The sequence below is a fragment of the Pseudomonas sp. Je.1.5.c genome (genome assembly GCF_051129895.1).
GTDB classification, from domain to species: Bacteria; Pseudomonadota; Gammaproteobacteria; order Pseudomonadales; family Pseudomonadaceae; genus Aquipseudomonas; species Aquipseudomonas urmiensis.
Map to the genome: position 1 here is coordinate 1 of NZ_JBCPSP010000012.1, position 115,343 is coordinate 115,343.

A 115,343-nucleotide genomic window follows, 5' to 3' on the forward strand; every position below is an offset into this window, starting at 1 on the left:
GGGCAAGCCCGCTCCCACGGGTCCGGCTGTCAGTGGTGTTCGCGAGTCGCGCGGAATTTCACATCCGGCCAGCGCTCTTCCATCAGCGCCAGGTTGACCCGGGTCGGCGCCAGGTAGGTCAGGTGACCACCGCCATCCACCGCCAGGTTTTCCACCGCCTTGTTCTCGAATTCCTCGAACTTCTTCTTGTCATCGCAGCTGATCCAACGCGCCGACCAAACCGTGATCGGCTCGTAGGCGCATTCGACCTTGTACTCTTCCTTCAAACGGCTGGCGACCACATCGAACTGCAGCACACCGACCGCGCCGAGGATGATGTCGTTGCTGCGCAGCGGGAAGAACACCTGGGTGGCGCCCTCTTCGGCCAACTGCTGCAGACCCTGGCGCAGCTGCTTGGACTTGAGCGGATCCTTCAGGCGTACCCGGCGGAACAGCTCCGGGGCGAAGTGCGGAATACCGGTGAAGCCCAGGTTCTCGCCTTCGCTGAAGGTATCGCCGATCTGGATCGTGCCGTGGTTGTGCAGGCCGATGATGTCACCGGCGTAGGCCTCTTCCAACTGCTCACGCTCGGAGGAGAAGAAGGTCAGGGCGTCGCCGATGCGCACGTCCTTGCCGGTGCGCACATGACGCATCTTCATGCCCTTCTCGTACTTGCCCGAGCAGATCCGCATGAAGGCGATGCGGTCGCGGTGTTTCGGGTCCATGTTCGCCTGAATCTTGAACACGAAACCGCTGAACTTCTCTTCCACGGGCTCTACGGTCCGCTCATGGGCGACACGGGCCAACGGACGCGGCGCCCAATCGACCACGGCGTCAAGCACATGGTCGACGCCGAAGTTGCCCAAGGCGGTACCGAAGAACACCGGCGTCAGCTGACCGTTGATGAACTCGTCCTGGTCGAACTCATGGCAGGCGCCCTGCACCAGCTCCAGTTGTTCGAGGAAGCGCTCGTACTCATCGCCCAGATGCGCGCGGGCTTCGTCGGAGTCGAGCTTCTCGATGATCTTGACCTCGGTACGCTCGTGGCCATGGCCTGGGGTGTAGACGATGATGTAGTCGCCTGCCAGGTGATAGACACCCTTGAAGTCGCGGTAGCAACCAATCGGCCAGGTGATCGGCGCGGCCTTGATCTTGAGTACCGCTTCGATCTCGTCGAGCAGCTCGATCGGGTCGCGGATATCGCGGTCGAGTTTGTTGATGAAGCTGACGATCGGCGTATCCCGCAGACGGCAGACGTCCATCAGGGCGATGGTCCGCGGCTCTACGCCTTTACCGCCGTCGAGCACCATCAGCGCCGAGTCGACTGCGGTCAGGGTGCGGTAGGTGTCTTCGGAGAAGTCTTCGTGGCCGGGGGTGTCGAGCAGGTTGATCATGTGCTCGCGATAGGGGAACTGCATCACCGAGGTGGTGATGGAGATGCCGCGCTGCTTCTCCATTTCCATCCAGTCGGAGGTGGCGTGGCGGTCGGACTTACGCGACTTCACGGTACCAGCGACGGCAATGGCCTTGCCCATCAGCAGGAGCTTCTCGGTGATGGTGGTCTTACCGGCGTCGGGGTGGGAAATGATTGCGAAAGTGCGGCGTTTCGCGACTTCGGCGGCCTGGTTGGTCATGGGAAATCGCCTGACTGGGGATTGAAAAAAGGGGCGATATCATACCTGAAGTCGGCCAAGGACCAAAGCCGGGGTGTCTGGCGGTCCGGCAAAAATGATGTGTGGTCTGCTCCAGCCTCTGCGCGCGCCAGCCTGCTCTTACCGGGATTACCACCAAACCTGTGGGAGCGGGCTTGCCCGCGAAGAGGCCGCAACAGGCAGAACCCCAATATCTGCGACACAAAATAATTTAATCGCCCAGGTTTTTCATGACCAATGGCTACAGGGCAGTTATTTCAACGCCTGTAACGCACAAAGCCGCTGCTTTATCCTGCCAATAAGCATGCTACCCAGTGATTAACGCTGGCCAAATGCCGCTGTAGATGGGAACCTTTACGGCTACGGAGACGTCCACTCCCCGGTAACCGCCGCTGGTTGGGGACTGGCTTCATCAGCATTTTCGGGCCCGACGGGGTTCGGCTCATGGCCTGATCGCAGCCTTCGGTTGCTTCACGCTGCTACTCGCGAACACACCACTCGCTGCCAGGTATGGCCGGCCAAAAAAAGAGTGTGCTCGCCGACAACACAAGGAGTCCGCCTGTGGCTACACGCTACGGAAAAGGGCTGTTGGGATGCGCCACCGTGCTCGTCATCCTGGCCCTGCTGATCCACTGGATCGGCCTCGATACGATCGCGCGCTATCGCGACGATCTATGGTTTTACCTGCAAGCGCACCTGGTGCTGGTGCTGGCTTCGATGGCGGCGGCGTTGGCCGTGGGCATCCCCGCTGGCATTGCGTTGAGTCGACCGCACCGGGTCGACAAAGCCGAGCGCTTCATGCAGTTCTTCAACGTTGGCAACACCATTCCCCCCCTGGCCGTTCTGGCCATCGCCCTGAGTATCCTGGGCATCGGCGCAGGTCCTGCGATCTTCGCGCTGTTCCTCGCCTCCCTCCTGCCTATCGTGCGCAACACCTACGAAGGCCTGAAAAACGTCCCCGCCTCGCTCAAGGAAGCCGCTACCGGCATCGGCATGACCCCGCGCCAGCAACTCTGGCAGGTTGAACTGCCCAATGCCGTGCCGATCATCGTCGGCGGTGTGCGCGTGGCCCTGGCGCTGAACGTCGGCACCGCCCCCCTGGCCTTCCTGATCGGCGCCAACAGCCTGGGCAGCCTGATTTTCCCCGGCATCGCCCTGAACAACCAGCCACAACTGCTGCTCGGCGCTGCCTGTACCGCGTTGCTGGCACTGGTGCTGGATGCCGCGGTGAGTTTCTCCAGCAAGCGCTGGCTGGAACGTGGCCTGGCCCAATAACAAGAGGGAACGTATGAACAAGACAATCGCCTTGCTGCTGGGCGCGGCCCTGCTGTTCGCAGGATTTGCCCAGGCGGCGGACAAACCGCTGGTACGCATCGGCGCGCGGGTGTTCACCGAACAGACCGTGCTCGCTGAAATCACCGCCCAATACCTGCGCGCCAACGGCTTCGATGTGCGCGTGACCACTGGCCTTGGCAGCAGCATCGCTCGCCAGGCGCAGGAAACCGGCCAGCTCGACCTGATGTGGGAATACACCGGGGTGTCGCTGGTGTCCTACAACCACATCGACGAGCGCATGCCCAGCGCCGAGGCCACCTATGCCAAGGTCAAGGAGCTGGACGCAAAGAAAGACCTGATCTGGCTGGCCCCGTCGAAATTCAGCAACACCTATGCCCTGGGCTTGCCCAAACAGATCGCCGAGGCCTACCCGCAGATCAACTCGATCAGCGACCTCAACCAGGTGCTGCGTGACGAACACCAGCGTAATCACCTGGTGGCCCTGGACACCGAGTTCGCCAACCGCCCAGACGGCCTGGTCGGCCTCAAAGAGATGTACGACCTGCAAGTTGGCCGCGCCAACATCCGCCAGATGGACGCCGGCCTGGTCTACACCGCCATGCACAACAACCAGGTGTTCGCCGGCCTGGTCTACACCACCGACGGGCGCCTGAGCGCGTTCAACCTCAAGCTGCTCGAAGACGACAAGCACTACTTCCCCGACTACACCGCAGCGCCGGTGGTACGCAAGGCAGTGCTCGACGCCAACCCGCAACTGGTCGCCCTGCTCAAGCCGCTGGCCGAGCAGCTCGACGACGAGACCATGCGTCAGCTCAACGCCAAGGTCGACGTCGACCACCAGAACCCCACCGCCGTCGCCGCCGCATTCCTGCGTGAGCACCCCCTCAAGGAGGTCCAGCCATGAGCTTGCTCGACACGTTCGCCCACCTCGACTGGGCCCAGGTGCTGCAGCTGACCTGGCAGCACATCATGCTGGTCGGCATCGCGGTCAGCCTGGCCATTCTCGTCGGCGTGCCACTGGGCATCCTGATGACCCGCTTCCCGGTCGTTGCCGGCCCGCTGCAAGCCAGCGCCACTGTGCTGCTGACCATCCCCTCGATCGCCCTGTTCGGCCTGCTGCTGCCGTTCTACTCCAAGTTCGGCCAGGGGCTCGGCCCGCTGCCAGCGATCACCGCGGTGTTCCTTTATTCACTGCTGCCGATCCTGCGCAACACCTACCTGGCGCTGACCAACGTCGAGCCGGGCATCCGTGAAGCCGCACGCGGTATTGGCATGACCTTCGGCCAACGCCTGCGCATGGTCGAGCTGCCCATCGCGGTGCCGGTGATTCTCGCTGGCGTGCGTACCGCCGTGGTGATGAACATCGGCGTCATGACCATCGCCGCAACCATCGGTGCTGGCGGCCTGGGCGTGCTCATCCTCACTTCCATCAGCCGCAGCGACATGTCGATGCTGCTGGTCGGCGCCGTGCTGGTCAGCCTGCTGGCGATCATCGCCGACCTGCTCCTGCAAACCCTGCAACGTGCCCTGACTCCAGAAGGACTGCGCTCATGATCGAACTCAAGAACCTCAGCAAGACCTTCAACGTCAACGGCAAGGACGTCAAAGCCGTCGACTCGGTAAGCCTGACCGTCAACGAAGGCGAAATCTGCGTATTCCTCGGCCCCTCGGGCTGCGGCAAGAGCACCACCCTGAAGATGATCAACCGCTTGATTACGCCGACCTCCGGCCAGGTGTTCATCAATGGCGAGGACACCACCGGTCTGGACGAAGTGACCTTGCGCCGGCACATCGGCTACGTGATCCAGCAGATCGGTCTGTTCCCCAACATGACCATCGAGGAGAACATCACCGTGGTGCCGCGCTTGCTCGGCTGGGACAAGCAAAAATGCCACGAGCGCGCCCGCGAGCTGATGAGCATGATCAAGCTCGAGCCCAAGCAGTACCTGCAACGCTATCCGCGGGAACTGTCCGGCGGCCAGCAGCAGCGTATTGGTGTGATTCGCGCACTGGCTGCCGAAGCGCCGGTGCTGCTGATGGACGAACCGTTCGGCGCGGTCGACCCGATCAACCGAGAGATGATCCAGAACGAATTCTTCGAGATGCAACGAGCACTGAACAAGACCGTGATCATGGTCAGCCACGACATCGACGAGGCGATCAAGCTGGGCGACAAGATCGCCATCTTCCGCGCCGGCAAGCTGTTGCAGCTCGATCATCCGGACACCCTGCTGGCCCATCCGGTGGATGATTTCGTCAGCAACTTCGTAGGTCAGGACAGCACCCTCAAGCGCCTGCTGCTGGTGCGGGCAGAAGACGCGGCGGACAACGCGCCCTCGGTCAGCCCCGAGACGCCGGTCAGCGATGCCCTGGAGCTGTTGGACGAGCATGACCGGCGCTATGTGGTGGTCACCGATGCCGGTAACAAAGCGCTGGGCTATGTGCGCCGGCGTGACATGCATCGCCAGCAAGGCACCTGTGGCGACTTCCTGCGCCAGTTCAACGCTACCGCATCGCACGATGAGCACCTGCGTATCCTGTTGTCGCGGATGTACGAGTTCAACCGGGCCTGGCTGCCGGTGCTGGATGCCGAGCAGGTGTTCCTCGGCGAGGTCACCCAGGAGTCGATTGCTGCCTACTTGAGCTCGGGACGCTCGCGCGGGGCCAAGACCAGCATCGTTTCACCTGCAGAAGCGGTGGCTTCTTAAGACCGTTCGCTCAATAACCTAGGAGCAGGCTGACTTATACAAGCCGTGCGTCCGGGCATCATCGGCGATCACCGATGTTACCCGGACCGCGCCATGAAAAAGTCGATCATTGCCTGCTGCATCTTCGCCTGCATGACAGCCGAAGCGGAATTCAACGTACAATCCAAGCAGGCCTCAAGCCTGCAGTGGCAAGCGCAGGACTGCCGGAAACTGACGGGCATGGAGCAAAGGCTGTGTCAGAAAAGCGGGGCCGTTGCATCCGATTGCCAATCGCTGGGCAATGCCCATGATCGCAATCAGTGTCTGCTTGGCACTACTGACGAGCAGGCTCCCCCAAAAAGCAGCTTCGATGGGCAACCAAGGCCGCGATAGTCAGTAGAGAAGCGCCCTGCTCACCGGCCTCTTCGCCGCTGCGACTTGCCCGCGAAAAGTGCGCCGCCTATGTCAGAACCCGACGCTAGCCTGCACATAGAATGTACGCGGCTCGCCCAGATACAACCCCGAGTTGTTGTCGCTGGAGCGGGTGTAGTACTGCTTGTCGAACAGGTTCTTGACCCCGGCTGCCAACTTCAAATTGGACATCTGCGGCCCAAAGTCATAACCACCGCGGGCATGCCAGGTTACGTAGCCAGGAATGTCGCCATACTGTCCATCGGCACTCGGCTCGGTGATGTAGTCGCCGTTGAAGCTACCGTCGTTGTTGATGCCGGTGCCCGGCGCACGCTGCTTGGATTGGGCGAAAGCGTCCAGATTCCAGGTCCAGCGATTGACCTGGTAACGCAGTCCGGCAGTAGCCACCTGGCGCGAGTAGAACGGCAAGTCGCGTCCCTTGAATCCGGGAATCTCGCCTTCATAAGTGGCGCGGGTATAAGTGAAGCCAGCATTGGCCGACAGGCCTTCCAGGCGTGGATCCAGGCCGGCCAGCTCATAGCGCACCGATGCCTCGATCCCCTGGTGCTTGGTCGCGCCGAGGTTGGTCCAGCCAACGTCATTGCTGATGTACTGCAGCTCATCGTCGAAGTCGATGTAGAACGCGGTCAGCTCACCGGCAAAGTTGCCGTTGTCATAGCGAGTACCGATTTCGTAGGTTTTGGCCTTCTCGGGTTCCAGGCCATTGGCGGTGCTGTTGCCAGTGCCACCCTGGCCGAGCTGGAAGTACTGCAGGCTGCCGAACGAGGTCTCGTAGTTGGCGAACACTTTCCACGCATCGGAGAGGTGGTACATCACGCTCAGTGCCGGCAGCGGCTCGTTACTGGTAATGCTGCGATTCTTCTCTGGCACCGGTTTGCCGTTGGCGCCGAGCACCGGGCGATCACGCCAGTCGGTGTTGATGTGCTCGAAGCGGATGCCAGGGGTGATGGTCCAGTTGCCCACATCGATCTTGTCGTCGATGTAGTAGGCGCTGGCCTCGGTGCCACCGCTACGGTCCTGGAATACATGGCCATCGGAGGTAGGCGTAGGCGTCGGCACATTGTCGATCAGTTCCAGGCGGGTCGACTGCTCACGCATGGCTTCTTTCAGGTAGCGATAACCGACGCTGACTTCCTGGGTCGTTGGGCCGGCGAAGAAGATCCGCGACACGCGCGGCTCGATCGCGAAGGTGTGGTAGTTGCGCGGATACGACGACAAGGTTTTCTGGTCACGCGAAGCGATGGCGCTGCCGCGGAAGCTGTCGGTGTAGTAGGTCAGCACTTCGAACTGGGTGGCGTCATCGATCTGCCGCTGCCATTTGAACGAGACATCTTTGCGCCGGCCAGCAAAATAGTCGTAGTCCCGCACCGACTGGTACGGATCACTGTCGAACTGCGCCTGGGTCAAACCACCGGGCATGTCGGCGCGGCCGTCGTAGTAGTGAAAGTTGAGCCAGAACTCGTCGCTGTCGGTCGGCGCCCAATGGGTCTTGAGGATGACGTCGTCGATGTCGTTGCCATTGTTGCTGCTGCGATAGCCATTGCCGTTGACCCCGGTGTACAGCAAGGCCACCCCCATGCCATTGTCGGCGGTGCCGCCAACGAACGCCGATTCGGTGTGTTTCCAGCCGCCATGGCGGGAGGTTTCCAGGGTGGTGGACAACTCGGCACTGGCCTTCTGCGGGATTGCCCGGGTAACGAAGTTGATCACCCCGCCGACGTTCTGCGGGCCGTAGCGCACCGAGCCTGCACCGCGCACGACGTCGATGCTGTCGAGGTTGCCCGAGGAAATCGGCGCCATCGACAGCTGCGGCTGACCATAGGGGGCAAAGGCTGCGGGGATGCCGTCGATCAACACGGTCGAGCGCGGCGAAAGGCGCGAGGTCAGGCCGCGCACGCCGACGTTCAGCGACAAGTCGCTGCCGCCCGTGCCGTTGGAATCCTGCACCTGCACACCGGGGATGCCGCGCAGTACATCGCGCACGTTCATCGCGCCCTCTTCGACCATCGCTTCACGGCGCACCACGGTGCGCGCGCCGGGGTGATTCTGCACCACGCTTTGCTGGGCATCGCCCAGCCAGTCGCCGACCACCTTCACATCAGTAGGCGCCAGCTCCAGGCTGCCGGTGGTGAGGGTGCCCGCGCCCTGCGCCGGTTTGACCACCACGGTGTCCTGGGAAATTTCGTAGGTCAGGCCACTGCCCTGCAGCAATTGTTGCAGGGCCTGCTCGGGCGCCAGGCTGCCGGACACGGCCGGGGCCTGCTTGCCGGCTACCAGCTCCGGGCTGAAGAACAACTGCAGGTTGGTCTGCTGGCCGAGCTGGGCCAGGGCCGAAGACAGCGGCTGGGCTTGGATCTGGATGGCAGCAGGCGCCTGCTCGGCATAGGTGTGGGCAGAGGCGGCACTGACCGCCAGGGCCAAGGCCAGGGAGCGAAGCTTGGGCTTATTGTTTTTCACGTCGTCGAATGATCCTGAATGTCGGGACAAACGCCAACTGCACGCAAATGTAAATGCTTGGCAGTTGCAGCTGGCGGGGAAGACGAACGGGCGAAAAAAAACCTGAATCTATTTTGCGATTATTTCACTGGAGCCATCGTCATGGGTCTTGATGGCCACCGGCAGAATACTCGGCAAGGCCCGCAGCAGAGCGTCGGGATCGTCAATGCTGAAGGTACTGGAGAGACGCAGATTGGCCACTTTGCCAGGGGTTACCCGCAACGGCTGGGCGCGATAACGGGACACCTCGCTGACCACCTGCGCCAAGGTGGCGTTGTCGAACACCAGCTTGCCTTGGCGCCAAGCAGTCAGTGCGCCAGCGTCGATCGGATATGGCGCGGCGACCGAACCCTGGGCATCGATGTGCGAACCTTGGCCGGCCGAGAGCAGGGCCAGTGACTGGCCTGTACCCTGCACGCGCACCGAGCCCTGCTCCACCGCGACCCTTGTGCGCTGTGGATCCAGGCGTACGTCGAAGCGGGTGCCGGTGACGGTGACGCTGCCTTGGCTGGTCTGCACCACAAACGGCCGGGCAGTGTCATGAGCTACGGTGAACATAGCCTCACCAGCGTCCAGTACCACGTGGCGCTCAGCTGGGCTGAACTCGACCTTCAAGTGCGTGCTGCCATTGAGCTCCAAGCGCGAACCATCCGGCAGCTCGAGCTGGCGCCGCTCACCCAATGCGGTCTGGTAATGCTCGTGGGTATTGAGCCGTTGGTAGTGCCAGCCGCTCCAGCCCAGCCCCAGCGCCACCACCGCCACGCTGGCAGCCAACGCCAGGCGCAACAAGCGCCGCCGCGGCAGCTGGCGAACCGGGTCGGGCTGGCACAGGGCCTCCAGGCGTTGACCGGGAATCAGGTCAGCGGCCAGCCACAACTGACCAAGCAACTCGTACTCGGCACGGTGACGCGGGTCAGCCTCGAGCCACTGGCGCAGTTGCGCCTGCAGGCCGGCGTCGTGCTGCGCATCCTGCACGCGGGCGAACCATTGCGCCGCCTGCTCGGCTACCGGATCAGCGCCGTGCTGTTTCATCGAAAGGGCCTCCTGACTCATCTGGTCGACACATCCAGGTGCTCACGCAGATGTCGGAGCGTGCGGATCATATACTTTTCGACCATGTTCTTGGTCAAACCCATGCGCTCGGCAATCTCCGCCTGACTCAGACCCTCGATTTTCTGCCAGATGAATACTCGCCGGCAATTGAGCGGCAGTTCAGCCAACGCGCGCTCGACGCTAGCGGCCAGCTCCAGGGCATGCACGTAGGCCTCAGGGTCGCCGTTGGCAGCGGCGCCGTCGTCGAACACGTCATGCGCCATGGCCTGGCGGCGATCCTCGCGGCGAAAGCCGTCCACGGCAATGTTGCGCGCGGTCTGGTGCAAATAGGCACGCGGCTGCTCGACCTGCTCGCGCGGGTTTTCCAGAACCCGGACAAAGGCATCATGGGTGAGATCTTCGGCCTGCTGGCGATTGCGCAGCTTGCGCGTCCAGGTGCCGATCAGCTCATGGTAATGGTCGAGAAAGCCTTTATGTCCGGACACGATCAAGCTCGTCAGGGAGGCAAGATGAGGTCGCGAATAGTAATGTTTCTCATCAAAGCCGGCAATCGACGTTTAGCCAAGCCGACCAAACGTCTGTCAAAGGCCTCGGTAACAAAAAATTTATGGCGAATTTCATCGCTAAAGCCGCGCGCTTTATGTGGCCATAAATATGAACACTTGGCCCTTGCCTACACAAGATCAAGCGGTGATCGCCGAGAGACCGCCTGACTCTTTTCGTGGCTAAGCCCACTCTTGCATTCCCCTGCTATAGGCACATTGGCAGATCGCCGCGAGCCAGGTGGGAAGGGGCTTGCCTGTGAACAAGCCAACGCGCTATTCCACAATATTTAACGCTGCAAAGCCCTCAGGGAACATCTGCCGGTCATACGAGTCGGTTATTCAAGTGACTGCTCGTCGATCCACGACGAACACGTCGGGATTGCCTGTTGATCTTGCCTGGTTCACGCCCTAAAGTGCGCGCCGAACGTCCATGCTGGAAACGATCCATCCGGCTCAAGTACTGACGACGAGACAGCAAGGTCATCCGCAGCTCCCTACCTGGGCACGGTTGACCTTTTTGCTTTCGGCGACATGCCTTGGGAAGTAGGCGAACCAAAGTGGGGATACGGAGGGCGTTCAGTTTGCAGCCACTTTCTTTTTCAGTTTGCCCATGGAGTCCCTGAGCATGTCGATCCAAGTCGAAGACTATTTCGCACGCGACACCTTCCAGAAGATGAAGGCGTTCGCCGACAAGCAAGAAACCCCGTTCGTACTCATCGACACCCAGATGATCAGCCAGGCCTATGACGACCTGCGCGCCGGTTTCGAGTTCGCCAAGGTCTACTACGCGGTCAAGGCCAACCCAGCCGTGGAGATCATCGACCTGCTCAAAGACAAAGGCTCGAACTTCGACATCGCCTCGATCTACGAGCTGGACAAGGTCATGGGCCAGGGTGTCAGCGCCGATCGCATCAGCTACGGCAACACCATCAAGAAATCCAAGGACATCCGCTACTTCTTCGAGAAGGGCGTGCGCCTGTTCGCCACCGATTCGGAAGCCGACCTGCGCAACATCGCCAAGGCCGCCCCGGGTTCGAAGGTTTACGTGCGTATCCTCACCGAGGGTTCGACCACTGCCGACTGGCCGCTGTCGCGCAAATTCGGCTGCCAGACCGACATGGCCATGGACCTGCTGATCCTCGCCCGCGACCTGGGCCTGGTGCCATACGGCATCTCCTTCCACGTCGGCTCCCAGCAGCGCGATATCAGCGTGTGGGACGCCGCTATCGCCAAGGTCAAAGTGATCTTCGAGCGCTTGAAGGAAGAAGACGGCATCGTCCTCAAGCTGATCAACATGGGTGGCGGCTTCCCGGCCAACTACATCACCCGTACCAACAGCCTGGAAACCTACGCAGAAGAGATCATCCGCTTCCTCAAGGAAGACTTCGGTGACGACCTGCCGGAAATCATCCTCGAGCCGGGCCGTTCGCTGATCGCCAACGCCGGCATCCTGGTCAGCGAAGTGGTACTGGTCGCGCGAAAATCGCGCACCGCCGTCGAGCGCTGGGTATACACCGATGTGGGCAAATTCTCTGGCCTGATCGAAACCATGGACGAGTCGATCAAGTTCCCGATCTGGACCGAGAAGAAGGGCGAGATGGAAGAAGTGGTCATCGCCGGCCCAACCTGCGACAGCGCCGACATCATGTACGAGCACTACAAGTATGGCCTGCCGCTGAACCTGGCGATCGGTGACCGTATGTACTGGCTGTCGACCGGTGCCTATACCACCAGCTACAGCGCTGTGGAGTTCAATGGCTTCCCGCCGCTGAAGGCTTACTACCTCTGACACAAAGCTGGGCGCGGGTGAAGACCCGCGCCCAGGCAGTGTTACCGGACCGTGCGCCCCTCAAACCGAGGCCGAAGGAAACTGCAAGGCCACTCGCTGCGACCTTAGCGATACTTTACGTCTTTGACAGCCTTGAACATAAAGTGCGAGGCGTTTTCACTCGCCGTTAACTGCAAGTATGTAAAGGGCGAGTAATGAACAAGCCTCACAAACTTAGCCTGGGCTACATTCCACAGCTTGAATACTGCACGGATTTCGCCTGCATGCTCCCTCTCCTCGCCGGTATAGATCAAATCCCATTGGGCACTTTTACCAAAGTCCTCAGGCTTCTCCCAGAAGTCTGAAGCGAGGTAGGGATAGTCACGTTCGTCATAAAGAAGTATGTCGTCTTTAAATCCAGCGAAATCAGTTGCGCAGGTAATATAAGTCCGCATCTTCTCCCGGTACGGGCTGATCACCTGAAAACTAAAATCCAGGGTTTTCACTTGAAACGAACGCGTTCCGCCCTCCGTTACCAGTCGGCCATTATATCCCGGCAGCCAATGATCATTCCTGGTGATAACCTTGACGGGGCGAACCTCTTCACCCACATGGTACAGCACTGCGACAAATGAGCGAACAAGATTGTTATCCGACATGACAATGCTCCTGACCCTGAACTGGTAATCGCACTTCTCAGGAACCAATTCAGGCAATGATCGTGGGGGCGAGAAGTGAGCTCAAGCATGAAACGAAGCGATAAAGCATTTAATGCTGAACAATTTCCCTACTGCACTGCGTGCTGAATAAGACGCACCTAGACAGTTACCAAACCTGCTATTTTCAACTTACTGCAAAACAAAAAAAGCACACACCGAACAGCTCGGTGTGTGCTTATGGCGCAGCAAGCGATCTCGTTACATCGCCGACACATCAGTCACAACCTACAGAGGCGCATCGACGCCCATCCGGATGATTTCCACTTCAAATACTGCAGCCGGCACCACGCCAACACAGAGATAGCTGGCCATACGTCCGGTGGTCCAGGTAGCCCTGTCCCAGTAAATACCAATCGCTTTGTCATCCAGCGTAGTAATACGAACTTGCGATCCACCTACTTGTTGCAGCCGCCACAGTGGCCCCACAGTGGCCTTGTGCTCGTAGAGACCAAGGTATCCATTGGTACTGACATCTACCCGGCGGTTGAACAGCGGATGGGCGTTGTTACCGGTCCACAGACGGATCTCATACGCATCCTCGCCGCCAGCCTGCTGCACTGCGCCGAACCACAGGGTCAGCGGCTCTCGATCCTGGCGCGATGTGGTCAGCCACTCGCTGGCGTGCCAGAAGGTATTACCGTTGTAGCCTGGGCTGTATTCCCAGCGCCCGACTGGCCCCGTGTACTGGGTGTTCACTACATTCAGACGAGCGATGAAGGATTTCTCGGCGATATAGGACTTGGCCATGGTGCAACTCCGTTGGATGAGTCACCACAGCATGGCTATTGCCCCTGGCCCATTTAAGACTGTAGGTTTTCCCCGGCAGACTCTCGGCGCCGGATCTCATCGGCATAGGCCAGGGCATCGCTGGCGAGCAACGCACCAGCCCCCTGCAAACTCTGCAAGGCTGTGCGCAGAAACTTCATATTGCCCTGCGCGCGTGCTCGTTCAAGCCATGGCGCCGCCGCCAGTACATCGCCGCGTTCGACCAGCACCATCGCCAGGCTGAACATGCCACGAAAATCCCCCGCCTCGGCGGAGCGCCGATACCAACGCAAGGCGCGCGCGGGGCTGGCGGGTGTGGCAATGCCCTCTTCCAGATACCGGCCTAGCAAGTTCATCGACTTGGCGTGGCCCAAGTGCGCGGCCTTTTCGTAGCACGCCAGCGCCAACGGCTGATCCTCCTCGACACCGCGTCCGGTCGCGAGCAGATTACCCAAGTTGTACATCCCCCAATCCAGGCCCGCATAGGCCGCAGCCTGATATGCCAACGCCGCACGCGGCAAATCCACCTCGCCGCCCCAACCATGCTCCAGGCAGCGCCCGAGCATGTTGTGCGCCATGGCGCTGCCAGCTTGCGCCGCAATCGCGAACCACTGCCGGGCAAGCGGGACATCACGTTCGATGCCGCGCCCATCGAGCAGAATCTGACCGAGCAGCAATTGCGCTTCAACCACGCCCTGCCCCGCCGCGGCCAAAATCGCCTGGGCAGCTTGGCTAGGGCTGTGCTCGAGCATTGCTTGCAGGCCCGCCACATCCACCACGTTTTCACGCCGCACCTGGTAGGTCATGCTCAAACCTGCGCCCAGCGTCGCAGCAGGTTGTGATAGGTGCCGGTCAGTTGCAGAAGCGAGGGATGCTCAGGCACGTCGGCGGTCAGCTGGCGAATGGCGTTGTCCATCTCGAACAACAACGCCCGCTGACTGTCTTCGCGCACCAGGCTTTGGGTCCAGAAAAACGCCGCCAGGCGCTCACCACGGGTGACCGGGTTGACCTTGTGCAGACTGGTGCCGGGGTACAGCACCAGATCACCGGCTGCCAGTTTGATCTGCTGCACACCGTAGGTGTCGTGGATCACCAGCTCACCACCGTCGTAGCTGTCGGGGTCGCTGAGGAACAAGGTCGAGGACAGGTCGGTGCGGATTCGCTCGGCACTGCCTTGCGGCTGACGCAGGGCGTTATCGATGTGCAAGCCGAAGTTACCACCCTCGCGGTAACAGTTGATCAGCGGGGGAAACACCTTGTGCGGCAATGCCGCCGACATGAATTGCGGATTGCGCCACAGACGTTCGATCAAGGCCGCGCCGATTTCCTTGCTCAGGGGGTGCGCCTCCGGCAGCTGCAGATTGTGCTTGGCCTTGGCCGACTGGTAGCCCGCGGTGATCTTGCCGTCCGCCCAATCGGCCTGCGCCAGCGCTTCACGAATACGGGACAGCTCATCAGCTTCGAAAAGGCCAGGGATGTGAAGCAACATGGTGGCGGCACCGTAGGCTGGAGGGGCAGCAATGATATTGATTCCCTTTTACTCGCCACAAGCCCCGTTTGCCGGACATGACGTACGAGACCGGAAAATCCGTAAGGATAAATTGTAAAGATTGTAAATTTGTAGCGAATGGAAACGCTTCTCAATTGTTACTTACATTTGCTTACATTACCATCCGCGGCCTTCATACCTTGGGGAAGGCCAATCACAATGCGTCCTGTGCCATCTGCTGTGAGCTCACCACGTCTGCTGACTTGCGCCATCGGCGTTGCCATCAGCGCCACCTCTGCCTATGCCGCCGACCCTGCCGGCAGCCATGCCGTCACCCTGGATGCGACCAGCGTCAACGGCAAGGTCGAGCAAGCCAATACCGACTACAAGGCAGACAAAGTCTCCTCGCAGAAGTACACCGCACCGTTGGTGGACATCCCCCGCTCGGTCACCGTGGTCCCGCAACAGGTCATCAAGGACACCAATGCGCTGAACCTGCAAGACGCTCTGCGCACCGTGCCGGGGATCACCATGGGCGCTGGCGAAGGCGGCAACCCTTCGGGTGACCGGCCGTTCATTCGCGGCTTCGACAGCCAGAGCTCGATGTACCTCGATGGCGTGCGCGACACCGGCTCGCAGACCCGCGAGATCTTCGCCGTAGAATCGGTAGAAGTCGCCAAAGGCCCGAACTCGGCGATTGGCGGACGCGGCGCGGCTGGCGGCACCATCAACCTGGTGAGCAAGCGCGCCCACCTGGGCAACTCGACCGAAGGCGCCTTCACCTGGGGTTCGGACCAGACCAAACGCTACACCTTCGATGGCAACTATCAGTTCCTCGACAGCGCCGCGTTTCGCCTGAACCTGATGAGTCACGAAAGCAATGTGGCCGGTCGCGACGAGGTCAACTACGACCGTTGGGGGGTAGCACCGTCGCTGATATTCGGGCTGGGCACCGACACCCGCCTGAACCTGGATTACTACCACGTCGAAAGCGACGATTTGCCCGACTCGGGCGTGCCTTACAGCCTGCGCTCCGGCAGCTCGGCCAATCGCACCTCGGCCAACCCCGACAAGCCGACCCATGGCGGCGGTCACAGCAGCAATTACTATGGCCTAGTCGACCGCGACTTCTACAAGACCCGCGCCGACATCGCCACCATTGCCATCGAGCACGACCTGAGCGACGCGCTGACCCTCAAGAACACCCTGCGCCATGGCAACACCCTGCAGGACTACATCTACAGCCAGCCGGATGACAGCAAGGGCAACATCCTCAACGGTGAAGTCTGGCGTCGCCCGAACAACCGCGTGGCCAATACCCGCACCACCACCAACCAGACCGATCTGTTTGGTGAGGTCTACATCGGTGGCTTCAAGAACACCTTCTCCACCGGTATCGAGTTCAGCCGCGAGGCTTCGGTCAAAACCGGTTATGACGTCACCGGCTTCGCGTCGGGCAAGTGCTCCACTGCCACCGGGCAGATTTCCGGTGTCTGCACCTCGTTCCCCAATCCCAATCCCGATGAGCCTTGGGATGGCAGCGTCACGCGCAACGACCTGGGCGCCGACACCACCGGCAACACCCGTGCGCTGTACCTGACCGATACCCTGGAGCTGACGCCAGAGTGGTTGCTGACCATGGGCCTGCGTTACGACCACTTCGACACCAAGGTCAAGAGCCGTGCGCTGACCAAGGGCAAGCTGACCTACTTCAAGACCGAAGACACCAGCGAGTTCGTCACGGGCCAACTGGGCCTGACCTGGAAGCCTGCCGAGAACGGCAGCGTCTATGTGTCCTACGCCACCTCCGCCACCCCGGCGGGCGCCTCGCTCGGCGAAGGCTCGGACGGCAACCCGCTGCTGACCGCCACCACCAGCAGCGAGCTGAAGGCCGAAGAGACCACCAACTACGAAATCGGCACCAAGTGGGACTTGCTGCAAGAGCGACTGTCGCTGACCGCGGCGATCTTCCGCACCGAAAAAGACAACGCGCGGGTGCTGGTTGATGCCGATACCTACCAGAACGTCGGTAAGACCCGCGTAGACGGTTTGGAGCTGAGCGCCACCGGTAAACTCACCAACGACTGGCAAGTGTTTGCTGGCTACACCTACTTGGACGCCAAGCTGGTCGATGGCGGCGCGCAAAAGGTCGGCACGGCGATTATCGACGGCTACAACGACGGTAATCAGTTGCCCAACACGCCGAACAACAGCCTGACCCTGTGGACTACCTACAATGTCACGCCCAAGCTGACCATCGGCGGTGGCGCCTTCTATGTCGATGACGTGTTCGGCAACACCACCAACAGCGTGATGGTCGATTCCTACTGGCGCTATGACGCTATGGCCAGCTACAAGCTGACCAAGAACGTCGACTTGCAACTGAACGTGCAGAACCTCACCAACGAGGTCTACTACGACAAAGCCTACGGTGCGCACTATGCCAACCAGGCTGCCGGTCGCACGGCGTTGCTGACCACCAGCGTGCACTTCTGATAATGAAGTAAGCGCAAGCCCCGTTCATTGCAGTGAGCGGGGCTTTTGCGTAGCAAGGCATAATGCACGCGGTGCGGACTTGAGCGGCAAGACAAGGTGATCGATGTGGTGAAGAAGTCGCTGTTCCAATTGCACTGGTTCTTTGGCATCACCGCTGGCCTGGTGCTGGCACTGATGGGCACCACCGGTGCCATCTGGTCGTTCCAGGAAGAACTGCTGCGCCTATTCAACGCCGAGGTGCTCAAGGTTCAGGTACGCCAAGAAGGCGTATTGCCGCCCGCCGAGCTGGTGCGCCGGGTCGAGGCCGCGCAGGGCGACAAGGTGTCGATGCTGTGGGTCGATACTCGCGAAGGCAACGCCGCGCGGGTCTTCTTTACCCCGCCGCCCGGCCAACGCCGCGGTGAACTGCGCTATGCCGATCCTTACACCGGCGAGCTCAAAGGTGAAGTCGCCGGACAAGACTTCTTCAACCTGATGCTCAACCTGCATAGGTTCCTGACCATTGGCGACACCGGTCGGCAGATTACCGGTGCCTGCACCCTGCTGCTGATTTTCTTCTGCCTTTCCGGCCTGTACCTGCGCTGGCCGCGCAAGGCACTGAACTGGCGGACCTGGCTGACCCTCGATTGGGCCAAGAAAGGCCGCGCCTTCAACTGGGACCTGCACGCGGTCGCCGGCACCTGGTGCCTGCTGTTCTACCTGCTGTTCGCCCTGACTGGCTTGTTCTGGTCCTACGAGTGGTATCGCGACGGCCTGAACAGACTGCTGGCCGATGCCCCCGCTGCCGGCGAACAACACAAACGCGGCGAAGGCCGTGGCCGCCATGGCCCGCAGAAAGTCGACAATAACGCACCTCCCCTGGTGGTCGACTACGATGCCATCTGGAGCAACCTCAAGGATGCCGCCGGCCCAGGCCTGACCACCTACAACCTGCGCCTGCCGCCGGCCGGGGGCCAGCCGGCGACGCTGTTCTACCTGCTCGAAAACGCCGCGCATGAGCGCGCCTTGAACACCATTACCCTTGACCCCGCCACTGGCCAGATCACGCGCCTGGAGCGCTACGCCGACAAGTCGTTCAAGGCACAGTTGCTGCAAAGCGTGTATGCCTTGCATGTGGGCAGCTACTTCGGCTTGCCGGGGCGCATCATCGTCACCCTCGCCAGCCTGAGCATGCCGCTGTTCTTCGTCACCGGCTGGCTGCTGTACCTGGACCGCCGCCGCAAGAAGCGCCAGGTCCGTGCTGCCCGTGGCACTGTCGACAACGCTTCGAACGCGGCTGACAGCTGGTTGATCAGCTTTGCCAGCCAGAGCGGCTTTGCCGAGCAATTGGCCTGGCAGAGCGCAGGCCAATTGCAGGCCGCCGGCTTGTCCGTGCAAGTACGTGCCCTGGGTGAATTGGGCGAACAAGACCTGCGCCAGGCGCACCGGGCCTTGTTCGTGGTCAGCACCTTCGGCGACGGCGAAGCGCCCGACAGCGCCCGCGCCTTCGAACGCAAAGTGCTCGGCCAAGCCTGGCCACTGGAGCACCTCGACTACGCCCTGCTCGCCCTCGGCGATCGCCAGTACCCGCACTTCTGCGGCTTCGCCCGGCGATTGCAAGCCTGGCTCGGCGAGCGCGGCGCCAGCAGCGCTTTCAGCGCAATCGAAGTCGACAACGCCGATCAGGCCGCCTTGCAGCAATGGCAACAAGCGCTGGGGCAATTGACCGGTGCGCAGCCGGTCAGCGCCTGGCAGCCGCCGAGCTTCGCTAACTGGACGCTGACCCGTCGCGAGCTACTCAACCCGGGCAGCCAAGGCCAACCGGTCTATCTGATCGGCCTGCAACCTGAGGCCCCGGCCAGCTGGCAAGCCGGTGACCTGGTAGACATCCTCCCGCGCAACGGCCAGGCACGGGTCGAGGCCTTCCTCAGCGGCCTGGGGCTGGACAGCGAAACGCGGGTGCAGCGCGATGGCCTGAGCGAGCCCCTCGCTCAGGCGCTTGCCAGCCGGCAACTGCCGGTCAGCCGCGAACACCTGGTGGGCCTGCATGCGCAGGCGCTGGTCGATGCCCTGGTGCCCATCGGCAGCCGTGAATACTCGATTGCCTCGATTGCCAGCGACGGCGTGCTGGAGCTGATCGTGCGCCAGGAGCGCCATGCCGATGGCAATCTTGGGCTGGGTTCGGGTTGGCTGACCGAGTACCTGCCGGTGCAAGGCAGCGTCAGTCTGCGGCTGCGCCGTAACAGTGGCTTCCACCTTCCTGAAGGACCGGCGCCGCTGATCCTGATTGGTAACGGCACCGGCTTGGCGGGCCTGCGCAGCTTGCTCAAGGCGCGGATCAGCGAGGGCGAGCAGCGTAACTGGTTGCTGTTTGGTGAGCGCAATCGAGCTTACGATCTGCTCTGTGGTGATGAGCTACAAGGCTGGCTGGACAGCGGCGATCTGCAACGGCTGGACCTGGCGTTTTCGCGGGATCAGGCAGAAAAAGTCTATGTCCAGGATGTGTTGCTGCAGCAGGCCCAAGCGCTGCGCCAGTGGTTGGCTGACGGCGCTTGCGTGTATGTCTGCGGCAGTTTGCAGGGGATGGCCGCGGGGGTGGATGCGGCGCTCAAGGGCATTCTGGGCGATGATGCGGTGCAGCGGCTGGTGGAGGATGGGCAGTATCGGCGGGATGTGTATTGATCAAGGTATGAGGCAGCGCCCTGTGGCCCTATCGCGGGACAAGCCCGCTCCTACGATCGAGCAGGTCGTGCCGGAGCGGCGGTTCGCCGCTCCGGCATGCCCCGTGATAGAGCCGGCGCTGTCGAAACATACGTTCAATCAATGCAATTCGAAGGTATCGGCATCCAGGTTCGCCGGAAAACGCGTGCGATAGGCCGCCAGATCCGCCGCGCGCAGTACCACGGGAAACACCCCATCCGCCTCCCCGGCGTTCATCAGGCTCTCACCCTGGAAGTCGAGCACCTGACTGTCCCCGGAATAGGCAAAGCCCTTGCCATCGGTGCCTACCCGGTTCACCGCCGCCACATAGCACAGGTTCTCGATCCCGCGCGCCGGCAACAGTCGGTTCCAATGCTGGCGCCGCGCTGCCGGCCAGTTCGCGGTGTACAGCAACAGGTCGGTATCCTGGGCATCGCGGCTCCACACTGGGAAGCGCAGGTCGTAGCAGATCAGCGGGCGAATCCGCCAGCCCTTGAGCTCGAACTGCACCTGACGTTCACCCGGGGTGTAGTGCTTGTGCTCCCCTGCCATACGGAACAGATGGCGCTTGTCGTAATGCAGGATCTCGCCATCCGGGCGCGCCCACAGCAGTCGGTTGCGGTGGCTGCCATCGGCAGCCTGGATGATCACACTGCCGGTGATCACCGCCTCGATTTTCTTCGCCTGGGCCTTGAGCCACTTGTAGGTCGGGCCGTGTTCAGGCTCGGCCAGGGCCTCGGACTCCATGGAAAAACCCGTGGTAAACATCTCCGGCAGGATCACCAGGTCGGCGCCACGCGCCTGCTCCAGCAACACCTCGAAATGTGCATAGTTGGCTTCGCGGTCGTGCCAGGCCAGGTTGGTCTGCACCAGGGCGATGTTCAGATTGGGCAATGCAGTCAGATCGCGCATAGTTTTTCCGCCGCCTGTCGCAGCGTCTCCTCACGTTTGGCAAAGCACAGGCGCACCAGGCGTTGCTCGGGGATAGGTCGCTGGTAGAACACCGACACCGGAATGGTCGCAACGCCGTGCTCACGGGTCAGCCACAGGGCCATGTCGACGTCGTTCAGGTCCGGGCGGATCTGCGAATAGTCCACCAGCTGGAAATAAGTACCCGGGGTACGGGTAAAGCTGAAACGCGAGGCCTGCAATAGGTTGCAGAACATGTCGCGTTTGGCCTGGTAGAAGCCTGGCAATTCATCGATATGCTCAGGGTGCTCGGCCATGAAGTCAGCCAGCGCGCATTGCAGGGGCGTTACCCCACAGAAGTTGACGTACTGGTGGACCTTGCGCAGCTCGGCGCTCAATGCTGGCGGGGCGATCACGTAGCCGGTCTTCCAACCGGTAACATGGTAGGTCTTGCCGAACGAGCTGATGACGAACGCGCGCGCATAGAGCTGCTCGTGGGCCAGGACACTGGCATGGCGTACGCCATCGTAGATCAGGTGTTCATACACCTCATCGCTGACCAGGTAGATGTCGCGCTCGGCAATCAGCTGGGCCAGTTGGTCGAGGTCTTCGCGACTGATCAGCGCGCCGCTGGGGTTGTGCGGCGAGTTGAGGATGACCATGCGTGTGCGCGGGCTCAGTGCGTCGCTGAACTTCTGCCAGTCGATACGAAAATCGCCATCACTGAGCTGAACGTGGATGCAACGTCCGCCAGCCAGCTCCACCGAAGGCTCGTAGCTGTCGTAGGCAGGGTCGAACACGATCACTTCGTCACCGGCCTGGATCACCGCCTGGATAGCGCAGAAGATCGCCTCGGTGGCGCCGGGGGTGATGGTCACTTCCTGATCGGCATCGACTTTTACCCCGTACAGCCGGGCAACCTTGGCTGCTACCTGCTGGCGCAGCGCTGGCAGGCCGGTCATCGGCGCGTACTGGTTGTGGCCGGCGGCCACGTGCCGACCAACGGCATCGAGCAGCGCCTGCGGGCCGTTGAAGTCAGGGAAGCCTTGGGAAAGGTTCAGCGCACCGGTCTGGACAGCCAGTTGCGACATGGTGGTGAAGATGGTCGTGCCGACGTTCGGCAGTTTGCTGCGGATCATGAAGCCCTCTTTCCTGGGGTGTATCCGGCACGGGATGGAGTCCGAGCATAGCGGATCGAGCAGTCAGGAAAAAGGTTGAAACAATAAGGGAATTGCGCGAGATCAATAGCGAGGCCGCAGGCTGCGCAAGCTCCGACAGTTACCGCGCACATTTCTAGATTGGGCAGTATCCGTGGGAGCTGGAGCAAGCCTGCGATGGGCCGCAAAGCGGCCCCAATTACGCGAAACGAGCTTACTTACGCTTGTCCTTGCGCTTCTTCTCGGCCTTCTTGTGGTGCGACATCAAGCGGCGCTTCTTGTTGACCTGGCGGTCGGTGAGGGTGTTCTTGTTACCCTCGTACGGGTTCTCGCCACCCTTGTACTCGATGCGAATCGGCGTACCGACCAGCTTGAGCACCCGGCGATAGGTGTTTTCCAGGTAACGCGAGTACGAGCGCGGGATCTTGTCGGTCTGGTTGCCGTGGATGACGATCAGCGGCGGGTTGGCACCACCGAGGTGGGCATAACGCAGCTTGATCCGACGACCATTGACCAGCGGCGGCTGGTGCTCGCTGACCGCGTCTTCAAGGATTTGGGTCAGGCGGCTGGTCGGCCAACGGGTGACCGCCGACTTGAACGCGGCCTGCACCGACTTGTACAGGTTGCCCACGCCCGTGCCATGCAGCGCGGAGATGAAGTGAATATCGGCGAAGTCGACGAAGAACAGCCGGCGCTCAAGCTCGGTCTTGACGTAGTCACGCTCGCCCGGCTGCATGCCATCCCACTTGTTCAGGGCGATGACGATGGCGCGACCAGCTTCCAGGGCAAAGCCCAGCAGGTTCAGGTCGTGGTCGACCACCCCTTCGCGGGCGTCCATGACGAAGATCACCACGTTGGCGTCCTTGATCGCCTGCAGCGTCTTGACCACCGAGAACTTCTCGACTTCTTCATGGATCTTGCCGCGCTTACGCACCCCGGCGGTGTCAATGAAGGTGTACTTCTCGCCATCGCGCTCGAACGGGATGTAGATACTGTCGCGGGTGGTGCCCGGCTGGTCGTAGACCACCACACGCTCCTCGCCGAGCATGCGGTTGACCAGGGTCGACTTGCCGACGTTAGGGCGGCCGATGATGGCGATCTTGATGCCATCCTTCTCGCTTGGGCCAGGGATGCGCACGGCCTCTTCGCCTTGCGCCACGTCCTGGGCGAGCGCTTCCTCTTCCTGGTCACGCGGAATATGGCCGAGCACAGACTCCATCAGGGCGTTGATGCCACGGCCCTGGGAGCCGGCCACCGGAATCGCATTGCCCATGCCCAGCGGCGAGAACTCGGCGCGGGCCACATCGGCATCGATGTTGTCGATCTTGTTGGCAACCAGGATGGCCGACTTGTTGCGCTTGCGCAGGTGCTCGGCAATCATCTGGTCAGCGGCTGTCATGCCAGCACGGGCGTCGACCAGGAACAGCACATAATCGGCTTCTTCGATGGCCATCAGCGACTGCTCGGCCATCTTCTCGTCCATGCCGACTTCATCACCGGTGATACCACCGGTGTCGATCAGGATGTACGAACGACCCTGCCACATGGCGTCGCCATACTGGCGGTCACGGGTCAGGCCCGACAGGTCGCCAACGATGGCGTCACGGGTTTTGGTCAAACGGTTGAACATGGTGGACTTGCCGACGTTCGGCCGCCCCACCAGGGCGATTACGGGAACCATACGGCTCTCCACTCGTGAATTCTTGAAAATGCAAAGGCCGCTGCGAAGCAGCGGCCGGAGTTCGTGCGGCGCTTCGTGCGCCGCGGCTCGAGGCCGGCAAGGCCTCAAGCATAGCTTCAGCGGATGGTCAGTGCCTGGAGCTTGCCGCTGTTGCCGAAGACATAGATGGTGTCACCGACCACCAGAGGGCGGGCGCGCAGACCATCACTGTCGATACGCTCACGGCCAACGAAGCGACCATCGACCTGGCTGAGCAGGTGCAGGTAGCCTTCGAAGTCACCGACAGCGACGTAGCTGGAGAACACTTCCGGCGCCGACAGCTGACGGCGAGCCATGGAATCGTTGCTCCACAGGGCGCTGGAGGAGCGCTCGTCAACGCCTTCTACGGTACCCGAGGCCTCGCTGACGTAAACGTTGCCAAAGCCCTGGGCGACACCCACGTAGCTGGAGGCATCACGCTGCCACAGTACCCGGCCGCTTTCCAGATCCAGGCCCGCAACGCGGCCCTGGTAGGTGCTGACGTACAGGGTACCACCAGACAGCAGCAGACCGCCGTCGATATCCACTACCCGGTCCAGCTCCGAACGGCCTTGCGGGATGGCTACGCGGCTTTCCCACACAGGCACGCCGTTCTGGGTATCCACGGCAATGACCTTACCGGTCGACAGGCCAGCGATGGCCAGGCGATTGGTCACGATCGGTGCACCGGTACCACGCAGGGTCAGTACCGCCGGGGTGCTTTCGTAAATCCAGCGACGATCACCCGTGGCGGCATCGAGGCCGATCAGGCGGTCGTCCTGGGTCTGCACCACCACAACGTCACCGTTGTTGGCAGGCGGCGCCAGCACTTCACTGGTGACGCGGGAGCGCCAGCGCTCCTCACCGGTGCTGCTGTCCAGGGCTATCACTTCACCTTTGAGGGTGCCGAGCATGACCAGGCCGTAGCCTACGCCGACAGCGCCGGAAACCGGCAGCTCCAGATCCTTCTTCCACACAACGTCGCCGTTGACGCGGTCCAGGGCCATCACCAAGCCGTTGACGTCAGAGGCGTAGATACGATCGTTCTCGATGGCCGGGACCAGGGTGTTGTAGGTCTCACCCTGACCGTCACCGATCGAACGGCTCCACTGCTTCTTGAGCACCACTTCTTCGGTGAACTTGGTCAGCTCGGCCGGAGGCAGTTCCTTCTTGCTGTTGCTGCTGCAACCCGCGGCCAGTACGGCCAGGGTCAGCACTGCTGCTTGTTTCCAACCGATCACGTCAAGCGTCCCCTTTGGCCAGGTCGTCCAGCTTCAGTTGCAGGCCACCGACCGCTGCTTCATCAGACAGCGCGGCCTTGGCTTTTTCGTATGCATTGTGGGCGTCACCGGCACGACCGAGCTGTACCAGCAGGTCGCCCTTGAGCTCTTCGCGGCTGGCCTGGAAGGCTTTGTCAGCATCGCCGTCAAGCAGCTTGAGGGCGTCTTCAGCCTTGTCCTGGGCAGCCAGGACACGCGCCAGACGCTGGCGCGCTATTTCGCCCAGGGTGGCATCGGCCGGTTTGTCCAGCACGCTCTTGAGTTCGCTGGCAGCATCGTCGAGCTTACCGCTATCGACCGCCACTTTAGCCACGAACAGGCTGCCGTATTGGGCATAGGCGGTGCCAGCGAATTCGCTCTTGAGCTTGCCGGCCAGTTCCGCGACCTTGGCCGCATCAGGTTGGCCAGTTGGCGTCAGGCTGGTTTCCAGCAGGTTCTGGTACAACACAGACGCGCCCTGCGACTGGTTATTCTGGTACTTGTGCCAGGCCTGCCAGCCCATTACCAAGGCAGCAGCCAGCAGGGCGCCGGTCAGCAGCGGCTTGCCGTTGCGGTCCCACCAGTCCTTGACCGCAACCAGGCCATCATCATCGGTACTCGACACCCCAATACTCCTATTCAGCAATTCGGCTGTTTGACTGCTTACGCTTGCGCGAGAGCAGCTTGCAGGTGCTCGGCCAGAGCACCCCAGGCAATGTTCTGTTGTTCGCCCTGGCCACGCAGGGGCTTGAAACCTACCACTTGTTGCGCCAGTTCGTCGTCACCCATGATCAGGGCGAACAGCGCGCCGCTCTTGTCGGCTTTCTTGAACTGGCTCTTGAAGCTGCCGCCACCGGCGTTGACCGCCAGGCGCAGGCCGGGCACTTGGTCACGCAGGGTTTCGGAGAGCTTCAGGCCCGCCAGCTCCGCCTGCTCGCCAAAGGCGCACAGGTACAGGTCGATCTGGCGGCTGATCGACTCGGGCACCTTGCCCAGTGTCTCGAGCAGTAGGATCAAGCGTTCGATACCCATGGCAAAGCCCACACCCGGGGTCGGCTTGCCGCCCATCTGCTCGACCAGGCCATCGTAGCGACCACCGGCACAGACAGTGCCCTGGGCGCCGAGCTTGTCGGTGACCCACTCGAACACGGTCTTGCTGTAGTAGTCCAGGCCACGCACCAGCTTGGTGTTGATCACGAACGGAATACCGGCAGCGTCCAGGCGGGCCTTGAGGCCCTCGAAGTGCAGGCGCGATTCTTCGTCCAGGTAATCTTCCAGCTTCGGCGCACCGACCAGCACCGCTTGGGTGCCTTGGTCCTTGCTGTCGAGGATGCGCAGCGGGTTGCTTTTAAGGCGGCGCTGGCTGTCTTCGTCGAGCTGCTCCAGGCGCGCCGAGAGGAACTCGACCAGCGCGTCACGGTAGCGGGCACGGGCTTCGCTGGTACCCAGGCTATTGAGTTCAAGCTTGACCGCGTCCTGGATGCCCAATTGGCCCCACAGGCGCCAGGTGAGCATGATCAGCTCGGCGTCGATGTCCGGACCGTCGAGGTTGAACACTTCCACGCCGATCTGGTGGAACTGGCGGTAGCGGCCTTTCTGCGGACGCTCGTGGCGGAACATCTGGCCGATGTACCAAAGCTTCTGCACTTGGCCATTGCCCGTGATGCCATGCTCGAGCACTGCACGTACGCAGGCCGCGGTGCCTTCAGGACGCAGGGTCAGCGAATCGCCGTTGCGGTCCTCGAAAGTGTACATCTCTTTTTCGACGATGTCGGTGACTTCACCGATCGAGCGCTTGAACAGCTCGGTGAACTCGACGATCGGCGTGCGGATCTGGCTGTAGCCGTAACCGTCCAGCAGGCCGGCCACGGTGCCCTCGAAGTAGCGCCACAGCGGCGACTGCTCAGGCAGGATGTCGTTCATGCCACGGATGGCTTGCAGCGATTTGCTCACGAAAAGTCCTTACCAATCTGTGTTTCAGCCACGGGCGATCAGCGCCGCATCGGCCTCGACCTTTTCGGCCGCTTTCTGGCGGATGAGCTTTTCCAGTTCATCGACCAGGTTGTCATTGTTCAGCTTCTGCGCGGGCTTGCCGTCGATGTAGACCAGGTTCGGCGTACCGCCGGTCAGGCCCACATGCGACTCCTTGGCTTCACCCGGGCCGTTGACCACGCAGCCGATCACCGCCACATCCAACGGCACCAGCAGGTCTTCCAGGCGCGTTTCCAGCTCGTTCATGGTCTTGACCACATCGAAGTTCTGCCGCGAACAGCTCGGGCAGGCGATGAAGTTGATGCCACGCGAACGCAGGTGCAGCGACTTGAGGATGTCGTAGCCGACCTTCACTTCTTCAACGGGGTCTGCGGCCAGGGAAATACGAATCGTATCGCCAATGCCTTCGGCCAGCAGCATACCGATGCCGACGGCGGATTTCACTGTCCCCGAACGCAGGCCACCGGCTTCGGTGATGCCCAGGTGCAGCGGTTGGACGATCTGCCGGGCCAGCTGGCGGTAGGCTTCGACAGCCATGAACACGTCGGATGCCTTGACGCTGACCTTGTAGTCCTGGAAATCCAGGCGGTCGAGGTGCTCGACATGGCGCAACGCCGACTCGACCAGCGCGGCTGGGGTCGGTTCGCCGTACTTCTTCTGCAGGTCCTTTTCCAGGGAGCCGGCGTTGACGCCGATGCGGATCGGGATACCACGATCACGCGCAGCATCGACCACCGCGCGTACGCGGTCTTCGCGGCCGATGTTGCCAGGGTTGATGCGCAGGCAGTCGACACCCAGTTCAGCCACACGCAGGGCGATCTTGTAGTCGAAGTGGATATCGGCCACCAGCGGCACGCTGACCAGCTGCTTGATACGGCCGAAGGCTTCGGCGGCGTCCATGTCCGGTACCGAGACACGGACGATGTCGACGCCAGCATCGACCAGGCGCTGGATCTGCCCGACCGTGGCGGCGACGTCATTGGTGTCGGTGTTGGTCATGCTCTGCACCGCGATGGGCGCATCGCCGCCCACCGGCACATTGCCGACCCAGATTTTCCGGGATTCGCGACGTTTGATCGGAGATTCGCCGTGCATGACTTACTGTCCCAACTTCAGGCGAGCGGTTTCGCCACTGGTGAACGGTGCAACGTCGACGGCCTGGCCGTTGTAGCTGACCTGGGCGCCACGGGCAAAGCCCAGGCGTACCGCGAACGGCGGCTTGCCGGTCAGTTCCAGGCTGTCACCCTTGCGCTTGATGGCGCTGAACAGCACCTTGCCGTTGCCGTCGGAGACTTGAGTCCAGCAATCGGCGGTGAATTGAATTGCAACCTTGGCGCTGCCGGCTGGGGCCGGGGCGGCAGGTTCGGCGGCGCTAGCCGGCACGCTGGCGGCCGGGGTAGCAGCTGCTGCTACTGGCGCTACTGGCGCGACCGGTGCCACTGGTGCAGCTGCAGGAGACTGTGCCGCAGCGGCCGGGGCTGCCGGCGCTGGGGTGCTGGCAGCAGCCGCGGGCGTGGCCGGCGCAGTAGCTTCTTCATTGGCGGAGCCGCTGGTCTCGCCAGCAGGTGCCTGCTCTAGCGCCAATGGCTCGGTTTGCGGCTGCTGGCCTTCGCTGACGGCTTGGTCTTCTGGCTCGTCCAACGGGTGAATCTGCGTGGTGCCGTCGGCGCTTTCGACTTCAACGTGCTCCAGGGCGATCTTGGCCAAGTCCTTGCCGCGCAGGCTGGTCTGGTCTTGCCACCAGAAAAAGCCACCGCCGACCACGGCCACCAGCAACAACAGACTGACACCGCGCAGGATGTTGTGCGATAAGCGCACCGGCTCTTCGATACGGCCCAGCGCATGCACTTGGCTGCCTTGGGCATGGGTACCGGTGATCTGGTCGAAGGCGGCCACCAGCGGGGCTTGGTCCATGTCCATCAGCTTGGCATAGGCACGGATGTAACCACGGGCGAAGGTATGCCCTGGCAGCTTGTCGAAGGCGCCGGATTCCAGGTTGTTCAGCGAACTCAAGGTCAGGTTGAGCTTGCGGGCTACCTCGGCTTGCGACCAATCGCGGTTTTCGCGGGCCTGGCGCAAGATCTCACCGGGGTGCTGGTGAGACGCTGCTGCTACTTCGGGATGAGCGGCTTTCATCGTTGCTCCGACAGGTATTGCTGATATTCCGGCGTACCGGGATAAAGTCGTTGTAATTGCTGGCCCAGTTCAGCCACCACGGCCGGTTCAGCGAACACCCGCGCCAGGCGGCTACCCAGCAGCAGGCTGCGGGCTTGCGGGTCGCTCAGCTGGCTGAAACGATCGTAGTAATCACGGGCCGGCACATAATGCCTGTTTTCGTAGGACAACTCAGCCATTTCCAGCAACGCCCTGGGTTGCCGTGGGTTGAGTTGCAGGGCTTTTTCCAAATACTCGCGCGCTTGCTCTGGACGCCCTAGCTTCATGGCGGTCAGGCCAAGGTTTTCAAAGACTCGCGAGCGCTCAGGATACAGGGTATCGGCGCCGGCCTGGCGAAAGACCTGCTCGGCCTGACTAAAACGCCCCTGAGCATATAGGAAACTGCCGTAGTTGTTGCGAATCCGCGTGTCATTGGCGCGCTGCGCCAAGGCCTGGCGAAAATGCTCCTCGGCCAGGGCGGGTTCGCCTTGCGCCTGGAACACCAAGGCCAGTGCGGCATGGGCGTCGGCATCGCGGTCATTCAGGGCCAGGGCTTTGGCCAGCGGCGCCTTGGCCTGCTCGGTCAAACCTTGTTGCAAATAACCCAGGCCCAACTGTACATAAGCCCGCCCCGCCTCGACCCGACCCTGACGGCTGGCCAGCGGATCGCCGGCGCCGCCGGACACGCAGCCGGCCAGCAGCAACAGTGTCAGGATCGACAGCGCGGCGCGCAGGGTCATTGGCAGGTTCTCGGTCAGTGGCGCGCGGCGCTATCTTGCGTCTGTACGTCGTCGTTGAGCTGACGCACGGCAATGTAGCGCTCACTGCGGCGGGTGCGGTCCATCACCTGGCCAACCAGCTGACCACAGGCGGCGTCGATATCTTCGCCACGGGTGGTGCGGGTGGTGACGTTGAAACCACCGTGATGGAGCATGTCCTGGAAGCGGCGGATGGCATTGTTGCTCGGCCGCTCGTAACCGGAATGCGGGAATGGGTTGAACGGGATCAGGTTGATCTTGCACGGCACATCGCGCAGCAGTTCGATCATCTGCGCCGCGTGTTCCGGCTGGTCGTTGACGTCCTTGAGCAGGGTGTACTCGACGGTCAGTACGCGCTTGCCACCCAGGGTGGCCATGTAGCCCATGCACGACTCGAGCAGCACCTTGAGCGGGTACTTCTTGTTGATCGGTACCAACTTGTTACGCAGTTCGTCGTTCGGCGCGTGCAGCGACAGCGCCAGGGAAACGTCGATGTGCTTGGCCAGTTCGTCGATCATCGGCACAACGCCGGAAGTCGACAAGGTGACGCGACGCTTGGAAATGCCATAGCCCAGATCATCCATCATGATCTTCATGGCGGCGATGACATTGTCGAAATTGAGCAACGGCTCGCCCATGCCCATCATCACCACGTTGGTAATGGCGCGGTCGACTTTGGCCGGGACGGTTCCGAAGGATTTGTTCGCAAGCCACACCTGGCCAATGACTTCGGCGGCGGTGAGGTTGCTATTGAAGCCTTGCTTGCCGGTGGAGCAGAAACTGCAGTCCAGGGCGCAGCCGGCTTGGGACGAAACGCAGAGGGTACCGCGGTCGTCGGTGGGGATGTAGACGGTCTCGACGCAGCTGCCGGAGGCAACGCGGATCACCCATTTACGGGTGCCGTCGGCGGAAATGTCTTCACTGACCACTTCCGGAGGCCGAATCTCGGCAACAGCCTCGAGCTTTTCGCGCAAGGCCTTGCCGACATTGGTCATGGCGGCGAAATCATCGACGCCAAAATGGTGAATCCATTTCATTACTTGACCGGCACGGAAGCGCTTCTCCCCAATCGAGTCGAAGAACTGTTCCATTTCCGGCTGGGTCAGACCCAACAGGTTGATTTTGCCAGTAGATGTCGTCATGGATTCACCCTCACCCGTAAGCTTTCGCTTAGCGAGTGGTTACCTCGGTAGCAGCGAAGAAGTAAGCGATTTCGCGAGCAGCGGCAGCTTCGGAGTCCGAACCGTGAACGGCGTTGGCGTCGATCGACTCAGCGAAGTCAGCACGGATGGTGCCGGCAGCAGCTTCTTTAGGGTTGGTAGCGCCCATCAGCTCGCGGTTCAGAGCGATGGCGTTTTCGCCTTCCAGAACCTGAACGACAACTGGACCGGAAGTCATGAAGGCAACCAGATCACCGAAGAAACCGCGCTCGCTGTGCTCAGCGTAGAAGCCTTCAGCTTCGGCTTTGGACAGTTGCTTGATTTTCGAAGCAACGATTTTCAGGCCAGCGTCTTCGAAGCGAGTGGTGATCTTGCCGATGACGTTCTTGGCAACTGCGTCAGGCTTGATGATCGAGAAAGTACGTTGAACAGCCATGGTAACTCCAGAAAATTGAGTGTTGCGAAAAATTAAACCCGCGAATTATACGCGGGTTCCAGGGGATTGCCTAACCTGCAGATAACGCTCAGTCGGCTTCTTCGATCCAAGCCGCCTGGATGGCCTCGAGCACTTTCTCACCGCCGCGTGACGGATCGTCGCTAAATTCTGGCAGGGCCAGTACCCAACGGTGCAGATCGACGAAATTTACATAACGAGGATCGACCTCAGGCTTGCTTTCTGCAAGCTGGATGGCGATCTCAAGTACATCAACCCATTTCAGACTCATGCCAGCCTCCAGACTCAGTGCGGCGCTTCAGCGGCGTGGTTGAGCGAATATTTGGGGATTTCGATGGTCAGGTCTTCATCACCGACCACTACCTGGCAACCCAGGCGCGACTGTGCTTCCAGGCCCCAGGCCTTGTCCAGCATGTCTTCTTCGAGCTCGTCGGCTTCTTCCAGCGAGTCGAAGCCCTGGCGCACGATGCAGTGGCAGGTGGTGCAGGCCTTGACGCCGCCGCAGGCGCTTTCCATCTCGATATGGTGCTCGTGAGCCAGCTCGAGGATGTTGGTGCCAGCCGGCACCTCGACCACCAGGCCCTCCGGGCAGAACTTCTCGTGCGGCAGGAATTTCACCTGGGGCATCGGTTACTCCTCGATCTCATTCAGGTTGCGCCCGGCCAGTGCGGCTTTGACCGTCGAATCAAGGCGACGGGCGGCAAATGCATCGGTCACCTGCGACAGAATTTTGGTCTGTTGCTCGATGGCAGGGCCATCGGTGCCGGCCAGCAAATCACGTAGTTGTTGCATCTGGAAGGCAATAGCCTCGCGCTCTTCGGCGCTTAGCAGGCGCTCGCCATCGGCGTCCAATGCGCCCTGCACCGCTTCGAGCAGGCGTTCGCCGTCGACCTGGTGCTCACGCAGCTGACGCGCCTGCTTGTCGGAACCTGCGTGCTCGAAGGAGTCCTTGAGCATGCGGGCGATCTCTCCGTCGGTCAGGCCGTACGACGGCTTGACCTGAATGCTCGACTCCACGCCAGAGCCCAGCTCGCGGGCGGCTACGCTGAGCAGCCCGTCGGCGTCGACCTGGAAGGTCACGCGGATTTTCGCCGCGCCCGCCACCATTGCCGGAATGCCGCGCAACTCGAAGCGGGCCAGGGAGCGGCAGTCGCTGATCAGCTCGCGCTCACCCTGCAGGACGTGGATCATCATGGCCGACTGGCCATCTTTATAAGTGGTGAACTCTTGCGCGCGGGCCACAGGGATCGTGGTATTGCGCGGGATCACCTTCTCCATCAGGCCGCCCATGGTCTCAAGACCGAGCGACAGCGGGATGACGTCCAGCAGCAACAGCTCGCCGCCTTCGCGACGGTTACCCGCCAAGGTATCGGCCTGGATCGCGGCGCCGATGGCGACCACCTGATCGGGGTCGATCGACGTCAGCGGGGTACGGCCGAATAGCGTACCGACCGCTTCGCGCACACGCGGAACGCGGGTCGAACCACCCACCATGACCACCGCCCCGACCTCTTCGAGTTCGATGCCGCTGTCGCGCACGGCGCGCCGGCAAGCCTTGAGGCTGCGGGCGATCATTGGCTCGATCATCGCTTCGAAGGCCGCCCGGCTCAGCTCGCCCTGCCAGGCGCCGTGCTGAACGCTAACGACGTCGGCGTCAGTCAGGGCTTCCTTGGCGGCGCAAGCAGTCTGCAGCAGCAAGCGCTGGGTAGCGGGGTCGAGGTCAGCGGACAAACCCGCCTGCTCGATGATCCAGCCAGCAATCGCATGATCGAAATCGTCACCACCCAGGGCCGTATCGCCCCCAGTGGCCAGCACTTCGAAGACGCCAGCGGTAAGACGCAGGATAGAAATATCGAACGTACCGCCACCCAAATCGAAGATCGCCACCACGCCTTCGGCGTTTTGGTCCAGACCATACGCCACGGCAGCAGCGGTCGGCTCGTTGAGCAGGCGCAGAACGTTGAGCCCGGCCAGTTTGGCGGCATCTTTGGTGGCTTGGCGCTGGGCGTCGTCGAAGTAGGCCGGGACAGTAATCACCGCCCCTACCAGGTCGCCACCCAGGGTCTGCTCAGCACGCTGGCGCAGCACCTTGAGGATATCGGCAGACACTTCCACCGGGCTCTTTGGCCCTTGGACCGTGTCGATGAACGGCATATGCGACTCGCCGCCCACAAAGCGGTAAGGCAGCTGTTCGCCAAGTTGCTTGACGTCTGCCAGGCCACGACCCATCAGGCGCTTGACCGACAAGATAGTATTGAGCGGGTCGCTGGAGGCAGCGTCGCGCGCAGCCTGGCCGACTTCAATGCGGCCATCGAGGTAGCGCACGGCGGACGGCAGGATGACACTGCCCTGCGCGTCGGGCAGCGGCTCGCTCAGGCCACTGCGCAAGGCGGCAACCAGAGAATTGGTGGTACCCAGGTCGATCCCCACCGCCAGGCGGCGCTGGTGCGGCTGTGGGCTCTGACCGGGTTCGGCGATCTGCAGTAGGGCCATGCTTATCTAGATACCTTAGGCGTCGTCACGGCAACGCCGGGTTAATCGTCGAGGCGCTCTTCCAACTGGCGCACTTCTTGGGCGAGCTTGTCGAGGAACTGCATGCGGCGCATCAGGCGCTCGGCCTGTTCACGCTGCGCAGCATCATCCCAGCAGGCGGCGAAATCCTCGTTGAGCGTGTCTTGGGCAGCCTTGAGGCGCTTCTTGAACACCGCGACACCGTCCAGATCGTCCAGCTCTTCGAGCTCCTCACGCAGCTCCATTTGCTGCAACAGGAAGTCCGGGTCATGCACGGTGACTTCCTGCGGCACTTCATGGCCACTGATGGCCAGCAGATAGCGGGCACGCCGCGGGGCGCTGCGCAGGGTCTGGTAGGCGTCGTTCAACGCTGCCGAGTTTTCCAGGGCAATGCGCTGTTCACGTTCGGAGGCATCGGCGAAACGGTCCGGATGGACCTCGCGGGCCAGCTCGCGGTAGCGAACGGCCAGCTTGTCGAGGTCCAGACGAAAGCCCGGCTTGAGGTCAAACAGAGCGAAATGGCAAGGAGTACCCACGTCAAGCCTCAGACATTGAAGCTTTCGCCGCAGCCACACTCACCGCGCACGTTGGGGTTGTTGAACTTGAAGCCTTCGTTCAACCCTTCCTTGACGAAGTCGAGCTCGGTACCGTCGAGGTAGACCAGGCTTTTTGGGTCGATGATGACCTTCACGCCGTGGTTCTCGAACACCTGATCTTCAGACGCCACTTCGTCGACGAACTCCAGCACGTAGGCCAGGCCCGAGCAACCGGTGGTGCGCACGGCCAGGCGAATGCCCTCACCCTTGCCGCGCCCGTCGAGGGAACGCCGCACGTGGTTGGCGGCGGCTTCTGTCATGCTGATAGCCATCGGAGCTCCTTTGCTTAGCTGTGCTTACCGTTGAGTCTTGCGACTCAGATCAAGCCTTTCTTCTGCTTGTAGTCGCGTACGGCCGCCTTGATGGCGTCTTCGGCGAGTACCGAGCAGTGGATCTTGACCGGCGGCAGCGCGAGTTCCTCAGCCAGCTGGGTGTTCTTGATGGTTTCGGCTTCGTCCAGGGTCTTGCCCTTCATCCACTCGGTGGCGAGGGAGCTGGAGGCGATGGCCGAACCGCAGCCATAGGTCTTGAACTTGGCGTCTTCGATGACGCCCTGCTCGTTGACCTTGATCTGCAGACGCATCACGTCACCGCAGGCCGGGGCGCCGACCATGCCGGTGCCGACATCCGGATCGTCGGCGTTCATCTTGCCGACGTTGCGCGGGTTTTCGTAGTGGTCGATGACCTTTTCACTGTATGCCATGGTGCAATTCCTTCCTCATCAGGGAGCCGCTCTTGCCGGCGACTGCTTAGTGGGCGGCCCACTCGATCTTGGAGATGTCGACGCCGTCTTTGTACATGTCCCACAGCGGCGAGAGCTCACGCAGCTTGTTGACTGCCTTGCAGACTTCCTGCGCGGCGTAGTCGACTTCTTCTTCAGTGGTGAAGCGGCCGAAGGAGAAGCGGATCGAGCTGTGTGCCAGCTCGTCGTTACGGCCCAGAGCGCGCAGTACATAAGACGGCTCGAGCGAAGCGGAGGTGCAGGCCGAACCCGACGATACCGCGATGTCCTTGAGCGACATCAGCAGCGACTCGCCTTCAACGTAGTTGAAGCTCAGGTTCAGGTTGTGCGGCACGCGGGCAGTCTGGCTGCCGTTGACGTAGAGCTCTTCGAGGTCCGAGACCTGCTTGAAGAAGCGGTCGCTCAGGGCCTTGATGCGGACGTTCTCGCTGGCCATTTCCTGCTTGGCAATGGCAAACGCCTCGCCCATGCCGACGATCTGGTGGGTTGGCAGGGTGCCCGAACGCATACCGCGCTCATGGCCACCGCCGTGAATGATGGCTTCCAGGCGAACCCGTGGCTTGCGGCTGACGTACAGCGCGCCGATGCCTTTCGGGCCGTAGACCTTGTGGGCCGAGAACGACATCAGGTCGACCTTGAGTTTCTGCAGGTCGATTTCGACCTTGCCAGCCGACTGGGCGGCGTCGACATGGAACAGCACGCCGCGCGAACGGGTCAGTTCACCGATGGCGGCGATGTCGTTGATCGAGCCGACTTCGTTGTTGACGTGCATCAGCGAGACCAGGATGGTGTCGTCGCGCAGCACCGCCTCGACCTGGGCCGGGGTGACGATGCCGTCTTCGCCTGGCTCGAGGTAGGTGACTTCGAAACCTTCACGCTCGAGCTGGCGAGCGGTATCCAGGACCGCCTTGTGCTCGATCTTGGAGGTGATGATGTGCTTGCCCTTGGTCTGATAGAAGTGCGCAACACCCTTCAGCGCCAGGTTGTCGGACTCGGTAGCACCGCTGGTCCAGACGATCTCGCGCGGGTCGGCGTTGATCAGCTCGGCTACTTGGCGACGGCCGTTCTCGACCGCTTCCTCGGCGCGCCAGCCGAACACGTGGGAGCGCGAAGCCGGGTTACCGAAGTTTCCGTCGACCAGCAGGCAGTCGGCCATCTTCTGGGCCACACGTGGGTCGACCGGGGTGGTCGCGGAGTAATCGAGGTAGATCGGCAACTTCATTGAGTATCTCCTATCAGGCGTTGGCGTCGCTCGTCGTCACGGTTCAGTCGACGGCGGACGTCTCAATCTTGTCCAGCTGGGCGGATCGGCCTGCGACACGGCGCAGGTCCTGGCGTTGGGCGACTTCTTGCACCTCACGGCGCATCACGAGGTCGGCCAGGCTGATGCCACTGAGGAATTCATGGATCTGCTGGCTGAGGTCGCACCACAAGTGGTGAGTCAGGCAGGTGTCACCGGCATGGCAATCCCCCAGGCCCTGGCAGCGGGTGGCATCGACCGATTCATTGACCGCATCGATGACCTGGGCCACCTGGATGGTTTCCATGCCCCGCGACAGCTGGTAGCCACCGCCTGGACCGCGCACGCTGGAAACCAGGCTGCTACGGCGCAGCTTGGCGAACAGCTGTTCCAGATAAGAGAGGGAAATGCCCTGGCGCTCGGAAATGTCGGCCAAAGACACCGGCCCATGCTGCGCGTGCAGTGCCAGGTCAAGCATGGCGGTCACGGCGTATCGGCCTTTGGTAGTCAGTCGCATGGCGTATGGGTACCACGGGAGTTACAAGATGTGAGCGAGTATGCGATTCCCGAGCATTTAAGTCAACTATAAGACCTACTGCTTTAGTCGGGTTTGCATCTGGGAGGCGGGCGCGAGTGTAGCAGACATGGGGCGTGATCACACGCCCCAGATGACGAACTGATGTCAATGCGGCTGGGTGTCGCCCTGCGCGGCTTGCTTGGCGTCGGCCGGCTTGGCCTCGCCCTGAGTCAGCTCGACGAAGTCTTCTTCAGGCAAAGCCGGCAGTTCCTTGCCACAGTAGTCGCTACCCAGGTTGGTCAGGGCGCCACACATGCCCTCCAGGCGCTCGTCGACGGCCTGCAGATGATCGAGCATCTGGCCAATCGCTCGCGCCACCGGATCGGGCATGTCGCCACTGACGCCATAGGCATCAAAGCCGATTTTCTCGGCCATGGCCTTGCGCTTGGCCTCGACTTCGCTGTCTTCGGTCTTGACGATGATGCGCCCTGGGATACCCACCGCCGTGGCGCCTGGCGGCACTTCCTTGGTGACCACGGCGTTGGAGCCGATCTTGGCCCCGGCACCGACGGTAAACGGGCCCAGCACCTTGGCGCCGGCACCGACTACCACGCCGTTCTCCAAGGTGGGGTGGCGCTTGCCTTTATTCCAGCTGGTGCCGCCCAGAGTCACGCCTTGGTACAGGGTGACGTCGTCACCGATCTCGGCAGTCTCGCCAATGACGATACCCATGCCGTGGTCGATGAAGAAGCGCCTACCGATGGTCGCGCCGGGATGGATCTCGATACCGGTCATCCAGCGACCGAAGTTCGACACCAGCCGAGCCAGCCATTTGAAGTCACGAAGCCACAGGGCATGACCGAGACGGTGCAGCCAGATGGCGTGCATCCCCGGGTAGCAGGTCAGCACCTCGAAGGCGTTGCGCGCTGCCGGGTCACGATGAAATACGCTTTGGATATCTTCACGCAGACGTTCAAACATCTTTCAGCCCTTCCGCTTATGCGGCTCGCCTCGGGCGACCTTCTGGGTCTCGGTGAGGATGCCGCGCAAAATGCTCATTTCCGAACGATCGACCGCACTACGCCCATACAACCGGCGCAGACGCGCCATCAGGTGCTTGGGCTTCTCGGGATCGAGGAACGCGATATCCACCAGGGTTTTTTCCAGGTGGTCGTAGAAGCGCTCCATTTCGTCCAGGGTCGCCAGCTCGCCGGCGTCCGCTTTCTCGACTTTCGCCGGTGCGCCCTGCTCGGTCAGCCAGGCCATGCGCACCTCGTAGGCGAGCACCTGGACAGCGGCAGCAAGGTTCAGCGAGCTGAAGTCGGGGTTCGAGGGAATGTGCACGTGGAAGTGACATCGCTGCAGTTCGTCGTTGGTCAAGCCGGCATGCTCGCGCCCGAACACCAGGGCGATTTCCTCACCGGTAGCGGCCCGCTCTACGGCCTTGGCGCCGCACTCACGCGGGTCGAGCATGGGCCAGGGCAGGCTGCGGTCACGGGCACTGGTGCCGATCGCCAGGCTGCAACCGACCAGCGCCTCTTCCAGCGAGCCGACCACTTGGGCGCCATCGAGCACATCGTCGGCGCCGGAGGCACGGGCGCTGGCGTCGGCAGCGGGAAAGTCCAGTGGCTGAACCAGCACCAGGCGCGACAAGCCCATGTTTTTCATGGCACGAGCAGCGCCGCCGATGTTGCCGGGGTGGCTGGTATTGACCAGAACAACACGAATATTCTGCAGCAAGGTGTGTGCTCATAGATGCGATTGAAGGGGGTATTGATCTTACAGAACCGACCAGCGTAACGCCACGAAAGCAAATGTCACACTTCTGCCGCAGGAGTTTTCTGCTAGAATGTGCGGCTTTCTTCTTTAACATCCCCAGGTGAAACGCCCATGCAGCCTATGCTGAATATCGCCCTGCGCGCTGCTCGCAGCGCCAGTGAACTGATTTTCCGCTCCATCGAACGCCTGGATAGCATCAAGGTCGACGAAAAGGAAGCCAAGGACTACGTCTCCGAGGTTGACCGCGCTGCCGAGCAGAGCATCGTCAACGCCTTGCGCAAGGCTTACCCGAACCACTCCATCCAAGGCGAAGAGACCGGCCTGCACGCTGGCTCCGGCGAAGAAGGCAAGGACTACCTGTGGATCATCGATCCGCTGGATGGCACCACCAACTTCCTGCGTGGCGTTCCTCACTTTGCGGTCAGCATCGCCTGCAAATACCGTGGTCGCCTGGAACACGCCGTGGTCCTCGACCCCGTGCGCCAGGAAGAGTTCACCGCCAGCCGTGGCCGTGGCGCCCAAGTCAACGGTCGCCGCCTGCGCGTCAGCTCGCGCACCAGCCTGGAAGGCGCGCTGCTGGGTACCGGCTATCCGTTCCGCGACAACCAGATGGAAGACCTGGACAACTACCTGGGCATGTTCCGCGCCCTGACTGGCCAGACCGCCGGCATCCGCCGCGCCGGCTCCGCCAGCCTGGACCTGGCCTATGTCGCCGCTGGCCGTTTCGACGCCTACTGGGAGTCGGGCCTGTCCGAATGGGACATGGCTGCCGGCGTACTGCTGGTACAAGAAGCCGGCGGCCTGGTGAGCGACTTCAACGGTGGCCATGACTTCCTCGAGAAGGGCCATATCGTTGCGGGCAACATCAAGTGCTTCAAAGCCGTGCTGACTGCCATCCAGCCGCACGTGCCGCACTCGCTGAAGCGCTGAGGCGGATTTCAGCCACAAAAAAAGCACCCTTCGGGGTGCTTTTTTGTGGCTATTGCCCTGGTGAGATGCGTGGGAGCGGGCTTGTCCCGCGATAGCATGTGCCCATCAACCTAGGAAGCCAGCCTGACGCTATCGCGGGGCAAGCCCGCTCCCACGATGCACTGCGTCCACGATACTGCCGCCCAAGATGCACTGCGTCAGTCAGAGAACTTGCCTTACTGCCCCGGCTGCGCCTGGCTCAGCACCAGCTTGCCATTCTCATCCAGCGGAATGGTCGAGCCCGGCTCGTGATCCATCTTCACCTTGCCGACCTTGTCGCCAATCGAATAGGTCACGTTGTAGCCAACCACCTTCTCGCTGAGGTCGTTGACCGTATTGCAGCGGGTTTGCGTGGTGGTGTAGGTGTCACGCTCCTGCATGCCCTCCTGCACCTTGTTACCGGCATAACCGCCACCGACCGCACCGGCCACGGTGGCGATCTTCTTGCCGGTACCGCCGCCAATCTGGTTACCCAGCAAGCCGCCAGCCAGTGCACCGACCACGGTGCCGGCAATCTGGTGCTGGTCCTTGACCGGCGCCTGACGGGTCACAGTGACGTCCTTGCACACTTCGCGCGGGGTCTTGACCTGCTGTTTAATCGGCTGCACGTCCGTCACCTGAGCAACCTCAGGGCCTTTGTTCACCAAGCTGTAGGTCGCCACAGCACCTCCGGCAGTGACACCGACAGCACCCAGCACCGCACCCACTAGCATTGATTTATTCACGTGAACCTCCTGATCGTACTTGCGGGTCCGAACCCGCGCTTCTCCCAGCCTTGGAGTAAAAAAAAAGCCGCGAGTTCAACACTCGCGGCTCTCTTTGCGCCAAACGGCGTAGGACAAATCCTTACGGACGGTCGTCCACACCCTCAGCCTTGACCGGTGGAATCAGGTCTTCGCTGTTCAAATTCAGCCAGATCAGCACCACGTTGGCGATGTAGATCGACGAGTAGGTACCGGCCATGACCCCGATGAACAGTGCCAGGGAGAAGCCGAACAGGTTGTCGCCGCCGAAGAACAGCAGCGCCGCGATGGCCAGCAAGGTCGACACCGAGGTGGCGATGGTACGCAGCAGGGTCTGGGTGGTCGAGACGTTGATGTTCTCGATCAACGAAGCCTTGCGCATGACCCGGAAGTTCTCACGTACCCGGTCGAACACGACGATGGTGTCGTTGAGCGAGTAACCGATGATCGCCAGCACCGCCGCCAGCACCGTCAGGTCGAAGGTGATCTGGAAGAACGACAGGATACCTACGGTCACCACCACGTCGTGGATCAGCGAGATGATCGCGCCCACGGCGAACTTCCACTGGAAGCGGAAGGCCAGGTAGATCAACACCCCGCCCAGCGCCAGGAGCATGCCCAGGCCACCCTGGTCACGCAGCTCCTCACCCACCTGCGGGCCGACGAACTCGACGCGCTTGAGGGTTGCCGGGTTGTCGCCACCGGCCTTCTGCAACGCCGCCGCGACTTTGCTACCCAGTTGCGGGTCGTCGCCAGGCATACGCACCAACAGGTCGGTGGTCGCGCCAAAGCTCTGCACCACGGCATCGCCAAAACCCGACTCGACCAGCTCGGCACGCACGGTTTTCAGGTCTGCCGGACGCTCGTAGGTCAGCTCGATGAGCGTACCGCCGGTGAAGTCCAGACCGAAGTTCAGGCCCTTCTGCCACCAGCTGAACAGTGCCAGCACGGTAAGCAGTACGGTGATGGCGAACGCGACATTGCGCACGCCCATGAAGTTGATGGTTTTCATGGTTATTCCCTCAAACCCACAGCTTCTTGATGTCACGCCCGCCGCAGGTCAGGTTGACCATTGCGCGGGTCACCATGACGGCGGTGAACATCGAGGTGAAAATCCCGAGGGACATGGTAACCGCGAAGCCTTTGACCGGACCGGTACCCATGGCGAACAGGATGCCGCCGACCAACAGGCTGGTCAGGTTGGCGTCGATGATCGCGGTGTAGGCACGGCTGAAGCCTTCGTGGATGGCGCGCTGGACCGTCATGCCGTTTTTCAGCTCCTCGCGAATCCGCGAGAAGATCAGCACGTTGGCGTCAACCGCCATACCCATGGTCAACACGATACCGGCAATACCTGGCAGGGTCAGGGTCGCGCCGAGCAGCGACATCAGCGCCAGCAGCAGGATCATGTTACCGGTCAGGGCAATGGTCGCGATCACACCGAAGCCACGGTAGATGGCGATGATGAACAGCGAGACGAACAGCATGCCCCACAGCGATGCATCGACACCCTTGGTGATGTTGTCAGCACCCAGGCTTGGACCGATGGTACGTTCTTCAGCGAAGTACATCGGTGCGGCCAGACCACCGGCACGCAGCAGCAGGGCCAGTTCGGACGATTCGCCCTGACCGTTCAGACCGGTGATCCGGAACTGGCTGCCCAGTGGCGACTGAATGGTCGCCAGGCTGATGATCTTCTTGTCTTCCTGGAAGCTCTGAACTGGCACTTCCTTCTCGACACCGTCGACCATCTGTTTGACGTAGCGGGTCACCGGCTTCTGCTCGATGAAGATTACCGCCATGCTGCGCCCGACGTTGCTGCGGGTAGCGCGGCTCATCAGTTCGCCGCCATGGCCATCGAGGCGAATGTTGACCTGCGGACGGCCCTGCTCGTCGAAGCTGGCCTGGGCATCGGTGACCTGGTCACCGGTGATGATCAGGCCGCGCTCGACGGGCGCCGAGCGACCACCGTCACGGAACTCGAAGACCTCAGTGGTGGCCTTGGACGCGCCTGGCTCGGCACCGAAGCGGAACTCGAGGTTGGCAGTCTTGCCGAGGATACGCTTGGCTTCGGCAGTGTCCTGCACGCCTGGCAGCTCGACCACGATGCGGTTGGCGCCTTGGCGCTGCACCAGTGGCTCAGCCACGCCCAACTCGTTGACACGGTTACGGACGGTGGTCAGGTTCTGCTTGATCGAGTATTCGCGGATCTCGGCAACTTTGGCCGGGGTCAGCGCCAGACGCAGCACGGCGAGCTCGTTGCGCTCGGTGGTGGTCAGGTCGAAATCAGTGAAATTCTTGCGGATCAGGGCACGGGCCTGTTCGCGGGTGGCGTCGTCGGAGAAGCCCAGCATGATGCCGCCGTCCTGCTGAGGCAGGCTGCGATAGCGGATGCGCTCTTTGCGCAAAAGGGTCTTCACTTCGCCTTCGTAGACTTTCATCCGGGCGCTCATGGCCTTGTCCATGTCCACTTCGAGCAGGAAGTGCACACCACCGGACAGGTCCAGACCCAGTTTCATCGGGCTTGCACCCAGGTTACGCAGCCACTGCGGGGTGGTCTGGGCCAGGTTCAGGGCCACGACGTAATCATCGCCCAGTGCCTTGCGCACCACATCCTTGGCAGGGAGCTGGTCTTCCTGGTTGGTCAGGCGCACCAGCGCACTGCCCTTCTCGCCCAGGCTACCGCCCTTCACGGCGATACCGGCATCGCTCAGCGCCTTGGTGACGCGATCGAGGTCGGCTTGGTTGACCTGCAGTGCGGAGCTCGCACCACTGATCTGCACCGCCGGATCATCCGGGTAAAGGTTGGGAGCGGAATAAATGAAACCGATCGCCAGTACCAGCACGATCAGTGCGTATTTCCACAGAGGGTATTTGTTCAGCATCACGCCGCCCGTTCAAGACGCGGGGCGCGTTGCGCGCCCCGACTGGAAAAGAAAACCGGTAACTCAGATAGCCTTGAGCGTACCTTTTGGCAGGGTCGCAGCCACGGCGCCCTTCTGGAACTTCAGCTCGACGGTGTCGGACACTTCCAGAACCACGAAATCATCGGAAACCTTGACGATTTTGCCGGCGATGCCGCCATTGGTGACAACTTCGTCACCTTTTTGCAAGTTGCCCAGCAGGTTCTTCTGCTCTTTGGCACGCTTGGCCTGTGGACGCCAGATCATCAGGTAGAAGATGACCAGGAAGCCAACCAGGAAAATCCACTCAAAGCCAGTACCAGCAGGGCCGGCGGCCGGGGCAGCTGCGTCCGCGTAAGCGGCGGGGATCAAAAAGCTCATGTGACACTCCAGTTGTTAAGTTGCACGTGTTGAGTTGGCAATACGTGAGAGACAGTCAGTCCAAAGGCGGCACAGGCAGCCCGCGTTTGGCATAGAAGGCGTCGACAAAGGCGGCCAATTTACCTTGTTGAATAGCCTCGCGTAAACCGGCCATCAGACGCTGGTAATGACGCAAGTTATGGATCGTATTCAACATGCTGCTCAACATTTCGCCGCATTTGTCCAGGTGATGGAGATAGGCGCGGGAGAAGTTAGTGCAGGTGTAGCAATCGCAGGTCGGATCCAGCGGCGAATCATCGTGGCGATGGAACGCGTTGCGGATCTTGATCACCCCGGTATCGATGAACAGATGGCCGTTGCGCGCGTTGCGCGTCGGCATCACGCAGTCGAACATGTCGACGCCGCGGCGCACACCCTCTACAAGATCCTCGGGTTTGCCTACACCCATAAGGTAACGAGGTTTGTCAGCCGGCATCTGCGCAGGCAGATAGTCCAGCACCTTGATCATCTCGTGCTTGGGCTCACCGACCGACAGGCCGCCGATGGCCAGGCCATCGAAGTCGATGTTGACCAGCGCTTCGAGCGAGCGCATGCGCAGGTCCTGGTACATGCCACCCTGGACGATACCGAACAGCGCCGCGGTGTTGTCGCCATGGGCATTCTTCGAGCGCTGGGCCCAGCGCAGCGACAACTCCATCGAGGTACGGGCGACATCATGCTCGGCCGGGTACGGCGTGCACTCGTCGAAGATCATCACGATATCCGAGCCCAGGTCGCGCTGCACCTGCATCGACTCTTCCGGGCCCATGAACACCTTGGAGCCATCGACGGGCGAGGCGAAGGTAACGCCCTCCTCCTTGATCTTGCGCATCGCGCCCAGGCTGAACACCTGGAAACCACCCGAGTCGGTGAGGATCGGGCCTTTCCACTGCATGAAGTCGTGCAGGCCGTTGTGCTTCTTGATTACCTCGGTGCCCGGGCGCAGCCACAGGTGGAAGGTGTTGCCCAGGATGATCTCGGCGCCAATGGCCTCGATGTCCCGCGGCAGCATGCCCTTGACCGTGCCATAGGTACCGACCGGCATGAACGCCGGGGTCTCGACCGTGCCACGGGGGAAGGTCAGGCGACCACGACGGGCCTTGCCGTCGGTGGCCAGCAGTTCGAAGGACATTCGACAGGTGCGACTCATGCTTGATCCTCGGGGCCGCGTGGCGCCGGATTGCGGGTGATGAACATCGCATCACCGTAACTGAAGAAGCGGTACCCCTGCTCGACCGCTGCCGCATAGGCAGCCATGGTCTCGGGATAACCGGCGAAGGCCGAGACCAGCATCAGCAGCGTGGACTCAGGCAGGTGGAAGTTGGTGACCAGGGCGTCGACCACATGGAACGGCCGGCCTGGGAAGATAAAGATGTCGGTGTCGCCACTGAACGCCTTGAGCTGCCCGTCACGCGCAGCGCTCTCAAGCGAGCGCACGCTGGTAGTGCCGACGGCCACTACCCGACCACCGCGCGCGCGGCAGGCGGCAACGGCATCGACCACTTCCTGACTGACCTCGAGCCACTCTTTATGCATGTGGTGGTCTTCGATCTTGTCGACTCGCACCGGCTGGAAGGTGCCCGCGCCCACATGCAGGGTGACGAAGGCGCGTTCAACGCCCTTGGCTGCGATCTTCTCGAGCAGCGCTTCATCGAAGTGCAGACCTGCGGTCGGCGCAGCAACGGCGCCAGCACGCTCGGCATAGACCGTCTGGTAGCGCTCGCGGTCGGCGCCTTCGTCCGGGCGATCGATATACGGCGGCAGCGGCATATGCCCCACCCGCTCGAGCAGCGGCAGCACCTCTTCGGTGAAGCGCAGCTCGAACAGCGTGTCATGGCGCGCGACCATCTCGGCCTCGCCGCCGCCATCGATGAGGATCTGCGTCCCGGCCTTGGGCGCCTTGCTGGCGCGCACATGGGCCAGCACCCGGTGGCTGTCGAGCACCCGCTCGACCAGCACTTCGAGCTTGCCGCCGGAGGCTTTCTGGCCGAACAGCCGCGCCGGGATCACCCGGGTGTTGTTGAACACCATCAGGTCGCCCGGACGCAGGTAGTCGAGCAAATCGGTGAATTGCTGATGCACCAGCGCCCCGCTCGGTCCATCAAGAACCAGCAGTCGGCTGCCATGGCGCTCGGCCAGCGGGTGGCGGGCGATCAGGGAATCGGGGAGTTCGAAGGAAAAATCGGCGACGCGCATGATGGTGTTCGGTTCGACAGGGCCGCAAAGTTTAGCCCAACGAATGAAAATTCTCCATGAAAGCCGATTGACCGACCGAAGGACCCTCTCTATACTGCGGCGCCACAAGCCCTGATGGCGGAATTGGTAGACGCGGCGGATTCAAAATCCGTTTTCGAAAGGAGTGGGAGTTCGAGTCTCCCTCGGGGCACCAGACAAAGCCTGTAGATCCCTGATCTACAGGCTTTTTTTATTTCAATGGCGTAATTGTGGCGTAAGGCGACTGTAGCGATACACGCAGCGCTTTTGCACACGTACACAGAACCAAGCGGAGCCCCCATGGATTGGTTGCAGTTTGGTGCCGCAGTGATTTCATCACTTGCTTGGCCGATCGCAGTCGTAGCGATCGTACTGTTCCTCAGGAAACAGCTAGCGGGTATCGTCCCCTTAATCCGCACCTTCAAATACGGTGAGTTCCGAATTGACTTGGGTGAGAAGCTGCGCGAGGTGGAGACTGATCTAGCAATAGAAAGCAGTCCTAGCGAACCTCCGGCCCCTGCCCCGGAGATGCCTCCTGCACAGACGAAGCTTGCGCAAGATGCCCCTCGTGGGGCCATCGTGTCTTCTTGGCTCTCGGTCGAAGAAGCAATCGATCGGTTGGTCAGCCACAAGAACATGCGCTTTGTACCTGCCTTTGATAATCACCGCGTGAAGATGCGGCTCTTGCGAGACAGAGGCATAATCGACGATCTCACCTTCACGACATATCAGAAGCTTTCCAAGGTGAGGGACCAGGCGATACATCTCAGCGACCTTCAGCTGGATTATGAAGAGGCCTTATCCATGACGAGATCTTGCGGATGGTTAATCGCCCGCCTCGAGGAAGCCATGAGGGAGGAACCACTGAATGCCGAGGTTCCAGGACGTAGGCAGTACTGACCTTAATGATGAGCAGTATCGCGGTGTGATAGGCCGGTTTTCTCAAACCCTCACTGTGTAAGCGCGTCATACGAAACGCCCCCCAGCACGTTGCAAAGCAAAATTTAGGTTGACCCCTAAAAAGCCTGTCAGATTTGTCAGATGGATATTCTTATCTCTGTCTAACCCTTCTATATAAAGGCCTACAGCGTTTTCATGTAGTGTCAGAAAGGTGTCAGCGGGGGGTCAGAACCTGACAAAACGACTGTGTCAGATTCATATTTCTCAAATCATTGATTTATAAGGTTTTTTTTACCTGTCAGATTTGCCACGAATTTCCCAGTTCGTTGTCAGATCGCAAACCCAGTAAATACGAGGCCTCCAGCCGATTTCCTGACAGATATCCATGTTCTGACAGGGATTTGGGGGTCAGCCTGAAAAACCTTTCATGGGGCACCCCGAAGCTATCCTTCAAACTGCACCGCGTAGCGAATTGATCGAGAGCATCAGAATGCGCAAACCAGCAACCCAAGCGGCACTGCCCATCATCGAAGTCATCCAGTCCGGCAAGCGTGGGAGGTGCACTGGGACTACCAGGAAGCGGCCGAGAGCTCGATCCTGTTCAAGCGCCGCAATAGCTGGACGGCTACATCGATGGCGCGATGAACGCGATCGGCATCACCCCTAATAAGGTGTGCGGTGCAAGCGGGCGTACAGGAACCGTGAAACGTCTGGATGAAGGCCAGGCCATGCAATTGCGTGAAGCCCTCGTTCGCCTGCTGACCCCAGTCGTCGCCAAAGAATTTCAGCGCCTGAAGAACGAAGCCAACCTTCCTCACCTCCGCTTGGTGGCGGCTCAACAAGACTGAAGCGCTGTGAAAAGCTGACGGAACGCCGGGGCCTCACCGCACGGGGCTCCAGGCTTATCAGTATTCAGCACCTGGGTGCACTCTGAGCCGGCTCAAATGACCATGCCCAAAATGGAAAACCGGGCATAAACGGAATATTTTCGCCGCCTCGCCACTAATTCCGTGGCCTACAGCCGACCCGACCCGCTCCAATACCCCCGCCGCACAGTGCAACCACGCCTGCACAACCTGTCATTTCCTTTCACAGTGTGAAATCGCCGCCCCCTCACGAGAGCCTGCAGACGTCGCGGCCTGCAGCTGGTGTTGCACCCCATCTATGGTTTGCACTTATTCCCGACGCAAAGCGCGTCGGCGGGAGGGGGATAAGTGATTTTATCTGCTGATTTTTTTTGCTCTCCTTGTTTTGAGGTACGCTGGAACGGCCACCAAATAGACATCATGAGGAGTGATTATGCGGCTGCACGAGGCAAGGGAAGTGGTAGAGGCATCCAGCGTTGATGAGGCTGACGAACTGCTTGCAAGCGGATGGATCTTGCTTGCTGTCGTTTCTGGGCAGCGGTATGTGAGCGGGGTCCAGGTGGTAGGCCCTATTTATGTTCTAGGTAAGAAATAGGAAAAAGAACAACAAACCGCCATTACCGGCGGTTTACTGTAGTTGAACACGTGCCACCTTTAGATAGACATCGCCATGCCGGCAATTTCTCAGGAAGTAATAATGGAATTCGCGTATAGATTTAGACCCCTATCTAGATTGTTGAGCGATGACGGTGAAAGCGGCGAGCTTGAAGGGCTTTATATTTTTTTTGCTGCTCCGGAGCAACTGAATGACCCCTTGGAAGGTTTCAAGGAAGTGCTATTTTGCGGTGACTCAATTGTGTGGGAAAACCTAATTAGGCACTACATAAGATGTCTGATAATTGAAGTATTCAGGTTTTTGTCGAGAGAGCCTGGTGAAAAACCAAAATGGGATATTGAGGTCTTCGCTAGCGCGGAAACCAACACTGACCGTATGAATTTCTTGAATGAGGAGGTTTATATTTCCCTTACTTCTGAGCGCGTGATTTCAGAGTATATCGGCTGCTTAACCATTGGTCGAAAGATGCGACGCTGGGAGTTGATCAATCATCTTACGACATTACATATTTTTGCATTGGACGAAATATTTGAGGCTCTACATAGGGAGAAGCTTTACCGGCCTAAGCCTGAATATTTCTCGGTGCACAGAGATAAGAGACTCTCCCACATAGCCAAGCTCGTTGACCTGATGTCAGACGCAAATAATGACAAGATCTACGATGAACTATTTAGATCTGTCCATAGAATCAGCGATCAATACAAGCTAATCTCGCGGCTTAATGCTTCAGACTATGAGACAAGGGAGCCCTGGTTTCACCTGTTGTTTGACTTTCCAGAGCGCTATTGCTTGTCATTGGATAAGCTGATATATCCTCCCTGGTATACCGCTTGCTTCATGGCTTCATGTGTTGACTCGTCCATTTGGGGAACCTACGGGGGCAACCATCGTGACGTATGTTTAAAGTTCAAAGTAAATAAAGATAAAGATGGGCGCAACTTAGAATTGCTTGCTCCTACAGGTCAGGGTGTACAAGGCATCATGCATAGTTTCACCCGGATACCCCTGCATGATGTATCGTATGAGAAAGATTTTGTTGAGATCGATTTTTTCCAATCATTGGGCCACCTTCCTAGGGTACAGATGATGGAGAATTGGTATCTTAGTAAAGCTGGAAAGCTAAGTGAATGCGCTCAGAAAATATTCGAAAACGAAGAGCTTTGGCGCGACCAGTACTGGAAAAATTTCTATCATGCCATCACGGTAAAGTTGAAGGCATGGGACAGGGAGCAAGAGTCAAGGCTAATTCTGTCGTCTACCATAAATGATCTATCGGATCCGAATTACAGAAAACTAAAGTATGAGTTCGATTCGCTAGAGGGAATTATATTTGGAATAAACACCTCGACAGATGACAAGATAAGAATTATTCGCCAGGTAAAAATATTATGCTACAAGTACAAACGCGCCCGCTTCAGTTTTTACCAGGCGCGTTACAATCAGGATCAACGAAGCATTTGCTACGAACCATTGCCTGCGATCAAGGTCGGCTATAATGAAGAGGACAGCGAGAAGGGTTAGTGCTGACTACAGACTAATAGCTTTCGTTTTCACTCCTAGCCTGGCCGCAGAGGAACCAGTTCCACTATAGATAGCAGCGTTATTGGGTGCAGGACTGCTTCCATGAAGATGTTCTGACAATGCAACGTTCATTTACTAACGATATCAAGCAGGTCACACAATACTTGCAGTACGTTCAAGTGTTTAGAACCTATCCATGTTCTCGGCGCCTCTAAGTGTTGGCTGACTTTTGCTACGCTTCGACGTAACCCCTGTATCTGCTCTTCCATGTCTCCTCCGACCGTTGCGTTGTGCCTCTGACCCACTACTAGGTTCAGATGTCGGCCAGTGGCTTGGTGTAAGTCATCTACGGCAGCTAGACTAGCGGACCCACCTGACAGCAGCTTGAGTGCGCCCATGGCCTCGATCTTTTTGATCCCCCCACCGACTCGGTTGAATGGTCGTCGACCGTTCTAGTGTGGCTCTGGAAACTCTCCATATTGTCCTGGGCCTCGACCTCGCGCTCGATCGCCTTGTCCTGGATCTAGCCGTCAGTCTGGCGCAGCCAGTTGCCATCCGCGTCGAAGAGCTGCTGGCAGGCCTCGCTGTGTTGCCACACCTGGTCGCCCTTGGGCAGGGTTAGGCCATGCGGCAGCACCGTCTGGATGTAGGGTTTGTGGGGTAGGCCGTAAGCAAAACACACCACGACTGTGGTGCCTTCCTCGGGGAACGCAAAGAACCCCATTTCATCGCCACCCATTGGTACCGGCAGCGGCACGCCGGACAGCACCGGCAGGCTCGCGTCGATCTCCCCGTCAGGCCCAAGCACCTGCAGGTCCACCCCGACGCCCGGTCGAAAGTCGTCGCACACTCCGGCGCCGGCGGGCGCGTCGGCCACGGCCATAACCTTTGCAAATCGTGGCAGGTGGTATCCGCCAGTCAATTCGGGGAATTGGCGCTCTACTGCTCGTTCTATTGCGTCTTCCATTTCAATGCTATCTGTGTGCCGGCAAGCGTCACCGAGGTGACCCGCTCGCCCTGGTTGATTGTCGCGCCTGGGCGCATGCCTGGTAGTGCCGCCACCATGGCGCTCTGATTGTCCTGATAGCCGTCGAACAGCTCGATGGGCAGTTGCAGCGGTGCCCCGGCGCCGAAGAAGCTGTCGGCCCAACTGCCCACGAACACCTCGCCGTTGCCTTGCTGCTACCACATAGGATCATCGATCGAGAAAACCCGGGCTAGACTGTCCATTGCCTGATAACCGGTGGCCAAGCTGTAGAAGAACGGCGCCTTGACTCGGGTATAGGGCTTGTCCGGCACCCGGAACTTCAGCCCGGTCTGCTTGCTGACCTCCTCAAGCACGGCGCGCAGGTCGACGTGGCGCAGGTTCAGCGGCAGCGGCTTGGCCAGGATCGCGGCCAGCTCGCGGCAGAACAGCACCTGCTGCAGGCTGTTTGCCGGTGTACACCGCTCCACGTATCCAATGAAGGCCGTTGCAGGGTGCTGTCGTTGTAGCCGATATCCAGCGTCACTAGCCCCCTGAGCGGCGCCGAGGCCTGGACGGTGAAGGACTGGGCGTGGAGAAGTAGGTTTGTCTCCACTTCGCATGAGCGGCCATACCACTGGCGACGGTTTGGATTTTTTCGAAGCGAGGGATCCAGAAGACCTCATCGACATAGAGGTGACCGTAGTAGCTCTGCGTGGTGTTCGCATTGGTGGACAGGAAGCGAAGCTCAGCCCAGGACTTATCGACTCATTGCATCAAGTTTGACTGGTTTGGTCCATTCCGTAACAATGACTGCAGACAACAACCAAACTCCGAATTTAGACAGTTAGTCATCAAAAAAGTAGATTGCGGTAGCAAACAGAGACTTAGCATCAGGCATTCGTCAAAAGGAGTTGAAATGCACCTCAATCTAGATGAGGCAGATTTAAAAAAATACGTATACCGAACCATTCCATATGAACGGCTAGTCGAGCTATTTACCACCGCAAAAAATACATTGGTAAAGCCGATCTTATGGGAAGACACATTCGAAAACTTCACCTTAAAATCAAAACTAATAAATGAAGCTGGACAAGAAATAGAATACGACATACACAACCGAATGTATGGGCAATGCTGGACCTTAGAAAACTCGTCTGATGCGATGTGGAGAATTTATTCATCAAACAAACGCAGCGTCAGAATTCGCACAACTATGGAACAACTACTCGACAGCCTTTGCATTGCAACCATTGATAGAAAACACTGCGAACACTGCATTGGAAAAGTTGAATATCTTGCAGAATCAAAACTCACAAAAAAAGCAAAAGAAACCTTTACCCTACACGGACGTATAACTTTCGGAAAATTGTTTAGTTCCCTTCTACTAAAACGTAACGCATTCAGACACGAAAACGAAATTCGCTTAATATTCTGTGACTGGTCGGCAGAAGCGGGCAAAGACGCTCTATTCAAGTATGACATTGAACCTAACCAACTTATCTCGCAGATTATGATCGACCCTCGTGTCTCATATGATGATTTCCTAACACTCAAAGAGAAGATACGCCAGGACACAGGGTTTAAGGGCGAAATCAAAAGATCTCTTCTATATCGACTACCAGAAACATTAATCGTCAACATCCAGTCAGAACCTTAAGGAAAAGTATGGCCATTTTTGCAATTGGGGCTTACTACGATAAAGACGTGAGCCAAAATTTCATCAACAATAATATTGCTGGCCCTGGCTGGAGCAGTATCGAGGCACCTGAACTTCACCAATTTATCCGTTCACTTAAGGTTGGCGACATTGTCTACCTGAAGTCCGCTTCACCTTCGAGCCCAGACATAATAGTGAAAGGCATAGGCGTGATTACAAATGACGAAGTAATAATAACAAGCGATGTAGTCTCAGCAGGACGAAATATAAAATGGCTTAGCATTGAACAATTCAGAATACCAAAGCCCATAGAAAAAAATAACGTCCGTCTAAACACAATGTATGAAGAATTCCATCCAGCGGTACAAAAAGCAGTACTCGATAAAATTTTTGAATGAGTACAGGCAGCCCCGAAAAACATTGCCTTAGATCAGGCCCCTAAAGGCACGGGGACTTGCACCCGTGCGTTTAGGGGCCTAATAGGCTCTTTGAATAACATAGCAAATCGTTCTGAGCGGCATGAATGCCGTTTATGTGGTTTAGCTTTAATACGAAAATAGGGTTTTGGGCTCTAATCTCTTTTGGTCATTTAATTTGACCTTTGAACAGTTTTCAGAGCACCAAACGGTCTTTAGAACGTCCAACTGGACATCCTGCTCTACTATCCCGTGCGGCTTCTGGAACGTCCAGACGGACGTGGTAGGTGCCAGATTTTAGGACTAGACAATCGGTCATAGCAGCAGCCTTTGGCTAGTCATTTCTACTCAAAATTCTATCCAACACCATTGAAGGCCTTTAAGATCAAGTCATACAAAAGCTGAAGCGTATTTTAGGGGGAGTTCGAGTCTCCCTCGGCGCACCAAAATCCAGAAAAAACCGACCTTGATAGGTCGTTTTTTTTGCCTTGAATCTGCTGCAAAACTATCCCCGCCTGCGCCCCAAAACCCCGTCAAACTTTAAGAATTTCCCCATTCCCTGTAGTCCATTTCCCAAACATACTCCGCCCGCCTTACAAGCCATTGCGGTGCTTTGGGTCGCCCTCTAGTCTCGCCCGGTCGTTGCCGATTCAACGACCGGTTTTGACAGACCGACTCAACATAAAACCTTATGGCTTGCCTCTAATGGCAGCTGTGCGTGGGGCACCTCGTGTGCGCCGGGTTTCCTTTGTTGACCGGTCTGTCAACCCGCGTACAGCTGCCACCCATCCTGTTTGACAGCAGCGGGTGTCGGCTCCAACCAACAGAGGTTTGACCATGCTGAAGATCGTCCCCGATCCACCCCACGCCCCTGAAACCTGCCACACACTCGAAGAGCTTCTGATCCAGACTGCCGAGTACCTGGTCTGCGCCCTTTCCATTGCCAACCAAAGCACGCTGTTCACCTTCAACACCCCAGCACATCCGCTCAATCTCGCAACCCTTCACGAAATCGAAGCTGCCCGTGGGTTGGTCGAAATGGCCTTGGGGAAAATACAGATACGTCACTGACATGGAGAGTCGAATGATGGGCGCAAAGACTGTTGGCAAAACCGGCTTCGGCTACGGCGATGGCGATCAACCGCTGTTCCGCGTCAACGCAGGCCACGATGCAGGCCGAGCGATGGAGCAGGCCTCGGCGATGATGGCCTGCGTGCGGCGCATGACCTTGCTGGCCGCCACCGACGGGGAAGCGGACCTGGGTTGGGCCGCGCATCTGCTCAGCGATATGGTCAAGGCGGTGATGGATGATGTGGAGCTGGGCCAGGCTGAGAAGGCTGGCCATTAGTACCCGCAGCCGCTATACGCCGATGCGGCCTTAGCCGCTCCACAGCAGAACTTGCAGGGAGAGACTGGCTTGGTGTGCCTGTGCTGGCCTCTTCGCGGGCAAGCCCGCTCCTACAGCGATCGAGTTGACCACAGTTTTTGCGCTACGCACCGTTCGGGTAGGAGCGAGCTTGTCCCGCGATGAGGCCAGTTCTGGCACCCTTCCGACCTTTTAACCAGTACTCATCTACCCGCACCAAACCAAACACCATCTGCATACTCAATAGCCGCCTGCCACTTGCCCCAACCCAACGATCCAGCCAACAATAGATAGAATCATTCTCAGGTACAGTCCGCCATGCCTCCAGCCGACGCCTCTGCCCTGCACGATCTTTATCACACCCACAACGGCTGGCTGAAAACCTGGCTGCGGGCGCGCCTGGGCAATTCCAGCGATGCGGCGGACCTGGCCCAGGACACCTTCCTGCGGGTACTGACCGCGCGCAACGTCGACGCCATCCGCGAGCCGCGCACCTACCTCAGCTCGATTGCCAGGGCGTTGATGATCGACCGCTTCCGCCGCCGGGCGGTGGAGCAGGCCTACCTGGATGTGTTGGCGTTGCGCCCGGAGGCGCTGGATATCTCGCCAGAAACCCGGCTGTTGATCCTGGAAACCCTGACGGCCGTGGATGCCATGCTCGATGAGATGGGGCCGCGTACGCGCACGATCTTCCTTGCGGTGCAGCTGGAGGGGCTGAGCTATGTGGCCACGGCCGAGCGCTTGGCGGTGTCGGTGACGACGGTGAAAAAACACATGATCCGCGCCATGACCCAGTGCCTGATGCTGGTCGAGGACTGAGCCGTGCTCGAGCGCAAGATTCTCCAGGCGGCAGCCACTTGGTATGTGCAGTTGCACGCTGCGCCGCCGAGCGAGGCCGAGCGCCTCGGCTGGCAAGCTTGGCTTGCCCAGGATGCGCGTCACGCCCAGGCCTGGGCGCGGGTGGAGAAGCTGCAACGCCAACTGGGTCATTTGCCTGAAGAGGTCGCATTACCCACCCTCGCCGGAGTACGGGCGCGGCGACGGGCTGTGGCCAAGGTGCTGGGGTTGCTGCTGGCCGCTGGGGCGACAGGCTGGGGCCTGCACATCATCGAGCCGATTAGCTCGCGCATGGCCCAGCAGCGCACGGCCAAGGGTGAGCGGCGCCATCTGCGCCTGGCCGATGGCGGGGTGTTGGATATCAATACAGACAGTGCTGTGGATATCTGCTATGGCGCTGGCTTGCGGGAAATCCAAGTGCATCGTGGGGAGGTGCTGATCCAGACAGCGGCCGATCCGCAAGGCCGGCCGTTTGTCGTGCATACACCGCAGGGCAGCGTTCGTGCACTGGGTACGCGGTTCAGCGTGCGCAGTGAGGGTCAGCAGAGTGTGGTTCAGGTGCTGGAGCATGCGGTCGAAGTCAGGCCTGCGGCGGCGGCCAATCGGCTGATGCGGCTTGAGGCCGGGCAGCGGGTCGCGTTTAACCGTGAGCGGGTCGATGCGCCGGAGCCGGGGGCACGGGATAGCGATGCCTGGGTGCGGGGCATGCTGATGGCGGTGGACTGGCGCTTGGTGGACCTGGTGGCTGAGCTGCAGCGCTATCGGACCGGGCGGTTGCTGTGCAGCGATGCGGTTGCCGGGTTGCGGGTCTCTGGTGGTTTTCGCTTGGATGATACCGATACGGTGCTGGAAAACCTGGCGGCGTCTTTGCCTGTCCGTGTGCATTACCTGACGCGCTACTGGGTACGGATCGATGCGGTCTGAAAGCGTGTGCGATGGCAGGTCTGGCCTCTTCGCGGCTGTTTGGCGTCCCGACAAGCCCGCTCCTGTCAGCACCGGCCTCTTCGCGCTTTAGCTCGCTGCCTCCGGCGCCGCTGCGATATGCGCAAAAAAATCAATTAGGGGTTGCCGATTTTCATTCTCATTCGGCCAAGCACTGAAGCGGCGATAACTGCCGCACTGTGCCCTGCCAACCCCAAGGAACTTTCGATGTCTCGTCTTCCCCTGGCCCGCGCCGTCCAGCTGGCCCTCTTCGGCGTGCCCCTGATCGCTTTCACCCCTGCCAGCGTTGCGGCGCAAGTCCAGCAGTCGACCCGTTTCGAGATTGTACCCGGGCCGCTGGGCACAGCCTTGAGCGAGTTCGCCAGCGCCGCCGGGGTGACCCTGTCATTCGCCAGCGAGCAGACCCAGGGGCTCAGCTCGCCAGGCCTGCAAGGCACCTTCAGCGTGGAGGAAGGCCTGGCGCGCTTGCTCGGCGGCAGTGGCCTGCAAGCCAGCCGGCAGAGTAATGGCGGCTATGTGTTGCTGCCGACTGCCTCTGCGGCCAACGGCGCGATGGAGCTGATGCCACTGAGCATTTCCGGCAAGGCCCCGGGGGCGACCACCGAGGGCTCTGGCTCGTACACCACCGAGTCTTCGAGCAGCTCGACGCGGCTTAACCTGTCGCTCAAGGAGACCCCGCAGTCGGTCACCGTGCTGACCCGCCAACGCATGGAAGACCAGAAGCTCGACACCCTCACCGACGCCCTGGACGCCACCGCCGGTATCACCGTCATCCGCGAGAGCATCGGCGCCGACAGCACGCCGTACCTGTCCCGTGGCTTTGCCATCAGCAACTACGAGATCGACGGTGTACCGACCTCCTCGCGCATGGACAACTACACCCAGAACACCGCGATGTACGACCGGGTCGAAGTGGTGCGCGGCGCCACTGGCCTGATCAGCGGCCTGGGCAACCCGTCGGCAACCATCAACCTGATCCGCAAGCGGCCCACCCAAGCGCCGCAAGTGCTGCTGTCAGCCGAGGCCGGTAGCTGGGACCGCTACGGCCTGAGCGTGGATGTCGGCGGTGCGCTGAACGAGGCGGGCAATGTGCGCGGACGCTTCGTCGCCGATCAGAAGGACCAGCATGCCTGGATCGACCGCTTCAATCAGGAAATCTCCACCCTGTACGGCATCAGTGAATTCGACCTGAGTGAGTCGACCTTGCTGACGCTCGGCTTCAGCCATCAGGTGACCCATGCCAATGCCCCCATGCGCACCGGCTTTCCGCTGTTCACCACCACTGGCGCGCTGACCGACATCAAGCGCTCGTTCAACAGCTCGCCGGATTGGTCCTACTACGATCGCAAGCAGAGCAGCCTGTTCACCTCGATCGAACAGCACTTCGCCAACGGGTGGAGCGGCAAGCTCGAATACAGCCATGCGCGCAACGACTACGACACCGTGGCCACCTACATGACCGGCGATATCGATGCCGCCACCGGCGCCGGGGCCTTTCTCATGCCGACCCGCTGGCAGGCCAGCCCCGAGCAGGACAACCTGGATGCCTACCTGACCGGCGCGTTTCCCTTCCTGGGTCGCGAGCATGAGCTGATCACTGGCGTAACCCTGTCGCGCATCGAAGAACGTGGCACCGCCAACTACGGCGGCTGGCAGCGGCGCGGCACCTACGATGGCGACATCGACAACATCTACACCTGGAACGGCCAAGCGCCCAAGCCGCGCTTTACCAAGATCGGCGAGAGTGACCTGACCGAAACCCAGTACGCCGCCTACCTGACCTCGCGCTGGCACCTGACCGACGCGGCCAGCCTGATTCTCGGCACCCGCGTAGTGGACTGGAACCGCGAAACCACCAACCGCATCTACGGGGGCGCGACCACCAAGACCGAACGCACCGAGACCGGCATCGTCATTCCCTATGCTGGCTTGGTCTACGACCTGGACGATACCTGGACCGCCTATGCCAGCTACACCCAGATCTTCAACCCGCAGAATGCCAACATCCGCGATGTCAGCGGCTCGCCACTCGATCCGCAGGAAGGCACCGGCTATGAGATTGGACTAAAGGCAGGCTTCTATGAAGGTCGGCTCAATGCCAGCCTGGCGCTGTTCCGGGTCGAGCAGGACAACCTCGCCGTGGCCGATGGCGACAACCTGCAGCCTAATAACTTCCAGGCCTACCGTGCCGAGAGCGGCACCACCAGCGAAGGGGTCGAGCTGGAACTCAACGGCGAAATCCGCGAGGGCTGGCAGCTCACCGGCGGTTACTCCTACAGCGTCAGTTTCGATGACGACGACAAGCGTATCGTCACCGAAATCCCGCGTAACAGCGTCAAGCTGTTCACCACTTACCGCCTGCCGGGCGCGCTCGACAAGCTGACCGTCGGCGGCGGTGTCAACTGGCAGAGCGAGACGGGCTACAACACCAGCTACGCCACCACCCAGAGCAGCTACGCCCTGACCAGCCTGATGGCGCGCTACCAGATCAGCCCGTCGTTGTCGGCGACCTTGAACGTCAACAACCTGTTCGACAAGGAGTACTACTCGACCACCGCAGCCGGGCTGTACGGCGCCCCGCGCAACTTCATGACCACCCTGCGCTACGCCTATTGAGTGAGCCCGATCCTTTAGCGATGCCGCAACTGGTGACCGTGCCTTGGCGATGTACGCCAGGGCGCGGATGCAAAAACGATCTTTGCTTCTCGCACACTTCTGGAAACACCGCGCGACGAACAGCAGCGAACCTTGCCCGCCAGCCGGCGTCCGAACCTGCATCCGCTTCGTTTCGAGGTTCGCCGTTTGAAAGAGATCATCGCGCGCAAGATCCGCCTGGTGGTGAAGACCTTCGGCTATATCGGCTGGTCGCTGTTCTGGCTGCTGATCTGGGATGTATTGGTCACCATCGATTTCATGCTGTTCTTCAACAGCAAGTTCACCCTGCCACTGATGCCGCTGACCTTGCTCGGTTCTGCGCTGGTGGTGCTGGTGAGCTTTCGCAACAGCAGTGCCTACAACCGCTGGTGGGAGGCGCGCACGCTGTGGGGTGCGCTGGTCAACAGTTCGCGCAGCTTCGCCCGCCAGGTGCTGACGCTGATCGACGACGGCGACGAGGGCTTGAACCCGGTCAAGGCCACCTTGTTACGCCGGCATGTGGCTTACGTGAACTGTCTGGCGGCGCACCTGAAGGGGGAGAAATGCCCGGACGAACTGATGGCGTTCATCCCGCCGCAGGAGTTCGAGCGGCGCAATCGTTCGAACAATTTCGCCAACGATATCCTCAGCGGCTCAGCCGCGCTGCTGGCGCGTGAATACAAGGCCGGGCGGCTGGACAGCATTCGCCTGGCACGGCTGGAGTCGACCCTGGTGGACCTGTCCAACGCCCAGGGCGGCATGGAGCGCATCGCCAATACGCCGCTGCCCTACCCTTACGTGTACTTTCCGCGGCTGTTCATTTCGTTGTTCTGCCTGATCGTGCCGATTGGCCTGGTGGAGTCGCTGGGTTGGTTCACGCCACTGGCCTCGACCGTGGTCGGTTTCATGCTGCTGGCGATCGAGCGGATTGGTACCGACCTGCAGAGCCCGTTTCGTTTCAGCGAGCACCAGATTCAGATGGACACCATCTGCGAGACCATCGAGCGCAATCTGGAGTCGATGCAGCGTGAGGCGCAGTGCGGCGAACGGGTGCAATGAAGCCGCTCATACGCGCACGTAACGCTGACGCAGCAGGTCGCTCAGTGCGTCGACCAGCAACACCAGCACCAGCATGCCGATGATCACGGTGCTGGCCTGGGCTTCCTGGAACAGGCTCAGGGTGGTGTAGAGCATCTGCCCCAAGCCACCCGCACCAACAAAGCCGAGCACGCTGGCCATGCGAATGTTGTTCTCCCAGCGGTACAAGCTGTAGGCAAGCATCTGTGGCCAGAGATTGGGCAGGGTGCCGTAGCAAAACGCCGCGACTTGGCTGGCGCCGTGCAAGCGGATCGCCTCGGCAGGTTCGCTGGGAGTGTTTTCCAGCGCTTCGGCGAACAGCCGGCCGAGCACGCCGGTCGTATGCAGCGCCAGCGCCAGGGTGCCGGCATTGGGGCCCAGGCCTGCGGCCAGCACGGTCAAGGCGGCCCAGACCAGCTCGGGAATCGCCCGCAAGGCATTGAGCAGCAGGCGCGCGACGCCTTGCAGCGGCCAGCCGAAACGCCCCGCGGCAGGTAACGCCAAGAGCAAACCAAGCACCATCGCCAGCAAGGTGCCCAGACCAGACATGGCCAAGGTTTCCAGCGCGCCCCGCACGACCGCGCGCAAGTGCTCGGCAGACACGTCCGGGCTGAGAAAGCGCGTCGCGTACTCGCCCATCTGCGCCAGTCCACCACTGCCCATGACTGCGGCCAGATCCAGCTCCAGATAGCCAAACGAAGCGACCCCCGCCAGCACAATCGCCAGTAACACCAGCAGGTTGATCGCCCGGCTCATGCCAGCCTCCCGCGCAGAAAGCGGCTCAAAAGGTCTGCCAGCATCACCAACAGCAGGAAGGTCAGCAGCATGCTCGCCACCTCGGCCCCAGCGAACATGCGCATCGATAGATCGATCTGCTGCCCCAGGCCTCCGGCGCCAACGAAGCCCATCACCACCGAGGCGCGTATCGCACACTCCCAGCGGTACACGGTGTACGACACCAGCTCGCTCGCCGCCCCCGGCACGATGCCGTAGAAGAACGCCAGCAATCGACCGCTGCCCGCTTGCAGCAGCGCGTGCGCCGGACGCTGGTCGACCGATTCGTAAATCTCCGCATAGACCTTGCCGAGCATGCCGCTGTAGGTGATGGCGATCGCCAGCACGCCAGCGGTCGGCCCCAGCCCGACGGCGCGCACGAACAGCAAGGCCCAGACGATCTCCGGCACGCTGCGCAAAAAGATCAGCACGCCGCGCACGGGCAGACGCAACAGGCGCGAGCCGGCTGTCAGCCGCCCGGCGTTGGAGGCGGCGCGCAGCGACAGCGCACGGCTGGCCAGCAGGCTCGCCGGCAGCGCCAGGATCAATGCCAACGCCATGCCCGCAGTGGCCACGGCCAGGGTCTGTACCGTGGCTTCGAACAACAAGGACAGGAACGCTGGATCGTGCGCAGGCGGCCAGAACGCGCTGAGGAAATTGGCCATCTGCCGACGGTTTTCTGCCTGCAGTAGAACGCCGGGGTGCAGCTCGCTCAGTTGCAACCCCGGCCACAGTAGCGCCAGGCATAGCAAGGTAAACAGCAGCCGAGGCAGCGCAGCCGGGTCGCGGCGCTCGACACTCAGCATCGTGGCAACTGCACCACGATGCTCGGCGCCGTTGTCGTCGGCGCCAGCAACTGCTCGTTGGCGTACAGCGCATCGAGCATGCCCACGCTGACCTCATTGGCCGGGCGGTCGAACACCACTTGCCCCTCACGGATGCCCACAATGCGCGGAAAGTGCGCCAACGCCAGCTCCACCGCGTGCAGGCTGGCGACCAAGGTCACGCCATGCGCCTGGGCATGGCGATTGAGCAGACTCAAGCTGTGCTCGGCGAGTACCGGATCCATGGCCGACACCGGCTCATCGGTAAGTAACACCTCGGGCCGCTGATACAACGCCCGAGCGATGCCCACGCGTTGCAACTGGCCGCCAGAGAGTTGCCCACATTGCACGAACATCTTGTCTGCCATACCCAGCGCCGCCAACGCCTGCCGCGCACCCGGCACGTCGGTGGGATAGATCAGATTGAGCAGCCCACGCAGCATGCCCCACTGCCCCAGACGGCCAGCCAGTACCGCGGTGATGACACGCTGGCGCGAAGGCAACGGTGGCGCCTGGTGCACCAGGCCGACCCGCGCCCGCAAGCGCTGACGCGCGCGCGCCGAGAGTGCCCAGGGCTGCTCACCGAGCACCTCCAGGTGACCGGCGCTAGGCCGAACGGCTGTGGCGATCAGGTGCAGCAAGCTGGACTTGCCCGCCCCCGAGGGCCCGATGATCGCCACCCGTTCGCCGCGCTCGATCAGCAGATCGAGCGCCTCCAGGGCACGCACCTGGCCGTGGCGCAAGCTCGCGCCATGCAGGCGAATAGTCACTTGAGCAGCCCGGCCTCGCGTGCGGCTTCTTCAGTGCCCTTGTAGTTATCAGGGCTGGTTTCGATGAAGCGGCTGGCGGCCTGCAGATCGAGAATCGCCTTGTGCTCAGGGTTGGCCGGATCAAGATCGAGGAAGGCTTGCTTGATCTTGGCTTTCAAGCCGGCGTCCATGTTGCCGCGCACGGTCCAGTTGTAGTCGTAGTAGGTCGGTGTGGTGGCGAACACCTTGACCTTGTCGGTATCGACCTTGCCGGCGTCGACCAGCTTCTGCCAGACACTGGCATTGAGCACACCGGCATCGGCCTTGCCGGCCTGGACCCAGGCCACGGTGGCATCGTGGGCGCCGGAATAGGCCACGCGACTGAAGTAGGTTTCAGGCTTGATGTTGTCGTTCTTGAGCATGAAGTAACGCGGCATCAGGCTGCCGGAGGTCGATGAGACAGAGCCGAAGGCGAAGGTCTTGCCTTTGAGGTCGGCCAGGCTCTTCACATTGGGGTCGGCGGTGATGAATTTGCTGGTGAACTTGGCGTCTTGTTCACGCTGCACCAGCGGGGTGGCGCTGGGGTCTTTGAGGTGCACCTGAACGAAGGTGAAACCGCCCAGCCAGGCCAGGTCGAGCTTGTCGCTGGCCAGGGCCTCGACCACTGCCGGGTAGTCGGCCACTGGCACGAACTTCACCTCCATGTCCAACTGCTTGTGCAGGTATTGGCCCAGTGGCTTGAACTTGCGTAGCAGTTCGGTGGGCGCTTCGTCGGGGATGGCGCTGACCCTGAGGGTTTCGGCGGCCTGGGTGAGGACAGCACAGCACGAGAACACAAGGCCTGCGGCGAGCGCCAGTGGACGTTTGAGCATAGGAGTTTCTCCGGTTCGAGGACGGGGAAGACTGGGTGTTGCCAGTTTGGCGGTAGTGCCGGCCTCATCGCGGGGCAAGCCCGCTCCCACGCAGATGGCTGAGAACTCAAAGGCGTGGGAGCGGGCTTGCCCCGCGATGAGGCCAACCCTGACGCCCCGCAACACCCGTCGAAGTATAGTGCCCATGGCCCAAACGCCAGGTTTGCTAGACTCGCCCAACACACAATGCGAGGTGCGTATGAGCGAGCCGATTCGTCTTACCCAGTACAGCCACGGCGCCGGTTGCGGCTGCAAGATCTCGCCCAAGGTGCTGGATGTGATCCTCGCCGAGAGCGGCAGTCAGGCCCTAGATCCGAACCTGTGGGTCGGCAACGCCTCGCGTGACGACGCTGCCGTCTATGCCCTGGATGATGAACGCGGGGTGGTCTCGACCACCGACTTCTTCATGCCAATCGTCGACGACCCGTACGATTTCGGCCGCATCGCCGCCACCAACGCCATCAGCGACATCTATGCCATGGGCGGTGACCCGCTGATGGCCATCGCCATCCTCGGCTGGCCGATCAACGTATTGCCGCCCGAAGTTGCGCGCGAAGTCATCCGGGGTGGGCGCGCAGTCTGCGCCGAAGCCGGTATCCCCTTGGCCGGCGGACATTCCATCGATGCCCCTGAGCCGATCTTCGGCCTGGCCGTGACCGGCGTGGTCAACAAACGCCATCTCAAGCGCAACGACACCGCCACGGCCGGTTGCCGGCTGTACCTGACCAAACCGCTGGGCATCGGCATCCTTACCACGGCAGAAAAAAAGGCCAAGCTGCGCGAGCAAGACCAGGGCCTGGCGCGGGACTGGATGTGCACCCTGAACACCCCAGGCAGCCACTTTGGCAAGCTCGATGGAGTCAAGGCGATGACCGACGTGACCGGCTTTGGCCTGCTGGGCCACCTGGTGGAACTGGCTGAAGGCAGCGGCCTGACGGCGCGCCTGGATTATCGAGCCGTGCCGCGTCTGCCGAGCGTCGAGCACTACCTGGCCGAGGGCTGCATCCCTGGCGGAACCCTGCGCAACTACGACAGCTATGGGCACAAGATCGGCGTGCTGAGCGAGCAGCAGCAACAGCTGTTGTGTGATCCGCAAACCAGCGGCGGCCTGCTGGTGGCGGTCAGCCCGGAGGGTGAGGCGCAGTTTCTGGCGGTGGCCACTGAACTTGGCCTGCAGCTGTCGCCGATTGGCGAGCTGGTCGAACGACAGCGCCACGCGGTCGAGGTGATTTGATGCGCCTTGACTGCTCCGACTACCGCCAGCTGTTTCTCGATGATGCGCCAATGATGGACATGCGTGCGCCCATCGAGTTTGCCAAGGGTGCGTTCCCCTGCGTGGTCAACCTGCCGCTGATGAACGATCAGGAGCGGCAGAAAGTCGGTACTTGCTACAAACAGCACGGCCAGGCCGCGGCCATTAGCCTCGGCCATCAACTGGTCAGCGGCGCGACCAAGGACGAGCGGCTATACGCATGGGCGTCCTTTGCCAAGGCTCATCCCAATGGTTACCTGTACTGCTTTCGCGGCGGCCTGCGTTCGCTGATCGTGCAGCAGTGGCTGCGTGAAGAAGTGGGCATCGCCTACCCCAGGGTCAGGGGCGGCTATAAGGCCATGCGTACGTTTTTACTGCAGACCACTCAACAGGCCGCAGCCCAATGCGACTTCGTCCTGCTCGGCGGTTTGACTGGCACTGGCAAGACTGAGGTGCTACACCAACTGAACAATGTGCTGGATCTGGAAGGCCACGCCAATCATCGCGGCTCGAGCTTCGGCAAGCGCGCGAGCGCCCAGCCGGTGCAGATCGACTTCGAAAACCGCCTGGCCATCGATGTGCTGAAAAAGCGCGCGCGCGGCATCGAGCAATTCGTGCTGGAGGATGAAGGGCGGATCATTGGCAGTTGCACCCTGCCGCTGGAGCTCTACCAAGGCATGCAGCACTATCCATTGGTGTGGTTGGAAGACAGTTTTGCCAACCGGGTCGAGCGCATCCTGCGCGATTATGTCATCCATCTGTCTGCCGAGTTCGTTGACCTGCACGGGCCTGAGCATGGCCCTCGGCTGTATGCCGAACGCATGCTGCAGAGCATGGCCAATATCCACAAGCGGCTGGGTGGCGAGCGATTCCAGCGGCTGGCTGAATGGCTCAAGCTGGCCCTTGATGAGCAGCTGCGCAGTGGTGCAGTGGAGCTGCATCGAGGGTGGATCGAGGGGTTGCTCAAGGAGTATTACGATCCGATGTATGCCTACCAGCGCTCGGCCAAGGCCGAACGCATCGAGTTTGCTGGGGATGCAATAGAGGTGCAGGCCTATCTGAAGGCTCGCCACCAGCGCCAGGCTCGTGGATAACGTCAGACAAGGGTGACTTGGCCGTTGGCAGTCACCTCGATTTCCCTCACTGCCCCGGGCTGAGCACCCGCTCCAGCTCCGCCGCGCGGTCACGGCTCATGTCCATTTCGCACATGGCCCCTTCGATGCGGTAGATACTGCCGCTGCTCAAGCGGCCGTGGAAGGCGCAGTTGCCGTCGCGGTACTTGATCCATGTGCGTTGCACATCGCGCAGGTTGGTTTTCTGCTCTTTATCGAGCTTGGCCATCAGTTGCTTGTACACCCGGTTCAGCCGCTCATCCTGCAAGCGGGTCTCGGCCTGGATACATGCGCCCATGGCCAATGTGCTGGAGGCCTTGTCCATGCACTGGGTGTAAGTTTGCGAGTAGTCCTCGGCCTGGGCTTGGCAAGCAAAGCACGCCAGTAGGGCGGCACTGGCGATAGTGGATCGGCTGAGCATGGCGGGTCCTTGCATTCAAAGTTGGCAACCAGCCTAGCATTCTCTGGCAACTGGCCAACCACGCCGAACAAACATCAGCATCAGCTCGCCCCGGCACTACACTCACTCAGAACCCGCACTCGTTCACGCAGCCAGGCATGCCCAGCATCGCCTTCGCGCCGCGAATGCCAAACCTGGGCAAAGGCAAACGGCGCAATCGGCAGCGGCGGCGCGAAGCTGCGCAGGGCGGGGTCGAGGCGGGTGCCGAGCAGGCTGCGGCGGGCCACGGTAAGAATCAGGTCGGTGCCCGCGATCAGCGTCTGGGCAACGCCCCAGTGCGGCAGCGTCAGGGCAATCCGGCGCTGCTCAGCCAGCGCCTCTAGGGCCAGGTCGATCTCGTTGTCGATACCCGGACGGACCGCCACCAGCACATGCGGGCGCGCCAGCCATTGCGCCAGGGTCAGCCCACCCCGCGACGGCAGGCCACGCCGGTCAGCCAGACAGACGAACGACTCTTCGAACAGTACCTGGCACTGCACCTCAGAAGGCAGCTCGGGAAACACCCCCAGGGCCAGATCCACTTCGCCATCGATCAGTTGCCCCAGCATCGCCTCGCGACTGCCCTGGGAAACCACCAAGTCCACCCCTGGGGCATCCTGGCGCAGTTCGCGAATCAACGCCGGCAATACTACCCGCGCGCCATAGTCGGACATCGCCAGGCGAAACGTTCGCCGCGCCCTGCCCGGCTCGAACCCTGGGCTGCCGAGCAGACCATCGAGTTGCTGCAAGGCGTGTTGCAGAGGCTCACGCAAGGCTTGCGCACGGGCACTCAAGTGCAGCCGCCCGCCGCGCCGGACCAGCAGCGGGTCGGCGAAGATCTCGCGCAATTGCGCCAACGCATGGCTCACCGCCGGCTGGCTGCGATGCAAACGCAAGGCCGCGCGCGAGACGTGCTGCTCGCTGAGCAAGGCGTGCAGGGTCAACAACAGGTTGAGGTCGATACGGCGCAGATCATCCATGGTGCGAATACAGCCTGTGCAGACTTCGAATTTCCATCATTGAAATGGATAACCGAGACTGAAACCAGCCCTTTTACTGGAGAACATCATGCCGCAAGCATTAGCTCTATCTGCCCTGCTGCCATTGCTCGTTGCCGTGCTGGCTGGCGCCGCCGTGCCATTCCAGGCCGGCAGCAATGCCGCCCTGGGTCGGTTGTTGGGCCATCCGCTGTGGGCCGCAGGGGTGTCGCTGCTGGTCAGTTTGTTGATGCTGGTGCCAGCGCTGCTGGTGATGCGCGCACCGCTGCCGCAGTTGCAGAGCCTGGCCCAGGCGCCTTGGTGGGCGTGGTTTGGCGGCGTGGCCGGGGTGCTGTACATCACCGCTGCATTGGTCCTGACGCCCCGGCTGGGGGCGGCGGGATTCATCGTCTGCGTGATTGCCGGGCAGGTGCTGTCGTCGCTGCTGATCGATCAGTGGGGGCTGATGGGTCTACCGGAGCGGCCGGTGAATGTCTGGCGGCTGGTGGGGGTGGGGATGATTGTGCTGGGGATGCTGGTGGTGCAGTGGGGCACCTCGCGCTGATGCCCCAGTGTGCTGTTGGCAGTGCTGACCTCATCGCGGGACAGGCCCGCGCCTAGCACTGATGCAGTTCAAAACGCCTGCGGCTGCTCGGGCGGCATCAATACCTTATCGACCTGAAAACGCAGCGAGGGCATCTGCGTGCCGGCATACACCGCCACCCCCAGCGCCGCGATCAGCGCCACATCGAGCCAGCGCCAGCCGGGCATGTCAGTGCTGCTGCGAGCCTTCCAGCACCACCAACCCTGGCCCAGGCAAAACAGCGCAATCGCCCCCAGCCACAGATAAAAACCTGCACCAAAGCCAATCAAATCCTGGAACGCATAGCTGCGGTTATCCGGCAGCCGATCGATGCCAAGGCTGCTGGCCGCCAGGTACAACGCCGCCAACCCCAGTACCAGCGCCAGCCGGCGAAAACGTCGGTGGGCCAGCACCGCCAGTGCCAGCAACGGATTGGCGAACCACTGGTACAAGCCGAACGGCACGCCCCACGGCCCGTACAGCAGCATCTGCAAGGCCGGCATATGGCGCCCGGCGCTCATTACGGCACCCTCGAAGTACAAGCTGACGAGGTACAACAGCAGGCTGAAAGTCAGGTAGAAAGCGGGCAAGGTCGCACCAGGAGCAGACGGGACAAGCTGCGACCATACCCCAGGGCTGTGCCTGGCTCAAACCACTCAGAGTCCTGGATGGGCACGGTGTTGCCCTGGGTGATGAGCGCGGGCGCAGCCTTCATGGCCTGGTCGATGTCAGTCAGTTGCAGGTCTTCGAGCAACGGACTGATCACCAGCGACACGAAAACTGTCCCCCGAAAAGTAGCTATTCGCCTATGCAACAGGCGGTTCCAGCAACAGCCCGTAGAGCCCTGAGTCGGACAGCTCGCCCGCCACGCACCAGCGCGCGCGCAGGGTGCCTTCAAGGACGAAGCCCTGGCGCTCCAGGGTGCGCGCCGAGCCCTGGTTACGCGGGTCGATCTCGCCTTCCAGGCGGCGCATGTGCAGGGTGTGGGCGAGGTAGTCGATGAAGCAGGTCAGGGCTTCGTCCATGTAGCCACGGCCCTGCACGCTACTGGCCAGGCAGTAGCCGATCTCGCCGCGACGGGAAATATCATCGATGTTGAACAGCTGGACCATGCCGATCAGCTCGCCGTTGTCGCGGCGGTACATGCCCAGTTTGAGCAGCTCGCCATTGGCGTAGGCTTGGCGGTCGGCGGCCAGTGCGCTTTCGGCCTCGGCGAGGTTTTGCCAGGGTGCGTGGTGCCAGTAACGCATGACCTGCGGATCGGCCATGATCGCCAGCCACTGCGCAGCGTCTGCATGGCGCATGGGGCGCAGTTGCAGGCGCGGGCTTTCAAGGCACAGGTCACTGGGGAAACTGCGGGGTTGGGTCACGCCGGACCTCCTGTCCATTGCTGGAAAGGGCACAGTCTAGCGTTACTGAGGGTGTGCTGGGCAGCCTGGTTTTTTCTGCAGCAGTACCGGCCTCATCGCGGGGCAAGCCCGCTCCTACAGGATCAGCAGCGCAGCCAGTCCGGTAGGAGCGGGCTTGCCCGCGAAGGGCCGCAGAGCGGCCCCGAGGCCAGTGCAGCAAAACAATCAGAAGCCCATGCTGAAACTCAGCACCACACCATGGTCGCGGTTTTCGCTGGAGAGCTGCCCGGAGTAACCCAAGCCAAGCTTGCCGCTCTGGCCCACCGAGTAGTCGATCCCAGCCTCGACCACCGCAGCATCGCGGGCAATCGGTACCCCTTCGACGCTAAAGCCCGCACCGCCCTGAACGAAGTTCATGTCGGCATCCGGCTTGGTGTCGCCGAAGGCGTGCCGCCAGCCGACCGACAGCCGTGGGGTGACCTCACTGCCGTTGTCGAGGGTGATGCGTTTACCCGCACGCACGCCAACGGTGGAGAAGGTCACGTCCTGGTCGACACTGGCTTCAAGCCGCCCTACCCCACCTTTCTCGCGCCCGGTGTCGCTGTCGTAATTGACGTATGCCAGGCCTGCGAATGGCTCCAGGGCGACACCGCCGACATCGAAGGCGTAGCCCACTTCACCAAACACCTGGGCACTGCGCGCCTTGTAACTGGACTTCAGACGGTCGTCGTAGGCGCCCACCTGGACATCACGCTTGGTGTCGATGTCATGCCAGCTGTAACCGGCACCCAGTCGCGCGGCGAAGGCGTCGAGCTGGTAGTTGAGGTAGGTTGCCAGGTGGTAGCTGTCGACCGAAGCATCCGAGTTGCGCCGGCTGGCGTCGATGCTGGTGCGGGTATAGCCGGCGGCGACACCGACTTTCCACTGGTCATCCAGCGCGCGGTCAACGCCGAGAATGAAGCCCGACAGCTCGCGGTCGACACTGGCGTGGTTGCTATTGCCATCGTAATCACCCCAGCCACCGAGGGCGCGCATCCAACCCACGGCCTGACCTTGGCAACCCTCGCTGCTCATTTGCTGGTTGGCGGTCGGCGCCAGGGTGCGCCGTGGGTCGTTCTGCGCAGTGCAGTCGGCCTGGCGCATGCGGTCGTTGACGGCCTCGCGGATGTAACGCGAATCCTCGATCAGCACCGTAGCGGTACTGGCGTGGATCTCGCCGGAGAGGCTGTCGAAGGCTGCGCGGGCCTGTTGCTGATCCATGGTCAGGATGGTGTTCTGCAGCGCCGTTGGTGCCGCCGTGGTGTCCAGAGCACTGGCCACCGCGTGCTGGTTGCGGGTAGCTGCGACGTCGGCGAAATCGTTGTCGTTGCGGCTGACAGTAATGGTGACGTCGTTGTCGCCATAATCGATATCGCTGTCGATGAACGCGCTGTTGCTCAGGTTGGTGGTGGCGAAGGTGCCCTCCACGCCGTCGTCAGCAGTGACCACCGTGTACTGACCGTTACCGTCGGCCAGGCTGGTGACTTGCAAGCTACCACCCAGGTTGGCGGTACCGCCGACGTTCAAGGCACTCACGGTTGGCTGGTCGAGGGCCACTACCAAGGTGCCGTCGGCGGCGTTGGTGAAATCACCAGTGACGCTCAGGTTGCCATCGCTGCCTGGCAACACGGTACCGTGGTTGGTCAGGCTGGCGAGGGTGCCGTTACCGGTCAGGCCGGCGCCGCTGCCCACGGTAACTTGCGCATCGAGGCTGGCATTGGGGTTGGCGGCGTTGCCGATCTGCAGCACGCCCTGGTTGACGTTGAAGGCGCCGCTGAACGGGTTGTCGCCCGTCAGCAACAAGGTGCCAGCGCCAGTCTTGGTGGTGGTGCCGGTGCCGCTGAGAGCGCCTGCGTAGGTGCCGTTGGCCGCCTGCTGGAAGACCAGGCTGGCGTTGTTGAGGATGTTGCCTTGCAAGCTGCTGGTGTTACCCACCAGGGTACCGCCGCTGACTGTGGTGCCACCGCTGTAGGTGTTGGCGCCCGCCAGCACCAGGGTGCCGGAATCGAGCTTCTCGATGCCGCCGCTACCGGTCAGTGCAGCGCTGATCAGGGTGGTGGCGCCAGCGTTGACCCGCACTGCGGCCAGGCTGCCATCGGCGCCGTTGACCGGGGTCAGGCTGCCACCTGTGCCAGGCACCACTTGGTAGCCGTCAGTGAGGAACTGCAGGCCAGTGAAGCCTTGGTTGCCGACCACCGTGACAGTGCCCGCCTGGCCACCGAACACGGCGAACTGATCGGCCCAGGTGTCGCTGCTGGTCCCGGCGGCGTTGGTCCAGTTAGTGCCGCTACCCCAGGTGCCGCTGCCACCGGTGATGGTGCCATCGGCGCTGGTCTTGCTGCCGTTCCAGAACAACAGCGAGCCATCGTCGCCGCCCACCACCAGGTTGATCTGGTTGGCGATCGCGGTCTGCAGGGTCAGGTCAGCCAGGGCCACGCTGCCGGGGATGGCGCCGAATACCAGGCCGTTGTTGGTCAGCGTGCCGCCATAGCTGAACAGTTGATAGACGCCGGTCCCAAAGCCACCGGCATCGGTGATGTTGAGGGTGCCGTCGAGGGTCAGGTTGCCCGCGACCTTGACCGCGGTGGTGGACGCCGTTGGTGCGCCAAGGTCAAGGTTCAAGGCGCTACCCGACGACAGCGCGAGGCTGCCGACCGACAGCGCGGTGCTGCCAGCGCCAGCGCTGAGCGAGGCGCCGTCTTGTACCTGCACCGCGCCCGCCAGGGTACCGCTGCCACCCAGGTTGGCGCCGCCTGCAACCACCACGTTGGCGCTGTCGAGGCGACCGTTGACCAAGAGGCTGCCGCTATTGACCTGGGTGTTGCCGGTCAGGCCGTTGGTGCCGGTCAGCAGCAGTTCGCCAGTGCCGTTCTTGGTCAGCGTACCGCTGCCGGTGAGGTTGCCGGTGTAGCTGCCATTGGCGTTCTGCTCGAAGGTCAGGGCAGCGTTGTTGAGGATCGCACCTTGCAGGCTGCTGCTGTTGCCGACCACGCTGCCGGCGTTGATCTGGGTGCCACCGGTGTAGCTGTTGCTGCCGCCCAGGGTGAGCTGGCTGGCGCCATTCTTGATCAGGCCACCGGCGCCGCTGATCGCACCGTTGAGGGTCAGCGCGTTGCTGCCGGCGATGGCCAGAGCACCGTTGAGCACGCTGGTGTTGGCCAGGGTGACGGCCTTGTTGCTGTCCAGGGTGGTGCCTGCGGCGGCGGTCAGGGTGCCACTGCCCAGGGCGCTATCGTTACCCACCACCAAGGTGCCGCCATTAAGTGCGGTACCGCCGCTGTAGCCGTTGGCTGCGTTGAGCACCAGGGTGCCGTTGTCGAGCTTGGCCAGCTTGCCGGTGCCGTTGATGGCGACGTTGAGGGTGGCGCTGACGCCGTTGTCGACGCGCACGTTGGTCTGGCCGCTGCCCCCGTTGGCGGCGATCAGCTCGCCCGCGATGCCAGCATCGAGCACATAGCCGTCGGTGACGAACTGCAGGCCGCTGATCGACTGGCTGCCATTGACGGTGACGGTGCCCGCTGCGCCCTGGAAGATGGCGAAGGTGTTGTTCCAAGTGCTATTGACGGTCGCGTTGGCGTCGGTCCAGTTAGTCGTGGTGCTGTCCCACGTTCCGCTGCCGCCGTCGATCTGGCCGTTGGCGACTGTCTGGCTACCGTCCCAGAACAACAGGTTGCTGCTACCACCGACCACCAGGTTGACCTCGTTGGCGACGCTGGTCTGCACGGTCACATCGCTCGCTGGAACCGGCGTAGTGCCAATGGTCAGGCCGTTGTTCTGCAGGGTTCCACCATAGTCGATGAGGCTGTAGACACCAGAGCCGAAGCCGCCCAGGTCAGTGATATCGAGGGTGCCGTCGAGGGTCAGGTTGCCAGCGACGTCGATCAGCGCCGCGCCGCCCAGTGGCGCGCCGAGGCCTGCATCGAGGATCGAGTTGGCCCCCATGTTCAACGCGCCGACGCTCAAGGTCGAGCCGCTGTTGACCGCCAGGCTGGCGCCATCCGCCAGGGCCACTGCGCCGCTCAGAGTACCGCTGCCGCCCAGGGTGGCGCCGTTGTTGACCGCCACGTTGGCGCTGGCCAGGCTGCCATCGACAGTCAGGGTGCCGCCGTTGACGTTGGTGACGCCAGTCAGGCTGCTGACGCCGTTGAGCGCCAGGGTGCCGGCGCTGATCTTGGCGAGGGTACCGGCACCGCTGATAGCCCCGTCGAAGACCCCGCCAGTCACGCTCAGGCTGTTGCCAGCGGCGATGTCGATCACACCGTTGCCGCCGATATCGCCCAGGGTGGTGTTGCCATCCAGGTTAAGGGTCGCGCCACTGCTGACGTTGAGCTCGCTCTGGGTACCGAGGGCGGTGGTGCCGAGGGTGCTGAGGCTGCCCGAGAGGATGTTGAGAATACCGCTGAAGGTGTTGTTGCCGCTCAGGGTCAGGTCGGCCAGGCCGTTTTTATTGAGCACGCCATTGCCGCCGAGCACCCCAGCAAGGTGCAGGTCGCTGCTGCCCAGCACGTCGACTGTCCCCGTAACGTTCAGCGCGTTGGCAATGGTGACCGGGCTATTGGTATCCAACGCGGCGCTGCCGGTGACGTTGAGGCTGCCGCTACCCAGGGCACTGTTGTTGCCCAGGACCAAGGTGCCATCCTGCAGCTCGGTACCGCCGCTGTAGGTGTTGGCGCCGAGCAGCGTCAGGCGGGCGGTGCCCGACTTGAGCAGGCTGCCGCTACCGGCGACGATGCCAGTGAGGGTCAGGTCATTGCTGCCGAGCACCTGCAGCTCACCGGCGAGGTTGACGTTGTTGCCCAGGCTGACGGTCTGGCTGCTGTCCAGTTGCGTACCACCTGCGGCGTTCAGTGCGCCACTGCCCAGGGCAGTGTTGGACCCCAGCAGCAGTTGCCCGGCATTGAGCGCCGTGTCGCCCAGGTAGCTGTTGTTGCCGCCCAGACGCAGGGTGCTGGTGCCTAACTTGACCAAGCCTCCGTTGCCGCTGATGTCGCCATCCAGGGCAAGGTTGTTGCTGGCGCTGAGGTTCAGCGGGCCGGCCACGCTGATGTCGTTGGCCAGGGTCACGATCTTGTTGTTGTCCAGGGTGGTGCCGGCGTTTGCAGCCAGTGCTCCACTGCCCAGGGCTGTGTTGCTACCAACCACAATAGTGCCGCCACTCAAGGTGGTGCCGCCGCTGTAGCTGTTGTTGCCGTTGAGCACCAGGATGCCGCTGTCGAGCTTGTTCAGCGTGCCGCTGCCATTGAGTGGCAGGTCGAGGGTCGCGGTGACGCCAGGATCGACCCGCACTGAGGTGTCGCCGCTGCTGCCGTTGATCAGGTTGAGTGCGCCGCCAGTGCCGGCCAGCAGGCGATAGCCATTGTCGACGAATTGCATGCCGTTGACGGTCTGGCTGCCTTGCACGGTGACATCGCCAGCGGGTGCCTGGAACACCGCGAAGGTGCCACCCCAGGCGCTGTTGACGAGGCCGTTGATATCGGTCCAGTTGGTTCCGGCGCTGTTCCACACGCCGCTGCCACCATCGACCAGGCCGTTGGCAATGCTCTGGCTGCCGTCCCAGAACTGGATGACCAGGTTCGGTGAACTGACCAGCAGGTTGACCTGGTTGGCCAGGGCGGTTTGCAGGGTCAGATCGGCGCTGGTCACCCCACTGGGCAAGCTGCCGTAGACCAGGCCGTTGTCAGTGAGGCCACCGGCGTAGTCGAAGATCCGGTAGATACCATTGCCCATGCCTCCGATGTTGCTGACATTGAGGGTACCGTCGAGCGTCAGGTTGCCGCCGACATCGAACAATGCAGTGCCACCGGTGAGCGGCGAAGCCAGGCCAATGTCGATGATCGAGCTGCCGTTGAGCACCAGTGAACCCAGGCCCAGGGTGCTGCCACTCTGGCCGACCAGATGGCCGCCGTTGGCGATAGTCACAGGACCTGCGACAGTGCCTGAGCCGCTCAGGCTGGCCCCATTGGCGACGGTGAGCGCTGAACTGTTGAGGCTGCCATCGACTTGCAAGGTACCTGCGCTGACCTGAGTGCTGCCGCCCAGGTTGCTGGTACCGGTCAGGGTCAGGGTGCCAGTACCGAGTTTGTCCAGGTTGCCCGCGCCACTCAGGGCGCCGGCGAAGGTGCTGCTGGTGTTGTTGCTGCCCAGGCTCAGGGTACTGCCGATACCGATGTCGGCCACGCCCGAGCCGGTCAGGCTACCGAGGCTGGCATCGCCATTGAGGTTCAGTTGGCCGGTCGCGCCGATGTTGAGATTGTCGACATTGGCCAGCACGCCACTGCCCAGGGTAGTCACCGATCCGGCCTGGATGTCCAGGTCACCGGTAAAGGTCTTGGTACCGACCAGGGTGACATCGTCAACCCCGGTCTTGACCAGGTTGCCGGTGCCGGCGATATCGCCGCTGAGGGTCAACGCACTGCCAGTCTCCAGGGTCAGCTCGGCGCCATTGCCCAGAGTTATGTCGTTGCCCAAGACCATGGTCGCGCTGTTGCTGAGGGTCGAATCGCCGGTGACGCTCAGATCGCCCGTGCCCAGGGAGCCGGAAGTGCCCAGGGTCAGGGTACCGGCTGCCAGTTGGGTACCACCTTGGTAACCGTTGTTGCCGTTCAGGCTCAGGTTGCCACTGCCTTGCTTGATCAGGCCACCGGTGCCGTTGACTACCCCGTTCAGGCTCAGGTCGTTGCTGCCATCGACGGTCAGGCCGGCATTGAGGGTAACGTTATTGCCCAGACTGACCGGAGCATTACTGCTCAGGGTCGAAGCGCCAGCCACTGTCAAACCGCCCAGGCCGAGTGCTGAATTATTGCCGACCACCAGCGCACCAGCGTTCAGCGTGGTGCCGCCCAGATAGTTATTGGCGCCATTGAGGGTCAGCGTCGAAGCACCGCTCTTGACCAGGCTGCCTGGGCCGTTGACCACGCCGTCGAGGGTCAGGTCGTTACTGCCCAGCACAGTCAGCGCGCCGGCCAGGTTTAGCGCATTGGCCAGGCTGACCGCGGCGCTGGAATCAAGGCTGGTGTTAGCTGCAGCGTTCAGGCTGCCAGTGCCCAGGGCGCTGTTGCTGCCGACCACCAAGGTGCCTGCATTGAGGGCGGTGCCGCCACTGTAGGTGTTGTTGCCATTGAGGGTGAGCGTCGCTGCACCGTTCTTGATCAGCCCATCGCTGCCAGCGATGACGCCGTTGAGGGTCAGGGCCTGATTACCCGCCAGGGTGAGGAAGCCGTCGGTAAGGTTGACTGCGTTGGCCAGGGTCAGGGCCTGGGTGCTGTCCAGGGTGGCGGCACCATCCACGGTCAGCGCGCCACTGCCCAATGCGTTATTGTTGCCTAGCAGCAGGCTGCCATTGCGCAGCGTGGTGCCGCCGCTGTAGTTGTTGTTGCCATTGAGCACCAGTTGCCCTGCACCTTGTTTGTTCAGAGCGCCAGCACCGCTGATGACGCCATCCAAGGTCAGCGCCTGGCTGTTATTGACAGTGAGGGTGGTCGCCGCGCCGAGGCCGACTGCATTGGCCAGTTGCAGCGGGCCGGTTGCCAGCAGCGAGCTATTGCCAGTGACCGAAAGGTTGCCTGTGCCGAGCGCGGCATTGTTGCCCAAGGTCAGGCTGCCAGCGGCCAGGGTGGTGGTGCCCTGGTAGGTGTTGCTCCCACTGAGGGTCAGGTTGCCAGTACCGGTCTTGTTCAAGCCGCCCGCACCGCTGATCACGCCGGACAGGGTCAGGTCGTTGCTGCTGATGAAGCTCAGATCACCACCGAGGGCGATCTGGTTGGCGACGCTCAGCGGGCCCAGCGTATCAAGATTGGCGTCGCCGCCGAGGGTCAGGCTGCCCGTGCCCAGGGCCTGATTGTTGCCCAGGGTCAGGGTCCCGGCATTGAGGGTGGTGCCGCCACTGAAGGTGTTGGCGCCCGCCAAGGTTAGTTCGCCAGCGCCGTTCTTGGTCAGGCTGCCAGCACCGCTGACCAGGCCGTTCAAGGCCAGGTCGTTGCTGCCAGCAACGTTGAGGTTGCCGAGCACGTTGACGGTGTTGCCGACGCTCACCGCCGTATTGCTATCGAGCGTTGTGCCATTGGCAGCATTGAGCTGGCCTAGGCCGAGCGCAGTATCACTGCCCAGCACCAAGCTCCCGGCGGTGAGGCTGGTATTGCCCAGGTAAATGTTGCTGCCGTTGAGCACCAAGGTACCTGCGCCGGCCTTGGTCAGACCGCCAACGCCGGCAAGGTTGCCATTGAGCGTCAGGTCCTGTGCGGCGGCGATATTCAGGCTGCCGGCAAGGTTGATCTGGTTGCCGAGGGTCACGGCCGCTGTACTGCTCAGTGTGGTTCCGCTACCAGTGTTGAGCGCCCCGCTACCCAGGGCTGAGTTGCTACCGACCACCAGGGTACCGGCGTTGAGTGCAGTGCTGCCCTGATAGCTGTTGTTACCGTTGAGCGTCAGGCTGCCCGCGCCGGTCTTGATCAGGCCACCGCTACCACCAATCACCCCGCCCAGGGTGATGTTGTTGCTCGCCTGGGTGGTCAGGTTGGCGTTCAGGGCAATGGCATTGGCCAAGTTCAGGGCGCTGCTGCCGGTCAGGGTCGCGGGGCCGGAAACGGTCAATGCGCCGCTGCCCATGGCATTGCTATTGCCCAGCGTCAGCGTGCCGGCGTTCAACGTGGTGCCGCCGGCGTAGGTATTGACGCCATTGAGGGTGAGGTTGGCGGCACCGTTCTTGACCAGGCTGCCTGCGCCACTGACAACCCCATTGAGTGTCAACGCGTTGCTACCGCCAATGTTCACGGCGCCGAGCAGGCTCACCGCATTGGCAAGATTTAGCGCCGTATTGCTATCGAGCGTGGTGCCTGCAGCCGCTGTGAGGGCGCCCGTACCGAGCGCGCTATTGCTGCCCAGCACCAGGGTGCCGCCACCCAGACGGGTGCCACCGGTATAAGTATTGGCGCCATTGAGCACCAAAGTGCCGGTGTCGAGCTTGCTCAGCAGGCCGCTACCGGTCAGCAAGGTATTCACTGTGGCCGTGACATTGGGGTCGACGCGAATCGTAGTCGCACCATTGCTGGCATTGGTCAAATTGAGCGAGCCAGTACCACTGAGCTGATAGCCATCGGTGACGAATTGCATGCCGGTGATGTCACGCGTACCGACCACATTGACAGTGCCTGCGCTGCCCTGGAACACCGCGAAGGTGTTGGCCCAGGATTGATTGATTACACCGTTGGCGTCGGTCCAGTTGGTGTTAGTGCCGTTCCAGGTGCCGGTGCCGCCATCAATGGTGCCGTTGGGGATGTTCTGGGCGCCGTCCCAGAACAGGACATCACCTGCCGCACCCACCAGCAGGTTGACCTGGCTGCCGATCGAGGTCTGCAAGGTCAGATCGCCAGGCTGGACACTGCCGGGCACGGTGCCGATGTTCAAGACGTTGTCGATCAATGCACCGCTGTAGTCGAACAGACGGTAGACACCCAGGCCAAAGCCGCCGATGTCGCTGACATTGAGGGTGCCATCCAGGGTCAGGTTGCCATTGACGTTGACCAGCGCAGTGTTGCCGGTGGAGGGTGAGGCCAGGCCAAAGTCGAGGATCGAGCCGCTGTTCAAAGTCAGCGCGCCGGTGTTGAGCGTAGCGCCGCTGTTGGCGATCAGGTGCCCGCCATTGCCGATGGTGACCGGGCCGGAGACGCTGCCACCGCCACCCAGAGCGGCGCCGGTATTGACCTGAACGCTGCCAGTACTGAGCGAGCCACTGACATCGAGGGTGCCGCCAGTGACCGTGGTGTTGCCGCCGATAACGTTGACGCCAGCCAGTTCGAGGCTGCCACTGCCCTCCTTGATCAGGTCGCCATTACCCGCCAAGGCACCATTGAACACACTGTCGAGGTTGTTGCCGCCAACGCTCAGGTCGCTGCCAGCACCGATGTTCACTGCGCCGTCGCCGGTCAGGCCACCGACGCTGGTGCTCGCGCCGAGATTGAGGCTGGCGCCAGCCCCCACGTTGACTGACGAGGCATTGCCCAAGGCCGCGCCACCAATCGTGGTAAGGCTGCCGCCAAGCAGGTCGACAGCGCCGCTGAAGCTGTTGTCGCCGCTCAGGGTCAGGTCGGCCAAGCCGGTCTTGATCAGCCCGCCATTCCCGCTGATGTCGCCACTGAGGGTCAGGTCATTGCTGCCCGCCACGCTGAGGTTGGCGTTCAGATCGATGTCATTGGCCAGGTTGGCCACTGAGCTGTTGTCCAGGCTGGCGGCGCCTGCCACGGTCAGGGTGCCGGTGCCCAAGGCATTGTTATTGCCGATCACCACGCCGCCAGCATTGAGGGTGGTGCCGCCGCTGTAGGTGTTGTTGCCGTCCAGCGTTAACGTCGTGTTGCCGTTCTTGATCAGTTGCCCTGCCCCGCTGACGATACCGCCGAGGGTCAGCTCGTCGCTGCCCACCAAGGTCAAGTCGGCATTGAGGTTGATGTCGTTGCCCAGGTTGATGGCGGCGCTGTTGTCCAGGCTGGCGGCAGCACCGACGGTGAGATCACCAGTGCCGATGGCACTGGCATTGCCCAGGACCAGTTCGCCGGCATTGAGCAAGGTGCCGCCAGCATAGGTGTTCAGGCCATCGAGGGTCAGCGAGCCGGCGCCGTACTTGATCAGTTGGCCACTGCCGTCGATCACGCCGGTGAGGATCAGGTCGTTGCTGCCAACCAGCGTCAGCGCGTCGTTCAGGGTGATGGCATTGCCGACGCTGATATCGGCGCTGCTGTCGAGGCTGGCGGCGCCGCCGACGGTCAGTTTGCCGCTACCCAGCGAGGTACCGGTACCTAGCACCAGTTCACCGGCGTTGAGCACGGTACCACCGGTATAGGTGTTCGGCCCGCCCAGGGTCAGGCTGGCGGCGCCATTCTTGATCAGGCTGCCGTTGCCACTGACCAGGCCAGCCAGGCCGAGGTCCGCGCCGCCGTCGATGGTCAAGGCTCCGCTCAGATTGACCGCGTTACCCAGATTGACCGCAGTGCTGGCATCCAGGCGGGTTCCGCCAGCGGCATTCAGCACACCAGTGCCCAGGGCGCTGTCGCTGCCAACTACGATGCGCCCGGCGACGAGGTTGGTGGCACCGGTATAGGTGTTGGCGCCGGTCAGGGTCAGGGTGGTGGCGCCGTTCTTGGTCAGGCCGCCCACGCCCGCGATGACGCCGGCCAAGGTCAGATCATTGCTGCCAGTGAGGTTGAGGTTGCCAGCCAGGTTCAGCGCATTGGCCAGGGTCAAGCCAGCCACAGAGCTGTCCAGGGTGGTGTTGGCGGCGGCGTTCAATGCGCCGCTGCCCAGCGCGCTGGCACTGCCGACGATCAAGCTGCCGGCGTTCAGGGTGGTGTCGCCGGAGTAGCTGTTGTTGCCGGTCAAGGTCAGGCTGGCGGCGCCGTTCTTGATCAAGCCGCCGGTACCGCTGAGGGTGCCGTTCAGGGTCAGGTTGCTGGTGCCAGCCACTGTCAGATCATCCCCGAGAGCGACGGCGTTGGAGAGCACCAAAGCGCCAGTGCTGGCCAGGGTCGACGCGCCACCGACCGTCAACGCACCGGTGCCCAGTGCGGCGGCATTGCCCAGGGTCAGCGTGCCGGCATTGAGCGTGAGGCCGCCAGTGAACGTGTTGGCGCCGGACAGGGTCAGGTTGGCTGCGCCGTTTTTGACCAGCGCGCCGCTGCCGCTGATGACTCCGCCCAGAGTGGTGGCATTGCTGCCCAGTACGCTCAGGGTGTTGGCACCCAGATTGACCGCATTGCCGAGGTTGACTGCGGTATTGGCATCCAGGCTGGCATTGCCGCCCAAGGTCAACGCCCCCGTACCCAAGGCATTGTTGTTACCTACGGTGAGTGTGCCGGCATTGAGCGTCAGCCCGCCACTGAAGGTGTTGTTGCCGTTCAGGGTCAGGCCAGCTGCACCGCTTTTGAGCAGTGCGCCTGTGCCGCTGATCACCCCGCCGAGGGTAGTGGCGCTAGTGCCCAGCAGGTTGAGGGTATTGGCGCCCAGGTTGATCGCGTTGGCCAAGCTGACGGCAGTGCTGGCATCCAGGCTGGCATTGCCGCCCAGGGTCAGGGCACCGCCACCCAGGGCATTGTCGTTGCCCACGATCAACTTGCCAGCGTTGACGGTCAGGCCACCGCTGAAGGTGTTGTTGCCGTTCAAGCTCAGGTCGCCCGCGCCATTCTTGACCAGCGCACCGGTGCCACTGATCACCCCGCCCAGGGTGGTAGCGCTGTTACCGAGCAAGTTGAGGGTGTTGGCGCCAAGGTTGATGGCGTTGGCCAGGCTGACCGCGCTGCTGGCATCGAGGTTGGCGTTGGCACCGAGGGTCAATGCGCCCGTGCCCAATGCAGCGCTATTGCCGACGGTCAGTTGCCCGCCATTGAGCGTAGTGCCGCCTGCATAGGTATTGACTCCATTGAGGGTCAAGGTGGTGCTGCCATTTTTGCTCAGCCCGCCAGCGCCGGCGATCACCCCGGCCAAGGTTAGGTTGTTGCTACCGGTGAGGTTGAGAGTGCCCGTCAGGTTCAGCGCATTGCTCACGCTCAAGTTGGCGACGGTGGAATCCAGGGTGGTATTAGCCGCGGCATTCAGCGCGCCGCTGCCCAGCGCGCTTGCGCTGCCGACAATCAACGTGCCGGCATTGAGCGCAGTCGCGCCAGTTTGGCTGTTGTTACCGCTCAGGGTCAGGCTGGCGCTGCCATTCTTGACCAGGCCGCCAGTACCACTGAGGTTGCCCGCCAGGGTCAGGTCGTTGGTACCGTTGACTGCGAGGTTGGCGCCAAGATTGACCGCGTTGTTCAGCGTCATGGCGGCATTGTTGGCCAGCGTGGCCGCGCCACCCACAGTCAAGGCGCCAGTGCCTAGGGCCGCGGCACTGTTCAGGGTCAGGGTGCCGGCATTGAGCGTCAGGCCGCCACTGAAGGTATTAGCGCCTGCCAAGGTCAGGTTGTCGCTGCCGTTCTTGATCAGGGCGCCCGTGCCGCTGATCACTCCGCTCAGCGTGGTGGCACTGGAGCCCAGCACGCTCAGGGCATTGGCGCCAAGGTTGATGGCGTTGCCAAGGTTGACCGTGGCGTTGGCGTCCAGACTGGCGTTACCGCCGAGGGCCAACGCCCCCGTGCCAAGGGCCGTGTTGTTACCCACTACCAGTTTGCCGGTGTTGAGCGTGGTGCCGCCGCTGAAGGTATTGGCGCCGTTGAGAGTCAAGTCGGCCGCGCCGCTCTTGACCAGCGCTCCGGTACCGCTGATCACCCCATCCAGGGTGGTCGCGCTGGTGCCGAGCAGGCTCAGGGTGTTGGCCCCAAGGTTGACTGCGTTGGCCAGGCTGACGCCGGTATTGGCATCGAGGCTGGCGTTGCCGCCGAGGGTCAGCGCGCCACCGCCCAGGGCATTGTTATTGCCCACGGTCAGCTTGCCAGTGTTTAGGGTCAGACCGCCGCTGAAGGTGTTGGCGCCATTGAGGGTCAGGTCGGCTGCGCCGCTTTTGACCAGTGCGCCGGTGCCGCTGATCACGCCACTCAAAGTAGTGGCGTTGGTCCCCACCAGGCTTAGGGTATTGGCACCGAGGTTGACCGCATTGGCCAAGCTGACCGCCGTGCTGGCGCCCAGGCTGGTGCTGGCGCCGAGGGTCAGTGCGCCGGTACCCAAGGCCGTGTTGCTGCCTACGGTCAGGGCTCCGCCGTTGATGGTGGTTCCACCGCTGTAGGTATTGGCACCATTGAGGGTCAGACCGCTGGCGCCATTCTTGACCAGTGCGCCGCTGCCGCTGATCACCCCGCCAAGGGTCAGAGCGTTGCTACCGGGTAGCGTCAGGGTATTGCCGGCCAGGCCAATGGCGTTGCCCAGGGTCAGCGCGGTGCTGGTATCGAGGCTGGCATTGCCGCCCAGGGTGAGTGCCCCGCTGCCCAGCGCACTGGCATTGCCCAAGGTGAGCGTGCCGCTACTCAGAGTCGTGCCGCCAGAATAGGTATTGACCCCGTTGAGGGTCAGGCTGCCACTACCGCTTTTGACCAGCGAGCCTGTGCCGCTGAGAATGCCTCCCAAGGTCAGGGCGTTGCTTGAAGGCAGGCTAAGTGCCGCATTGAGCTGCACGGCATTGCTCAGCACCAGTGGCACGCTGCCTTGCAGACTAGCGGCGCCATTGACCGTCAATGAACCGCTGCCAAGGCCAGCTGCGCTGGTCAGGTTGAGGCCGCCAGCGCTAAGCACGGTGCCGCCGCTGTAGGTGTTGCTGCCCGCCAGGGTGAGCAGGCCGCTGCCGGACTTGGTCAGTGCGCCAGCGCCCGACAGCACGCCGCTCAAGCCCAGGTCGTTGCTACCACTGACGGTCAGGCCTCCTGCGTTGAGGGTCACGGCGTTGGCCAGGGTCAACCCGGCAATACTGCCCTGCAGCGTCCCGCCATTGCTGGTGATGCCGCCACTGCCCAGCGCGGCAGCGTTATCGAAACTTAGGATGCCGCCATTGAGCGTGGTTTGAGTAGTGCCATTGAGTACCTGGCCGACCAGGCTCCAGGTACCGCTGTCGACGATCAGGCGGTTGAAGTTGATGTAGTTGGAGGCATTGATCGTACCGCTACCGCCGGTGCCGCTGCCGCCACCGATGGCGTTCTGCAGTGCCAGGGTGTTGGTGCCGCCGGCACCGCCATCGATCTTGCCCGCCGCCGCGAATGCGAGGTTGGGGTTGCTGGTGACCAGCAAGGCAAGGCTGACACCCAGCCCCGCGCCGACACTCGAACCAGTGATGGCGTTGAAGCGGTTGCTGCTGTTGGCCCCCATCGACAGGCTGCCGGTGAGGGTCCCGGCGTTGGTGAAGGTGTTGCCCGTCGCCGAGGCCTCGAAGGCTGCCCGGCCCAGTATGGTGCCGGTGTTGGTGAAATTCACCGTGCTGCCGCCGGTCACGGCGATGACCGGAGTGTCCTCGCTCAGTATCGTCAGGCTGGCCAGCGGCGTGGAGCCGATACTGCCGGCGTTGGTGATGGTGGTGGTGCCCGTAGGACCGTTACGCGCGTCCAGCGCCATGCCGGTGAGGTTAAGCAGGCTCGCGCCCAGCAGCGCACCGGTGCCCTTGATCACGCCGCTGGCGTTGTTGTTGATGGTGAGGGAGCTGGAGGTGCCGGTGTTGCCGATCTGCACGGCGGAGGACTGGATGCTCAGCAGCCCCAGCAACGTCGGGTCGATGGTTCCGGAGTTGTTCAAGGTGTTGTTGTTGCCGGCCAGCGACAGGGACGTCCCGCCTATGCCGAGCAAGGTGCCCAAAGTGGCACCGGCGTTGACATTGACCGTAAGGCCACTGCCGCCGTTGGTATAGCTCGGTGCCAGTGGGTTGGCCGCGCCGTTGCAGGTGATTATCGACCCCGCCGCGCTGCAGGCGGCCAGCGCCTGTTCACTGCTCAAACCAAAGGCCATGCCCCCCACTGCCAGGCTGATAGCCAATGACAGCTGTGAAATACGTGCAGGCGAACGCTTGGCAACTCTTCTGTCCACGGATAGCTCCTTCGTGGATCAGGCCATTCAGTCCTTGAATGCGTGTGGCAAGTTGCGCTGCCGGGGGAACCAAAACACGCGACGAGTCGAATAGCCTGACCTTGGCGACTACTGATTTCCTTTGAGGGAATGTGTAGTCGCTGCCGGCGCGGCAATCGGAAATCACGCGGATAAAATGGTGTTAATACTTTGTGCCTCAAGCACGTGGTTCGCGGGGTACAGGCCAGAGGTCGTTGGATCCAACCGACGAACGGTGGCTCTGCAGCGTTCGCCGTTTGTGTGCTTTAACGTTCCAGCCGTCAGGCGACTTCAGCCCCCTCGTCAGGCCAATGTGGCTCGTTGGCTTCCAGCGGTGGCAGGCCATAAGCAGCGCGTGCGGCATCGCAACTAGGGTTGTGCACACCGTCGACCCAGGACGCTTCGAACTCTCGGCATGGGGTCGAGCGATTAGCGTAGAGGGTGCAGCCGACCTGCTTGCCAATCTCACCCTCCAGACCGATGCAGCGGCAGGGTTTGGCGTCGGTGCCAATCATCGCGACCCGGGTCGGGTTGATCTGCACCACCAGGTCATCGGGCACGACTCCGCCAGCAGACTGGCATTCGCCCCAGAAGAAGGACACACGGAAGTACCCGCAGCAAGCGCCGCAGTCAAGGCAAGGGTTGTATTCGGACATGATGACCAGGGGGGAAGGATTGTTGTTATCGGGGCTGGGCCCGCGGCGCCATTTGTAATCCAAGCAAAGGCGGCTGAGAAGAGGGGATGAGTAAAAAAACATTGCCGCTGATCGGGGCATCCAATGCATCGCGGGGCAAGCCCGCTCCCACGCAGATCAGCGTTGAATCCCAGACCAGTTCAGGGCTCAAGCTGGCGTTGAAGCGGGCTTGCCCCGCGATAGACGTAAAGCCTTACTTGTGGGTCAAGCCATCCGCCCGGAACATCTGGCGGATACCCCGAATGGCCTGGCGAATACGGTCCTGGTTCTCGATCAGGGCGAAGCGCACATGGTCATCGCCGTAGTCACCAAAGCCGATGCCCGGCGACACGCAGACCTTGGCTTCAGCCAGCAGCTTCTTGGCGAACTCGAGCGAGCCCAGGTGCGCATAAGCCTCGGGAATCTTCGCCCAGATGTACATCGAGGCCTTGGGGTTCTCGACCATCCAGCCCAGCTCGTGCAGCCCCTTGACCAGCAAGTTGCGCCGCTGCCGATACTGCTCGGCGATGTCGCGCACGCATTGCTGGTCGCCTTCCAGTGCGGCGATGGCTGCGACTTGCAGCGGGGTGAAGGTGCCGTAGTCGTGGTAGCTCTTGATCCGCCCCAAGGCACTGACCAGCTCAGGGTTGCCGACCATGAAGCCAATGCGCCAGCCTGCCATGTTGTAGCTTTTGGACAGGGTGAAGAACTCCACGGCAATGTCCTTGGCCCCCGGCACCTGCATGATCGAAGGCGCTTTCCAGCCGTCATAGACGATGTCGGCGTAGGCCAGGTCGTGCACAACCAGCACATCGTACTGTTTGGCCAAAGCGACCACGCGCTCGAAGAAATCCAACTCGACGCACTGGGCGGTCGGGTTGGACGGGAAGCCCAGGATCATCATCTTTGGCTTGGGGATCGACTCGCGGATCGCCCGCTCCAGCTCGTTGAAGAAATCCACCCCAGGCACCAGCGGCACCGAGCGGACCTGGGCCCCGGCGATCACTGCGCCGTAGATATGAATCGGGTAGCTGGGGTTGGGCACCAGTACCGTGTCGCCATGATCGAGGGTGGCGAGCATCAGGTGCGCCAGGCCCTCTTTGGAGCCGATGGTGACGATGGCTTCGCTTTCCGGGTCGATCTCGACCTCGTAGCGCTCCTGATACCAACGCGAAATCGCCCGACGCAGGCGCGGGATGCCACGGGAGGTGGAATAGCCGTGGGTGTCTTCGCGCTGGGCGACTTGCACCAGCTTCTCGACGATGTGCGGCGGCGTGGCGCCATCGGGGTTACCCATGCTCAGGTCGATGATGTCCTCGCCACGCCGGCGAGCAGCCATCTTCAGTTCGGCAGTGATGTTGAACACGTACGGGGGGAGACGATCGATGCGCGCGAAGCGGCGCGGCGAACCTTGGTCGGCCATGATTTCCTCGAGAGACGTTAGCGCCCGGAACCGTCCGAGCGACGCTGGCCGCTGCGGCGGCCTGATTCAGAAGATAATGCCGAAACACTATTAATGCAAAAGATAATTTCCTGTTTTTTATATATTTTTCAGGCATATTTTTTGAAAACTTTAGATCCATATTTGCAGTATCGGCCTCTTCGCGGGCAAGCCCGCTCCCACAGAATTCCCACAGCCTTTGAAGCTTGCACTGTACCTGTGGGAGCGGGCTTGCCCGCGAAGAGGCCGGTACAGGAAAAACAGGCAAAAAAAACCCCGGCACATGGCCGGGGTTTTTTCGTGTAGCAGGCGACTATCAGCGTGCGTAAGTCATCAGCACGTCAGCTGCGGTCTGGCTATCCACCGACATCATCACGCTCAAGGCGGTGACGGTGAGGATGGAGAAACCAAATACCTTGCGCGCCCATTTGCTGTCGTCTTCAGCCTTGTAACCACCCCAGGCCATGTACAACCAGTACAGACCCATGGCAGCCGCTACGGCCAGATAACCCAGACCGGCGTAACCGCCGAGGGTGAGCATCAGGGTCGCCAGGACAAAGGCCAGGACATACAGCACGATCTGCTTCTTCGCCGCCAGGACTCCGCGCGCCACCGGCAGAACCGGAATCTTGGCTGCCGCGTAATCGTTGAAGCGGAAGATCGCGATGGCAAAGCTATGCGGCATCTGCCACAGGCTGAACATCACCAGCAGGGTCACTGCAGCCAGGTCGAAGCTGTTGCTCACGGCGCAGTAGCCGATCACCGGAGGCATGGCACCCGACAGGCTGCCAACCAAGGTGCCGTGCACCGATTTGCGCTTCAGCCAGAGGCTGTAGAAACCGACGTAGACGATGAAGCCTACAGCTGCGCAGAACGCCGACAGCGGATTAGCCTGGACATACAGCAAGCTGAAGCCGGCCACCCCCAGGAGGGTGGCGTAGATCAGCGCGAGGGGCAGCGACATGCCGCCCTGAACCATGACGCGGTTCTTGGTACGTTCCATCTTCACGTCGATGTCGCGGTCGATGCAGTTGTTGAACACGCAACCGGACGCTACCACCAACGAAGTACCAACAACCACCGCCAGGAACAGGGCGAAGTCCACATGCCCCTTAGCGGCAAGGAAGAAACCGCCTGCCACGGAAAGCACGTTACCGAAAATGATCCCCGGTTTGGTGATTTGGATAAAGTGCTTCACGGACATGCAGTCTTACCTCACTTGGCCATCATTTCGAAGTGGATGCTGAACATGATCCACAGCGACAGGCCGACCAGCAGTGCAATTACCAGAACGGTGAACAGGAACGTCGAGACATTGGAACGCTGCTCTTTCGAGCGGTCCATGTGCAGGAAGTAAACCAGGTGCACCACTACCTGAATGACGGCCATGGCCACCACGATCAGGACAGTCAGGTTCTTCGGCAGGGTCGGATACATCACCAGGCCGAACGGAATCGCGGTCAGGATGATCGACAGTACGAAGCCGATCATGTACGACTTCACGCTGCCGTGGTTGCCTTCATGATGAGTGTCATGTGCATTAGCCATTACAGAACCCCCAGCAGGTAGACGACGGTGAACACGCAGATCCAGACCACGTCCAGGAAGTGCCAGAACAGGCTCAGGCAGCTCATGCGGGTCTTGGCGGTCGGCGTGATGCCGTGCTTGTTGATCTGATACATCATGATCGCCATCCAGATCAGACCGGCAGTCACGTGCAGACCGTGGGTACCGACCAGCGCGAAGAACGCCGACAGGAAGCCACTGCGCTGCGGGCCGTAGCCTTCAGCGATCAGGTGATGGAACTCATAGATTTCCATCGCGATAAACGCAGCACCGAACAGGAAGGTGATAGCCAACCAGCCCAGTACACCGGCTTTCTTGCCATCGAACATCTTCAGCATGGCGAAGCCGAAGGTGATCGAGGACAGCAGCAGGAACGCGGTTTCAACCAGCACGAAGTCGAGCTGGAAGATGTCGTGACCCGACGGGCCGCCGGCGAAACCGCCGGACAGCACCGCGTAGGTGGCGAAGAGCGACGCAAACAGGATGCAGTCGGTCATCAGGTACAGCCAGAAACCAAGTACGGTCATCTGGCCCGAGTCGTGGTGGTGATCGTCGTGCCCATGGTCATGACCATGAGCGTCACCGTGGATTACTTGACTGGACATTGATTACACCCGTTCAAACGATTCGACACGTGCGCCGGCAGGCAGAGCACCTGCTTGGGCCAGCGCTTTCATGCGCTCGCCTTCGATGCGCGCCACTTCTTCAGCCGGAACCATGTAGCCCTGGTCGTCACGTGCAGCGTGGCGAACGAAGACTGCGATGGTTGCTACCAGGCTCGCGCCTACCAGCCACCAGATGTGCCAGATGAAGGCGAAGCCGAAGACGGTCAGCAGCAGGCCCATGAACAAACCGGTAGAGGTGTTGCTCGGCATGTGGATCGCTTCGTACTTGGCCGCAGGCTTGTAGGCCACACCGGCTTCCTTGGCTTCGTGCCAGGCGTCCAGACCAACTTTCTCAGGCATGTGAGCGAAGTTGTAGAACGGAGGTGGCGAAGAAGTCGACCATTCCAGGGTACGGCCGCCCCATGGGTCGCCAGTGACGTCCATGTTCTGCTTGCGATCGCGAACCGATACGTAGATCTGGATCAGCTGGCAAGCGATACCGAACAGGATCAGCACGGCGCCGACGACGGCAACGTACAGGTAGGGTTCCCACAGCGGGTTGTCGGAGTGGTTCAGACGACGGGTCATGCCCATGAAGCCCAGGGCGTACAGCGGCATGAACGCAACGTAGAAGCCAGAGATCCAGAACCAGAAGGCAGCCTTGCCCCACTTCTCGTTCAGGGTGAAGCCGAAGGCTTTCGGGAACCAGAAGGAGAAGCCAGCGATGTAGCCGAAGACCGCACCACCGATGATCACGTTGTGGAAGTGGGCAATTACGAACAGGCTGTTGTGCAGAACGAAGTCAGCACCTGGAACAGCCAGCAGAACGCCAGTCATACCACCGATCGAGAAGGTAACCATGAAGCCCAGGGTCCACATGATCGGCGCGGTGAAGCGCAGACGGCCCTGGTAGATCGTGAACAGCCAGTTGAACAACTTCACACCGGTCGGGATGGAGATCAGCATCGTCGCCAGGCCGAAGAAGGTGTTGACGCTCGCGCCGGCACCCATGGTGAAGAAGTGGTGCAGCCAAACGGCAAAGCCGAGGATGGCGATCGCGCCCGATGCATAGATCATCGAGTGGTGGCCAAACAGACGCTTGCCAGCGAAGGTCGAGGTGACTTCCGAGAACACGCCGAAGGCCGGCAGAATCAGAATGTAAACCTCAGGGTGACCCCACGCCCAGAACAGGTTGACGTACATCATCGGGTTCCCACCAAGCTCGTTGGTGAAAATGTGGAAGTCCAGATAACGGTCAACAGTCAGCAGAGCGAGTGCAGCGGTCAGGATCGGGAACGAAGCTACGATCAGCACGTTGGCCCAGGTGCAGGTCCAGGTGAAGATCGGCATGTCCATCAGCTTCATGCCTGGAGCGCGCATTTTCATCACGGTGACCAGGAAGTTAACGCCGGTCAGCGTTGTCCCCAGACCCGATAGCTGTAGCGCCCAGATGTAGTAGTCGACACCTACCCCAGGACTGTACTGAATACCCGCAAGCGGCGGATAGGCAACCCAGCCGGTCTTGGCGAACTCACCAACACCCAGGGAGATGTTGACCAGCAGCACGCCTGCCAGCAGCAGGTAGAAGCTCAGGGAGTTGAGGAACGGGAACGCCACGTCACGTGCACCGATCTGCAGAGGAACCGCAAGGTTCATCAGACCAGTGAAGAACGGCATCGCCATGAAGATGATCATGATCACACCGTGAGCGGTGAAGATCTGGTCATAGTGTTCAGGCGGCAGGTAGCCTTCGGAGCCACCGGTGGCGGCAGCCAGCTGGGTCCGCATCATGATGGCGTCGGCAAAGCCACGCAGCAGCATGATCATGGCGACGATGATGTACATCACGCCGATTTTCTTGTGGTCGACCGTGGTCAGCCACTCGGTCCACAAGTAGGTCCACTTGCGGAAGTAGGTGATCAGACCTACTACAGCGATACCACCGAGCGCGATCATGGCAAGTGTCACCATGACTATCGGCTCGTGATACGGGATCGCCTCCAGACTTAATTTACCGAACATCTCTTACTCCTCTGCCCCGGCAGCTGGTTGCTTACTCGACTCCACACCCTGGGTTGTGGCCAGATCCTTGCTGCCTTCTTCTTCGTGGCTCGGACGACCGCGGTTCATACCTTCGTACTTGTCGACGATGATCTGGAACTGGTCAGCCGAAGCCTCGCTGTACAGCGCGACTGGGTTGTATTCGCTTGGTTTGGCCAAGGCTTCGTATTCGGCCTTGTCCAGCTTCTTCGGCGACTGCTTGACTTCAGCGACCCACTTCTCGAAGTCAGCTTGGGAGGTTGCAGTGGCCTTGAACTTCATACCGGTGAAACCGGCGCCGCTGTAGTTGGCGCTGATACCGTCGAACTCACCGTTCTCGTTAGCGATCAGGTGCAGTTTGGTGGTCATACCGGCCATGGCGTAGATCTGACCGCCCAGGCCTGGGATGAAGAAGGAGTTCATCACAGCGTCGGAGGTGACGCGGAAGTTGACCGGGGTGTTAGCTGGGAAGACGATCTTGTTGACCGTGGCAATGCCCTGCTCCGGGTAGATGAACAGCCATTTCCAGTCCAGCGCGACCACGTCGATCTGCACCGGCTTCACATCGGAATCCAGTGGACGGTACGGGTCCAGCTTGTGGGTGGACAGGTAGGTGAAGTAGCCCAGGGCGCAGATGATGATCACCGGGATGATCCAGATCGCCAGCTCGATCTTGGTCGAGTGCGACCAGTCGGGGGTGTAGGTGGCTGCCTTGTTGGAAGCACGGTACTTCCAGGCGAACGCCAGGGTCATGATGATGACCGGCACGACCACCAGCAGCATCAAGCCGGTAGCGATCAGGATAAGGTTCTTTTGCTCAATGCCGACCTGGCCCTTCGGGTCGAGCAGGGTCCAGTTGCACCCACTGAGTAAAAGCATGCCTAAAAAGGGCAATATGCCAAACAGTCTGGGGTAACGCTTTTTACTCATCTCACGACCTCTAGATCAGCTTGCTTCAATGCAATAGTGTTTTGTTCGCCAACACTTCGTCCTGCCAAGCGTTAGCAATTTGGGCTCGAATTCGCTCCTGCCTGGGGTCCGACTGCAGGACCTGGCGTTGAGCGGGCTTTACGGTGCTTTTGGTTTCGTAGGCAAACGGCCTGTACTTCAGACCAAGTCCATTTGGTGCGGGAAAACGCGGAGGGGTGTCCGCCCGGTATCGCCGTTGGGCGAAACTTGACGAAGTCAGCAAAAAGGAGCCGTGGCTTCCTTCAATCCTGCGACTTGCAAGCAGTGCCGAACGGAAATTGGGGGCGATTGTAGATAGGTCGCCCCCCCTTTACTATGACTTATTGAGCAACAGTCTTTTACAGAATGCGTAACAATCCTGCTCAAAAAATCAACTTCGCGACAGTTTGTCGCACCCCTCCCAGTAGGCCTGAAACCCGCATTCTGCAAGGCTTTGTATTTGATCTGGATCAACTGGGAGGCGAGATCAGGTGATTCTCTCGCGGTGCAACAGACTTGCGCGAATTCGGGACTTTGGTCTAAGCCCCGCGGCGGTTGCGATAGATGCCTAGCGGCACCAGGATGGCGGTCAGGATGAACGCCACCAGCGCCCATTGCGCCAGCGACAGACCCAGGATCGGCGGATACGGGGTGCTGCAGAAACCCTCGACCTGAAACGCCAGTGGCCAGACCTTGGCCAGGGGCAAGTCGTCGACGATCGGTTGCAGGGTATCGATGCCGCAACTGACCGCAGGGTTGGCGAGTATATACACATGGCGGCCAGCCGCAACGATTCCGCCGATGGCGCTGAGCATGACCAAGCCTTCGAACAGCGTCAGGCTGCGCTTGCCCGGCATGGCCGCTGCGATGAACGCGAACACCGCGATCAGCAGCAAGGCGTAGCGCTGCAGGATGCACAACGGGCATGGCGCCTCGCCGAGCACGATCTGCATGTAGAGCGCGCCGCCGATCAGGGCGAGACAGATCACCCCCAGCAGCACCAGGAAGCGCCGTTCACGATTGAGGCGCGATGTTTGTTCGTTCATTGCCGATTCCTTCGATGGAGAGTGGCAGCGCTGAGGCCGACCTGGGCGCCAGTCTACACGCTGAACATGACCTTGAATGTCGAAGGAGTGGCGTGACGGCACTATCCGCAGAGCTCTAGGACCAGACGGATCGACGTCAGTTCAACGTCGGCCATGCACAAATGGCGACGCGAATGCCGGACAGGCGCAAGCCCCTCGACACCCGCGAGTGAAGGATACAGTGATTAAAGCGCGATTAAGGATGAAACATCTGCAGCAGCCATCGCGGGGCAAGCCCGCTCCTACGCTATCGCGCGGGAGCGGGCTTGCCCCGCGATGATGCCGCACCTGCCTGGAGGATTACTCCAATGCAGCCGCCGGCCCAAAGAACTCGTAGCGGCTCTGCGCCTCTGGCACACCTAGCCCTTTGAGCTGACGCTTGATCGCCGCCATGAAGGCCTTAGGCCCCAGGAAGTAGGCATCGACGTCGCGTTCCTGCGGCAGCCACTGCGCCAACAATTCCTCGTTCAACAAGCCCACCGCATCGGCATCACCGCCCTCCTCGGCATGGCAATAGAAACGCTTGAGCTGCGGATGGCGCGCAGCCAGGCCGTCGATCCAGTCACGGAAGGCATGCACCGCGCCATTACGCGCACAGTGGATGAAGTGCACCGGACGCTCGGTAGCAAGCGCCGCTTGCAGCATCGCCAAGGTCGGAGTGATGCCCACCCCACCACTGATCAACACCAACGGCTTGTCGCTCTGCGCCAGGGTGAAGTCGCCTGCAGGCGGGAACAAGGCGATGGTATCGCCTACCATGAACCCGTCATGCAGGTAGTTGGACACCTTGCCACCGGCCTCACGCTTGACGCTGATGCGGTATTGCTCGCCATCGCACAAAGCCGAGAGGGAATAGTTGCGACGCTGCTCGGCACCGTCGATAAACAGTTGCAGGCCAATGTACTGACCCGGTTCGGCCTTGAGCACCGGCTTGCCATCGACCGGGGCGAAATAGAAGGAGACGATCTCGCTGCTCTCTTGCTCGCGGCGCACCAGGCGGAACTCGCGCGTGCCGCGCCAGCCGCCTGCGGCTTCTTCTTTCTGTTTGTAGAGGTTTTCCTCGGCGCCGATCAGGATATCGGCCAACTGACCATAGGCCGCGGCCCAGGCATCGATCACCTCAGCGGTGGCGATGTCCTTGCCAAGCACTTCTTCGATGGCGCGCAGCAGGCAGCGCCCCACGATCGGGTAGTGTTCGGGCAGAATCTGCAGCGCCACGTGCTTGTTGATGATCTGCCCAACCAGCCCGCCGAGCTGCTCGAGCTGATCGATGTGGCGGGCGTACATCAATACACCGTTGGCCAGGGCGCGCGGCTGGTCGCCGCTGGCCTGGTGGGCCTGGTTGAACAGCGAGCGTACCTCGGGGTACTCGCTGAGCATCATCTTATAGAAGTGGGTGGTCAGCGCCTCGCCACCGCTTTCCAGCAGAGGGACAGTGGCTTTGATGATTGCACGTTGTTCGGCATTGAGCATTGCGACAACTCCTGAGCCTGTGGCTTCGAATGGATGCCTTGGCTATTTCAGCAATCGTGCCAACTTCAAAACCCAGTGTATTCAGGGCTTCGCGGGACGCATTGTCAAAATGACAACGACAAGCGTATAGTCATAACGACCAACAGGAGTCTTTATGACCGCAAAACCGTTGCTCACTGCCCTTCTCCCCCTGGTCAGCGACCTGTCGCGCGACCTGCCCGACCAAGAGCGCTATCGCCGCCTACTGCAGGCCATGCGCGATTTGCTGCCGTGCGACGCCGCTGCCTTGCTGCGCCTGGATGGCGAATGGTTGGTGCCGCTGGCGGTCGACGGTCTCGCCCCTGACACCTTGGGCAGGCGCTTTCGGGTCAGTGAGCACCCGCGCTTCAAGATCCTGCTCAGCCGCAGCGAGCCGACGCGCTTTGCCAGCGACAGCCAACTGCCTGATCCCTATGACGGCTTGGTCAATGCACCCGACGCCGACCTGGAAGTACACGATTGCATGGGCTGCCCGCTGATGGTCGATGAACAGCCCTGGGGCCTGCTGACCCTGGATGCCTTGACCCCCGGTCAGTTCCAGAGCCTGGAGCTGGATGCCCTGCAAGCGTTCGCCAGCCTGGCAGCGGCCACGGTCACCGTGGCCGAGCGCATCGAGCATCTGGCTCTGCGCGTGGAAGACGAACAGCAACGCGCCGAGGTCTACCGCCAGGCCAGCGGCCAGGACAAGGAATTGATCGGCCAGAGCAAGGCGCACAAACGCTTGGTAGAAGAAATCCGCCTGGTAGGCGGCAGTGACCTGACCGTGTTGATTACCGGAGAGACCGGCGTCGGCAAGGAGCTGGTGGCCCAGGCCCTGCACCAGGCCAGCAGCCGCGCCGACAAGCCACTGATCAGCCTCAACTGCGCGGCCCTGCCCGACACCCTGGTCGAAAGCGAGCTGTTTGGCCATGTCCGTGGGGCGTTCACCGGTGCCCATGGCGAACGACGTGGCAAGTTCGAACTGGCCAATGGCGGTACGTTATTTCTCGATGAGGTGGGCGAGTTGTCGCTGACGGTACAGGCCAAGCTGCTACGCGTGTTGCAAAGCGGCCAGCTGCAGCGCTTGGGGTCGGATCGTGAGCACCAGGTCGATGTACGGCTGATCGCCGCGACCAACCGCGACCTGGCCGATGAGGTGCGCAACGGCCGCTATCGCGCCGATTTCTATCACCGGCTCAGCGTGTATCCGTTGCAGGTTCCACCGCTGCGCGAGCGCGGCCGTGATGTGCTGCTGATTGCGGGCTACTTCCTGGAGCAGAACCGTTCGCGCCTGGGCCTGAATAGTTTGCGTCTGAGTCATGAGGCCCAGGCGGCACTGCTGGCTTATGACTGGCCGGGCAATGTGCGTGAATTGGAGCACTTGATCGGCCGCTCGGCACTCAAGGCCCTCGGGCAGCACCCGCAGCGGCCACGGATTCTTACCTTGGAGGCTGCGGACCTGGATCTGCGTAGTGTGCTGCCGACCACTGCCGCGCCGGTTGAAAGCGCGCAAGTCTTGGCCAGCCTGCCCGAGGGTGGGCTGCGTGAAGCGCTGGATGATTATCAGCGGCAAGTGATCGAGGCGTGCCTGGCGCGCCACGAGGATAACTGGGCGGCAGCGGCGCGTGAGTTGGGGCTGGATCGGGCCAATTTGAGTCGGGTGGCCAAGCGCTTGGGGCTGCGCTGAATGGGGGTGGGGCTGCTTTGCAGCCTATCGCAGCGGACCGAAAAACCCCTAAAGCCAAGCCAGCACAGGCCGATAACCCGGCATCCTCTCTTTTCCTGACACACCCAAAGGTTGCCCATGGCCACGCAAAATGCCCGCGCGGACTCGTTGTCCCTGCTGCTGTTCACCCTGCGCAGCGGCAAGCTGATGGCTATCAACCTGCTCAAGGTCAGCGAAATCATCACCTGCCCGCCACTGACCAAGCTGCCGGAGTCCCACCCTCACGTAAAAGGCGTGGCGACCCTGCGCGGCAATTCGTTGTCGGTGATCGACCTGTCGCGCGCCATCGGCGAGCGGCCGCTGGCCGACCCGGACGGCGGCTGCCTGATCGTCACCGAGATCAGCCGCTCGCGCCAGGGCCTGCACGTGCAGGCGGTGAGCCGCATCGTGCATTGCCTGAGCACCGACATCAAACCGCCGCCCTACGGCTCGGGCAATCGCTCGTTCATCACCGGCGTGACCCGGGTCGACAACACCCTGGTGCAGGTGCTGGACATTGAAAAGGTCATCCATGCCATCGCCCCCCCTCAGCCCGAGCCGCATCCCGGCGAGCTGAGCGAGGAAGACGCCAGCCTGTTGGCCGCCGCCAATATCCTGGTCGTCGACGACAGCCAAGTCGCCCTGCAGCAATCGGTGCACACCCTGCGCAACCTGGGGATCGAATGCCACACCGCGCGCAGTGCCAAGGACGCGATCAATGTGCTGTTGGAGCTGCAAGGCACCGAGCGCGAGATCAACATCATCGTTTCCGACATCGAGATGTCGGAGATGGACGGCTACGCCTTTACCCGCACCCTGCGCGAGACGCCCGACTTCCAGCACCTCTATATATTGCTGCACACTTCGCTGGACAGCGCCATGAGCAGCGAAAAGGCCAAGACCGCCGGCGCCAATGCGATCCTCACCAAATTCTCCTCGCCGGACCTGACCGACTGCCTGGTGACCGCTGCGCGCACCGTGGTGTTCGCTGAGCACTGACAGTTACGCCAGTAGGCAAGCTGGGCCACCCTGATATATTCAGCGACAAACTCCCAGGCTTGATGCCTGGGGAGACTGGGGCATAATTCGCGCCCCTCGGATGTTTTATGCCGGTATCGCGTATGAAGTATTTCAGCTTTCTCCTGATCGCCTGCGCCCTGTCCACAGGTGTCGCCCAGGCCTCCAGCAGCCAGGCCTGGAACGAGTATCGCCAACAGATGCTCAAGGACTGCCTGTCTGCCAGCCAACTCAAGGACGCCCACGCCCGCGGCAAGCCAGCCGAGTTCGACGACCAGGTCGGTTTCAGCGCCCTGCTGATCGAAGGCGTCTATCCGCAAAAGCATATGCAGCAACGCACCGGCACTGAGCTGTGCCTGTACGATCGTCAACACAAGAAGGCGTTCGTCAGCGAGTGGAACCCAGGCGCCAAGTGAACGACAGCATTCGTTTTTCCTGCACCGGTTGTGGCAAGTGCTGCACTGGCCATCATGTTCCGTTGACCTTGGCCGAGTCGCGCCAATGGGCGGCGGCTGGCGGCCAGGTAGTGGTATTGCTCGAGGCTTTCGTCACCGATGGCCCGGGCATGCCGGTCGAGCAGCGCGAGCATGTGCTGGGGCGTTCGCACCCGGTCAGCTGCGGCACTGGGCAATTGCGCGTGTCAGTGACCTTTGCTGCATTCAATCCCGGGCGCTGTCGCAACCTCGATGCGCAGGACCTGTGCACTATTTATGAGACGCGGCCACTGGTCTGTCGCATCTACCCGGCAGAGATCAACCCGCACCTGCCGCTGCGCCCGGAAAACAAGGACTGCCCACCCGAAGCCTGGGGCCAGGGGCCTGAATTGATCCATGGCCAGGTACTGGCGGATCCGCAGCTGGTCGCGCTGATTGCCGCGTCGCGCCAGGCGGATAGGGACGATATCGCGGCCAAGGTGGCGATTTGTCAGGCGTTGGGTATGACCACCAGCGCGCTAAAGGGCAATGGCTTTACCGCCTATTTGCCGGAAATGGCGGCTTTCGCTAATGCGCTGGAGCAGGTCAGCAGCGATGATCGTGCGCCTTGGACTGTGCATGTAGCGGACTCAGAGCTCGCCAGTACCCTTGTGAGTCACGGCCTGCAAACCACCGCCGAGCCGCCTGTCTATTACGCCTTCATAGGTTTCTGAGGCAGCGCCGCCAGAACTCATCGGCCAAGCGCCGCAGATCCTGCGCCAAATCCGCCACATCACTGGCCCGGGTGTGACTGCGCTGGCCCACATCGACCGTCGCCTCACTGGCCTGGCGAATGCTGACGATGTTGCGGTTGATGCTCTCGCTGACCTGACTCTGCTGCTCTACCGCCGCCGCAATCTGCAAGCTCATCTCGTTGATCTGGTTGACCCGCACGCTGATGCTATCCAGCGCGCCGCTGGCCAACTGCGCCTGGCTCACGCTGTGTCCTGCGTGGGCGCTGCTCTGCTGCATCACCTGCACGGCGGCACGCGCACCATCCTGCAGGGCGCCAATCATGCGTTGGATTTCATGGGTCGACTGCGCCGTGCGCTGGGCCAAGCCGCGAACCTCGTCGGCAACCACGGCAAAGCCGCGCCCCTGATCGCCGGCGCGCGCCGCTTCGATCGCAGCGTTCAAGGCCAGCAGGTTAGTCTGCTCGGCAATCGCGCGAATGACATCCAGCACTCCGGAAATCTCGCTGCTGTGGCCCTCCAGCTGCTGCACCACTTCACTGGCCTCTACCAACGACCCCGCCAGATCCTGGATCGCGCAGCGATTGCGGTCGACCAACTGGTGGCCGGCCTGGGTCTCGTCCTCAGCCTGGTCAGCGGCCATCGAGGCCAACTGGGCGCTGCTGGCAACCTGAGCGACGCTGGCGCTCATCTGGTGGATCGCGGTGGCGACTTGGTCGGCTTCGTTCTGCTGATCCAGGCTGTTGGCGTGACTGGCCTGCAGGGCATTGACCAAGGCCCCGGAATGGCCAGCCAGACGCGCCGAGGTATCGCCGATACGCCCAACCACCGCGCCCAGCTGCGCCTTGAGCATACGCATGGCGAACTCGATCTGGCCGATGCCGTCGCGCCGTCCGGTATACAGCTGCTGGCTCAGCGGATTGTCGGCAATGCTCAGCGCCTGGCGGCGCAAGCGCTCGAACGGGCGCAACGCCAGCACAATCGCCAGACTGCTCAGGCCTGCGGCCAACAGCAACTCCAGCAGTGCAGCCTGCCAAGGCGTGCCCAACCACCAATGCCCAGCGCCGAGTGCCACCACCAAGGCAGCCGCCACCGCCACGCATGCGCGCAGGCCCAGGCCAACCACCGGCAAGCGCTCGCGCCAACCTCGCCGCCCCGCGCGCAAGCGTGCATAACAACGCTCGGCGGCGGCGACCTGCGCTTCAGTTGGCCGGGTGCGCACCGACTGATACTCGACGGTATTACCGCCGCTACTGATCGGCGAAACGAAGGCGCTGACCCAATAGTGATCGCCATTCTTGCAGCGGTTCTTGACCAAGCCCATCCATGAACTGCCGGCCTTCAACGCCCGCCACATCTGCTCGAACGCCTGCGGCGGCATGTCGGGGTGGCGCACCAGGTGATGCGCTTGGCCGAGCAATTCGTCGCGGGCAAAGCCACTGATGCGCACGAAATCGTCATTGGCATAGGTGATCAGGCTGTCCAGGTCGGTAGTGGACAGGATGTTGGCATCGCCGGGGTACTCCACTTGGCGACCGGTAACAGGCACATTGCACTTCATCGGCGGCTCTCGTTCTTGTCGGGAAGATCGGCAGGGCGTTCGACTCTATGGCCAACTAGCAGAGAAACATTGATCTGGGGCAGCATATTGGCAATTCGCCACTAACCTGCCGAAACTGTCAGCGCTGTCAGCTAGGCGTCACGCTGGCGACCCGATCCCGGCGCTATAAGCTTGAGTACAGACATCCGTTTTCTCACCCCCGGCTACGGTGCCCGACCCGATGCGACGTCCGTCCCGCTCTGTGTTTCTTGCCGCCTTGGCGCTCATTGCCCTGATTGGCGCAGGCGGCTGGCTGAGCCAACGCCAATCGGCGCCGGCCGTCCGTGCGCAAACGGCGATTCCAGTGCGGGTGGTCAGCGTCGCCCAGCAAGATGTGCCGCGCTATGCCAGCGCCATTGGCTCGGTGCTGTCATTGCACAGTGTCGAGATTCGGCCACAGGTCGAAGGCGTGCTGACCCAAGTGCTGGTCAAGGAAGGCCAGTGGGTCAAGCAGGGGGACCTGCTCGCCACCCTCGACGATCGGGCTATCCGCGCCAGCCTCGACCAGGCACGTGCCCAGCTCGGCCAGAGCCAGGCGCAGCTGCAAGTGGCCGAGGTCGATCTTAAGCGCTACAAGCTACTGAGCAGCGACGATGGCGTCTCCAAGCAGACCCTCGACCAGCAACAGGCGCTGGTCAATCAGTTGCAAGCCACCGGTAAGGGCAACCTGGCGGCCATCGCCAATGCCCAGGTGCAGCTTTCTTATACACAGATCCGCTCCCCGGTAACCGGGCGAGTCGGCATACGCAATGTCGACCCCGGCAACCTGGTGCGCACCAGCGATACCCAAAGCCTGTTCAGCGTGACCCAGATCGACCCGATCGGCATCGAGTTCGCCCTGCCCCAGCAGATGCTGCCGACCCTGCAAAGCCTGCTCAAGGCGCCAACCGCAGCTGTGGTCCAGGCCTACCTGGATGCCAACGGCGAAAGCAAACTGCTCGCCGAGGGGCATCTGGCCCTGATCGACAACCAGATCTCGGCCACCACCGGCACGCTGCGGGTCAAGGCCGAATTCGACAACAAGGATGGGCTGCTCTGGCCCGGCCAACTGGTGACGATAAAGCTGCGCACCGCGGTCGACGAAAGCGCGCTGGTGGTACCGCCACCCGTGGTCCAGCGCGGCGTCGACGGCCATTTCGTCTACCGCCTGGACGGCGACAAGGTCACCAGTGTGCCGGTCAAGGTGCTGTTCCAGGACAGCACGCTGAACATCATTGCCGGGGTCAAAGCCGGTGATCGGCTGGTGCTCGATGGTCAGTCGCGGCTCAAGCCGGGGGCTCACGTCGAAGTGCTGAGCGACGCGCCCAACAGTACTGAGATGGCCGATCGCAGGGCGCAACCATGACTACCCGCAACGGTCTTTGCGCCTGGTGCATCGACCACCCAGTCGCCACCCTGCTGCTGACCTTCGCCCTGGTCCTGCTTGGCGCCATCGCTTTCCCACGCTTGCCCGTGGCGCCCTTGCCAGAGGCAGATTTCCCGACCATCCAGGTTACCGCGCAACTGCCCGGCGCCAGCCCGGAAACCATGGCCTCGTCGGTGGCCACGCCGTTGGAAGTACAGTTCAGCGCCATCCCCGGCATGACCCAGATGACCAGCAGCAGCGCGCTGGGCTCGACCAACCTGATCCTGCAATTCACCCTCGACAAGAACATCGACACCGCCGCCCAGGAAGTCCAGGCGGCGATCAACACCGCCACCGCGCGCCTGCCCCAGGACCTGCCCAACCCGCCAACCTGGCGCAAGGTCAACCCGGCCGACAGCCCGGTGCTGGTGCTCACCGTCAGCTCCGCGCAGATGCCCGGCAACGAGCTGAGCGACTACACCGAGACCTTGCTGGCGCGACAGTTGAGCCAGATCGACGGGGTCGGCTTGATCAACATCACCGGCCAACTGCGCCCGGCGATCCGCGTCCAGGCCCAGCCGGAGAAACTCGCCGCCATCGGCCTGACCCTGGCCGACCTGCGCCTGGCTATCCAGCAAACCAGCCTGAACCTGGCCAAGGGCGCGCTGTACGGCGAGCACAGCGTGTCGACCCTGGCCGCCAACGACCAGCTGTTTCATCCCGAGGACTACGCCAAGCTGATCGTCTCCTACCGCGACGGCGCGCCGGTACACCTGTCGGATGTGGCCAAGGTGATCCAGGGCGCGGAAAACGCCTACGTCAAATCCTGGTCTGGCGATCAGCCTGGGCTGAACCTGGTGGTGTTCCGCCAGCCTGGGGCGAACATCGTCGATACCGTCGACCGGGTGCTGGAGGCGCTACCGCGCTTGCAGGAAATGCTCCCGGCCTCGGTCGAGGTGTCGGTGCTGCAAGACCGCACCCAGACCATCCGCGCCTCGCTGCATGAGGTGGAGCTGACCTTGATGATCGCGGTGATCCTGGTGATCGGCGTGATGGCGTTGTTCCTGCGCCAGTGGTCGGCGACCTTGGTGGTGTCGAGTGTGCTGGGCGTGTCGCTGATCGCCAGCTGCGCGCTGATGTATATCTTTGGTTTCAGCTTGAACAACCTGACCCTGGTGGCCATCGTCATCTCGGTGGGCTTCGTGGTCGACGATGCGATCGTGGTGGTGGAGAACATCCACCGCCACCTGGAGGCTGGCGACGACAGCCGCACCGCCGCAATAAAAGGCGCCGGCGAGATCGGCTTTACCGTGATATCGATCAGCTTCTCGCTGATCGCCGCATTTATCCCGCTGTTGTTCATGGGCGGTGTGGTTGGGCGGCTGTTCAAGGAGTTCGCCCTCACCGCGACCTCGACCATCCTGATTTCGGTGGTGGTGTCGCTGACCCTGGCGCCGACCCTGTGCGCGCTGTTCATGCGCCGGCCACCCAAGGAGCATCACGATGGCTTTGGCGAGCGCCTGGTGCGCTGGTACGAAAAAGGCCTGAACCGCGCCCTCGCCCATCAACGCCTGACCCTCGGCGTGTTCGGCCTGACCCTGGCGCTGGCGGTGGTCGGCTACGTGGCCATTCCCAAAGGCTTCTTCCCGCTGCAAGACACCGGTTTCATCCTCGGCACCAGCGAGGCAGCGGCCGACGTCTCTTATCCGGCGATGATCGAAAAGCATCAGGCGCTGGCCAAGATCATCGAGGCTGACCCTGCGGTGCGCGCCTTCTCCCACGCGGTGGGTGTCACCGGCAACAACCAGACCATCGCCAACGGCCGCTTTTGGATCGCCCTCAAGCCCCGTGGCGAGCGCGATGTGTCGGCCAGCGAGCTGATCGACCGGCTGCGCCCGCAACTGGCGAAAGTCCCTGGGGTGGTGCTGTACATGCGTGCCGGCCAGGATATCAACCTCAGCTCCGGGCCATCGCGTACCCAGTACCAGTACGTGCTCAAGAGCAATGACGGCGTCGCCCTGGACCTCTGGACCCAGCGCTTGACCGAGCGCCTACGCGAGATCCCGGCGTTTCGTGACCTGTCCAACGACCTGCAGTTGGGCGCCAGCGTCACCCGCATCGAGATCGACCGCCAGGCCGCAGCGCGCTTCGGCCTGACCACCACCGATGTCGACCAGGCGCTGTATGACGCCTTCGGCCAGCGGCAGATCAGTGAATTCCAGACCGAGACCAACCAGTACAAGGTGATTCTCGAACTGGATGCCCGCCAGCGGGGCAAGGCCGAGAGCCTCAATTACTTCTACCTGCGCTCACCGCTGACCAACCAAATGGTGCCACTGTCGGCGCTCGCGCATGTCGCCGCGCCGAGCACCGGGCCACTGTCGATCGCCCATGACGGCCTGTTCCCGGCCGCCAACCTGTCGTTCAACCTGGCGCCCGGGGTAGCCCTGGGCGATGCGGTGCGCATCCTCGACCAAACCCAACGCGAACTGGGCATGCCCGACTCGATCGCCGGCAACTTCCAGGGCGCCGCCCAGGCCTTCCAGAGTTCGCTGTCGAGCCAGCCGTGGCTGATCCTCGCTGCGCTGGTGGCGGTGTATATCATTCTCGGCGTGCTCTACGAGAGCTTCGTCCACCCGCTGACCATCATCTCCACCCTGCCCTCGGCCGGCCTGGGGGCGTTGATCCTGCTGTGGGCGATGGGCCAGGACTTCAGCATCATGGGCCTGATCGGCGTGGTGCTGCTGATAGGCATCGTCAAGAAGAACGGCATCCTGTTGATCGACTTCGCCCTGGAGGCGCAGCGCAAGCAAGGCCTGACCCCGGAGCAGGCGATCCATCAAGCGTGCTTGACGCGTTTTCGGCCGATCATCATGACCACCCTGGCCGCCTTGCTCGGCGCAGTCCCGCTGATGTTCGGCTTTGGCACTGGCGCTGAACTGCGCCAGCCCCTGGGCATTGCGGTGGTCGGTGGGCTGGTGGTGAGCCAGGCGCTGACGCTGTTCACCACCCCGGTCATATACTTGGCCCTGGAGCGTCTGTTCCATCGCCGCCAGGCCGCCACCGCGGCCGCGCCGAACGCCAGTTGAGACAAGAGCATGCGTGTACTGATCATCGAAGACGAAGAGAAAACCGCCGACTACCTGCATCGCGGCTTGAGCGAACAGGGCTTTACCGTCGACCTGGCCCGTGACGGCATCGACGGCCTGCACCTGGCCCTGGAAGGCGACTACGCGGTGATCGTCCTCGACGTCATGCTGCCCGGCCTGGATGGTTACGGCGTGCTGCGCGCATTGCGTGCCCGCAAGCAGACGCCGGTGATCATGCTGACCGCCCGCGAGCGCGTCGAAGACCGCATCCACGGCCTGCGCGAAGGCGCCGACGACTACCTGGGCAAGCCGTTTTCGTTCCTTGAGCTGGTCGCGCGCCTGCAAGCACTGACGCGCCGCAGCAGCAACCATGAGCCCTTGCAGGTGCAAGTTGGCGACTTGTGGATCGACCTGATCAGTCGCAAGGCCAGCCGCGCCGGGCAGCGGCTGGAGCTGACCGCCAAGGAGTTCTCGCTGCTCAGCGTGCTGGCCCGCCGCCAGGGTGAAATCCTCTCCAAGACCGCCATCGCCGAGCTGGTCTGGGACATCAATTTCGACAGCGACGCCAATGTCGTCGAAGTGGCCATCAAACGCCTGCGGGCCAAACTCGACGGGCCGTTCGACAACAAGCTGCTGCATACCATTCGAGGCATGGGCTATGTCCTGGAAAACCGTGCCGGCTAACTCCATCGCCCTGCGCCTGGCGGCGCTGTTTTTGCTGGTGGCGATGGGCGTGTTCCTGCTGATCGGCACTGCCCTGTACCGCCAGGTCGACCACAGCCTGGACATGCTCCCGGCGGCCGAGCTGGATGCGCGCTTCAGCGTGCTGGAGTCGACCCTCAATCGCTTCGGCACCCGCGAGCACTGGCTGAAGATTCACAACAAGCTCAACCTGCTGAGCGAAGAAGACCGGCGCATTCGCTTCTGGGTGGTGAGCAGCGATCCGGCCTACGAGTATGGCAAGCCGACCGAGCAGGTCCGCGCCTTCGCCGAGGGTGCGCAGGGCATGCGCGATCTGCGCCTGGCCGACAGCCCCTATCCGTACAAAGTGCTGGTCAGCGAACTGCCGGCCCTGGGTGAGCGGCCAGCCCTGCGCTTCATGATCGGCATCGATACCGAAACCTTCTGGCAGGCCCAGCACAGCCTGCTGGTGGCCATCGTGGGCCTGGCCGTACTCGGCGTGCTGCTGGCCGCGGTGCTCGGCTACTGGGTGGCGCGGATCGGCCTGCGACCGTTACTGGCGCTGTCCAATGAAGCGCAAGCCTTGGCCCCACCGCGCCTGGACGGACGCCTGCAAACCCACGACCTGGCACCTGAGCTGGCGCAATTCGCTGGCGCCTTCAACGCAGCGCTGGACCGGGTCAGCCTGGCCTACTCGCGCCTGGAGGCGTTCAACGCCGATGTCGCCCACGAACTGCGCTCGCCGCTGACCAACCTGATCGGCCAGACCCAGGTGGCACTGACCCGTGGACGCAGCGCCGAACACTACTTCGAGGTCCTGCAATCGAACCTTGAAGAGCTTGAACGACTGCGCAGCATCATCAACGACATGCTGTTTCTGGCCAGCGCCGACCAGGGCAGCAAGGCCACCGCGCTGACCCAGGCGTCACTGGCCGAAGAAGTCGCCACCACCCTCGACTACCTGGACTACATCCTCGAAGACGCCCAGGTGAAGGTCAGTGTCAGCGGCGATGCGCTGGCGCCGATCGAGAAAGCCCAACTGCGCCGGGCACTGATCAACCTGCTCAACAATGCCGTGCAGCACACCGCGCCCCAGCAAATCATCGCGGTGCACATCGAGGCGGGGCCAGAGCATGTCAGCATCGCTGTGAGCAACCCTGGCCCCGCCATTGCCGACGAGCACCTGGCGCTGTTGTTCGAACGCTTCTACCGGGTCGATGCTGCGCGCACCAATACCGGCAGTGGCAACCATGGTTTGGGCCTGGCAATCGTCAAAGCCATCGCCTTGATGCACGGCGGCAGTGTCTTCGTGCGCAGCGAAGCCGGCGCCAACACCTTCGGTATTCGTCTGCCGAGCGCTCAAGTCCGCGGGTTTGCGCCGCAGAACTGAGGAGTTCGCGACATATCCTTACCTTTTGCGCAATAGTGCTTATCCATCTTTGCGCTGTTTCCACGGCGTGATTGGTACTAACTTAGCCCCTGTCTTAATTATCACTTGCCCCGCAAGAAGGTTGTTCCAAATGTCCAACAGTATGGGTGTTGCCAGCGTATTCGTTCTGTCTTCCCTGTTGTTGTCGCCCCTGGCCATGGCTGAAGAATCGCCGGCCTTCGTCGCCCGAAACGCAGAACTTGCCGCGGTTCATCAAGAAGCTCGCCAGAGCTATGCCGCGCAACAGGAAGACGCTGCGAAAGACGCTCAGCAGACCGCTTCCAAAGTCGTCACCGACGACAACGCCGATAGCTGATCAATCCTGTTCCAACGCTCCTTTTTCCCTTGGCTAGTGCATGGCCGCCCAGCGCGCCAATATGTTAGCCTCTTAAAGCCGCTGCCAATCAGCGGCTTTTTTTATGTGTCGAATAATTCAGCCTGACTGTTACGTATATCAATAAGAAGACTTGCAATTGCGACAATAAAAACTGCCCACCGTCAGACCAAAGGAGCTCTTACCGGTGACTTCCGCGTTCCGTTTTACCCCGCTGTTCATTGCATTCACCGCAACGATGCCACTCATGGCACAGGCCGACGAACAAGCCAAGGCTGAAGGCTTTATCGAAGGCTCGTCGCTGAACCTGCATTTTCGCAACGCCTACTTCAATCGCAACAACCTCAACACCGGCGTGCGTGACAACCGCGAATGGGGCCAGGGCTTCGTCGCCCGCTTCGAGTCCGGTTACACCCCCGGCACTGTAGGCTTCGGCCTCGATGCCCACGCCATGCTGGGTTTGAAACTCGATGGCGGTGGCGGCCATGCTGGCACCAGCATCCTGCCCTCGCACTTCAAGAACGAAGACGAACTGGGCGCCGCGCCGCACTCGTTCTCCACCGCTGGGGCGGCGGTCAAGCTCAAGGCATTCGACACCGAGCTCAAGGCCGGTGACCTGTTCCTCACCAACCCGGTGATTGCCGGCGGTGAGACGCGCATGCTGCCGCAGACCTTCCGCGGCGTCAGCCTGACCAACACCAGTGTCGACGGCCTGCTGCTCGAAGGCGGCCAGGTGAGCTTCACCAAGCCGTACAACCAGAGCGGCCATCGGCGTATCGACACCTACTACGGTGCTCTGCAGGACAACCGCGACAGCGATCACCTGAGCTGGGCGGGTGCATCGTGGAGCGGCACCGAGAACATCACCACCAACCTGTATGCCGCCGAGCTGAAGGACATCTGGAACCAGTACTACGTCGACTTCGACTACACCTACGTGGTCAATGACCTGGTCAGTCTCAACCCTGGTGTGCACTTCTATCACACCCAGGACACCGGCCAGGCGCTGCTGGGCGACATCGACAACAACACCTTCAGCCTGCACTTCACGGTCAATGCCGGTTACCACAGCATCACCGCCGCCTATCAGCGGGTCAATGGCGACACGCCGTTCGACTACATCAACCTGGGCGACAGCGTGTACCTGGACAACTCGCGGATGTACTCCGACTTCAACGCGCCGAACGAGCGTTCGTGGAAGCTGCAGTACGACTATGACTTCGCAGGTTTGGGCATTCCTGGCCTGAGCTCGTCGCTGTCGTATTCGCGCGGTGAGGCCGACCTGACCAAGGCTGACCAGAACCGCACCTACTACGACTACTACAACCCGGCCGGCAAGCACGCCACCCACTGGGAACGTGACCTGGACGTGAAGTATGTGTTCCAGGAAGGCAACCTGAAGGATCTGTCGGTGCTGCTGCGCTATGCCAGCCATCGGGCCAATCAGGCGTATGCGTCCGAGCAGGACAATGACGAGATTCGGCTGATCGTCGATTATCCGTTGAACGTATTCTGATCCTGTAATCGCGGGGCAAGCCCGCTCCCACGCTAGCCATTCTAGGGGCAGCGTGGGCGCGGGCTTGCCCGCGACGAAGAGAAGTTGCCCCTCATTCCGTCGGACAGCCAGATAAAATCTTGTCCGACAATATCCACTTGCCTAAACTACCGCCGCCGCTTAATGGCCCTACCCTCAAGGACATGAGGGGCTTATGCAGTTGCGAGTATGACGTTGCCCACCCGATCACCGCGCGCCGCCCTGTACAAGACCCACCCCGAACTGATCCTCAATCTGGGCAGTTGCCTCGCCGTGCTCGCCATTGTGGCCATCGTCAGCTATCTGCTGGCGCGCGAGCGAGACAGCGTCGAGCAATCGGCGATTCGCTCATCGAGCAACATCGTCCAGCTGATCGAGAGCGATATCCTGCGCAATGTCGAGCTCTACGATCAGTCGCTCCAAGGGCTGATCTGGGCGGTCGGGCGCAAGGAGCTGCCACAAGTCCCCGACCAATTGCGCCAACGCCTGCTGTTCAATGAAGCCTTCGTCGATCGTCGCCGCGGCGATGTACTGTGGCTCGACGCCCAAGGCAATGTGGTCGGTGACTCCACCAGCATGCTGCCGCGCAAGGCCAATTTCGCCGATACCGGGGTGTTTCAGGCGCATTTGAACAACGCCAATTTGGGCCTGCTGGTCGGCCCGCCTTTCAAGGCGAAGCTGGGCGACCTGGACTGGTGTATCAGCTTCAGTCGACGGATCAGTGGCCCGCAGGGTGAGTTTCTCGGACTGGCCGCAGGCGCCTTGCGCCTGTCCTACTTCAACGAGCTGTTCCAACGCTTGGACATTGGCAAGGACAGCAGCATCAACCTGTTCAACACCCAGGGGCAGTTATTGGCTCGCCAGCCATCCCGGCCGCAGGATCCTACGATCGGTGCCGATTACAGCAAGCGGGCCAACTTCCAACGTATTCTCAATGAGCGCAGCGGTAGCTTCAGCGCCAGGTCAGCCTTGTCTGACAAGCAACGCATGTACACCTTCGCCAGGGTTGCCGACCTGCCACTGATCGTGCTGGTCGCGCACGCCTCCGATGAAGTCTTCGAATCGTGGCGGCGCACGGCAATCGTGGTCAGCGTGGCCACCGGCGTGCTGTGCATAGGCATTCTCTGGCTGACCCTGCTGCTGGGCCGCGAGCTACGTCGCCGGCATGATGCCGAGCAAAGCCTGGCCACCCTGGCCGCGACTGACAGTCTCACCGGCTTGGCCAACCGCCGCCGTCTGGATCAGGTGTTGCGTCTGGAATGGGCACGGGCGCAGCGCAACCGCCGGCCACTGGCGATCCTGATGGTCGATATCGATCACTTCAAGGCATTCAACCAGCGCCACGGCCATGCCGGTGGCGATCATGCCTTGCGCGAAGTGGCCAAGACCATCGAACGCGCTATCCGCCGCCCGGCAGACTTGGCAGCGCGCTATGGGGGAGAGGAATTTCAGGTGGTGCTGCCGGAGACCGAACTGGCCGGCGCACTGATGCTGGCTGAACGGATTCGTGCCGACGTCCAAGCGCTGCCGCTATTTGGCGAGGATAGCCTGCCAATAACCGTCAGTATCGGCATCGGCCTGTACATCCCCGGCACCCAGCAAGACCTGGCAAGGCTGCTGGGTGCGGCGGACGAAGCCCTGTACCGGGCCAAGGCCGCTGGCCGTAACCGGGTAGCAGGGCCGCTCGATTAAGAGCGAGCGCGCGCGGCGTCACGCAGTGCTTTGACCTGGTCGTGGTTACGCTGCACACCCTGCAGCTGTTTCTCCACCAGGCTATAGGTCGGATCGCTGACGCTGCGGCCAAGCTTGACCAGCTTCTCGCGGGCTTCCTTGTAGGCTTTGAGCGCATGGTCTTCGCCGCGCTCCACCTCATTGAGCACCGCTTCCTCATCCTTACCGGTCACCAGCGACTTGAGGTTGACCCAGCCCCGGTGCAGATCACCGCTGATGCTGGTCGAGGTTTCCGGATCGCCACCCAGGCGACGCACTTCGCTCTGCAGTTCGGCGGCAGCGCTGGAGCACTCGCTGGCGCGCTGGACGAAGAATGACTTCAGCTCGGGGTTCTTGACGTCTTCGGCGGACGTTTTGAAGCCCTTCTCGCCATCCTTGCTGTATTCGATCAGGTCGTTGAGAACGTCGATCACGTCTTTGTTTGGATTGCTCATGACTCAAACTCCTTGGCAGATGGAAGTCCCTAGATACAGAGCAGCCTTCGTGCCAAGCCTGATATTTGAAATAAATCCAATAAAATCAGTTATTTATAAATTAGGTAGGAAGGTATGCAATCGACTTTCTGCATGATCGGCGCTTGGGCGCTCGTGCAGATTGCAGTATGGTCGGCGCTTTGTTATCGATGGCCGTGACGATGAAACCTGAATCGCTGCAACTGCTGGTCACCCGGACCATGCCCTTTGGCAAGTACCAGGGCCGACTGATCGCCGACCTGCCCGGCGACTACCTGGGCTGGTTTGCGCGCAAGGGTTTTCCGCCAGGGGAATTGGGCTCGCTATTGGCGTTGATGCATGAGATCGATCATAACGGCCTGGGTGAGTTGCTGGTGCCGTTGCGGCGCAAGCAAGTACGCTAACCTGCGCCTGTACTGACGCCATCGCGGGGCAAGCCCGCTCCCACGAGTCACCGCCAGCCGCAAGAGCAGCGCGGTATCTGTGGGAGCGGGCTTGCCCCGCGATGGCACTAGCACATTCAGCCCTTGACCGGCGCCACAGCCAATTCAACCTGCTCACTGCGCTTGATCAGCGCATACACCACCGCCGTCAACACGCTGCCAGCGACGATCGCCAGCAGGTACAACAGCGCATGGTTGATCGCATTGGGGATCAACAACACAAACAGCCCACCATGCGGCGCCATCAGCTTGCAGCCGAAATACATCGACAACGCCCCGGTCAGCGCACCACCGGCAATACTTGCCGGAATCACCCGCAGCGGGTCTTTGGCGGCAAACGGAATCGCCCCTTCGGAAATGAAGCACAACCCCAGCGCCAACGCCGCCTTGCCCGCCTCGCGCTCACTCTGGGCGAACTTGCTGCGGGCGATCAAGCTGGCCAGGCCCAGGCCAATCGGCGGCACCATGCCAGCGGCCATGGTCGCCGCCATCGGCGCGTAGCTGTGGGTCGACAGCAAGCCGACCGAGAAGGCATACGCGGCCTTGTTGATCGGCCCGCCCAAGTCCACGCACATCATCCCGCCGAGCAGTAGCCCGAGCAGAATCGCGTTGGTCGTACCCATGGTGTCGAGGAACTGGGTCAGGGCGGCGAGCATGGCTGCCACCGGCTGGCCGACCACGTAGATCATCACCAGGCCCGTGAACAAGCTGGCCAACAGCGGGATGATCAGGATCGGCTTGAGCGCATCCAGGCTGCTGGGCAGGCGTACCCAACGGCTGATCGCCTTGGCGCTGTAGCCGGCCAGGAAACCGGCGACGATGCCGCCGATGAAGCCGGCGCCGAGCAGGGTCGCGAGCATGCCGCCGATCATCCCGGGGGCCAGGCCTGGGCGGTCAGCGATGGACCAGGCGATATAGCCGGCCAGCAGCGGCACCATCAACTTGAAGGCCGCTTCGCCACCGATCTGCATCAATGCTGCGGGCAAGGTGCCGGGCACCTCGTGGGCGTTGATCCCCCACACGTAGGACAGTGCGATCAACAAACCGCCTGCCACCACCATCGGCAACATGAATGACACACCGGTCAGCAGGTGCTTGTAGACGCCGGCCTTCTCGGCTTTTTTCGACGCCTCGCTGGCAGCATCGGCGGTGCTCTCGACCTTGCCTTCGAGCAAGGCCTTGTCGAGCGTCGCTTGCGCCTGCTTGAGGGCAATCCCAGTGCCGCAGCGATAGATCCGCTTGCCAGCAAAGCGGGCCGTCGGCACTTCGATATCTGCGGCCAGCAACACTACGTCTGCCTCGGCAATCGCCGCTACTGGCAGTGGATTGCGCGCACCGACCGAGCCCTGGGTTTCCACAGTGATCTGGTAGCCCAGTTGCTGCGCGGCCTTTTGCAACGCCTCGGCAGCCATGAAGGTATGCGCGACCCCGGTCGGACAGGCGGTCACCGCGACGATACGCGGCACACCAATGGACGCTGACGCCGCGACTGGCACGGGCGATGTCTGCGCCTGTACTTGAGCCTGGGCCGCAGCCTCATCAAGAAAACTTTCTCGGTCAGCCAGGGCCTGGGCGGGTGTGCTTTGGTACAGACGCTTGCCGGCAAAACGCGACAAGTCGACCGGACCCGTGCTGATCACCAGCACCCAGTCGGCTTCAGCGATCTGTACCGCGCTCAAGCGCCGTTCAGGGTGCTCGGCATCCTCTACCTCGACGCTGGTGCTCCAACCGCGACGCTGGGCAGCAGCCGCCAGCAGGCGTGCGCTGAGCACGCTGGACACCTGGCCGTTTGGGCAGGCGGTGACAATGGCGATGTTCATCGGCAACCCTCTTGTTGTTCTGTCAGTTGCACGGCGGCTTCAAGGCGCGCCAGCTGCTCGCGATCAGCAATACCGAAGCCGACCTGGGTCACCGCCTGGGCGGCGATGGCGGTGGCGCGGCGCAAGGTCAGGGCGGGGGCCTCTGCCTGCAGCAAACCATGCACCATGCCAGCCACCAGCGAGTCACCCGCGCCAACCGTACTGGCCACGCGCACCTTAGGCGGCTGGGCGTGCAGGGCCAGGCCATGGGTGAACCAACTCACGCCCTGCTCGCCCTGGGACACCACCACATGCTCGACACCACTGGCCAACAGCCGCTCGGCAGCCGCTCGCTGTTCGGCTTGGGTGTGCACGGCAACGCCGAGCACTTCGCCCAACTCTTCGGTGTTGGGCTTGACCAGCCAAGGGCCGGCTTGAAGGCCAACCCGCAGGGCTTCGCCGCTGGTGTCCAGGGCCACTTTCAAACCTTGCGCTTTAAGCAGTACCAGCAACTCGTGCAGCCACTGCGGGTCGATGCCGCGCGGCAGGCTGCCGGCTACCACCACTGCATCATGGCCGGCCGCGACCTGTTCCAGACGCTGCAACAGGGCGGTGCGCGACGCTTCGTCGACCTGCGGCCCCTGACCATTGATATCGGTCACACGGCCATCGGCCTCGACCAGTTTGATGTTGCTGCGCGTCTCGCCCGCGACCCGCACGAAGCAGTCGGCAAAACCGCGCCAGTCGATCAGCGCTTCGAACGGCTGCAGGTTGTCCCGTCCTAGAAAGCCACCGACGGTAACCCTGTGGCCCAGGTCAGCCAGTACCTGGGCCACGTTCAGGCCCTTGCCGGCGGCGTGGCTGTGCTGGGTCTGGCTGCGATTGACATGCCCTGGGCGCAAACTGTCGAGGCTGACGGTGATGTCCAGCGCGGGGTTGAGGGTCAGGGTGAGGATCTTGGCCATCAGTAACGCTCCACCAGCGCCCGCACGGCGGCGGCGCTGTCTTGTTGCAGGGCCTCGCACGCCAAGGCGCGGGCCGTCTGGTAATCGGCCTGGCGCACCAGTGCCTTGACTTCGGCGACGCTGCGACTGGCCACGCTCAGCTCATCGACCTCAAGGCCGAGCAACAGCGCCACCGCCTGCGGGTCAGCGGCCAACTCGCCACACACGCCCACCCACTTGCCCTCGGCATGCGCAGCGCGCACGGTCATGTCGATCAAGCGCAGCACCGCCGGGTGCAGGCCATCGGCCTGGGCCGAGAGGCTTGGATGACCGCGGTCGATGGCCAAGGTGTACTGGGTCAAGTCGTTGGTGCCGATGCTGAAGAAGTCCACCTCGCGCGCCAGCTGGGGCGCCAACAACGCCGCCGACGGCACCTCGACCATGATCCCCAGTTGCAGGTCGCTGACCGGGATCTCCTCCAGCAAGCGCTCGACCATCGCCCTGGCCTCGCGCCATTCATGGATCTGCCCAACCATCGGGAACATGATTCGCAGCGGCCGCCCCTCGGCCGAGCGCAGCAGCGCGCGCAGCTGGTCCTCCATCACCTGCGGCCGCTGCAGGGTGAGCCGCACCCCGCGCACGCCGAGGAAGGGGTTTTCTTCGGCTGCGATCGGCCAGTACGGCAGGGGTTTGTCGCCGCCCACATCCAGGGTACGCACCACCAAAGGGCGCCCACCCAGACCATCGAGCACGCGTCGGTACTCAGCCTCCTGGGTCGCGACATCGGGTGCCTGGGAATGCGCCATGAAGATCAATTCGGTGCGCAGCAGGCCGATACCTTCGGCGCCCTGTTCGACCACTTTGTCGATGCCGGTGCTTTCACCGATGTTGGCAAACACTTCGATGGCATGGCCATCACGGGTGATCGCCGGTTCATGGCGATTGGCCCAGGCAGCCTGCAGACGTTGCTCGCGCAGATCGCGTTCGGCCAAGGCGCGTTGCAGCTCAGCGGCGGGCGGCGCGACAGTGACCCGGCCACGCTGGCCATCGAGCAGCAGTGGCGTACCGGCTTCGAGCAAGAGAATCGCCGCACCAGCACCAACCACCGCCGGGATACCCAACGCCCGCGCAACGATGGCGCTGTGGGCGGTGGCGCCACCGTGGGCGGTGACGATCCCTGCGACCCGGGCCGGATCCAGGCGGGCAACGTCGGACGGGCCGACCTCGGCCATGACCAATACGTAGGGCTGCTCAGGCTCTGCGGTTTGTTGCACGCCACACAATTGCGCCAGCACCCGTCGGCCAATGTCGCGCAGATCGGCCGCGCGCTCGGCGAGCAAGGCATCGTGCAAGGCCTCCTGCTGCCGTGCAGCGGCCTCGATCACCGCCATCCAGGCTGCTGCCGCGCTTTCGCCCTGGGCCAGCCGCTGATCGACGTCATCGCTCAAGGCGGGGTCAGCGAGCATTTCCTGGTGGGTGACGAAGATCTCGCCGATGGCCTTGTCGCTTCGCTGCACCAGGGTATGCAAATCCGCGTTGACCGCCTCCAGCGCCTGGCGCAGTTTGCTGCGTTCCTGCACCGGCGACTCACCGCGCAAAGGGTAGTCGATCTCGCGCTCGACGCAGAGATGAGCCGGGCCGCAGGCGATCCCAGGTGCCGCTGCCACACCCTGAACCAGGCTGCCCGGCTGCGGCG

General features: G+C 61.7%; 94 protein-coding genes, 1 tRNA gene and 4 pseudogenes (1 of these 99 running past the window's edge). 36 read left to right on the forward strand and 63 right to left on the reverse strand.

The genetic code is table 11. The annotated features are described in order from the left end of the window. Positions 1–29 precede the first annotated feature (29 nt). Positions 30–1,613 (reverse strand): peptide chain release factor 3, encoded by a 1,584-nt coding sequence (locus AAZU54_RS11550; protein WP_186554060.1) that lies wholly within the window; start codon positions 1,611–1,613, stop codon positions 30–32. Positions 1,614–2,192: 579 nt separating this feature from the next. Between AAZU54_RS11550 and AAZU54_RS11555 the strand changes: the two genes are divergently transcribed. The 5 genes from AAZU54_RS11555 (at position 2,193) to AAZU54_RS11575 (ending at position 6,007) form a co-directional block, all read left to right on the forward strand. Further along, on the forward strand, positions 2,193–2,906 hold the full coding sequence (locus AAZU54_RS11555; protein ID WP_186554061.1) for an ABC transporter permease: 714 nt from the start codon (positions 2,193–2,195) through the stop codon (positions 2,904–2,906). A gap of 13 nt (positions 2,907–2,919) precedes the next feature. Then, positions 2,920–3,831: a glycine betaine ABC transporter substrate-binding protein gene (locus tag AAZU54_RS11560; protein ID WP_186554062.1), complete on the forward strand. Its 912-nt coding sequence runs from the start codon at positions 2,920–2,922 to the stop codon at positions 3,829–3,831. After that, positions 3,828–4,481, forward strand: coding sequence for an ABC transporter permease (locus AAZU54_RS11565; protein ID WP_186554063.1), 654 nt, complete (start codon positions 3,828–3,830; stop codon positions 4,479–4,481). Before AAZU54_RS11560 ends, AAZU54_RS11565 begins: the two co-directional genes overlap by 4 nt. Further along, the gene (locus AAZU54_RS11570) at positions 4,478–5,635 is read left to right on the forward strand and encodes an osmoprotectant ABC transporter ATP-binding protein OsmV (RefSeq protein WP_186554064.1); all 1,158 of its coding nucleotides are present in this window, start codon (positions 4,478–4,480) and stop codon (positions 5,633–5,635) included. The genes AAZU54_RS11565 and AAZU54_RS11570 overlap by 4 nt, the downstream gene beginning before the upstream one ends. Before the next feature lie 93 nt (positions 5,636–5,728). Beyond that, complete coding sequence (locus AAZU54_RS11575) at positions 5,729–6,007, forward strand: hypothetical protein (RefSeq protein ID WP_434727178.1); 279 nt, start codon at positions 5,729–5,731, stop codon at positions 6,005–6,007. Between the two features lie 72 nt (positions 6,008–6,079). On the opposite strand, the gene AAZU54_RS11580 is transcribed toward AAZU54_RS11575, so the two are convergent. The 3 genes from AAZU54_RS11580 to AAZU54_RS11590 all read right to left on the reverse strand — a co-directional run bounded on the left by AAZU54_RS11580 (position 6,080) and on the right by AAZU54_RS11590 (position 10,080). Beyond that, on the reverse strand, positions 6,080–8,503 hold the full coding sequence (locus AAZU54_RS11580) for a TonB-dependent siderophore receptor (protein ID WP_434727179.1): 2,424 nt from the start codon (positions 8,501–8,503) through the stop codon (positions 6,080–6,082). Positions 8,504–8,611: 108 nt separating this feature from the next. Continuing rightward, complete coding sequence (locus tag AAZU54_RS11585; RefSeq protein WP_405129843.1) at positions 8,612–9,574, reverse strand: FecR family protein; 963 nt, start codon at positions 9,572–9,574, stop codon at positions 8,612–8,614. A gap of 17 nt (positions 9,575–9,591) precedes the next feature. Continuing rightward, positions 9,592–10,080 carry a sigma-70 family RNA polymerase sigma factor gene (locus AAZU54_RS11590; RefSeq protein ID WP_186554068.1) on the reverse strand — a complete coding sequence of 163 codons (489 nt, stop codon included), beginning with the start codon at positions 10,078–10,080 and terminating at the stop codon, positions 9,592–9,594. Between the two features lie 685 nt (positions 10,081–10,765). On the opposite strand from AAZU54_RS11590, the gene AAZU54_RS11595 reads away from it, so the two are divergent. After that, positions 10,766–11,929: a type III PLP-dependent enzyme gene (locus AAZU54_RS11595; RefSeq protein ID WP_186554069.1), complete on the forward strand. Its 1,164-nt coding sequence runs from the start codon at positions 10,766–10,768 to the stop codon at positions 11,927–11,929. Between the two features lie 104 nt (positions 11,930–12,033). Here AAZU54_RS11595 and AAZU54_RS11600 read toward each other — a convergent pair whose 3' ends face one another. From AAZU54_RS11600 to AAZU54_RS11615, 4 genes are all read right to left on the reverse strand, one after another. Further along, the gene (locus AAZU54_RS11600) at positions 12,034–12,567 is read right to left on the reverse strand and encodes a hypothetical protein (RefSeq protein WP_312151730.1); all 534 of its coding nucleotides are present in this window, start codon (positions 12,565–12,567) and stop codon (positions 12,034–12,036) included. A 285-nt stretch (positions 12,568–12,852) separates the two neighbouring features. Beyond that, positions 12,853–13,374 (reverse strand): hypothetical protein, encoded by a 522-nt coding sequence (locus AAZU54_RS11605; protein ID WP_312151728.1) that lies wholly within the window; start codon positions 13,372–13,374, stop codon positions 12,853–12,855. A 53-nt stretch (positions 13,375–13,427) separates the two neighbouring features. Continuing rightward, entirely contained in the window at positions 13,428–14,198 is a 771-nt protein-coding gene (locus AAZU54_RS11610; RefSeq protein WP_434727180.1) for a tetratricopeptide repeat protein, read from the reverse strand. A gap of 2 nt (positions 14,199–14,200) precedes the next feature. Continuing rightward, positions 14,201–14,881 carry a Fe2+-dependent dioxygenase gene (locus tag AAZU54_RS11615; protein ID WP_312151726.1) on the reverse strand — a complete coding sequence of 227 codons (681 nt, stop codon included), beginning with the start codon at positions 14,879–14,881 and terminating at the stop codon, positions 14,201–14,203. A gap of 219 nt (positions 14,882–15,100) precedes the next feature. Here AAZU54_RS11615 and AAZU54_RS11620 point away from each other — a divergent pair, with 219 nt between their 5' ends. Continuing rightward, positions 15,101–17,377 (forward strand): TonB-dependent receptor, encoded by a 2,277-nt coding sequence (locus AAZU54_RS11620; protein WP_434727181.1) that lies wholly within the window; start codon positions 15,101–15,103, stop codon positions 17,375–17,377. Positions 17,378–17,482: 105 nt separating this feature from the next. Beyond that, complete coding sequence (locus AAZU54_RS11625) at positions 17,483–20,038, forward strand: PepSY domain-containing protein (RefSeq protein WP_434727205.1); 2,556 nt, start codon at positions 17,483–17,485, stop codon at positions 20,036–20,038. A 138-nt stretch (positions 20,039–20,176) separates the two neighbouring features. On the opposite strand, the gene AAZU54_RS11630 is transcribed toward AAZU54_RS11625, so the two are convergent. From AAZU54_RS11630 to trmJ, 21 genes are all read right to left on the reverse strand, one after another. After that, positions 20,177–20,968 carry an amidohydrolase gene (locus AAZU54_RS11630; protein ID WP_312151722.1) on the reverse strand — a complete coding sequence of 264 codons (792 nt, stop codon included), beginning with the start codon at positions 20,966–20,968 and terminating at the stop codon, positions 20,177–20,179. Next, positions 20,956–22,104, reverse strand: a complete 1,149-nt coding sequence (locus AAZU54_RS11635; RefSeq protein ID WP_186554077.1) for a pyridoxal phosphate-dependent aminotransferase — start codon at positions 22,102–22,104, stop codon at positions 20,956–20,958. Before AAZU54_RS11635 ends, AAZU54_RS11630 begins: the two co-directional genes overlap by 13 nt. A gap of 232 nt (positions 22,105–22,336) precedes the next feature. Continuing rightward, positions 22,337–23,803, reverse strand: a complete 1,467-nt coding sequence (gene der, locus AAZU54_RS11640; RefSeq protein WP_434727182.1) for a ribosome biogenesis GTPase Der — start codon at positions 23,801–23,803, stop codon at positions 22,337–22,339. A gap of 116 nt (positions 23,804–23,919) precedes the next feature. Then, positions 23,920–25,062, reverse strand: coding sequence for an outer membrane protein assembly factor BamB (gene bamB / locus AAZU54_RS11645; protein WP_186554079.1), 1,143 nt, complete (start codon positions 25,060–25,062; stop codon positions 23,920–23,922). Position 25,063: 1 nt separating this feature from the next. Beyond that, a complete protein-coding gene (locus AAZU54_RS11650; RefSeq protein WP_186554080.1) occupies positions 25,064–25,705 on the reverse strand; it encodes a tetratricopeptide repeat protein in 642 nt (213 codons plus the stop codon). A 38-nt stretch (positions 25,706–25,743) separates the two neighbouring features. Beyond that, a complete protein-coding gene (hisS, locus tag AAZU54_RS11655) occupies positions 25,744–27,033 on the reverse strand; it encodes a histidine--tRNA ligase (protein ID WP_425634714.1) in 1,290 nt (429 codons plus the stop codon). Between the two features lie 24 nt (positions 27,034–27,057). Next, the gene (gene ispG / locus AAZU54_RS11660; protein ID WP_186554082.1) at positions 27,058–28,167 is read right to left on the reverse strand and encodes a flavodoxin-dependent (E)-4-hydroxy-3-methylbut-2-enyl-diphosphate synthase; all 1,110 of its coding nucleotides are present in this window, start codon (positions 28,165–28,167) and stop codon (positions 27,058–27,060) included. A 3-nt stretch (positions 28,168–28,170) separates the two neighbouring features. After that, entirely contained in the window at positions 28,171–29,208 is a 1,038-nt protein-coding gene (locus AAZU54_RS11665) for a RodZ domain-containing protein (protein WP_434727183.1), read from the reverse strand. Next, positions 29,205–29,966: a type IV pilus biogenesis/stability protein PilW gene (gene pilW / locus AAZU54_RS11670; RefSeq protein ID WP_264234817.1), complete on the reverse strand. Its 762-nt coding sequence runs from the start codon at positions 29,964–29,966 to the stop codon at positions 29,205–29,207. Before pilW ends, AAZU54_RS11665 begins: the two co-directional genes overlap by 4 nt. Positions 29,967–29,980: 14 nt before the next feature. Next, a complete protein-coding gene (gene rlmN, locus AAZU54_RS11675; RefSeq protein ID WP_186554085.1) occupies positions 29,981–31,126 on the reverse strand; it encodes a 23S rRNA (adenine(2503)-C(2))-methyltransferase RlmN in 1,146 nt (381 codons plus the stop codon). 28 nt (positions 31,127–31,154) lie between these two features. Further along, the gene (gene ndk / locus AAZU54_RS11680; protein WP_033701183.1) at positions 31,155–31,580 is read right to left on the reverse strand and encodes a nucleoside-diphosphate kinase; all 426 of its coding nucleotides are present in this window, start codon (positions 31,578–31,580) and stop codon (positions 31,155–31,157) included. A gap of 88 nt (positions 31,581–31,668) precedes the next feature. Further along, positions 31,669–31,869 carry a Fe-S cluster assembly protein IscX gene (gene iscX, locus AAZU54_RS11685; RefSeq protein ID WP_136916531.1) on the reverse strand — a complete coding sequence of 67 codons (201 nt, stop codon included), beginning with the start codon at positions 31,867–31,869 and terminating at the stop codon, positions 31,669–31,671. A 14-nt stretch (positions 31,870–31,883) separates the two neighbouring features. Continuing rightward, positions 31,884–32,225 (reverse strand): ISC system 2Fe-2S type ferredoxin, encoded by a 342-nt coding sequence (gene fdx, locus AAZU54_RS11690; protein WP_186554086.1) that lies wholly within the window; start codon positions 32,223–32,225, stop codon positions 31,884–31,886. A 3-nt stretch (positions 32,226–32,228) separates the two neighbouring features. Beyond that, positions 32,229–34,091, reverse strand: coding sequence for a Fe-S protein assembly chaperone HscA (gene hscA, locus AAZU54_RS11695; protein WP_186554087.1), 1,863 nt, complete (start codon positions 34,089–34,091; stop codon positions 32,229–32,231). 41 nt (positions 34,092–34,132) lie between these two features. Beyond that, entirely contained in the window at positions 34,133–34,645 is a 513-nt protein-coding gene (gene hscB, locus AAZU54_RS11700; RefSeq protein ID WP_186554088.1) for a co-chaperone HscB, read from the reverse strand. An 8-nt stretch (positions 34,646–34,653) separates the two neighbouring features. Further along, complete coding sequence (gene iscA, locus AAZU54_RS11705; protein ID WP_186554089.1) at positions 34,654–34,977, reverse strand: iron-sulfur cluster assembly protein IscA; 324 nt, start codon at positions 34,975–34,977, stop codon at positions 34,654–34,656. 44 nt (positions 34,978–35,021) lie between these two features. Next, positions 35,022–35,408 carry a Fe-S cluster assembly scaffold IscU gene (gene iscU / locus AAZU54_RS11710; protein WP_011532337.1) on the reverse strand — a complete coding sequence of 129 codons (387 nt, stop codon included), beginning with the start codon at positions 35,406–35,408 and terminating at the stop codon, positions 35,022–35,024. Between the two features lie 46 nt (positions 35,409–35,454). Next, positions 35,455–36,669, reverse strand: a complete 1,215-nt coding sequence (locus tag AAZU54_RS11715; protein ID WP_186554090.1) for an IscS subfamily cysteine desulfurase — start codon at positions 36,667–36,669, stop codon at positions 35,455–35,457. Positions 36,670–36,712: 43 nt separating this feature from the next. Continuing rightward, positions 36,713–37,204, reverse strand: coding sequence for a Fe-S cluster assembly transcriptional regulator IscR (gene iscR / locus AAZU54_RS11720; protein ID WP_042111731.1), 492 nt, complete (start codon positions 37,202–37,204; stop codon positions 36,713–36,715). 165 nt (positions 37,205–37,369) lie between these two features. Beyond that, positions 37,370–38,185 (reverse strand): serine O-acetyltransferase, encoded by an 816-nt coding sequence (cysE, locus tag AAZU54_RS11725; RefSeq protein WP_186554091.1) that lies wholly within the window; start codon positions 38,183–38,185, stop codon positions 37,370–37,372. A 3-nt stretch (positions 38,186–38,188) separates the two neighbouring features. Then, on the reverse strand, positions 38,189–38,944 hold the full coding sequence (gene trmJ / locus AAZU54_RS11730) for a tRNA (cytosine(32)/uridine(32)-2'-O)-methyltransferase TrmJ (protein ID WP_434727184.1): 756 nt from the start codon (positions 38,942–38,944) through the stop codon (positions 38,189–38,191). Positions 38,945–39,094: 150 nt separating this feature from the next. Here trmJ and suhB point away from each other — a divergent pair, with 150 nt between their 5' ends. After that, the gene (suhB, locus tag AAZU54_RS11735; protein ID WP_186554093.1) at positions 39,095–39,913 is read left to right on the forward strand and encodes a type III secretion system regulator SuhB; all 819 of its coding nucleotides are present in this window, start codon (positions 39,095–39,097) and stop codon (positions 39,911–39,913) included. A gap of 215 nt (positions 39,914–40,128) precedes the next feature. Here the strand turns inward: suhB and AAZU54_RS11740 are convergent, their stop codons facing one another. The 6 genes from AAZU54_RS11740 to queA form a co-directional block, all read right to left on the reverse strand. Beyond that, positions 40,129–40,677: a glycine zipper 2TM domain-containing protein gene (locus AAZU54_RS11740; RefSeq protein ID WP_186554094.1), complete on the reverse strand. Its 549-nt coding sequence runs from the start codon at positions 40,675–40,677 to the stop codon at positions 40,129–40,131. A gap of 121 nt (positions 40,678–40,798) precedes the next feature. Further along, on the reverse strand, positions 40,799–41,707 hold the full coding sequence (gene secF, locus AAZU54_RS11745) for a protein translocase subunit SecF (RefSeq protein ID WP_186554095.1): 909 nt from the start codon (positions 41,705–41,707) through the stop codon (positions 40,799–40,801). A 10-nt stretch (positions 41,708–41,717) separates the two neighbouring features. Next, complete coding sequence (secD, locus tag AAZU54_RS11750; protein ID WP_186554096.1) at positions 41,718–43,580, reverse strand: protein translocase subunit SecD; 1,863 nt, start codon at positions 43,578–43,580, stop codon at positions 41,718–41,720. Positions 43,581–43,643: 63 nt separating this feature from the next. After that, positions 43,644–43,979 carry a preprotein translocase subunit YajC gene (yajC, locus tag AAZU54_RS11755; protein WP_186554097.1) on the reverse strand — a complete coding sequence of 112 codons (336 nt, stop codon included), beginning with the start codon at positions 43,977–43,979 and terminating at the stop codon, positions 43,644–43,646. Positions 43,980–44,034: 55 nt separating this feature from the next. Further along, a complete protein-coding gene (tgt, locus tag AAZU54_RS11760; protein ID WP_186554297.1) occupies positions 44,035–45,150 on the reverse strand; it encodes a tRNA guanosine(34) transglycosylase Tgt in 1,116 nt (371 codons plus the stop codon). A 14-nt stretch (positions 45,151–45,164) separates the two neighbouring features. Beyond that, a complete protein-coding gene (gene queA / locus AAZU54_RS11765; RefSeq protein WP_186554098.1) occupies positions 45,165–46,214 on the reverse strand; it encodes a tRNA preQ1(34) S-adenosylmethionine ribosyltransferase-isomerase QueA in 1,050 nt (349 codons plus the stop codon). A 108-nt stretch (positions 46,215–46,322) separates the two neighbouring features. Between queA and AAZU54_RS11770 the strand changes: the two genes are divergently transcribed. The 4 genes from AAZU54_RS11770 to AAZU54_RS11785 all read left to right on the forward strand — a co-directional run bounded on the left by AAZU54_RS11770 (position 46,323) and on the right by AAZU54_RS11785 (position 50,135). Next, positions 46,323–46,407, forward strand: a tRNA-Leu gene (locus AAZU54_RS11770). 125 nt (positions 46,408–46,532) lie between these two features. Beyond that, the gene (locus AAZU54_RS11775; protein ID WP_434727185.1) at positions 46,533–47,132 is read left to right on the forward strand and encodes a hypothetical protein; all 600 of its coding nucleotides are present in this window, start codon (positions 46,533–46,535) and stop codon (positions 47,130–47,132) included. 641 nt (positions 47,133–47,773) lie between these two features. Beyond that, positions 47,774–47,980 (forward strand): hypothetical protein, encoded by a 207-nt coding sequence (locus AAZU54_RS11780; protein ID WP_434727186.1) that lies wholly within the window; start codon positions 47,774–47,776, stop codon positions 47,978–47,980. 715 nt (positions 47,981–48,695) lie between these two features. Continuing rightward, the gene (locus AAZU54_RS11785) at positions 48,696–50,135 is read left to right on the forward strand and encodes a hypothetical protein (RefSeq protein ID WP_434727187.1); all 1,440 of its coding nucleotides are present in this window, start codon (positions 48,696–48,698) and stop codon (positions 50,133–50,135) included. Between the two features lie 6 nt (positions 50,136–50,141). Here AAZU54_RS11785 and AAZU54_RS11790 read toward each other — a convergent pair. The 3 pseudogenes from AAZU54_RS11790 to AAZU54_RS11800 form a co-directional block, all read right to left on the reverse strand. Further along, positions 50,142–51,102: pseudogene (locus tag AAZU54_RS11790) on the reverse strand (phage baseplate assembly protein V). Next, positions 51,087–51,715, reverse strand: a pseudogene (locus AAZU54_RS11795) (hypothetical protein). Before AAZU54_RS11795 ends, AAZU54_RS11790 begins: the two co-directional pseudogenes overlap by 16 nt. Next, positions 51,685–51,861, reverse strand: a pseudogene (locus tag AAZU54_RS11800) (terminase large subunit domain-containing protein); the annotation flags it as partial. The pseudogenes AAZU54_RS11795 and AAZU54_RS11800, both read right to left, overlap by 31 nt. Before the next feature lie 157 nt (positions 51,862–52,018). Here AAZU54_RS11800 and AAZU54_RS11805 point away from each other — a divergent pair. From AAZU54_RS11805 to AAZU54_RS11840, 8 genes are all read left to right on the forward strand, one after another. Then, positions 52,019–52,759, forward strand: coding sequence for a DUF2971 domain-containing protein (locus AAZU54_RS11805; protein ID WP_434727188.1), 741 nt, complete (start codon positions 52,019–52,021; stop codon positions 52,757–52,759). Positions 52,760–52,767: 8 nt separating this feature from the next. Further along, the gene (locus AAZU54_RS11810; protein ID WP_434727189.1) at positions 52,768–53,157 is read left to right on the forward strand and encodes a hypothetical protein; all 390 of its coding nucleotides are present in this window, start codon (positions 52,768–52,770) and stop codon (positions 53,155–53,157) included. Positions 53,158–54,012: 855 nt separating this feature from the next. Beyond that, positions 54,013–54,246: a hypothetical protein gene (locus AAZU54_RS11815; protein WP_392463423.1), complete on the forward strand. Its 234-nt coding sequence runs from the start codon at positions 54,013–54,015 to the stop codon at positions 54,244–54,246. A 13-nt stretch (positions 54,247–54,259) separates the two neighbouring features. Beyond that, positions 54,260–54,523 carry a DUF3077 domain-containing protein gene (locus AAZU54_RS11820; RefSeq protein WP_186554100.1) on the forward strand — a complete coding sequence of 88 codons (264 nt, stop codon included), beginning with the start codon at positions 54,260–54,262 and terminating at the stop codon, positions 54,521–54,523. Between the two features lie 336 nt (positions 54,524–54,859). Further along, positions 54,860–55,360 (forward strand): sigma-70 family RNA polymerase sigma factor, encoded by a 501-nt coding sequence (locus tag AAZU54_RS11825; RefSeq protein ID WP_264234805.1) that lies wholly within the window; start codon positions 54,860–54,862, stop codon positions 55,358–55,360. Between the two features lie 3 nt (positions 55,361–55,363). Next, complete coding sequence (locus AAZU54_RS11830) at positions 55,364–56,302, forward strand: FecR domain-containing protein (protein WP_434727190.1); 939 nt, start codon at positions 55,364–55,366, stop codon at positions 56,300–56,302. Between the two features lie 225 nt (positions 56,303–56,527). After that, positions 56,528–58,936 (forward strand): TonB-dependent siderophore receptor, encoded by a 2,409-nt coding sequence (locus AAZU54_RS11835; protein WP_434727191.1) that lies wholly within the window; start codon positions 56,528–56,530, stop codon positions 58,934–58,936. A gap of 186 nt (positions 58,937–59,122) precedes the next feature. Further along, the gene (locus tag AAZU54_RS11840) at positions 59,123–60,013 is read left to right on the forward strand and encodes a bestrophin family protein (protein WP_186554104.1); all 891 of its coding nucleotides are present in this window, start codon (positions 59,123–59,125) and stop codon (positions 60,011–60,013) included. A 6-nt stretch (positions 60,014–60,019) separates the two neighbouring features. Here AAZU54_RS11840 and phnE read toward each other — a convergent pair whose 3' ends face one another. From phnE to AAZU54_RS11860, 4 genes are read right to left on the reverse strand one after another with little or no spacing between them, the layout of a single operon-like run. Next, positions 60,020–60,787 carry a phosphonate ABC transporter, permease protein PhnE gene (gene phnE / locus AAZU54_RS11845; protein WP_392463429.1) on the reverse strand — a complete coding sequence of 256 codons (768 nt, stop codon included), beginning with the start codon at positions 60,785–60,787 and terminating at the stop codon, positions 60,020–60,022. Further along, positions 60,784–61,611: a PhnE/PtxC family ABC transporter permease gene (locus AAZU54_RS11850; RefSeq protein ID WP_405130292.1), complete on the reverse strand. Its 828-nt coding sequence runs from the start codon at positions 61,609–61,611 to the stop codon at positions 60,784–60,786. Before AAZU54_RS11850 ends, phnE begins: the two co-directional genes overlap by 4 nt. Further along, positions 61,605–62,399 (reverse strand): phosphonate ABC transporter ATP-binding protein, encoded by a 795-nt coding sequence (locus AAZU54_RS11855; protein WP_434727192.1) that lies wholly within the window; start codon positions 62,397–62,399, stop codon positions 61,605–61,607. The genes AAZU54_RS11850 and AAZU54_RS11855 overlap by 7 nt, the downstream gene beginning before the upstream one ends. Further along, positions 62,396–63,250: a putative selenate ABC transporter substrate-binding protein gene (locus AAZU54_RS11860; protein WP_186554108.1), complete on the reverse strand. Its 855-nt coding sequence runs from the start codon at positions 63,248–63,250 to the stop codon at positions 62,396–62,398. Before AAZU54_RS11860 ends, AAZU54_RS11855 begins: the two co-directional genes overlap by 4 nt. A gap of 238 nt (positions 63,251–63,488) precedes the next feature. On the opposite strand from AAZU54_RS11860, the gene selD reads away from it, so the two are divergent. Together selD and mnmH are read left to right on the forward strand one after the other, a co-directional pair. Continuing rightward, a complete protein-coding gene (gene selD, locus AAZU54_RS11865; protein ID WP_392463434.1) occupies positions 63,489–64,523 on the forward strand; it encodes a selenide, water dikinase SelD in 1,035 nt (344 codons plus the stop codon). After that, the gene (gene mnmH / locus AAZU54_RS11870; protein ID WP_434727193.1) at positions 64,523–65,635 is read left to right on the forward strand and encodes a tRNA 2-selenouridine(34) synthase MnmH; all 1,113 of its coding nucleotides are present in this window, start codon (positions 64,523–64,525) and stop codon (positions 65,633–65,635) included. The genes selD and mnmH overlap by 1 nt, the downstream gene beginning before the upstream one ends. Positions 65,636–65,681: 46 nt before the next feature. On the opposite strand, the gene AAZU54_RS11875 is transcribed toward mnmH, so the two are convergent. Together AAZU54_RS11875 and AAZU54_RS11880 are read right to left on the reverse strand one after the other, a co-directional pair. Continuing rightward, complete coding sequence (locus AAZU54_RS11875) at positions 65,682–66,074, reverse strand: lysozyme inhibitor LprI family protein (RefSeq protein ID WP_186554111.1); 393 nt, start codon at positions 66,072–66,074, stop codon at positions 65,682–65,684. Positions 66,075–66,154: 80 nt separating this feature from the next. After that, positions 66,155–67,072, reverse strand: a complete 918-nt coding sequence (locus AAZU54_RS11880; RefSeq protein ID WP_186554112.1) for a LysR family transcriptional regulator — start codon at positions 67,070–67,072, stop codon at positions 66,155–66,157. Between the two features lie 88 nt (positions 67,073–67,160). Between AAZU54_RS11880 and AAZU54_RS11885 the strand changes: the two genes are divergently transcribed. Further along, a complete protein-coding gene (locus AAZU54_RS11885; protein ID WP_186554113.1) occupies positions 67,161–67,634 on the forward strand; it encodes a DMT family transporter in 474 nt (157 codons plus the stop codon). Between the two features lie 68 nt (positions 67,635–67,702). On the opposite strand, the gene AAZU54_RS11890 is transcribed toward AAZU54_RS11885, so the two are convergent. The 13 genes from AAZU54_RS11890 to hmpA form a co-directional block, all read right to left on the reverse strand. Beyond that, a complete protein-coding gene (locus AAZU54_RS11890; protein ID WP_186554114.1) occupies positions 67,703–68,242 on the reverse strand; it encodes a hypothetical protein in 540 nt (179 codons plus the stop codon). After that, the gene (locus tag AAZU54_RS11895; protein WP_186554115.1) at positions 68,224–68,427 is read right to left on the reverse strand and encodes a hypothetical protein; all 204 of its coding nucleotides are present in this window, start codon (positions 68,425–68,427) and stop codon (positions 68,224–68,226) included. Before AAZU54_RS11895 ends, AAZU54_RS11890 begins: the two co-directional genes overlap by 19 nt. Before the next feature lie 31 nt (positions 68,428–68,458). Beyond that, a complete protein-coding gene (locus AAZU54_RS11900) occupies positions 68,459–69,022 on the reverse strand; it encodes a GNAT family N-acetyltransferase (RefSeq protein WP_186554116.1) in 564 nt (187 codons plus the stop codon). 204 nt (positions 69,023–69,226) lie between these two features. Beyond that, positions 69,227–84,511 carry an autotransporter-associated beta strand repeat-containing protein gene (locus AAZU54_RS11905; protein WP_434727194.1) on the reverse strand — a complete coding sequence of 5,095 codons (15,285 nt, stop codon included), beginning with the start codon at positions 84,509–84,511 and terminating at the stop codon, positions 69,227–69,229. A gap of 299 nt (positions 84,512–84,810) precedes the next feature. Beyond that, complete coding sequence (locus tag AAZU54_RS11910) at positions 84,811–85,185, reverse strand: YkgJ family cysteine cluster protein (protein WP_186554117.1); 375 nt, start codon at positions 85,183–85,185, stop codon at positions 84,811–84,813. Between the two features lie 232 nt (positions 85,186–85,417). Next, positions 85,418–86,626 carry an alanine transaminase gene (gene alaC / locus AAZU54_RS11915; protein WP_186554118.1) on the reverse strand — a complete coding sequence of 403 codons (1,209 nt, stop codon included), beginning with the start codon at positions 86,624–86,626 and terminating at the stop codon, positions 85,418–85,420. 334 nt (positions 86,627–86,960) lie between these two features. After that, on the reverse strand, positions 86,961–87,848 hold the full coding sequence (gene cyoE, locus AAZU54_RS11920; RefSeq protein WP_312152488.1) for a heme o synthase: 888 nt from the start codon (positions 87,846–87,848) through the stop codon (positions 86,961–86,963). An 11-nt stretch (positions 87,849–87,859) separates the two neighbouring features. After that, positions 87,860–88,192: a cytochrome o ubiquinol oxidase subunit IV gene (gene cyoD / locus AAZU54_RS11925; protein WP_186554120.1), complete on the reverse strand. Its 333-nt coding sequence runs from the start codon at positions 88,190–88,192 to the stop codon at positions 87,860–87,862. Continuing rightward, positions 88,192–88,815: a cytochrome o ubiquinol oxidase subunit III gene (gene cyoC / locus AAZU54_RS11930; protein WP_186554121.1), complete on the reverse strand. Its 624-nt coding sequence runs from the start codon at positions 88,813–88,815 to the stop codon at positions 88,192–88,194. The genes cyoD and cyoC overlap by 1 nt, the downstream gene beginning before the upstream one ends. Before the next feature lie 3 nt (positions 88,816–88,818). Continuing rightward, a complete protein-coding gene (gene cyoB, locus AAZU54_RS11935; RefSeq protein WP_186554122.1) occupies positions 88,819–90,837 on the reverse strand; it encodes a cytochrome o ubiquinol oxidase subunit I in 2,019 nt (672 codons plus the stop codon). 3 nt (positions 90,838–90,840) lie between these two features. Continuing rightward, positions 90,841–91,785, reverse strand: coding sequence for a ubiquinol oxidase subunit II (gene cyoA / locus AAZU54_RS11940; protein WP_186554123.1), 945 nt, complete (start codon positions 91,783–91,785; stop codon positions 90,841–90,843). 557 nt (positions 91,786–92,342) lie between these two features. Then, positions 92,343–92,849 carry a disulfide bond formation protein B gene (locus tag AAZU54_RS11945; RefSeq protein ID WP_186554124.1) on the reverse strand — a complete coding sequence of 169 codons (507 nt, stop codon included), beginning with the start codon at positions 92,847–92,849 and terminating at the stop codon, positions 92,343–92,345. A 339-nt stretch (positions 92,850–93,188) separates the two neighbouring features. Beyond that, positions 93,189–94,361 (reverse strand): NO-inducible flavohemoprotein, encoded by a 1,173-nt coding sequence (gene hmpA / locus AAZU54_RS11950; RefSeq protein WP_434727195.1) that lies wholly within the window; start codon positions 94,359–94,361, stop codon positions 93,189–93,191. 154 nt (positions 94,362–94,515) lie between these two features. On the opposite strand from hmpA, the gene norR reads away from it, so the two are divergent. From norR to AAZU54_RS11970, 4 genes are all read left to right on the forward strand, one after another. Continuing rightward, positions 94,516–96,066 carry a nitric oxide reductase transcriptional regulator NorR gene (gene norR / locus AAZU54_RS11955; RefSeq protein ID WP_186554126.1) on the forward strand — a complete coding sequence of 517 codons (1,551 nt, stop codon included), beginning with the start codon at positions 94,516–94,518 and terminating at the stop codon, positions 96,064–96,066. A 117-nt stretch (positions 96,067–96,183) separates the two neighbouring features. Next, positions 96,184–97,083, forward strand: a complete 900-nt coding sequence (locus tag AAZU54_RS11960) for a chemotaxis protein (RefSeq protein ID WP_264234784.1) — start codon at positions 96,184–96,186, stop codon at positions 97,081–97,083. Positions 97,084–97,205: 122 nt separating this feature from the next. Beyond that, a complete protein-coding gene (locus AAZU54_RS11965; RefSeq protein ID WP_264234783.1) occupies positions 97,206–97,517 on the forward strand; it encodes a hypothetical protein in 312 nt (103 codons plus the stop codon). Then, positions 97,514–98,248, forward strand: a complete 735-nt coding sequence (locus AAZU54_RS11970; RefSeq protein ID WP_434727196.1) for a YkgJ family cysteine cluster protein — start codon at positions 97,514–97,516, stop codon at positions 98,246–98,248. The genes AAZU54_RS11965 and AAZU54_RS11970 overlap by 4 nt, the downstream gene beginning before the upstream one ends. Here AAZU54_RS11970 and AAZU54_RS11975 read toward each other — a convergent pair. Further along, positions 98,235–99,365, reverse strand: coding sequence for a methyl-accepting chemotaxis protein (locus AAZU54_RS11975; RefSeq protein WP_434727206.1), 1,131 nt, complete (start codon positions 99,363–99,365; stop codon positions 98,235–98,237). The two genes, AAZU54_RS11970 and AAZU54_RS11975, sit on opposite strands and share 14 nt — an antisense overlap. Positions 99,366–99,545: 180 nt before the next feature. Then, a pseudogene (locus tag AAZU54_RS11980) lies at positions 99,546–99,827 on the reverse strand (PAS domain-containing protein); the annotation flags it as partial. Positions 99,828–100,047: 220 nt separating this feature from the next. Between AAZU54_RS11980 and AAZU54_RS11985 the strand changes: the two are divergent. The 7 genes from AAZU54_RS11985 (at position 100,048) to AAZU54_RS12015 (ending at position 109,970) form a co-directional block, all read left to right on the forward strand. Beyond that, the gene (locus tag AAZU54_RS11985) at positions 100,048–101,211 is read left to right on the forward strand and encodes an efflux RND transporter periplasmic adaptor subunit (protein ID WP_186554131.1); all 1,164 of its coding nucleotides are present in this window, start codon (positions 100,048–100,050) and stop codon (positions 101,209–101,211) included. Then, complete coding sequence (locus AAZU54_RS11990; protein ID WP_312153826.1) at positions 101,208–104,300, forward strand: multidrug efflux RND transporter permease subunit; 3,093 nt, start codon at positions 101,208–101,210, stop codon at positions 104,298–104,300. The genes AAZU54_RS11985 and AAZU54_RS11990 overlap by 4 nt, the downstream gene beginning before the upstream one ends. Before the next feature lie 9 nt (positions 104,301–104,309). Beyond that, the gene (locus AAZU54_RS11995; RefSeq protein WP_186554133.1) at positions 104,310–104,984 is read left to right on the forward strand and encodes a heavy metal response regulator transcription factor; all 675 of its coding nucleotides are present in this window, start codon (positions 104,310–104,312) and stop codon (positions 104,982–104,984) included. Beyond that, positions 104,959–106,371, forward strand: coding sequence for a heavy metal sensor histidine kinase (locus AAZU54_RS12000; protein WP_312153828.1), 1,413 nt, complete (start codon positions 104,959–104,961; stop codon positions 106,369–106,371). Before AAZU54_RS11995 ends, AAZU54_RS12000 begins: the two co-directional genes overlap by 26 nt. Positions 106,372–106,501: 130 nt before the next feature. Further along, positions 106,502–106,726, forward strand: a complete 225-nt coding sequence (locus AAZU54_RS12005; protein WP_186554135.1) for a hypothetical protein — start codon at positions 106,502–106,504, stop codon at positions 106,724–106,726. A gap of 205 nt (positions 106,727–106,931) precedes the next feature. After that, positions 106,932–108,260 carry an OprD family porin gene (locus tag AAZU54_RS12010; RefSeq protein WP_186554136.1) on the forward strand — a complete coding sequence of 443 codons (1,329 nt, stop codon included), beginning with the start codon at positions 106,932–106,934 and terminating at the stop codon, positions 108,258–108,260. 213 nt (positions 108,261–108,473) lie between these two features. Further along, positions 108,474–109,970, forward strand: a complete 1,497-nt coding sequence (locus tag AAZU54_RS12015; RefSeq protein ID WP_434727207.1) for a sensor domain-containing diguanylate cyclase — start codon at positions 108,474–108,476, stop codon at positions 109,968–109,970. Here AAZU54_RS12015 and AAZU54_RS12020 read toward each other — a convergent pair. Continuing rightward, complete coding sequence (locus AAZU54_RS12020) at positions 109,967–110,443, reverse strand: ferritin-like domain-containing protein (RefSeq protein ID WP_434727197.1); 477 nt, start codon at positions 110,441–110,443, stop codon at positions 109,967–109,969. The genes AAZU54_RS12015 and AAZU54_RS12020 overlap by 4 nt on opposite strands. 200 nt (positions 110,444–110,643) lie before the next feature. Between AAZU54_RS12020 and AAZU54_RS12025 the strand changes: the two genes are divergently transcribed. Next, a complete protein-coding gene (locus AAZU54_RS12025) occupies positions 110,644–110,865 on the forward strand; it encodes a DUF3820 family protein (protein ID WP_434727198.1) in 222 nt (73 codons plus the stop codon). Positions 110,866–110,981: 116 nt separating this feature from the next. On the opposite strand, the gene AAZU54_RS12030 is transcribed toward AAZU54_RS12025, so the two are convergent. The 3 genes in view from AAZU54_RS12030 to ptsP are tightly spaced (each overlapping or abutting the next) and all read right to left on the reverse strand, a layout consistent with a single transcriptional unit that may run on beyond the window. Continuing rightward, the gene (locus tag AAZU54_RS12030; protein ID WP_405129981.1) at positions 110,982–112,724 is read right to left on the reverse strand and encodes a PTS fructose-like transporter subunit IIB; all 1,743 of its coding nucleotides are present in this window, start codon (positions 112,722–112,724) and stop codon (positions 110,982–110,984) included. Next, the gene (gene pfkB, locus AAZU54_RS12035) at positions 112,721–113,668 is read right to left on the reverse strand and encodes a 1-phosphofructokinase (RefSeq protein ID WP_434727199.1); all 948 of its coding nucleotides are present in this window, start codon (positions 113,666–113,668) and stop codon (positions 112,721–112,723) included. Before pfkB ends, AAZU54_RS12030 begins: the two co-directional genes overlap by 4 nt. Beyond that, positions 113,668–115,343: the 3' portion of a phosphoenolpyruvate--protein phosphotransferase gene (gene ptsP / locus AAZU54_RS12040; protein WP_434727200.1), read on the reverse strand. The gene runs 1,177 nt beyond the window's last position; 1,676 of the gene's 2,853 nt are visible here — the last part of the coding sequence; its start codon lies off the right edge, out of view — the gene reads right to left on this strand; the stop codon is at positions 113,668–113,670. Before ptsP ends, pfkB begins: the two co-directional genes overlap by 1 nt.

Excerpts from the sequence above, each read along its gene's own strand:
- AAZU54_RS11550 (WP_186554060.1), bottom strand. The coding sequence starts at position 1,613 with ATGACCAACCAGGCCGCCGAAGTCGCGAAACGCCGCACTTTCGCAATC.
- AAZU54_RS11560 (WP_186554062.1), top strand. The coding sequence starts at position 2,920 with ATGAACAAGACAATCGCCTTGCTGCTGGGCGCGGCCCTGCTGTTCGCA.
- AAZU54_RS11565 (WP_186554063.1), top strand. The coding sequence starts at position 3,828 with ATGAGCTTGCTCGACACGTTCGCCCACCTCGACTGGGCCCAGGTGCTG.
- AAZU54_RS11570 (WP_186554064.1), top strand. The coding sequence starts at position 4,478 with ATGATCGAACTCAAGAACCTCAGCAAGACCTTCAACGTCAACGGCAAG.
- AAZU54_RS11575 (WP_434727178.1), top strand. The coding sequence starts at position 5,729 with ATGAAAAAGTCGATCATTGCCTGCTGCATCTTCGCCTGCATGACAGCC.
- AAZU54_RS11585 (WP_405129843.1), bottom strand. The coding sequence starts at position 9,574 with ATGAAACAGCACGGCGCTGATCCGGTAGCCGAGCAGGCGGCGCAATGG.
- AAZU54_RS11595 (WP_186554069.1), top strand. The coding sequence starts at position 10,766 with ATGTCGATCCAAGTCGAAGACTATTTCGCACGCGACACCTTCCAGAAG.
- AAZU54_RS11600 (WP_312151730.1), bottom strand. The coding sequence starts at position 12,567 with ATGTCGGATAACAATCTTGTTCGCTCATTTGTCGCAGTGCTGTACCAT.
- AAZU54_RS11605 (WP_312151728.1), bottom strand. The coding sequence starts at position 13,374 with ATGGCCAAGTCCTATATCGCCGAGAAATCCTTCATCGCTCGTCTGAAT.
- AAZU54_RS11610 (WP_434727180.1), bottom strand. The coding sequence starts at position 14,198 with ATGACCTACCAGGTGCGGCGTGAAAACGTGGTGGATGTGGCGGGCCTG.
- AAZU54_RS11615 (WP_312151726.1), bottom strand. The coding sequence starts at position 14,881 with ATGTTGCTTCACATCCCTGGCCTTTTCGAAGCTGATGAGCTGTCCCGT.
- AAZU54_RS11620 (WP_434727181.1), top strand. The coding sequence starts at position 15,101 with ATGCGTCCTGTGCCATCTGCTGTGAGCTCACCACGTCTGCTGACTTGC.
- AAZU54_RS11630 (WP_312151722.1), bottom strand. The coding sequence starts at position 20,968 with ATGCGCGATCTGACTGCATTGCCCAATCTGAACATCGCCCTGGTGCAG.
- AAZU54_RS11635 (WP_186554077.1), bottom strand. The coding sequence starts at position 22,104 with ATGATCCGCAGCAAACTGCCGAACGTCGGCACGACCATCTTCACCACC.
- der (WP_434727182.1), bottom strand. The coding sequence starts at position 23,803 with ATGGTTCCCGTAATCGCCCTGGTGGGGCGGCCGAACGTCGGCAAGTCC.
- ispG (WP_186554082.1), bottom strand. The coding sequence starts at position 28,167 with ATGCACGGCGAATCTCCGATCAAACGTCGCGAATCCCGGAAAATCTGG.
- AAZU54_RS11665 (WP_434727183.1), bottom strand. The coding sequence starts at position 29,208 with ATGAAAGCCGCTCATCCCGAAGTAGCAGCAGCGTCTCACCAGCACCCC.
- pilW (WP_264234817.1), bottom strand. The coding sequence starts at position 29,966 with ATGACCCTGCGCGCCGCGCTGTCGATCCTGACACTGTTGCTGCTGGCC.
- rlmN (WP_186554085.1), bottom strand. The coding sequence starts at position 31,126 with ATGACGACATCTACTGGCAAAATCAACCTGTTGGGTCTGACCCAGCCG.
- ndk (WP_033701183.1), bottom strand. The coding sequence starts at position 31,580 with ATGGCTGTTCAACGTACTTTCTCGATCATCAAGCCTGACGCAGTTGCC.
- iscX (WP_136916531.1), bottom strand. The coding sequence starts at position 31,869 with ATGAGTCTGAAATGGGTTGATGTACTTGAGATCGCCATCCAGCTTGCA.
- fdx (WP_186554086.1), bottom strand. The coding sequence starts at position 32,225 with ATGCCCCAGGTGAAATTCCTGCCGCACGAGAAGTTCTGCCCGGAGGGC.
- hscA (WP_186554087.1), bottom strand. The coding sequence starts at position 34,091 with ATGGCCCTACTGCAGATCGCCGAACCCGGTCAGAGCCCACAGCCGCAC.
- iscA (WP_186554089.1), bottom strand. The coding sequence starts at position 34,977 with ATGGCTATCAGCATGACAGAAGCCGCCGCCAACCACGTGCGGCGTTCC.
- iscU (WP_011532337.1), bottom strand. The coding sequence starts at position 35,408 with ATGGCATACAGTGAAAAGGTCATCGACCACTACGAAAACCCGCGCAAC.
- AAZU54_RS11715 (WP_186554090.1), bottom strand. The coding sequence starts at position 36,669 with ATGAAGTTGCCGATCTACCTCGATTACTCCGCGACCACCCCGGTCGAC.
- iscR (WP_042111731.1), bottom strand. The coding sequence starts at position 37,204 with ATGCGACTGACTACCAAAGGCCGATACGCCGTGACCGCCATGCTTGAC.
- cysE (WP_186554091.1), bottom strand. The coding sequence starts at position 38,185 with ATGTTTGAACGTCTGCGTGAAGATATCCAAAGCGTATTTCATCGTGAC.
- suhB (WP_186554093.1), top strand. The coding sequence starts at position 39,095 with ATGCAGCCTATGCTGAATATCGCCCTGCGCGCTGCTCGCAGCGCCAGT.
- secF (WP_186554095.1), bottom strand. The coding sequence starts at position 41,707 with ATGAAAACCATCAACTTCATGGGCGTGCGCAATGTCGCGTTCGCCATC.
- secD (WP_186554096.1), bottom strand. The coding sequence starts at position 43,580 with ATGCTGAACAAATACCCTCTGTGGAAATACGCACTGATCGTGCTGGTA.
- yajC (WP_186554097.1), bottom strand. The coding sequence starts at position 43,979 with ATGAGCTTTTTGATCCCCGCCGCTTACGCGGACGCAGCTGCCCCGGCC.
- tgt (WP_186554297.1), bottom strand. The coding sequence starts at position 45,150 with ATGTCCTTCGAACTGCTGGCCACCGACGGCAAGGCCCGTCGTGGTCGC.
- queA (WP_186554098.1), bottom strand. The coding sequence starts at position 46,214 with ATGCGCGTCGCCGATTTTTCCTTCGAACTCCCCGATTCCCTGATCGCC.
- AAZU54_RS11775 (WP_434727185.1), top strand. The coding sequence starts at position 46,533 with ATGGATTGGTTGCAGTTTGGTGCCGCAGTGATTTCATCACTTGCTTGG.
- AAZU54_RS11780 (WP_434727186.1), top strand. The coding sequence starts at position 47,774 with ATGAACGCGATCGGCATCACCCCTAATAAGGTGTGCGGTGCAAGCGGG.
- AAZU54_RS11785 (WP_434727187.1), top strand. The coding sequence starts at position 48,696 with ATGGAATTCGCGTATAGATTTAGACCCCTATCTAGATTGTTGAGCGAT.
- AAZU54_RS11805 (WP_434727188.1), top strand. The coding sequence starts at position 52,019 with ATGCACCTCAATCTAGATGAGGCAGATTTAAAAAAATACGTATACCGA.
- AAZU54_RS11810 (WP_434727189.1), top strand. The coding sequence starts at position 52,768 with ATGGCCATTTTTGCAATTGGGGCTTACTACGATAAAGACGTGAGCCAA.
- AAZU54_RS11815 (WP_392463423.1), top strand. The coding sequence starts at position 54,013 with ATGCTGAAGATCGTCCCCGATCCACCCCACGCCCCTGAAACCTGCCAC.
- AAZU54_RS11820 (WP_186554100.1), top strand. The coding sequence starts at position 54,260 with ATGATGGGCGCAAAGACTGTTGGCAAAACCGGCTTCGGCTACGGCGAT.
- AAZU54_RS11825 (WP_264234805.1), top strand. The coding sequence starts at position 54,860 with ATGCCTCCAGCCGACGCCTCTGCCCTGCACGATCTTTATCACACCCAC.
- AAZU54_RS11835 (WP_434727191.1), top strand. The coding sequence starts at position 56,528 with ATGTCTCGTCTTCCCCTGGCCCGCGCCGTCCAGCTGGCCCTCTTCGGC.
- phnE (WP_392463429.1), bottom strand. The coding sequence starts at position 60,787 with ATGAGCCGGGCGATCAACCTGCTGGTGTTACTGGCGATTGTGCTGGCG.
- AAZU54_RS11850 (WP_405130292.1), bottom strand. The coding sequence starts at position 61,611 with ATGCTGAGTGTCGAGCGCCGCGACCCGGCTGCGCTGCCTCGGCTGCTG.
- AAZU54_RS11860 (WP_186554108.1), bottom strand. The coding sequence starts at position 63,250 with ATGCTCAAACGTCCACTGGCGCTCGCCGCAGGCCTTGTGTTCTCGTGC.
- selD (WP_392463434.1), top strand. The coding sequence starts at position 63,489 with ATGAGCGAGCCGATTCGTCTTACCCAGTACAGCCACGGCGCCGGTTGC.
- mnmH (WP_434727193.1), top strand. The coding sequence starts at position 64,523 with ATGCGCCTTGACTGCTCCGACTACCGCCAGCTGTTTCTCGATGATGCG.
- AAZU54_RS11875 (WP_186554111.1), bottom strand. The coding sequence starts at position 66,074 with ATGCTCAGCCGATCCACTATCGCCAGTGCCGCCCTACTGGCGTGCTTT.
- AAZU54_RS11880 (WP_186554112.1), bottom strand. The coding sequence starts at position 67,072 with ATGGATGATCTGCGCCGTATCGACCTCAACCTGTTGTTGACCCTGCAC.
- AAZU54_RS11885 (WP_186554113.1), top strand. The coding sequence starts at position 67,161 with ATGCCGCAAGCATTAGCTCTATCTGCCCTGCTGCCATTGCTCGTTGCC.
- AAZU54_RS11910 (WP_186554117.1), bottom strand. The coding sequence starts at position 85,185 with ATGTCCGAATACAACCCTTGCCTTGACTGCGGCGCTTGCTGCGGGTAC.
- alaC (WP_186554118.1), bottom strand. The coding sequence starts at position 86,626 with ATGGCCGACCAAGGTTCGCCGCGCCGCTTCGCGCGCATCGATCGTCTC.
- cyoE (WP_312152488.1), bottom strand. The coding sequence starts at position 87,848 with ATGTCCGTGAAGCACTTTATCCAAATCACCAAACCGGGGATCATTTTC.
- cyoD (WP_186554120.1), bottom strand. The coding sequence starts at position 88,192 with ATGGCTAATGCACATGACACTCATCATGAAGGCAACCACGGCAGCGTG.
- cyoC (WP_186554121.1), bottom strand. The coding sequence starts at position 88,815 with ATGTCCAGTCAAGTAATCCACGGTGACGCTCATGGTCATGACCATGGG.
- cyoB (WP_186554122.1), bottom strand. The coding sequence starts at position 90,837 with ATGTTCGGTAAATTAAGTCTGGAGGCGATCCCGTATCACGAGCCGATA.
- cyoA (WP_186554123.1), bottom strand. The coding sequence starts at position 91,785 with ATGAGTAAAAAGCGTTACCCCAGACTGTTTGGCATATTGCCCTTTTTA.
- AAZU54_RS11945 (WP_186554124.1), bottom strand. The coding sequence starts at position 92,849 with ATGAACGAACAAACATCGCGCCTCAATCGTGAACGGCGCTTCCTGGTG.
- hmpA (WP_434727195.1), bottom strand. The coding sequence starts at position 94,361 with ATGCTCAATGCCGAACAACGTGCAATCATCAAAGCCACTGTCCCTCTG.
- norR (WP_186554126.1), top strand. The coding sequence starts at position 94,516 with ATGACCGCAAAACCGTTGCTCACTGCCCTTCTCCCCCTGGTCAGCGAC.
- AAZU54_RS11960 (WP_264234784.1), top strand. The coding sequence starts at position 96,184 with ATGGCCACGCAAAATGCCCGCGCGGACTCGTTGTCCCTGCTGCTGTTC.
- AAZU54_RS11965 (WP_264234783.1), top strand. The coding sequence starts at position 97,206 with ATGAAGTATTTCAGCTTTCTCCTGATCGCCTGCGCCCTGTCCACAGGT.
- AAZU54_RS11985 (WP_186554131.1), top strand. The coding sequence starts at position 100,048 with ATGCGACGTCCGTCCCGCTCTGTGTTTCTTGCCGCCTTGGCGCTCATT.
- AAZU54_RS11990 (WP_312153826.1), top strand. The coding sequence starts at position 101,208 with ATGACTACCCGCAACGGTCTTTGCGCCTGGTGCATCGACCACCCAGTC.
- AAZU54_RS11995 (WP_186554133.1), top strand. The coding sequence starts at position 104,310 with ATGCGTGTACTGATCATCGAAGACGAAGAGAAAACCGCCGACTACCTG.
- AAZU54_RS12000 (WP_312153828.1), top strand. The coding sequence starts at position 104,959 with ATGTCCTGGAAAACCGTGCCGGCTAACTCCATCGCCCTGCGCCTGGCG.
- AAZU54_RS12005 (WP_186554135.1), top strand. The coding sequence starts at position 106,502 with ATGTCCAACAGTATGGGTGTTGCCAGCGTATTCGTTCTGTCTTCCCTG.
- AAZU54_RS12020 (WP_434727197.1), bottom strand. The coding sequence starts at position 110,443 with ATGAGCAATCCAAACAAAGACGTGATCGACGTTCTCAACGACCTGATC.
- AAZU54_RS12025 (WP_434727198.1), top strand. The coding sequence starts at position 110,644 with ATGAAACCTGAATCGCTGCAACTGCTGGTCACCCGGACCATGCCCTTT.
- AAZU54_RS12030 (WP_405129981.1), bottom strand. The coding sequence starts at position 112,724 with ATGAACATCGCCATTGTCACCGCCTGCCCAAACGGCCAGGTGTCCAGC.
- pfkB (WP_434727199.1), bottom strand. The coding sequence starts at position 113,668 with ATGGCCAAGATCCTCACCCTGACCCTCAACCCCGCGCTGGACATCACC.